Annotated in this window: 86 protein-coding genes and 3 tRNA genes; 59 read left to right on the top strand and 30 right to left on the bottom strand. The window is 62.6% G+C overall.

The window, feature by feature from the left end:
- Positions 1–194: 194 nt before the first annotated feature.
- Positions 195–271, bottom strand: a tRNA-Met gene (locus E8E68_RS21515).
- A 221-nt stretch (positions 272–492) separates the two neighbouring features.
- On the opposite strand from E8E68_RS21515, the gene dinB reads away from it, so the two are divergent.
- Positions 493–1551 carry a DNA polymerase IV gene (gene dinB / locus E8E68_RS21510; RefSeq protein WP_177410719.1) on the top strand — a complete coding sequence of 353 codons (1059 nt, stop codon included), beginning with the start codon at positions 493–495 and terminating at the stop codon, positions 1549–1551.
- Positions 1552–1619: 68 nt separating this feature from the next.
- Here dinB and E8E68_RS21505 read toward each other — a convergent pair whose 3' ends face one another.
- The 3 genes from E8E68_RS21505 to E8E68_RS21495 form a co-directional block, all read right to left on the bottom strand.
- Positions 1620–2573, bottom strand: a complete 954-nt coding sequence (locus E8E68_RS21505) for a hypothetical protein (RefSeq protein WP_266031699.1) — start codon at positions 2571–2573, stop codon at positions 1620–1622.
- Between the two features lie 20 nt (positions 2574–2593).
- Positions 2594–4309 (bottom strand): proline--tRNA ligase, encoded by a 1716-nt coding sequence (locus tag E8E68_RS21500; protein WP_280344533.1) that lies wholly within the window; start codon positions 4307–4309, stop codon positions 2594–2596.
- A gap of 160 nt (positions 4310–4469) precedes the next feature.
- Positions 4470–5735: an OprD family porin gene (locus tag E8E68_RS21495; RefSeq protein ID WP_110743821.1), complete on the bottom strand. Its 1266-nt coding sequence runs from the start codon at positions 5733–5735 to the stop codon at positions 4470–4472.
- Positions 5736–6425: 690 nt separating this feature from the next.
- On the opposite strand from E8E68_RS21495, the gene E8E68_RS21490 reads away from it, so the two are divergent.
- Positions 6426–6845 (top strand): HIT domain-containing protein, encoded by a 420-nt coding sequence (locus tag E8E68_RS21490; protein WP_280344529.1) that lies wholly within the window; start codon positions 6426–6428, stop codon positions 6843–6845.
- A 1-nt stretch (position 6846) separates the two neighbouring features.
- The gene (locus tag E8E68_RS21485; protein WP_110743819.1) at positions 6847–7053 is read left to right on the top strand and encodes a SlyX family protein; all 207 of its coding nucleotides are present in this window, start codon (positions 6847–6849) and stop codon (positions 7051–7053) included.
- Positions 7054–7136: 83 nt separating this feature from the next.
- Here the strand turns inward: E8E68_RS21485 and E8E68_RS21480 are convergent, their stop codons facing one another.
- A complete protein-coding gene (locus E8E68_RS21480) occupies positions 7137–7730 on the bottom strand; it encodes a cold-shock protein (protein ID WP_110743818.1) in 594 nt (197 codons plus the stop codon).
- A gap of 281 nt (positions 7731–8011) precedes the next feature.
- Here E8E68_RS21480 and E8E68_RS21475 point away from each other — a divergent pair, with 281 nt between their 5' ends.
- The 18 genes from E8E68_RS21475 (at position 8012) to E8E68_RS21390 (ending at position 21776) form a co-directional block, all read left to right on the top strand.
- A complete protein-coding gene (locus E8E68_RS21475; RefSeq protein WP_110743817.1) occupies positions 8012–8485 on the top strand; it encodes a Dps family protein in 474 nt (157 codons plus the stop codon).
- A 285-nt stretch (positions 8486–8770) separates the two neighbouring features.
- A complete protein-coding gene (locus E8E68_RS21470; RefSeq protein WP_016488658.1) occupies positions 8771–9100 on the top strand; it encodes a ribbon-helix-helix domain-containing protein in 330 nt (109 codons plus the stop codon).
- Positions 9101–9192: 92 nt separating this feature from the next.
- Positions 9193–9414, top strand: a complete 222-nt coding sequence (locus tag E8E68_RS21465; RefSeq protein WP_003254776.1) for a zinc ribbon domain-containing protein — start codon at positions 9193–9195, stop codon at positions 9412–9414.
- Positions 9415–9507: 93 nt separating this feature from the next.
- Entirely contained in the window at positions 9508–11283 is a 1776-nt protein-coding gene (gene aspS, locus E8E68_RS21460; protein WP_110743815.1) for an aspartate--tRNA ligase, read from the top strand.
- A gap of 114 nt (positions 11284–11397) precedes the next feature.
- Entirely contained in the window at positions 11398–12144 is a 747-nt protein-coding gene (locus E8E68_RS21455; protein ID WP_110743814.1) for a YebC/PmpR family DNA-binding transcriptional regulator, read from the top strand.
- 185 nt (positions 12145–12329) lie between these two features.
- The gene (gene ruvC / locus E8E68_RS21450) at positions 12330–12854 is read left to right on the top strand and encodes a crossover junction endodeoxyribonuclease RuvC (RefSeq protein WP_110743813.1); all 525 of its coding nucleotides are present in this window, start codon (positions 12330–12332) and stop codon (positions 12852–12854) included.
- A 109-nt stretch (positions 12855–12963) separates the two neighbouring features.
- Positions 12964–13581: a Holliday junction branch migration protein RuvA gene (ruvA, locus tag E8E68_RS21445; RefSeq protein ID WP_110743812.1), complete on the top strand. Its 618-nt coding sequence runs from the start codon at positions 12964–12966 to the stop codon at positions 13579–13581.
- Positions 13578–14624: a Holliday junction branch migration DNA helicase RuvB gene (gene ruvB / locus E8E68_RS21440; protein WP_280344523.1), complete on the top strand. Its 1047-nt coding sequence runs from the start codon at positions 13578–13580 to the stop codon at positions 14622–14624. The genes ruvA and ruvB overlap by 4 nt, the downstream gene beginning before the upstream one ends.
- Before the next feature lie 125 nt (positions 14625–14749).
- The gene (gene ybgC, locus E8E68_RS21435; protein ID WP_110743810.1) at positions 14750–15202 is read left to right on the top strand and encodes a tol-pal system-associated acyl-CoA thioesterase; all 453 of its coding nucleotides are present in this window, start codon (positions 14750–14752) and stop codon (positions 15200–15202) included.
- A 2-nt stretch (positions 15203–15204) separates the two neighbouring features.
- On the top strand, positions 15205–15900 hold the full coding sequence (gene tolQ, locus E8E68_RS21430; RefSeq protein ID WP_010952367.1) for a protein TolQ: 696 nt from the start codon (positions 15205–15207) through the stop codon (positions 15898–15900).
- Between the two features lie 14 nt (positions 15901–15914).
- Entirely contained in the window at positions 15915–16367 is a 453-nt protein-coding gene (gene tolR, locus E8E68_RS21425; RefSeq protein ID WP_008090221.1) for a protein TolR, read from the top strand.
- Positions 16367–17473 (top strand): cell envelope integrity protein TolA, encoded by a 1107-nt coding sequence (tolA, locus tag E8E68_RS21420; protein ID WP_004575740.1) that lies wholly within the window; start codon positions 16367–16369, stop codon positions 17471–17473. Before tolR ends, tolA begins: the two co-directional genes overlap by 1 nt.
- A gap of 26 nt (positions 17474–17499) precedes the next feature.
- Positions 17500–18771 carry a Tol-Pal system beta propeller repeat protein TolB gene (gene tolB / locus E8E68_RS21415; protein WP_218278946.1) on the top strand — a complete coding sequence of 424 codons (1272 nt, stop codon included), beginning with the start codon at positions 17500–17502 and terminating at the stop codon, positions 18769–18771.
- Between the two features lie 54 nt (positions 18772–18825).
- Positions 18826–19326, top strand: a complete 501-nt coding sequence (gene pal / locus E8E68_RS21410) for a peptidoglycan-associated lipoprotein Pal (RefSeq protein ID WP_003254755.1) — start codon at positions 18826–18828, stop codon at positions 19324–19326.
- A gap of 6 nt (positions 19327–19332) precedes the next feature.
- On the top strand, positions 19333–20139 hold the full coding sequence (gene ybgF, locus E8E68_RS21405) for a tol-pal system protein YbgF (protein WP_110743807.1): 807 nt from the start codon (positions 19333–19335) through the stop codon (positions 20137–20139).
- Between the two features lie 161 nt (positions 20140–20300).
- The gene (gene queE, locus E8E68_RS21400) at positions 20301–20948 is read left to right on the top strand and encodes a 7-carboxy-7-deazaguanine synthase QueE (RefSeq protein ID WP_266031685.1); all 648 of its coding nucleotides are present in this window, start codon (positions 20301–20303) and stop codon (positions 20946–20948) included.
- A gap of 17 nt (positions 20949–20965) precedes the next feature.
- Positions 20966–21640: a 7-cyano-7-deazaguanine synthase QueC gene (queC, locus tag E8E68_RS21395; protein WP_256590517.1), complete on the top strand. Its 675-nt coding sequence runs from the start codon at positions 20966–20968 to the stop codon at positions 21638–21640.
- 60 nt (positions 21641–21700) lie between these two features.
- Positions 21701–21776: transfer RNA gene (locus E8E68_RS21390), tRNA-Lys, on the top strand.
- Positions 21777–21909: 133 nt separating this feature from the next.
- Here the strand turns inward: E8E68_RS21390 and E8E68_RS21385 are convergent.
- The 3 genes from E8E68_RS21385 to E8E68_RS21375 all read right to left on the bottom strand — a co-directional run bounded on the left by E8E68_RS21385 (position 21910) and on the right by E8E68_RS21375 (position 26499).
- Complete coding sequence (locus E8E68_RS21385) at positions 21910–22869, bottom strand: cation transporter (RefSeq protein ID WP_266031683.1); 960 nt, start codon at positions 22867–22869, stop codon at positions 21910–21912.
- A 144-nt stretch (positions 22870–23013) separates the two neighbouring features.
- Complete coding sequence (locus E8E68_RS21380; protein WP_280344503.1) at positions 23014–25080, bottom strand: methyl-accepting chemotaxis protein; 2067 nt, start codon at positions 25078–25080, stop codon at positions 23014–23016.
- 66 nt (positions 25081–25146) lie between these two features.
- Complete coding sequence (locus tag E8E68_RS21375) at positions 25147–26499, bottom strand: APC family permease (protein ID WP_266031679.1); 1353 nt, start codon at positions 26497–26499, stop codon at positions 25147–25149.
- A gap of 449 nt (positions 26500–26948) precedes the next feature.
- On the opposite strand from E8E68_RS21375, the gene E8E68_RS21370 reads away from it, so the two are divergent.
- On the top strand, positions 26949–28457 hold the full coding sequence (locus tag E8E68_RS21370) for a YdgA family protein (RefSeq protein WP_280344498.1): 1509 nt from the start codon (positions 26949–26951) through the stop codon (positions 28455–28457).
- 566 nt (positions 28458–29023) lie between these two features.
- Complete coding sequence (gene nadA, locus E8E68_RS21365; RefSeq protein WP_266031675.1) at positions 29024–30082, top strand: quinolinate synthase NadA; 1059 nt, start codon at positions 29024–29026, stop codon at positions 30080–30082.
- A gap of 34 nt (positions 30083–30116) precedes the next feature.
- Here the strand turns inward: nadA and E8E68_RS21360 are convergent, their stop codons facing one another.
- Entirely contained in the window at positions 30117–31553 is a 1437-nt protein-coding gene (locus E8E68_RS21360) for a M48 family metalloprotease (RefSeq protein WP_110743799.1), read from the bottom strand.
- A 122-nt stretch (positions 31554–31675) separates the two neighbouring features.
- On the opposite strand from E8E68_RS21360, the gene E8E68_RS21355 reads away from it, so the two are divergent.
- On the top strand, positions 31676–31915 hold the full coding sequence (locus E8E68_RS21355) for a sulfurtransferase TusA family protein (RefSeq protein ID WP_012273752.1): 240 nt from the start codon (positions 31676–31678) through the stop codon (positions 31913–31915).
- Between the two features lie 20 nt (positions 31916–31935).
- A complete protein-coding gene (locus E8E68_RS21350) occupies positions 31936–33006 on the top strand; it encodes an AI-2E family transporter (protein WP_266031671.1) in 1071 nt (356 codons plus the stop codon).
- Positions 33007–33123: 117 nt separating this feature from the next.
- Here E8E68_RS21350 and E8E68_RS21345 read toward each other — a convergent pair whose 3' ends face one another.
- Both E8E68_RS21345 and E8E68_RS21340 read right to left on the bottom strand, forming a co-directional pair.
- Entirely contained in the window at positions 33124–33597 is a 474-nt protein-coding gene (locus E8E68_RS21345) for a peroxiredoxin (protein ID WP_280344489.1), read from the bottom strand.
- A gap of 11 nt (positions 33598–33608) precedes the next feature.
- Positions 33609–34169: a glycine cleavage system protein R gene (locus E8E68_RS21340; RefSeq protein ID WP_013973793.1), complete on the bottom strand. Its 561-nt coding sequence runs from the start codon at positions 34167–34169 to the stop codon at positions 33609–33611.
- 259 nt (positions 34170–34428) lie between these two features.
- Here E8E68_RS21340 and dapA point away from each other — a divergent pair, with 259 nt between their 5' ends.
- The 5 genes from dapA (at position 34429) to E8E68_RS21315 (ending at position 38134) form a co-directional block, all read left to right on the top strand.
- The gene (dapA, locus tag E8E68_RS21335) at positions 34429–35316 is read left to right on the top strand and encodes a 4-hydroxy-tetrahydrodipicolinate synthase (protein ID WP_280344482.1); all 888 of its coding nucleotides are present in this window, start codon (positions 34429–34431) and stop codon (positions 35314–35316) included.
- A 15-nt stretch (positions 35317–35331) separates the two neighbouring features.
- On the top strand, positions 35332–36453 hold the full coding sequence (gene bamC / locus E8E68_RS21330; protein ID WP_110743795.1) for an outer membrane protein assembly factor BamC: 1122 nt from the start codon (positions 35332–35334) through the stop codon (positions 36451–36453).
- Positions 36454–37212 carry an MBL fold metallo-hydrolase gene (locus E8E68_RS21325; protein ID WP_110743794.1) on the top strand — a complete coding sequence of 253 codons (759 nt, stop codon included), beginning with the start codon at positions 36454–36456 and terminating at the stop codon, positions 37210–37212. It abuts the gene before it with no gap.
- 30 nt (positions 37213–37242) lie between these two features.
- Positions 37243–37953: a phosphoribosylaminoimidazolesuccinocarboxamide synthase gene (gene purC, locus E8E68_RS21320; protein WP_011535129.1), complete on the top strand. Its 711-nt coding sequence runs from the start codon at positions 37243–37245 to the stop codon at positions 37951–37953.
- A gap of 91 nt (positions 37954–38044) precedes the next feature.
- A tRNA-Ser gene (locus E8E68_RS21315) sits at positions 38045–38134 on the top strand.
- 53 nt (positions 38135–38187) lie between these two features.
- On the opposite strand, the gene E8E68_RS21310 is transcribed toward E8E68_RS21315, so the two are convergent.
- Both E8E68_RS21310 and E8E68_RS21305 read right to left on the bottom strand, forming a co-directional pair.
- Positions 38188–38460: a DUF3077 domain-containing protein gene (locus tag E8E68_RS21310; protein WP_280344479.1), complete on the bottom strand. Its 273-nt coding sequence runs from the start codon at positions 38458–38460 to the stop codon at positions 38188–38190.
- 136 nt (positions 38461–38596) lie between these two features.
- Positions 38597–38860, bottom strand: coding sequence for a hypothetical protein (locus tag E8E68_RS21305; RefSeq protein WP_280344476.1), 264 nt, complete (start codon positions 38858–38860; stop codon positions 38597–38599).
- Positions 38861–39502: 642 nt separating this feature from the next.
- On the opposite strand from E8E68_RS21305, the gene E8E68_RS21300 reads away from it, so the two are divergent.
- The 5 genes from E8E68_RS21300 (at position 39503) to mqo (ending at position 45922) form a co-directional block, all read left to right on the top strand.
- The gene (locus E8E68_RS21300; protein ID WP_110743787.1) at positions 39503–40363 is read left to right on the top strand and encodes an SH3 domain-containing protein; all 861 of its coding nucleotides are present in this window, start codon (positions 39503–39505) and stop codon (positions 40361–40363) included.
- An 8-nt stretch (positions 40364–40371) separates the two neighbouring features.
- Entirely contained in the window at positions 40372–42261 is a 1890-nt protein-coding gene (locus E8E68_RS21295; RefSeq protein WP_280344473.1) for a hypothetical protein, read from the top strand.
- Between the two features lie 10 nt (positions 42262–42271).
- Positions 42272–43480 carry a hypothetical protein gene (locus tag E8E68_RS21290; protein ID WP_280344470.1) on the top strand — a complete coding sequence of 403 codons (1209 nt, stop codon included), beginning with the start codon at positions 42272–42274 and terminating at the stop codon, positions 43478–43480.
- A gap of 285 nt (positions 43481–43765) precedes the next feature.
- Complete coding sequence (locus tag E8E68_RS21285; RefSeq protein ID WP_003254720.1) at positions 43766–43957, top strand: YhfL family protein; 192 nt, start codon at positions 43766–43768, stop codon at positions 43955–43957.
- A gap of 327 nt (positions 43958–44284) precedes the next feature.
- Positions 44285–45922 carry a malate dehydrogenase (quinone) gene (gene mqo / locus E8E68_RS21280; protein WP_110743782.1) on the top strand — a complete coding sequence of 546 codons (1638 nt, stop codon included), beginning with the start codon at positions 44285–44287 and terminating at the stop codon, positions 45920–45922.
- Between the two features lie 114 nt (positions 45923–46036).
- Here the strand turns inward: mqo and E8E68_RS21275 are convergent, their stop codons facing one another.
- Positions 46037–46372: a helix-turn-helix domain-containing protein gene (locus E8E68_RS21275; protein ID WP_110743781.1), complete on the bottom strand. Its 336-nt coding sequence runs from the start codon at positions 46370–46372 to the stop codon at positions 46037–46039.
- A 50-nt stretch (positions 46373–46422) separates the two neighbouring features.
- On the opposite strand from E8E68_RS21275, the gene xenA reads away from it, so the two are divergent.
- On the top strand, positions 46423–47514 hold the full coding sequence (gene xenA / locus E8E68_RS21270; protein WP_110743780.1) for a xenobiotic reductase XenA: 1092 nt from the start codon (positions 46423–46425) through the stop codon (positions 47512–47514).
- A 121-nt stretch (positions 47515–47635) separates the two neighbouring features.
- On the opposite strand, the gene E8E68_RS21265 is transcribed toward xenA, so the two are convergent.
- The 5 genes from E8E68_RS21265 to E8E68_RS21245 form a co-directional block, all read right to left on the bottom strand.
- Positions 47636–48883 (bottom strand): FAD-dependent oxidoreductase, encoded by a 1248-nt coding sequence (locus E8E68_RS21265; protein WP_280344462.1) that lies wholly within the window; start codon positions 48881–48883, stop codon positions 47636–47638.
- A 2-nt stretch (positions 48884–48885) separates the two neighbouring features.
- Entirely contained in the window at positions 48886–50463 is a 1578-nt protein-coding gene (locus tag E8E68_RS21260) for an aldehyde dehydrogenase (NADP(+)) (RefSeq protein ID WP_280344460.1), read from the bottom strand.
- A 151-nt stretch (positions 50464–50614) separates the two neighbouring features.
- Positions 50615–51562: a dihydrodipicolinate synthase family protein gene (locus E8E68_RS21255; RefSeq protein ID WP_280344457.1), complete on the bottom strand. Its 948-nt coding sequence runs from the start codon at positions 51560–51562 to the stop codon at positions 50615–50617.
- A 46-nt stretch (positions 51563–51608) separates the two neighbouring features.
- Positions 51609–52535 carry a 4-hydroxyproline epimerase gene (locus E8E68_RS21250; protein ID WP_280344454.1) on the bottom strand — a complete coding sequence of 309 codons (927 nt, stop codon included), beginning with the start codon at positions 52533–52535 and terminating at the stop codon, positions 51609–51611.
- A gap of 23 nt (positions 52536–52558) precedes the next feature.
- Positions 52559–54172, bottom strand: a complete 1614-nt coding sequence (locus E8E68_RS21245) for an APC family permease (protein ID WP_014860701.1) — start codon at positions 54170–54172, stop codon at positions 52559–52561.
- 377 nt (positions 54173–54549) lie between these two features.
- On the opposite strand from E8E68_RS21245, the gene E8E68_RS21240 reads away from it, so the two are divergent.
- Complete coding sequence (locus tag E8E68_RS21240; RefSeq protein WP_280344448.1) at positions 54550–55332, top strand: AraC family transcriptional regulator; 783 nt, start codon at positions 54550–54552, stop codon at positions 55330–55332.
- Here E8E68_RS21240 and E8E68_RS21235 read toward each other — a convergent pair.
- Complete coding sequence (locus tag E8E68_RS21235) at positions 55320–56207, bottom strand: LysR family transcriptional regulator (protein ID WP_266031628.1); 888 nt, start codon at positions 56205–56207, stop codon at positions 55320–55322. The genes E8E68_RS21240 and E8E68_RS21235 overlap by 13 nt on opposite strands.
- Before the next feature lie 140 nt (positions 56208–56347).
- On the opposite strand from E8E68_RS21235, the gene moaB reads away from it, so the two are divergent.
- Positions 56348–56887: a molybdenum cofactor biosynthesis protein B gene (gene moaB / locus E8E68_RS21230; RefSeq protein WP_266031627.1), complete on the top strand. Its 540-nt coding sequence runs from the start codon at positions 56348–56350 to the stop codon at positions 56885–56887.
- A 130-nt stretch (positions 56888–57017) separates the two neighbouring features.
- Here the strand turns inward: moaB and E8E68_RS21225 are convergent, their stop codons facing one another.
- The gene (locus tag E8E68_RS21225) at positions 57018–57917 is read right to left on the bottom strand and encodes a bestrophin family protein (RefSeq protein WP_266031625.1); all 900 of its coding nucleotides are present in this window, start codon (positions 57915–57917) and stop codon (positions 57018–57020) included.
- 20 nt (positions 57918–57937) lie between these two features.
- Positions 57938–58942, bottom strand: coding sequence for a GTP 3',8-cyclase MoaA (gene moaA / locus E8E68_RS21220; RefSeq protein WP_280344444.1), 1005 nt, complete (start codon positions 58940–58942; stop codon positions 57938–57940).
- 307 nt (positions 58943–59249) lie between these two features.
- Between moaA and E8E68_RS21215 the strand changes: the two genes are divergently transcribed.
- The gene (locus tag E8E68_RS21215; RefSeq protein ID WP_280344441.1) at positions 59250–61580 is read left to right on the top strand and encodes an FdhF/YdeP family oxidoreductase; all 2331 of its coding nucleotides are present in this window, start codon (positions 59250–59252) and stop codon (positions 61578–61580) included.
- Positions 61581–61692: 112 nt separating this feature from the next.
- Here E8E68_RS21215 and E8E68_RS21210 read toward each other — a convergent pair whose 3' ends face one another.
- A complete protein-coding gene (locus tag E8E68_RS21210) occupies positions 61693–62154 on the bottom strand; it encodes an Lrp/AsnC family transcriptional regulator (protein WP_266031620.1) in 462 nt (153 codons plus the stop codon).
- Positions 62155–62247: 93 nt separating this feature from the next.
- Here E8E68_RS21210 and E8E68_RS21205 point away from each other — a divergent pair, with 93 nt between their 5' ends.
- Entirely contained in the window at positions 62248–63429 is a 1182-nt protein-coding gene (locus tag E8E68_RS21205) for an aminotransferase class I/II-fold pyridoxal phosphate-dependent enzyme (RefSeq protein ID WP_110743767.1), read from the top strand.
- A gap of 123 nt (positions 63430–63552) precedes the next feature.
- Here the strand turns inward: E8E68_RS21205 and E8E68_RS21200 are convergent, their stop codons facing one another.
- Positions 63553–63789, bottom strand: coding sequence for a YdcH family protein (locus E8E68_RS21200; protein WP_266031618.1), 237 nt, complete (start codon positions 63787–63789; stop codon positions 63553–63555).
- 252 nt (positions 63790–64041) lie between these two features.
- On the opposite strand from E8E68_RS21200, the gene E8E68_RS21195 reads away from it, so the two are divergent.
- From E8E68_RS21195 to E8E68_RS21180, 4 genes are all read left to right on the top strand, one after another.
- Complete coding sequence (locus tag E8E68_RS21195) at positions 64042–65679, top strand: phosphoethanolamine--lipid A transferase (RefSeq protein ID WP_266031617.1); 1638 nt, start codon at positions 64042–64044, stop codon at positions 65677–65679.
- Between the two features lie 110 nt (positions 65680–65789).
- Positions 65790–66923, top strand: coding sequence for a ribonuclease D (gene rnd / locus E8E68_RS21190; protein ID WP_110743764.1), 1134 nt, complete (start codon positions 65790–65792; stop codon positions 66921–66923).
- Positions 66920–67213, top strand: a complete 294-nt coding sequence (locus tag E8E68_RS21185; RefSeq protein WP_110743763.1) for a YcgL domain-containing protein — start codon at positions 66920–66922, stop codon at positions 67211–67213. Before rnd ends, E8E68_RS21185 begins: the two co-directional genes overlap by 4 nt.
- Before the next feature lie 2 nt (positions 67214–67215).
- Positions 67216–68148 carry a D-2-hydroxyacid dehydrogenase gene (locus tag E8E68_RS21180; protein ID WP_280344434.1) on the top strand — a complete coding sequence of 311 codons (933 nt, stop codon included), beginning with the start codon at positions 67216–67218 and terminating at the stop codon, positions 68146–68148.
- A 130-nt stretch (positions 68149–68278) separates the two neighbouring features.
- On the opposite strand, the gene E8E68_RS21175 is transcribed toward E8E68_RS21180, so the two are convergent.
- Positions 68279–68872, bottom strand: coding sequence for a nitroreductase family protein (locus tag E8E68_RS21175; protein WP_110743761.1), 594 nt, complete (start codon positions 68870–68872; stop codon positions 68279–68281).
- Between the two features lie 144 nt (positions 68873–69016).
- On the opposite strand from E8E68_RS21175, the gene E8E68_RS21170 reads away from it, so the two are divergent.
- Both E8E68_RS21170 and E8E68_RS21165 read left to right on the top strand, forming a co-directional pair.
- Positions 69017–69466: a YcgN family cysteine cluster protein gene (locus E8E68_RS21170; protein ID WP_266031612.1), complete on the top strand. Its 450-nt coding sequence runs from the start codon at positions 69017–69019 to the stop codon at positions 69464–69466.
- A gap of 41 nt (positions 69467–69507) precedes the next feature.
- Positions 69508–70716, top strand: coding sequence for a hypothetical protein (locus E8E68_RS21165; protein ID WP_280344427.1), 1209 nt, complete (start codon positions 69508–69510; stop codon positions 70714–70716).
- Positions 70717–70786: 70 nt separating this feature from the next.
- Here E8E68_RS21165 and E8E68_RS21160 read toward each other — a convergent pair whose 3' ends face one another.
- Positions 70787–71125, bottom strand: a complete 339-nt coding sequence (locus tag E8E68_RS21160) for a DUF2892 domain-containing protein (RefSeq protein WP_110743758.1) — start codon at positions 71123–71125, stop codon at positions 70787–70789.
- Between the two features lie 378 nt (positions 71126–71503).
- Here E8E68_RS21160 and E8E68_RS21155 point away from each other — a divergent pair, with 378 nt between their 5' ends.
- From E8E68_RS21155 to E8E68_RS21135, 5 genes are all read left to right on the top strand, one after another.
- Positions 71504–72220: a GntR family transcriptional regulator gene (locus E8E68_RS21155; protein ID WP_266031607.1), complete on the top strand. Its 717-nt coding sequence runs from the start codon at positions 71504–71506 to the stop codon at positions 72218–72220.
- Positions 72221–72281: 61 nt separating this feature from the next.
- Entirely contained in the window at positions 72282–73601 is a 1320-nt protein-coding gene (locus E8E68_RS21150; RefSeq protein ID WP_280344424.1) for an FAD-binding oxidoreductase, read from the top strand.
- Positions 73602–73783: 182 nt separating this feature from the next.
- Positions 73784–75112, top strand: coding sequence for an MFS transporter (locus E8E68_RS21145; RefSeq protein WP_110743755.1), 1329 nt, complete (start codon positions 73784–73786; stop codon positions 75110–75112).
- A 71-nt stretch (positions 75113–75183) separates the two neighbouring features.
- Positions 75184–76077 (top strand): dihydrodipicolinate synthase family protein, encoded by an 894-nt coding sequence (locus tag E8E68_RS21140; protein ID WP_110743754.1) that lies wholly within the window; start codon positions 75184–75186, stop codon positions 76075–76077.
- Between the two features lie 13 nt (positions 76078–76090).
- Positions 76091–77581, top strand: a complete 1491-nt coding sequence (locus E8E68_RS21135) for an aldehyde dehydrogenase (RefSeq protein ID WP_266031602.1) — start codon at positions 76091–76093, stop codon at positions 77579–77581.
- A gap of 103 nt (positions 77582–77684) precedes the next feature.
- Here the strand turns inward: E8E68_RS21135 and E8E68_RS21130 are convergent, their stop codons facing one another.
- Together E8E68_RS21130 and E8E68_RS21125 are read right to left on the bottom strand one after the other, a co-directional pair.
- Positions 77685–78155 carry an RNA methyltransferase gene (locus tag E8E68_RS21130; RefSeq protein WP_110743752.1) on the bottom strand — a complete coding sequence of 157 codons (471 nt, stop codon included), beginning with the start codon at positions 78153–78155 and terminating at the stop codon, positions 77685–77687.
- 71 nt (positions 78156–78226) lie between these two features.
- Positions 78227–78598 (bottom strand): YajD family HNH nuclease, encoded by a 372-nt coding sequence (locus E8E68_RS21125; protein WP_003254676.1) that lies wholly within the window; start codon positions 78596–78598, stop codon positions 78227–78229.
- A gap of 133 nt (positions 78599–78731) precedes the next feature.
- Between E8E68_RS21125 and E8E68_RS21120 the strand changes: the two genes are divergently transcribed.
- Positions 78732–79010: a hypothetical protein gene (locus E8E68_RS21120; RefSeq protein ID WP_110743751.1), complete on the top strand. Its 279-nt coding sequence runs from the start codon at positions 78732–78734 to the stop codon at positions 79008–79010.
- 47 nt (positions 79011–79057) lie between these two features.
- Here the strand turns inward: E8E68_RS21120 and E8E68_RS21115 are convergent, their stop codons facing one another.
- Positions 79058–81100: a S9 family peptidase gene (locus E8E68_RS21115; RefSeq protein ID WP_280344419.1), complete on the bottom strand. Its 2043-nt coding sequence runs from the start codon at positions 81098–81100 to the stop codon at positions 79058–79060.
- 96 nt (positions 81101–81196) lie between these two features.
- Here E8E68_RS21115 and E8E68_RS21110 point away from each other — a divergent pair, with 96 nt between their 5' ends.
- From E8E68_RS21110 to E8E68_RS21100, 3 genes are read left to right on the top strand one after another with little or no spacing between them, the layout of a single operon-like run.
- Positions 81197–81694, top strand: a complete 498-nt coding sequence (locus E8E68_RS21110) for an MFS transporter (protein ID WP_266031600.1) — start codon at positions 81197–81199, stop codon at positions 81692–81694.
- Positions 81695–81708: 14 nt separating this feature from the next.
- Entirely contained in the window at positions 81709–82482 is a 774-nt protein-coding gene (locus tag E8E68_RS21105) for a class II glutamine amidotransferase (RefSeq protein ID WP_266031598.1), read from the top strand.
- A gap of 9 nt (positions 82483–82491) precedes the next feature.
- Positions 82492–83013 carry a DUF2937 family protein gene (locus E8E68_RS21100; protein WP_266031596.1) on the top strand — a complete coding sequence of 174 codons (522 nt, stop codon included), beginning with the start codon at positions 82492–82494 and terminating at the stop codon, positions 83011–83013.
- 71 nt (positions 83014–83084) lie between these two features.
- Here E8E68_RS21100 and E8E68_RS21095 read toward each other — a convergent pair whose 3' ends face one another.
- A complete protein-coding gene (locus E8E68_RS21095; RefSeq protein WP_266031594.1) occupies positions 83085–83996 on the bottom strand; it encodes a LysR family transcriptional regulator in 912 nt (303 codons plus the stop codon).
- 144 nt (positions 83997–84140) lie between these two features.
- Here E8E68_RS21095 and E8E68_RS21090 point away from each other — a divergent pair, with 144 nt between their 5' ends.
- From E8E68_RS21090 to E8E68_RS21075, 4 genes are read left to right on the top strand one after another with little or no spacing between them, the layout of a single operon-like run.
- The gene (locus tag E8E68_RS21090; protein ID WP_280344622.1) at positions 84141–85409 is read left to right on the top strand and encodes an MFS transporter; all 1269 of its coding nucleotides are present in this window, start codon (positions 84141–84143) and stop codon (positions 85407–85409) included.
- A 9-nt stretch (positions 85410–85418) separates the two neighbouring features.
- On the top strand, positions 85419–86198 hold the full coding sequence (locus tag E8E68_RS21085; protein ID WP_280344414.1) for a 5-oxoprolinase subunit PxpA: 780 nt from the start codon (positions 85419–85421) through the stop codon (positions 86196–86198).
- Complete coding sequence (gene pxpB, locus E8E68_RS21080; RefSeq protein WP_280344411.1) at positions 86195–86881, top strand: 5-oxoprolinase subunit PxpB; 687 nt, start codon at positions 86195–86197, stop codon at positions 86879–86881. Before E8E68_RS21085 ends, pxpB begins: the two co-directional genes overlap by 4 nt.
- A complete protein-coding gene (locus tag E8E68_RS21075; protein ID WP_280344408.1) occupies positions 86878–87795 on the top strand; it encodes a biotin-dependent carboxyltransferase family protein in 918 nt (305 codons plus the stop codon). Before pxpB ends, E8E68_RS21075 begins: the two co-directional genes overlap by 4 nt.
- Positions 87796–88032 lie beyond the last annotated feature (237 nt).

Genomic DNA, 88032 nt, shown 5'->3' with positions numbered 1-88032 from the left:
TTGAACCGACGACCTTCGGGTTATGAGCCCGACGAGCTACCAGGCTGCTCCATCCCGCGTCAGTGGGGCGAATTCTACAGCTTGTAGCTTGGGTGTCAAGCGCTAATGTTTGATTTTCAACGTTTTTTGCCAGCACTCAATTTCTGCGCACAAAGAAAAAGGCCACTGCGTTAACAGTGGCCTTTTCTCGAATCTGGTTGCGGGAGCCGGATTTGAACCGACGACCTTCGGGTTATGAGCCCGACGAGCTACCAGGCTGCTCCATCCCGCGCCTGTGAGATCGAATTCTACGGATTTGCTCCACGATGTCAAGCAAATACTTTGGAAAATCCTTTTTTGTTCAATCCCTTAGCGCTCTATAACCCGGTGCAACTCAGGCAGGGCGGGGCTTTCAGGCCGATTATCGCCAGGCGGGGCCGCTGAGCTGTTTCAAAACAGGACGCATGCGATACTATCTGTATGAATTTACAGTGCTGACGGTCATCCATGTCCTTGCGCAAGATCATCCACGTCGACTGCGATTGCTTTTATGCCGCGATCGAGATGCGTGACGACCCGCGCCTGGCCGGGCGGCCCATGGCGGTGGGTGGCTCGCCCGAGAATCGTGGGGTGATCGCCACCTGTAACTATGAAGCGCGTGCCTACGGTGTGCGCTCGGCGATGTCGTCGCGGCATGCACTGAAACTGTGCCCCGACCTGTTGATCGTCAAGCCGCGTTTCGAAGCCTACCGTGAGGCCTCGCGGGAAATCCACACCATCTTTCGCGACTACACCGAGCTGATCGAGCCTTTGTCGCTGGATGAGGCCTATCTGGATGTGAGCGAAAGCCAGTGGTATGCGGGCAGTGCCACACGCATTGCCGAGGATATTCGCCGGCGTGTGGCGCGCACCCTCCATATCACCGTGTCGGCGGGGGTGGCGCCGAACAAGTTCTTGGCCAAGATCGCCAGCGACTGGCGCAAGCCCAACGGGTTGTTCGTGATTACGCCGGGTGAGGTGGAAGCGTTCGTCGCCGCCTTGCCAGTGGCCAGGTTGCACGGCGTGGGCAAGGTGACGGCGGAAAAACTGACCCGCCTGGGCATTGAAACCTGCCTGGAGTTGCGTGAGTGGTCGCGGCTGGCGCTGGTGCGCGAGTTTGGCAGTTTTGGTGAGCGCTTGTGGGGGCTGGCGCGGGGTATCGATGAGCGTGCGGTACACAACGACAGCCGGCGTCAGTCGGTCAGCGTGGAAAACACCTACGACACCGACCTGCCGGACCTGGCCAGTTGCCTGGCGCGGCTGCCCGAGTTGCTGGACAGCCTAAACGAGCGTATTGCCCGCATGGACAACAGTTACCGGCCAGACAAACCGTTCGTCAAGGTCAAGTTCCATGATTTCAGCCAGACCACCATGGAGCAGGCGGGAGCGGGGCGGGATCTGGAGAGTTATCGGCAGTTGCTGGCCCAGGCGTTCGCCCGCGGCAGCAAGCCGGTGCGCTTGCTGGGGGTGGGGGTAAGGTTGCGCGACTTGCGCGGGGCGCATGAACAGCTGGAGCTTTTCCCGCCTATATAAAGAAGGCGACTTGCGCGGTCCCCGCTGCATCGACCGCGCAAGCCCGCAAAACTATGCGAAAAGCCGGGTTATTGCACCCCTGGATCAGCCACCAGCCGCCCTGTAGCCTTGGTCAACGACTGCAAGAACTCCTGCTGCAGTTCCGGATCGTTGCGGGTCAGTTCGATCAGGCTCTGTTCCATTTCGCTGGCTTCTTCTTCAAGCCCCAGCTCTGACAGGCGCTTGACCCGGTGTACCCACTGGCCGACATCGTCATCTTCAAGGTCATCGAAGATCAGTTCATGGGCTTCGAGCAGCTTGTTGCGCAGGTTGGCGCTGACCAGCAGGCTGGCGTCGCCCCGTACCGCGTTGTCCTCGTCGAGCACCTGCAGGTGCAAGGTACCGATGTGGTTGAGGTTCTGTTCGGAGAACGGGCTGTCGAGCAGGTTCAGGCGCAGCACGCCATTGCGGTCGGTAGTCAGTTCGTGGGTCATCTTGCCGGCCTTGACCGCGACCAGGCGTTCGCTCCAGGGCACGCTGGTGGACTCCTCGCGCTTGCCTTTCTGCACCTCGCTGATACCGGCCAGGTTCTGCTGGGCACGGCCGTTGGACGCCACGTTCATGAACGGGTTGAGCCCGTCCACGCCGTAGCTCAACCAATCGTGGGTGATGCTTTGCGGCAGGTTGCCCAAGGCGAATACGTTGACCACGTTGGCGCCGACACCCGCCACCACAGCCACTGCGCCCAGCGGGATCTCGTAGACCTCCCGCCAGGGCTGGTAAGGCGTGTAGCGGTCGTAGCTGCGGGTGACTTCGAACTCGGTGACTTCGAAGCGCTTTTGCTCGTGCACGCGCACACGCCGTTGCGGAAGCTCCATCACCTTCGGCTCGCCGACATCGATCTGCAGGGTGTGCTCGAGCAGTTTGCGCTCGACGCGCTCCTCATGGTCGCTGCGCTGGGACATCTGGTTGGCGCAGCCGCTGACGAGCAGGGCGCCGCACAGTGCGGCCCCCCCAAGGGTAAAGGTACTTCGCTTGTACATGATCACTCGTGCATTGGTTATCAGCGGCGAACGCGGGCCTGCAGGAAGGTCAGCACTTCATTGAGCGGCAACGCCTGGGCGTCCTGCTCGGTGCGGTGCTTATACTCCAGGTTGCCTTCGGCCAGGCCGCGATCGCTGACGACGATGCGGTGCGGGATACCGATCAGCTCCATGTCGGCAAACTTGATGCCTGGGCTGGTCTTCTTGTCGCGGTCGTCCAGCAGCACTTCGAAGCCGGCAGCAGTCAATTCGGCGTACAGCTTGTCGGTTGCCTCGCGGACCACCTCGGTTTCATAGCGCAGCGGTACCAGAGCGATCTGGAACGGGGCCAGGGCGTCGTTCCAGATGATGCCCTTGTCGTCATAGCTCTGCTCGATGGCAGCGGCGACCACGCGGGAAACACCGATGCCGTAGCAGCCCATCGACAGAACCACCGGCTTGCCGTTCTCGCCCAGCACCTGGCACTTCAGTGCCTCGCTGTACTTGGTACCCAGCTGGAAGATGTGGCCCACTTCAATGCCGCGCTTGATCACCAGGGTGCCCTGGCCGTCCGGGCTTGGGTCGCCTTCGACCACGTTACGCAGGTCGGCAACCTGTGGTACCGGCAGGTCGCGCTCCCAGTTGACGCCGAAGTAGTGCTTGTCGTCGATGTTGGCGCCAATGCCGAAGTCGCTCATCAGGGCAACCGAGCGGTCGATGATGATTTCCAGTGGCAGGTTGAGCGGGCCGAGCGAGCCGGCACCGGCGCCAATGGCGTCGCGCAGTTCGGCTTCGGTAGCCATGACCAACGGTTCGGCAACCTGTTCCAGCTTGGTGGCCTTGATTTCGTTCAGTTCGTGGTCGCCACGGACGATCAGGGCGATCAGCTTGCCTTCTTCGGCGCCGCGCACGATCAGAGTCTTGACGGTCTTTTCGATCGGCAGGCCGTGGTTCTCCACCAACTGGGCGATGGTCTTGGCATTCGGGGTGTCGACCAGGCGCAGCTCCTCGGTAGGGGCTGGGCGCACGGTTTCACGCGGGATGGCTTCGGCCTTCTCGATGTTGGCGGCGTAGTCGGAGCTGTCGCTGAAGATCACGTCGTCTTCGCCGGACTCGGCCAGTACGTGGAACTCGTGCGAGTAGCTGCCACCGATCGAGCCGGTATCGGCCTGCACTGGGCGGAAGTCCAGGCCCAGGCGGGTGAACACGTTGCTGTACGCCTGGTGCATGCGGTCGTAGGTTTCCTGCAGGGAAGCCTGATCGGCATGGAACGAGTAGGCGTCCTTCATGATGAACTCGCGGCCGCGCATCAGGCCGAAGCGCGGGCGGATTTCGTCACGGAACTTGGTCTGGATCTGGTACATGTTGAGCGGCAGCTGTTTATAGCTGGACAGCTCGTTACGGGCCAGGTCGGTGATCACTTCTTCGTGGGTAGGGCCAACGCAGAAGTCGCGCTGATGGCGGTCCTTCAGGCGCAGCAGCTCGGGGCCGTATTGCTCCCAACGACCGGACTCCTGCCACAGTTCGGCAGGCTGGATGCTCGGCATCAGCACTTCCAGGGCGCCGGCGGCGTTCATTTCCTCACGCACCACGGCCTCGACCTTGCGCATTACCCGCAAGCCCATCGGCAGCCAGGTGTACAGGCCGGAGGCCAGTTTGCGGATCATGCCAGCACGCAGCATGAGCTGATGGCTGATGACCACTGCGTCGGCAGGGGTTTCTTTCTGGGTGGCGAGCAAATATTGACTGGTGCGCATGGTTAGCCGTGTCGATTGCCTAAGACGTTGAAATAGCCCCGCATTGTACGGGGGGGAAACGAAGGCGTACAGGATGCCCCAGGCGGTGACACTTGTCAGCCAAGAAAAAGCCCGGCGTGATCGCCGGGCTTTTTCAGGTGCGGGGCACTGCAAGCCAGGCTTACAGGATGCTCAGCGGGTACTCCACGATCAGGCGCAGTTCGTCGATCGATGGGGAATCGTAGTAAACGCCATCGGAAGAACGGTAGGTGGCCTGACGCACGCGGAAGCTCAGGTCTTTCGCCGGGCCTTCCTGCAGCACGTACTTGATGTCGACGTCGCGTTCCCATTCTTTGCCGTTGCTGGTGCCAGCGACGTTGGCGTCGGTACCACGTACATAACGGGTCATGAAGGTCAGGCCTGGAATGCCGTATTCGGCAAAGTTCAGGTCGTAGCGAGCCTGCCAGGATTTCTCGTCTTCGGCGTTGAAGTCGGAACGAGCCACGGAGTTGGCCAGGAAGATGGTGCCGCCACCGTCGATACCATAACCATAATCGCCGTCGCCGGTGACTTTCTGGTAGGCCAGGGTGAAGGTGTGAGCGCCGATGTTGTAGGCGCCCGACAGGCTGAATGCGCGGTTGTCCAGCTTGTCGCCATCGAAGGCACGGTACTCGGCGGAACCTTCGCTCTTGGTGTCGTAGATGTTGAAGTCGAACACCAGGCCTTGGTTGTCGGAGATTGGCATCGCCCAGTTGACGTTGGCGTAGTATTTGCGCCAGTAGTCTTCAACCTTCGAGTAGTACAGGCTGGTGCTGAGGTTGTCGGTGAAGGCGTAGGTGCCACCGACCACGTTGGCTTCTTTCAGGCCGAAGCTGTCGCGGTTGGTTTGTTCTTGGGCAGTCAGGCTGGTGAAATGGCCAGCGTGCAGGGTCAGCCCTTCGATCTCGTTGCTGGTGATCAAGGTGCCCTGGGCGATTTCTGGCAGCAGGCGGCTGTCATCGGTGGCGAAGACCGGCAGCGCGGTGAACTGGTCACCCACTTTCAGCACGGTGTCGGAGATGCGGAATTTGACCGCGCCGCCGCCCTTGGAGTAGTCATCCTGCGAACGGCCGTCGGAACCGGTCGGGAACAGGCCGGTATTGGCGCGACCCTTGCCGCTGTCCAGTTTCAGGCCGAGCATGCCGATGGCGTCGACACCTACACCCACGGTGCCTTGGGTGAAGCCGGACTCGAAGGTGCCGACGAAGCCCAGGCCGGTTTCTTCACGGCGGCTCTGACCGCCTTCGTTGTTGCGGAAGTCACGGCTGAAATACAGCATGCGGGTCTTGACGCTCAGCTTGCTGTCTTCGATGAAACCTTTGGACTCGTCCTGTGCCGAGGCCATTGCCAACTGCGAGGTCCCTGCCGAAACGGCCAGGGCGATCATGCTCCACTTCATCACGCGCATCGTGATTTGCTCCTTTGGTTTTTAGGAAGAGTACCGCTGCGTCCATGTGTTTTAGTTATATGGGGCAGCTCTTTCTTGTTATGTCGGCGAAAATGTATAGCACGCTGACTGTTGTTGGCGATATGGCTATAAGTACTCTTTGCGGAACTTTTTCACCATGTCGCTTTTAGGTATTTCCATGTCGCAAATCACGCCTCGGTTCAAGGGTTGTACAACCCCAACGCTGTACCTTTCACCGTAACGAACTTGTAACTACCGATCCGGGGCAGAAAATTCCCTGGTAACCAATGCCGCTGTTGTTATTTGTCGCGTGCATCTGACGTTGCAGATGTCGTGCCGACTTGGCGTGAAGGGAATGCAACAAGCGTGCTCAAAATTCGCAACAGTTCATGAAATTTTCACAAAACCTGCTACCGGGGGTCGGAAAGTGCCGTAAACACGGGGTGAGGGCTGGTTGAGGGCGTGTTGGTGTCGAGAATCATTAAAATTTAAAAAGCTGCCATGCAAGTCAAGGTGTTACCGCAATTTCTTCATCCGTAGTGTTTTGTGTGGTCGCAAGTGTGGAGAGCGTGGACAGTCGGCCTCATTTTGGTGCGAAAAGTAGCGCTGTGTTACCGGGAACGTGCAAGGTATCCTTGCAGCCCTGTTTTCCGCCTGAAGCGGGATGGTTTTGCCTGAAGGAGATAACCCGTGTTCATCCTCGATTCGCGATTGCAGCAGGATTCCCTGCTTCTGGGGGAGTTTGCGCTGTGCCAATTGCTGCTGAGCAAGGATGCCAATTACCCCTGGTTCATCCTCGTGCCCAAGCGCGCCGGCATCAGTGAGCTGTTCGAGCTGGAGGCGGCCGAGCAGCAGCAGTTGTGGCAGGAAACCACCCTGCTGGCAGAAGCGCTGAAGGTCAGCTACGCCGCCGACAAGATGAATGTGGCCACCCTGGGCAATGTGGTCAGCCAGTTGCACATGCATGTGATCGTGCGTCGGCGTGACGATGCTGCCTGGCCGGCACCGGTTTGGGGCAAGTGCCAGGCCGTGGCCTACACCGATGACCAGTTGCAAGCCATTCGCCAGCGCCTGCGCGGGCTGCAGCTTGCCGGCTATCAGGAGGCCTGAGATGTCGCTGGAAATGCGTATGGTCGAACTGGAAACCCGCCAGGCGTTCCAGGATGACACGATCCAGGCGTTGAATGACGTGGTGGTCGAGCAGGGGCGGGTGATCGAGCGCCTGCAAATGCAGATGGCCGAGCTGATCAAGCGTTACGAAGAGATGGTTGGCCAGTACGGCAGCGAAGGGGAAGAAGCGCCGCCGCCGCATTACTGATGCGAGGCCCCGTCCACAGGTATTGCGCCGCGCTCAAAGCCTGCGCAATACCTGTGAGGGCTGGTTGGTCGCCGCTGGCGTCGTCAGCGGCGGGTAACTGCCACCACGTCTTCTGCCTGCAGGCCTTTGTCGCGGTGCATCACCGAGAACTCCACGCGCTGGCCTTCGACCAGGATGCGGTGGCCCTCGCCGCGAATGGCGCGGAAGTGCACGAAGATGTCATCGCCCGAATCGCGGGAAATGAAGCCGAAGCCTTTCGACGTGTTGAACCACTTCACCGTACCGGTATCCCGGTTGCCGACATCTTGTGCTGCGTGCTGGGCGCTGCGTACCTTGCGCGGGCTGCGGGCAAAACCCACCGCCAGGTGCAGGGCCACGGCCAGCGTGGCGCAGACCAACGCCGCCAGGTTGCCCATTTCCGGGCGCGCCAGCAGGGTCAGGGTCTGCAGTACCACGGCCACCACCAGCAGGGCGCATGCCAGGTGTTGCAGTTGCTGGCGCGCGCCGCGGTAATACAGAGGCACGACCGGTGCCAGGACCAGGTTGAGCAGGCCTAGCAAGGCCAGGTAGACCGCGTCGGGTTGCTGCAGGAAGGGTGTTGCATCGGTTTTCAGGCTGGGTATGAGCGATAGCAGCAAGGCTGCCACGCCCGTCACCAGATGGACGATCTTGAACATGGGGTTGGCTCACAGTTGATTAGGCCGATCACAGGAAGAGCTGGCAGCACGGTGCGCATGAGGTGTAGAGCGCGAACACGTGGCAAGCCAGCCTATGCACCCGGCAATGACAGTCCGCACGGGTGGCACGCTGCCTATTTAACAGTAAAGCCGCAGGCTACTCAAACCGCGGGCCGCCCGGCGGCCGATGTGTTGCGCCATGTCACATGCGGCATGCGCCAAGTGTTGCTACAGTGGTCGGCGCCCGCTTGAGTCTCAAGCCTTATGGAAAGGGGAACTTCATGGCAATCGATATCGGTATCAGTGAAGAAGATCGCAAGTCCATCGTCGATGGGCTGTCCCGCCTGTTGTCGGATACCTACGTGCTGTATCTGAAAACCCATAACTTTCACTGGAACGTCACCGGCCCGTCCTTCCGCACCCTGCACCTGATGTTCGAAGAGCAGTACACCGAACTGGCACTGGCGGTCGACTCGATCGCCGAGCGCATCCGTGCGCTCGGCTTCCCGGCACCGGGGTCGTACGCATTCTATGCGCGGCACTCGTCGATCAAGGAGGAGGAAGGAGTGCCGGCTGCGGAAGAGATGATCCGCCAACTGGTGCAGGGGCAGGAAGCCGTGGTGCGTACCGCTCGCAGCATTTTCCCGGTGGTGGACAAGGTCAGTGACGAGCCGACTGCCGACCTGCTGACCCAGCGCATGCAGGTGCACGAGAAAACCGCCTGGATGCTGCGGGTGCTGCTCGACGGCAAGTAATTGTTCGGGGGAATGTAACCCTGTGGGGGCGGGTTTGCCCGCGAAGCAGGCGCTGCGATGGATGGCACGGGCTTTGCCCGTGTTCGCGGGGCAAGCCCGCTCCCACAGGGATGCCCTGGAGTCTAGAAAGTGAGCAAGCCAGTTGCTCCAGTCTGGTCAGCCTGCCCAAAGGTGTGACAATCCGGCAGGTTTGGCTTTTTGTGCAGGAACATTTTGCCGCTGCTTTAAGCGCGCCCGTCAGCGCTTCATAGGCCACCTGGTACCTGTGACGAGGAAGTGTGGCGCATGATGCAAGCGAGCAAGCGTGTGGCTGGCCAGGGCAGTTGGCCGGGAAAACAGTGCATTGATCCGTTCAAGGCGGATTTCGACATGTTGCAGACCCAGCCAGTGTCGCGCTCAGTGCGGCTCAACGGCTTTTCCACCTGCCTGCGCCTGGAGGCCGTCTACTGGGGGATTCTCGAGCGCATCGCCGCCGCCAACCGCTGCTCGGTCAGTGCGGTGTTGTCCTACGTAGACCGCGAGGTCCACCTGCGCCAGGGTGGAGTGCGCAATTTCAGCGGGTTGATCCGGGTAATCTGCGTGGCATGGCTGCAAGACCCGCCAAGTGTGCGTTGATCGCCGGGCGGGCTGCGCAGTGCCTGTTAACCATATATAATCCCGCTTTTTGCTGCCCCGGCAGCCAGCGTTGTGGTTGACGAGAGACACCCATGCCCCTTTATGACTATCAATGTGCATCCTGCGAGCACCGCATGGAAGTGCTGCAGAAGATCAGCGCCGCGCCGCTGACCGATTGCCCGGCCTGTCAGGCGCCAGCGCTGAAGAAGCTGCTGTCGGTGCCAGGCTTTCGCCTGAGCGGAAATGGTTGGTACGAAACCGACTTCAAGACCGGGGCGAAAAAGAATCTGGCAGGCGGCGACAAGGCCGACTGAGTTGAATGCTGTGACCGGGTCTTGCAGTATTAGCCCTCTGGGCGGCCAAGGCCTCCACCGAATACACGAATCACGAGAAGCGAAACCACCATCATGATGCGCAGCCATTATTGCGGCCAACTGAACGAGAGCCTGGACGGCCAGGAAGTCACCCTTTGCGGCTGGGTCCATCGTCGCCGCGACCACGGCGGGGTGATCTTCCTCGACATCCGTGACCGCGAAGGCATGGCCCAGGTCGTGTTCGACCCGGATCGCGCCGAAACCTTCGCCGCCGCCGACCGCGTGCGCAGCGAATACGTCGTACAGATCACCGGCAAGGTCCGCAAGCGCCCTGAAGGTGCAGTGAATGCCAACATGGCCTCCGGTGCCATCGAGATCCTCGGCTACCAGCTGACCGTGCTCAACGAGGCGGAAACCCCGCCGTTCCCGCTGAACGAGTACTCCGACGTCGGTGAGGAAACCCGCCTGCGTTACCGCTTCATCGATCTGCGTCGCCCGGAAATGGCTGAAAAGCTGCGCCTGCGTTCGCGCATCACCAGCAGCATCCGTCGCTTCATGGATGACAACGGCTTCCTCGACGTCGAAACGCCGATCCTCACCCGTGCCACTCCGGAAGGCGCGCGCGACTACCTGGTCCCAAGCCGTACCCATGCCGGTAGCTTCTTCGCCCTGCCGCAGTCGCCCCAGCTGTTCAAGCAGCTGCTGATGGTCGCCGGCTTCGACCGCTACTACCAGATCGCCAAGTGCTTCCGTGACGAAGACCTGCGTGCCGACCGCCAGCCAGAATTCACCCAGATCGACATCGAGACCAGCTTCCTCGATGAAAGCGAGATCATGGGCCTGACCGAAAGCATGATCCGCAAGCTGTTCAAGGAAGTGCTCGACCTGGAATTCGGCGAATTCCCGCACATGACCTTCGAAGAAGCCATGCGCCGCTACGGTTCCGACAAGCCAGACCTGCGTAACCCGCTGGAACTGGTCGACGTTGCCGACCAGCTGAAGGATGTCGACTTCAAGGTGTTCGCCGGCCCGGCCAACGATCCGAAGTGCCGTGTGACCGCCCTGCGTCTGCCAGGCGGTGCCAGCATGCCGCGCAGCAAGATCGACGAGTACACCAAGTTCGTGGGCATCTACGGTGCCAAGGGCCTGGCCTACATCAAGGTCAACGAGCGCGCTAAGGGTGTCGAAGGCCTGCAGTCGCCTATCGTCAAGAACATCCCTGAGGCCAACCTCAACAACATCCTCGACCGCGTGGGTGCCGTTGACGGTGACATCGTGTTCTTCGGTGCCGACAAGTTCAAGGTGGTCAGCGAAGCCCTGGGCGCGCTGCGTATCCGCCTGGGTCACGACTTCGAGCTGCTGACCTGCGAATGGGCGCCGATGTGGGTCGTCGACTTCCCGATGTTCGAAGAGAACGAAGACGGCAGCTTCACCGCGCTGCATCACCCGTTCACCGCGCCGAAGTGCACCCCGGAAGAGCTCGAGGCCAACCCGGCCACCGCGCTGTCGCGTGCCTACGACATGGTGCTGAACGGTACCGAACTGGGTGGCGGTTCGATCCGTATCCACCGTAAAGAGATGCAACAGGCAGTATTCCGCCTGCTGGGCATCGAGGCAGCGGAACAGGAAGAGAAGTTCGGCTTCCTGCTCGACGCCCTGAAGTTCGGTGCACCGCCTCACGGTGGCCTGGCCTTCGGCCTGGATCGCCTGGTCATGCTGATGACCGGCGCCCAGTCGATCCGTGAAGTGATCGCCTTCCCGAAAACCCAGAGCGCTGCGTGCGTCATGACCCAGGCCCCTGGCCTGGTCGACGCCAAGGCCCTGCGCGAGCTGCACATCCGACTGCGCGAACAGACTAAAGTCGAGTAAGCAGTCCCCGGGCGCATCCACATGATGCGCCCTTTGCGTTCCGGCGCAGGCATTTTCCCGCCCCGCCCCGTCATGGGGCGGGGCTGTTTGTGAGTCAAAGGATTCGGAGTCGTTATGGCTGGTCATTCCAAGTGGGCGAACATCAAGCACCGCAAAGAGCGCCAGGATGCCAAGAGAGGCAAGGTCTTCACCAAGTGGATCCGCGAACTGACGGTCGCTGCAAAGCAGGGCGGGCCTGACCCGGCTTCCAACCCGCGGCTGCGCCTGGCGCTGGACAAGGCCCTGGGCGCCAACATGAGCCGCGACATTATCGATCGCGCCGTGGCCCGTGGTGCCGGCACCAACGAAAGCGACAACGTCGAAGAACTCAGCTACGAGGGTTACGGCCCGGGTGGCGTGGCGATCATGGTCGAAGCCATGACCGACAACCGCAACCGTACCGCCGCCGCTGTGCGCCATGCCTTCACCAAGTGTGGCGGCAACCTCGGCACCGACGGCTCAGTGGCCTACCTGTTCGAGCGCAAGGGGCAGATCAGCTTTGCCCCAGGCGTGGACGAAGACGCGTTGATGGAAGCGGCGATGGAAGCCGATGCCGATGACGTGGTAGCCAACGACGACGGTTCGTTCGAGGTGTTCACATCGTTCAACAGCTTCTACGCGGTGCGTAATGCCCTGGAAGAAGCCGGCTTCAAGGCGGCTGACGCGGAAATCGTCATGCAGCCGACCACCAGCGCCGAACTCGATCAGGATGGTGCCGAGAAGGTGCTCAAGCTGATCGACATGCTCGAAGACCTGGATGACGTGCAGAACGTCTACTCCAACGCCCAGATTTCCGATGAGATCATGGAAAACCTCGGTTAAGGTGATTTGGCATTTTGTGCCAACTCTGAGCGTTTGATAGCGCCTGTGCCGGCCCTTTCGCGGGTAAACCCGCTCCTACAGGTATTACGCCCATTTCAAATGTGGTGCAGTACCTGTAGGAGCGGGTTTACCCGCGAAAGGGCCGGCGCAGTTTGTAGAGATGCATCATTTTTTCGACGGGCTTTATGACTCTGATTCTAGGTATCGACCCCGGCTCGCGCATCACCGGCTATGGCGTGGTACGCCAGACCGCCCGTGGTTGCGAGTACGTGGCGTCGGGCTGTATCCGCACCGGCAGCGGTGAGTTGCACGAACGGCTGCAGATCGTTTTTCGCGGTGTCAGTGAAATCATCGCCCTCCACGGCCCAGTGACCATGGGCATCGAGCGCGTGTTCATGGCCCGCAATGCCGACTCGGCGCTCAAGCTCGGCCAGGCCCGTGGCGCGGCTATCGTCGCGGCTGCCGAGGCTGGCCTGGAAATCGCCGAATACAGCGCCACTCAGGTGAAGCAGGCCGTGGCCGGCACCGGGGGAGCCAACAAGGAGCAGGTGATGATGATGGTCATGCACTTGCTGAAACTGACGCAAAAGCCGCAGATCGACGCCTCTGACGCCCTGGCGATTGCACTGTGCCACGCCCACACCCGTTCCAGCCTGGTCCCCCATGGCCTCGCCACGGCTCGGCGACGCGGCGGGCGCTTGCGTCTTTGAGCGCTTCATGCGCAGATACAAAATTTGTCTGGGTGAAGCATTCACCCGCTGAATTTGCTGATAGGGTTGAGCGGTCTTTGACCGGCTCCCCGAGAGGAAGGATCGGAACGTGATTGGACGTTTGCGCGGCACCCTGGCGGAAAAACAGCCGCCGCACCTGATTATCGACGTCAACGGCGTGGGTTACGAACTGGAAGTTCCCATGACCACGCTGTACCGTCTGCCCAAAGTGGGCGAAACCGTCACTGTGCACACCCACCTGGTCGTGCGCGAAGACGCCCACCTGCTCTACGGTTTTGCCGAAAAGCGCGAGCGCGAGCTGTTCCGTGAGCTTATCCGCCTGAACGGCGTGGGGCCGAAGCTGGCCCTGGCGCTGATGTCCGGCCTGGAAGTGGACGAGTTGGTGCGCTGCGTGCAGGCCCAGGACACTTCTGCCCTGGTGCGCGTGCCTGGTGTCGGCAAAAAGACCGCCGAACGCCTGCTGGTCGAGCTCAAGGACCGCTTCAAGGCCTGGGAAACTTCCCCGGCCATGTTCACCCTGGTCTCCGACGGGCCATTGCCGGTCGCCAGCGAGTCCAGCGCTGAAGCCGATGCGGTCAGTGCCCTGGTTTCGCTGGGTTACAAGCCACAGGAAGCCAGCAAGGCTATCGCCGCGATCAAGGACAAGGCCGGCCTCAGCAGTGAAGAACTGATCCGCCGCAGCCTGAAAGGGATGATTACCAAGTGATCGAAGCCGACCGCCTGATCGCCGCCAGTGGCCGCGACCGTGAAGAAGTCCAGGACCGGGCGATTCGTCCGCTCAGCCTGGACGATTACATCGGCCAGCCGGTGGTGCGCGAGCAGATGGCACTGTTCATCCAGGCCGCCCGTGGCCGCAGTGAGTCGCTCGATCACACGCTTATCTTCGGCCCGCCAGGTTTGGGCAAGACCACCCTGGCCAACATCATCGCCCATGAAATGGGTGTGTCGGTTAAAAGCACCTCGGGGCCTATTCTGGAGCGCCCGGGCGACCTGGCGGCCATGCTGACCAACCTCGAACCGCACGACGTGCTGTTCATCGACGAGATCCACCGCCTGTCACCGGTCGTCGAAGAGGTCTTGTACCCGGCCATGGAAGACTTCCAGCTCGACATCATGATCGGCGAAGGTCCGGCGGCCCGTTCGATCAAGCTCGACCTGCCACCGTTCACCCTGGTCGGCGCCACTACCCGGGCGGGTATGCTCACCAACCCGCTGCGTGACCGCTTCGGTATCGTTCAGCGCCTGGAGTTCTACAGCGACAAGGACCTGGCTACCATCGTCAGCCGGTCGGCCAATATCCTTGGCCTGGCCATCGAAGACCAGGGGGCCTACGAAATCGCCCGCCGGGCGCGCGGCACGCCGCGGATCGCCAACCGCCTGCTGCGCCGCGTGCGTGACTATGCCGAGGTGCGCGGCAAGGGCCAGATCACCAAGGCCGTGGCCGACATGGCGCTGAACCTGCTGGACGTCGACGAGCGCGGTTTCGACCATTCCGACCGCCGCCTGCTGCTGACCATGATCGAGAAGTTCGATGGTGGCCCGGTGGGTGTGGACAACCTGGCCGCAGCCATCAGCGAAGAGCGCCATACCATCGAAGACGTGCTCGAACCGTACCTGATTCAGCAGGGCTATATCATGCGTACACCGCGCGGTCGCGTGGTCACCCGTCATGCTTACCTGCACTTCGGCCTGAGTATTCCAGGGCGCCTGGGGGAGGGTGGTGATTTTTCCGAGCCGGGCGATGAATGACAGATCAAAACCGACTTTTCGTGGTCCTACCGCTGGCATGCCCTTGGTGCGCTGGCAATAAGACATTAATGAAGCAAAAACAGTTGCCGCAGCGGATTGGCAAGCTGAGGAGTAAGCACTAGAGTATGCGCGCGCAAAATGGCCTGGAACCGTTCGCACACCGTTGTCGCGTCTATTACGAAGATACCGATGCCGGTGGCGTGGTGTATTACGTCAATTACCTGAAATTCATGGAGCGCGCGCGCACCGAACGCCTGCGGCACCTGGGCTTTTCCCAGTCGCTTCTGGCCGAAGACAACCTGCTGTTCGTGGTCCATTCCAGCGAAGCGCGCTATCACGCGCCGGCGCGGCTGGACGACGAACTGCGAGTCACCGCGCAAGTACTTGAACTCAATCGCGCCAGCCTGCGTTTCGTACAGCAGGTCTGGCGGGAAAAGGATGAAACGCTGCTCTGCGAAGGGCAGTTCCTGGTGGCCGCAGTGCGCGCCGATACTTTCAAACCCCGAGCCATACCTCCCCAGCTGCGCGACGCCTTTGCGGCGGACGGCTCGGGTAATCAATCGAATGCAGGAGAATAAGCGTGGAAGCTAACGTCGTCGACCATACCTCCATGTGGAGTCTGGTCAGCAATGCCAGCGTGGTGGTACAGCTGGTAATGCTGACCCTGGTGGCCGCATCGGTCACTTCATGGATCATGATCTTCCAGCGCAGCACCATGCTGCGCGCCGGTCGTCGTGCGCTGGATGCCTTCGAGGAGCGCTTCTGGTCGGGCATCGATCTGTCCAAGCTGTACCGTCAGGCAGGCAGCAACCCAGACCCGGATTCGGGCGTCGAGCAGGTGTTCCGTGCCGGCTTCAAGGAATTCTCGCGCCTGCGCCAGCAGCCGGGCGTTGACCCTGACGCGGTCATGGAAGGCGTTGGCCGTGCCATGCGCGTTGCCATTTCGCGCGAGGAAGAAAAACTCGAGCAGAGCCTGCCGTTCCTGGCCACCGTCGGTTCCACCAGCCCGTACATCGGCCTGTTCGGTACCGTATGGGGCATCATGAACTCCTTCCGCGGCCTGGCCAGCGCCCAGCAGGCCACCCTGGCCACGGTTGCCCCGGGTATCGCCGAAGCACTGATCGCCACCGCCATCGGCCTGTTCGCAGCGATCCCGGCAGTTATTGCCTACAACCGTTTCGCCGCGCGCAGCGAAGTGCTGATCGGCCGTTACTACACCTTCGCCGATGAGTTCCAGGCGATCCTGCACCGCAAAGTGCACACCAGCGAAGAGTAATCAGGTAAAAGCCCATGGCCCGAGTTCGCCACAAACGCAAGCCCGTCGCCGAGATGAACGTGGTGCCCTACATCGACGTGATGTTGGTGCTGCTGGTCATCTTCATGGTGACGGCGCCCATGCTCAACCAGGGCGTGAAGGTCGACCTGCCCAAGGTTTCCAGCGAAGCCTTGCCGCAGGACAACAACGTCCAGATCCTCACCATTTCCATCAAGGCCGACAAGACCTATTACTGGAACCTCGGCAGCGAAGTCGACACCGACAAGCAGATGGACAAGGCCATGACCTTGCCCGACATGACCAGTGCCGTGACCAAGATCATTGCCGCCGGCCGTGACCAAGGCAAGCAGACCCAGGTGTTCATTCGTGGCGACAAGGCTGTCGACTATGGCGCGGTCATGGGGGCCATGGGCGGGTTGCAAAAGGCCGGTGTCGGTAACGTTGGCCTGATTACCGAGGCGCCCTGATGCAACAGCGAGAGCCATCCGCCTCGGAAAGCTACTTCTGGCCCAGTGTCTGGGCCATCGGCCTGCATGTGCTGGTGTTCGCCCTGCTGTTCGTCAGTTTTGCCATGACGCCTGAGCTGCCGCCATCCAAGCCGATCGTTCAGGCTACCCTGTATCAGCTCAAGTCCAAGAGCCAGGCGACCACCCAGACCAATCAGAAGATTGCCGGGGAAGCGAAGAAAACCGCCTCGCGCCAGACCGAAGTCGAGCAGCTTGAACAGAAGAAGGTCGAGCAAGAGGCCGTGAAGGCCGCGGAACAAAAGAAAGCCGACGCCGCTCAAAAGGCCGAAGAGGCTCGCGAGGCCGCTGAAGCCAAAAAAGCCGAGGCCGCTGAAGCCGCCAAGGCTGCCGAGGCGAAGAAAGCCGCCGAAGCCAAGAAGGCCGACGAGGCGAAGAAAGCCGCCGAGAAGCAGCAGGCCGACATCGCCAAGAAGAAGGCCGAGGACGAAGCGAAGAAAAAAGCCGAGGAAGAGGCCAAGAAAGAGGCCGCTGAAGAGGCGAAGAAGCAAGCCGCCGAGGACGCCAAGAAAAAGGCAGCCGAAGAGGCCAAGAAAAAAGCAGCCGAGGACGCCAAGAAGAAAGCGGCGGCCGAGGATGCGAAGAAGAAGGCAGCTGAAGAGGCCAAGAAAAAGGCCGCTGCAGACGCCCAGAAGAAAAAGGCACAGGAAGCGGCCCGCAAGGCGGCAGAAGACAAGAAAGCCCAGGCCCTGGCCGAGCTGTTGTCCGATACCACCGAGCGGCAGCAGGCGCTGGCCGACGAGCAGGGTGACCAGGTGGCCGGCGATTTCGACGACCTGATCCGCATGCGCGCGGCCGAGGGCTGGGCACGTCCGCCTTCCGCGCGCAAGGGCATGACGGTGGTCCTGCAGATCAACATGTTGCCGGACGGTACCATCACCAGTGTCAGCGTGGCCCGGTCCAGTGGTGACGGCCCGTATGACAGTTCGGCGGTGGCTGCGGTGAAGAACATTGGTCGTTTGACCGAGATGCAGGGTATGAAGCCGAGCGATTTCAACCAATATCGTTCGTTCAAGATGACATTTACACCTGAGGATCTAGCGTTGTGATTAAACGTCTGAGAGGACTGCTGGTCATGCTCTGCTGCGTGGCAGGCATGGCGGTGGCAGAAGAAAAGAACATCCTGGTTACCAGCGGCAGCGACCGGGCCACGCCCATCGCGGTAGTGCCGTTCGGTATGCAGGGCGGTAGCGTGTTGCCCGAAGACATCGCCGACATCATCGGCAACGACCTGCGCAACTCTGGCTACTATTCGCCGATTCCACGGCAGAACATGATCAGCCAGCCGTCGCAGGCCAGCGAAGTGATCTTCCGTGACTGGAAAGCCCTGGGCGCCCAGTACGTGATGGTTGGCAGCATCGTGCCGTCGGGCGGTCGCCTGCAGGTGCAGTACGCGCTGTTCAACGTCGCCACCGAGCAGCAAGTGCTGACCGGTAGCGTTGCTGGCAGCACCGACCAGCTGCGCGACATGGCGCACTACATTGCCGACCAGTCGTTCGAGAAGCTCACCGGCATCAAGGGTGCGTTCTCCACCCGCATGCTGTACGTGACGGCCGAGCGTTTCTCTACCAACAACACCCGCTACACCTTGCAGCGTTCCGACTACGACGGTGCGCGTGCCGTGACCCTGCTGCAATCGCGCGAGCCAATCCTGTCGCCGCGCTTTGCGCCGGATGGCAAGCGCATCGCCTACGTTTCGTTCGAGCAGAAGCGCCCACGTATCTTCGTGCAGAACATCGACACCGGTCGTCGCGAGCAGGTGACCAACTTCGAAGGCCTGAACGGCGCACCTGCCTGGTCGCCGGACGGTTCGCGCCTGGCATTCGTGCTGTCCAAGGATGGCAACCCGGACATCTACGTGATGAACGTGGCTTCGCGCCAGATCAGCCGGGTAACGGCAGGCCCGGGTATCAATACCGAACCGTTCTGGGGTAAAGACGGCAACACCCTTTATTTCACTTCCGACCGTGGCGGCAAGCCGCAGATCTACAAACAGTCGGTCAGTGGCGGTGGCGCCGAGCGTGTAACCTTCGTGGGTAACTACAACGCCAACCCGAAACTTTCGGCTGACGAAAAGACCCTGGTGATGATTCATCGCCAACAGGGCTTTACCAACTTTAAAGTGGCCGCACAGGACTTGCAGCGCGGAAGTGTAAAGATTCTGTCTGAAACAAGTCTTGATGAGTCTCCCACTGTTGCGCCTAACGGCACCATGCTAATCTACGCCACCCGCCAGCAGGGCCGGGGAGTCTTGATGCTCGTGTCGCTTAATGGCCGCGTGAGGCTCCCACTTCCTACCGCTCAAGGCGAAGTCAGAGAACCGTCCTGGTCCCCTTACCTGAACTGATTGCGGCGTAATACGTTTTGCTTAACACACTGGGGTTTCATTAGGAGTTTCACGATGGAAATGCTGAAGTTTGGTAAATTTGCTGCGCTGGCTCTGGCCATGGCTGTAGCTGTAGGTTGCTCCTCGAAGGGCGGTGACAACGCAGGCGAAGGCGCTGCTGTAGATCCTAACGCTGGCTACGGTGCCAACACTGGCGCAGTTGACGGCTCCCTGAGCGAAGAAGCCGCCCTGCGCGCAATCACCACCTTCTACTTCGAATACGACAGCTCGGACCTGAAGCCAGAAGCCATGCGCGCTCTGGACGTTCACGCCAAGGACCTGAAAGCCAACGGCAACCGCGTTGTCCTGGAAGGCAACACCGACGAGCGCGGCACCCGCGAGTACAACATGGCTCTGGGTGAGCGTCGTGCGAAAGCCGTTCAGCGCTACCTGGTTCTGCAGGGCGTTTCCCCTGCTCAGCTGGAACTGGTTTCCTACGGCGAAGAGCGTCCAGTTGCTACCGGCAACGACGAGCAGTCCTGGGCTCAGAACCGTCGCGTAGAACTGCGTAAGTAAGTTCTTATGCGTATGTGCCGCCGTGTAGTAACCGTCCTCGCACTCAGCCTGCCGCTCGCGGCCTGGGCTGAGGTCCCTGTAGTAGATGACAACGCAGGCAGTTATCCGCCTGCGGGTTATGGCACGAGCGGCGCCTATGCCGGGTCGGGGGCTTCGGCCCCTGCCTCTGCACAGGGCCAGCTGTTCATGCAGCTGCAACAGATGCAGGATCAGCTTTCCCGCCAGCAAGGCATCATCGAAGAGCTGCAGAACGATGTGTCGCGCATGAAGCAGGAAAACCTGGAGCGATACCAGGACCTGGACCGTCGCATCAACAGTGGCGCTGCGCCTGCCGCAACCCCTGACAATTCCTCCGGTGGTGGTGCTTCCAATGCCGCCCCCGATGCCGCAGCTGGTGCTGCTGCGCAACAACCGGCCGCCAGTAGCGAGCCCGGTGATCCGGCGAAAGAAAAGCTCTACTACGATGCCGCTTTCGACCTGATCAAGCAAAAAGACTTCGACAAGGCCAGCCAGGCGTTCAACGCCTTCCTGCGCAAGTACCCGAACAGCCAGTACGCCGGCAACGCCCAGTATTGGTTGGGCGAGGTGAACCTGGCCAAGGGCGACCTGCCAGGTGCCAGCCAGGCCTTCGCCCAGGTCAGCCAGAAGTATCCGAAGCACAGCAAGGTGCCGGATTCGCTGTACAAACTGGCTGATGTCGAACGCCGCATGGGCCACACCGACAAGGTCAAGGGCATCCTGCAGCAGGTCATCACCCAGTACCCCGGCACCTCTGCCGCGCAACTGGCTCAACGCGACCTGCAAAAGCTGTAAGCGTTACCGTTCAAAAAGAAACCCGCGCCAGTCGCGGGTTTTTTCGTTAGAATCACTGCCCTTTTTTCGTAAACACGCTGCTGCGGATAACGCCATGTCGAGTCCGCGACAGTGCCTGACGGAGGCGGACAGCCTGTTTAGCTGTCACGCCCGTGGCGAGCATGCAAGACACATTACGCATTACCGAAGTCTTTTACTCGTTGCAGGGTGAAACGCGAACGGCTGGGTTGCCCACGGTGTTCGTGCGCCTTACCGGTTGCCCCCTGCGCTGCCAGTACTGCGACAGTGCCTATGCCTTCAGTGGCGGCACCCTACGCACCCTCGATTCGATCCTTGAGCAGGTGGCCGGCTTCAAGCCGCGCTACGTTTGTGTCACCGGTGGTGAGCCACTGGCCCAGCCAAACGCGTTGCCGTTGCTGCAGCGGTTGTGCGACGCCGGCTACGAGGTGTCGCTGGAGACCAGCGGCGCACTGGATATCGCCGGCACCGACACTCGTGTCAGCCGCGTGGTGGACCTGAAGACGCCGGGTTCAGAAGAGTCGCACCGTAACCTCTACTCGAACATCGAACAGCTGACCCACAACGACCAGGTCAAGTTCGTCATCTGTTCCCGTGAGGACTATGACTGGGCGGTTTCCAAGCTGATCCAGTACAACCTGGCCGAGCGCGCCGGTGAGGTGCTGTTTTCGCCGAGCCACCACCAGGTGAGCGCCAGCGACCTGGCGGACTGGATTGTTGCCGACAACCTGCCCGTACGTTTCCAGCTGCAGTTGCACAAGCTGCTGTGGAACGACGAGCCCGGACGTTGATTGAGGAGCAAGTACACATGACTGATAAGCGCGCAGTAATCCTGTTGTCCGGCGGCCTGGACTCGGCCACCGTGGTTGCCATGGCCAAGGCCGAGGGCTACGACTGCTACACCATGAGTTTCGATTACGGCCAGCGCCACCGCGCCGAGCTGAACGCTGCCGCCCGCGTGGCACGGGACCTGGGTGTGGTCGAGCACAAGGTGATCGGCTTGAACCTCGATGGCATCGGCGGCTCGGCGTTGACCGACAGCAGCATCGACGTGCCGGAAACCCCGGGTGAAGGTATCCCGGTCACCTATGTGCCGGCGCGCAACACCGTGTTTCTGTCGCTGGCCCTGGGCTGGGCAGAGGTGCTGGAAGCACGGGATATCTTCATTGGTGTCAATGCCGTGGACTACTCCGGCTACCCGGATTGCCGCCCCGAGTTTGTCGAAGCCTTCGAGCGCATGGCCAACCTGGCGACCAAGGCCGGGGTAGAAGGGCAGGGTTTCCGTATCCAGGCGCCGCTGCAGAACATGAGCAAGGCGCAGATCGTGCAGGCTGGCATGGCCCGTGGTGTTGACTACAGCCTGACTGTCTCCTGCTACCAGGCGGACGACGACGGCCGTGCCTGTGGCAAGTGCGACAGTTGCCGGCTGCGCGCTGACGGCTTCAAGGCCGCCGGTGTGCAAGATCCGACCCGCTATTTTTGAACAAAGTTTGATGGGGTATTGATTTCCCGTTAGAAATCAGTATTATACGCGCCATCCAACGGGTCGTTAGCTCAGTTGGTAGAGCAGTTGGCTTTTAACCAATTGGTCGTAGGTTCGAATCCTACACGACCCACCATACGCAGTACGTCAAAGCCCGCAACCAGAAATGGTCGCGGGCTTTTTCGTTTTTGGAATGATGGGCCGCTTTGCGGCCCTGTCGCGACACAAGGCCTCAATGACCTGCGCACAAAAGACCTTGTGGTAGCGGCTTACTCAGCCCATTCGGGATCGCCGGTAAACACCACCGTCAGCCAGCGGTCCGGCCCTTCACCGCCCACCGCCTCACCAATCTCGTTACGCCACGCATCCCATTCATCGATGGTCTTGGCCGCCATGGCCTTGGGCACGATGAAATACAACTCGATCTCCCGCGAGCGCCCGACCTTGGCGACATAGGCGCGGTAGGACTGCAGCCCATGGCGGGCGACGAAAGCCTTGGCCACTTCATCTACATGCAGCTTGAGGTCGCCAGGGGTGACCAGGAAGATTTCCGACAGTGCCTGGCGCACCACCGACATCGGCAGCGGCACGATCACCAGGCACACCAATGCCAGTACTGCCGGGTCGATATACGGTGAAACCCACTCCAGCGAAGTGCCCTGTACCGCGTAACCAAAGCAGAAGGCGATCAGCAGCGCGGCAGTGATGCTGGCCGACATCACCCAGCCTTTCACGTCCATGCGCACGAAGTCGGACTTCAACGTGCGGTTGGCGCGGGCCTCGATCACCGCGATTGTCACGCAGGCAATAACGGTCAATACCGCGTAGACCATGGCGATGCCGAACTCCAGATGTCGGCCACCTTGCAGCAGGCTGCTGACGGCGTTGATCAGCGCGTAGATGGCGACGCCGCTGAGCAGGATGCCGTTGAGCGCCAACACCATCGGCTCAAGGTGCCAGAAGCCCATGGTGAAGCGCTCGCGCAGCTTGCGCGACATCTGCACGCTGGTGGTATGCGAGGTAATCAGCTTGACCACAACCAGCGACAGCCCGCTCATACTGGCGTCTACCAGTGAGTAGACACCGTCGAAGACGATGGAGAATGAGCCGGAGGCCAAGCCGAAGGCAATGCCGATGATGGCGATGAACAGGGTGACGGCGATCGAGGTGCGTAAAAGCCCTTGTTCGCTGGTGATGTCGAAGAAGGTGGATCGGGTTGCGGTTTGCATGAGTAGTGCTCAGTAAAAACGATGATGCTGTTGTGTCTGTAGCGGCTTCTTCGCGGGCAAGCCCGCTCCCACAGGTGCAGGGTGGCTTCAAGGCCGGTGCAGATCCTGTGGGAGCGGGCTTGCCCGCGAAGAGGCCCTTGCAGGTCAGGCGCGGAATTGCGCCATCAGTGCCTGCTGCTGGTTGGCCAGTCGGTTCAGGGCTTGGCTGATGCGCGCCGATTCATCAGCTTGCCCGGCCAGCGATTCGGTCACGTCGCGAATGCCGGCCACGTTGCGATTCACTTCCTCGGCCACCGCGCTCTGCTCTTCGGCTGCCGAGGCAATCTGCAGGTTCATGTCGCTGATCACGGCCACTGCCTCGCCAATACGCTGCAGCGCCGGTAACGCCTGCTCCATCCGTGCAGCGCTGTCCTGTGCCTGGCGTTGGCCTTCATGCATGGCGCCGACCACATCCTGAGTACCTTGTTGCAGGCCTTCGATGACCTGACGGATTTCTTCCACCGACACCTGTGTGCGCTGGGCGAGCCCGCGCACCTCATCGGCGACCACGGCAAAGCCCCGGCCGGCTTCGCCGGCGCGGGCCGCTTCGATGGCGGCATTCAGTGCCAGCAGGTTGGTCTGCTCGGCAATGGTACGAATCACCTCCAGCACCGAGCCTATCTGCCCGCTGCGGCCTTCCAGTGCGCGCGCCTCATCCATGGCGGTGTTCATGCCCGCAGCCAAGCGCTCAATACCCTGGCGGGTGCTGTCGATCAGTTGCAGGCCCTCCTGGCTGGCCTGGTCGGCGGCTCGCGCAGCCTGGGCCGCCTGGGCCGCGTTGTGGGCGACATCCAGGGCGGTGGCGCTCATTTCATTGGCTGCCGTGGCCACCTGCTCGATTTCGCGGTGCTGCTGCTGCATGCCGTTGCTGGTCTGGCTGGCGATGGCGGCTGACTGGTCTGCAGTGCCCCGGGCTTCTTGCAGCGTGCCTTTGACCTGTGCAATGACTGGCTGCAGCTTGTCGAGGAAGCGGTTGAACCAGCCGGTAAGCTGGCCCAGCTCGTCCTGGCGGGCATAGTCCAGGCGGCGGGTCAGGTCGCCTTCGCCGCTGGCGATGTCTTCCAGGCGCGCAGCCACGGCCAGGATTGGCCGGGTAACGCCGCGTGCGGTCAGCCATACCAGCAGCAAGCCGATCACGGCGGCGCCCAGGCCGACCAGCAGGCTGGTGAGGTTGGCGCTGTGGTTGTGCGCGTCCAGGCGCTGGTTGAGCGCCATGGCGGGTGCTTGCAGCACGCTTTCCGGGAGCTCCAGCAATACCTGCCACGGGGCAGCGTCCGGGATGGGGGTGAACGGGTGGGCCACACGCAGCAGGCCGTCAGCTACCGCCTTTTCCATCGGTTTACCGAGCGTGCTGGCATCACGGCTGTTGCCGGCGAGTAGGCCAGTCACGCTGGCGATGCTCACCTGACCTTGGCCGTCGTACAGTTCACGGCGGCCATCAACGCTCAACTGTTGCAGGTTGTCCAGGCCGATGTCCAGGCCGACCACGCCGACTACCTTGCCGTGCTCCAGCAGCGGCAGGGCGATACTGGTCATGAGTACCTGGCGGCCATTGACGTCATCCAGGTACGGTTCGAGCATGCAGGTTCTGCCCGTGTCCTGCGGGCAGGTCAGCCAGCGGTTCTTCGGCGCGCCGTTGCTGCCGATGCTGGCATCGCCGAGCATCGACTCCGGCATGGCCTCAAGCGCCAGGTTGCCAGGGCTCGGCTGCGACCAGTACAGCGAAAAACGCCCACTCTCGTTGCTACCTGCGGCGTCCAGGCCGCGGAATTGGTTGTCTTGCCGGTCGAGGGCGTCGGGCTGAAACACCAGGTACAGGCCGATCACGTCCGGGTTACCGGCCAGGCTGGCGCGCGCCTGGCGGGTCAGCTCGGCGCGCAGGTCGCTGCCGCCCCGGGCCTGCAGTGCCTGGACCAGGCGGGCAAAGCCATTGCCGTACTGGTAGGCGTCCATGAAATAGCGCTGGACGCGCAATGCCTGGCTTTCGGCATGGGCCTGCAGGCGCTGGCGCGCGCTGCTGTCGAGCATGGCGGTGTTGGCCTGGTTGACCAAGGCAGCGCTGCGCTGCGCCTGGGTCAGCGAGGTGGTCACCAGCAGGGCGACGATGGCCAGCAGGCAAAGGCCGGCGAGGAGGGTGATCTTCCACTGGATGGAGAGGCGGCGCAGCGGCATGAGGGCGTTCCTTTTCGAACAAATGCAACGCCCGCGATCAGGCGCGGGCGTTGTGGGCAGCGTGGGTCATTCGGCGACGTAGTTAGGTGGTGCCGCGCGGAAGGCTTTGGTCAGCCAGCCCAGGTAGACCAGCCCAAGCGCAGCCCAGATACCGCCAAACATCAGCGAATGCGCGTTCAGGTCCAGCCACAACGAGACGATGATGCAGAAGCCGATGGTGGGCAGCACCAAGTACTTCAGCTGATTGGCCAGGCCTTTACGGTTGCCTTCGCGCAGGTAGCAGTGGTTGATCACCGACAGGTTGACGAAGCTGAACGCGACCAGCGCGCCGAAGTTGATGATCGAGGTGGCAGTCACCAGGTCGAAGAAGATCGCCGACAGCGAAATGACGCCGACCACGGCAATGTTCAGCACGGGCGTTTTGTACCGCGAATGCAGGCGGGCGAAGACGCTGGCCGGGATCACGTTGTCGCGGCCCATCACGTACAGCAGGCGCGACACGCTGGTCTGCGAGGCCAGGCCCGAGGCGATGGTGTTGATGACGGTGCAGGCAATGAAGATCGACTGGAACAGCTTGCCGCCGACGTACAGGGCGATTTCCGGCAGGGCGGCTTCCTGGTCATGGAAGCGTGCCATGGTAGGGAAGTAGGCCTGGATGAAGTACGACACGGTGATGAACACCACGCCGCCGATCAGCGCGGTGAGGAAGATCGCCCGCGGGATGGTCTTGGCCGGGTCGCGGGTTTCTTCGGACAGGCAGGTGACCGCGTCGAAGCCCAGGAACGAGAAACACAGGATGGTCGCACCGGCGGCGAGGGCGCTGAACTGGGTCTGGCTGTCGCCGAATGGCATCAGGCTCCAGGCCGTGCCCAGCCCTTCACCGTGGTCCAGGCCGCGCACGCACAGGTAGATGAACACGGCGATGATTGCCACCTGCACACCGACGAACAGCAGGTTGAAGTGAGCCACCAGGTTCACGCTGCGCATGTTGATCAGGCTGATCAGGGTGACGAAGCCGGCTACCCACATCCACTCCGGCACCTCCGGGAACATGGCCGAAAGGTAAAGCTTGGCCAGTAGTGCGTTGACCATCGGCAGCAGCAGGTAGTCCAGCAGTGAGGACCAGCCCACCAAAAAGCCCACGTGCGGGTTGATCGCGCGCTGGGTGTAGGTGTAGGCCGAACCCGACTGCGGGAAGCGCTTGACCAGGGTGCCATAACTCACTGCGGTGAACAGGATGCCGGCCAATGCCAGGATGTAGGCGCTGGGTACATGGCCGGCGGTAATCCCGCTGACGATGCCGAAGGTGTCGAACACGGTCATCGGCGTCAGGTAGGCCAGGCCGATGATGATCACGTGCCAGAGGCGCAGGGTTTTGCGGAGTTGGCCATTGCCGGAAGCGCTGTGGTCATGCTGCATGCTGGCATGGCTCCTGCTGCTGGGCGTAAACGGCGGGCACGGTGTATTGCGCATGCGGCAAGGGCGAGCGGGTGGGCTCCATGTTGTTCACCTTTTATGTTGGAGCGGCGGGAGGCGCGGTCGAGCGCGCAAAGTGGTGAAAATAAAAAACGATGGGTAGGTAGGTGTCAAGTTAAACATGACAAGATGTTGCTAAATTGAAATATTTATCGATTTAACCCGCCGTTTGTTCGGTTTTTGCGCGGTTTTTTGCGGTTATGGTCAATTTCGATGTTCGAAAAAATTAACGAATTCTCAGCTGTGTTCCTTCGCGTGTCGGACGCTTCCGAAATATGGGATTTCTCGCTCCGGACCCGCGCGCGGGCCAACCGGGGGGTGATAATCTTCTCGTTCTGCGTGGCCCTCCAGGCCGCTTTCGAAGCCCCTACGGACAGCAATCGGTTCCATTCATGAAGAAATCAGTTGGCATCCTCTCCGGCCTGGCTATCGCCATTGCCGTCGCAATCACCGCTGGCGCCTGGTACACCGGCAAGCAACTACCTGCCGAGCTGGACAACGCCCTTGCGCGCAGCAACGCCGAACTGAAAAAGGCCCTGGTGACCACCGGTGGTAGCATGAGCATCGAGCGGGTGTCGCTGCAGCAGCATTTCTTCAGCAGTACCGCCCAGTACCGGCTCAAGGCTCGCGACATCAATGTGGGTGAAGGCGAGGTGGTCAACTTCGACGTGGGCGTGACCGACCAGATCGAGCACGGCCCGTTCCCCTGGTCGCGGGTCAAGGCGCTGAAGCTGATGCCGGTACTGGCGGTCAGCAACAGCACGCTGGAGAAGGACGATGCCACCGAGCCGTGGTTTGCTGCCGCAGCTGGGCAGGTGCCAGTCAGCGCGCAGACCAGCCTGGGTTATGACGGGCATGTGGTCAGCCAGGTGCGGTTGGCGCCAGTCAAGCTCGACGAGGCGGATGGCAACAGCCTCGACTTTTCCGGCATGCAGCTGGAAGTCAGTGGTGACAAGGAAGGCAAGGCCTCGAAATTCCACGGCACGGCCGACCGTTTCGTGATAAAACTGGTGCGCGACGACCAGCCGCCGGCCAGCTTCGAATTGCAGGGCCTGAAGGTAGGTGGCAACCTCGCGGCCACCGCGCACGACGCCATCTACGTCGGCAACGTCGACCTGACGCTGGCCGAAACCAAGGTCACCCTGGGCCCGAAACAGCAGGTGCTGCTGGTCAAGGGGCTGGAGCAGAATGCCCTGCAAACCCTCGACGGCCCGGACACCGTGGGTGGTCGCGTGGAGTACAAGGTCGGTGACATAAGCTGGGATGGCCGCGCGGTGGGCAAGGCGCAGATGGCCATCAGCGTCGCCTCGGTCAATGCTCCGGCGCTGCAGGCGTTGTCAAAGTGGTACCAGGCGCACCTGCCGGAATTCGAGGCTGCCTCTGCCGCTGGCCTGCCAGCACCGCAAATCCAGATGGACGATGCCGAAAAGGCCCGCTTCCAGGGTGACTTGCAGAAGTTGCTGGCCGCCAAGCCCAAGCTGGCGGTGGAAAACCTGTCGTTCAAGACCGCCAATGGCGAGAGCCGCTTCAACCTGTCGATGGACCTCGCCGCGCCGGCCAACTTCGATCTGCCGCCGGATCAGCTGAGCAAACAGATCATCACTGAGGTGAAAAGCAAGCTGTCGCTGTCCAAGCCGATGATCGGTGACCTGGCGACCTTGCAGGCGCTGCTGAATGGCCAGACCGACGCCCAGGCGATTGCCATGCAATCGGGGCAGGCTGGGGAGATGGTCGGCATGATGGCACTGCAGAGCGGCATGGCCACCGTGCAGGGCGATGATGTGGTCAGCAGCCTGCACTATGCCGATGGCATGGTCGACTTCAATGGCCAGAAGATGACCGTGGAAGAATTTGCCACGTTGCTGGCTGCACACTTGGCGGCCCTTTCGCCGCAGGGTTGATCAGCTGAGCCTGTAGCGGCCTTTTCGCGGGCGCGCCCGCTCCCACAGGTTACTCATTGCCCCTGAGGGCAGCACAGAAGCTGTGGGAGCAATTGTCTTGCTCAATTTCTAGCATCTAGCTCGATCCACCTTGTGGGAGCGGGCTTGTCCCGCGAACACCGGCGGAGCCGGTGCCATGCACCGTGTTGGATTCTTCGCGGGACAAGCCCGCTCCCACAGTCCAGTCCAACCCCGCAGGCTAGAGGCTGATGCAGTACCTGGGGAAACAACTGGTTTGATCAAGACCTGAAAGCTGGCGTGATCATGGTTGGAGCGACTGTCTTGCTCAATGTCTAGAATCTGACGCGGTCCACCTTGTGGGGCATGCCCGCGAAGAGGCCAGTACAGGCAATACAAAAACCACTTTAGAATTCGCTGGATTGTCTGTAGCCTTCGGCCTCCGATAATAATCCGCGCCCGCAGAGCGCCGTGGCGGTCAGCATGCCGTCCGGCACCCTTAGCCGATCTGCCAGGGCCGGGTGATACACTTGATTTGACGCGCACGCGCGCCTGCAGGTCCAGCGATCATGACCCAGATTTCCGAACGCCTGTTGGTTCAGGCCCACCTCGACGCCAAACAGCCCAACCCGCTGACTGCTGAGCAGGAGGCCGAATACCGTGCGGCCATCGCTGCCGAGCTGAAGGCGCAGAATGCTGTTCTGGTCGCCCACTATTATTGCGACCCGGTCATTCAGGCGCTGGCCGAAGAAACCGGCGGCTGCGTATCCGACTCGCTGGAAATGGCCCGGTTCGGCAAGAACCACCCCGCCGAAACGGTCATCGTGGCCGGCGTACGCTTCATGGGCGAAACGGCAAAAATCCTCACCCCGGAAAAGCGCGTGCTGATGCCGACCCTCGAGGCCACCTGCTCCCTCGACCTGGGTTGCCCGGTGGAAGAGTTTTCGGCGTTCTGCGACCAGCACCCGGAGCGTACAGTGGTGGTCTACGCCAACACATCGGCTGCGGTAAAGGCGCGCGCTGACTGGGTGGTGACGTCGAGCTGTGCACTGGAAATCGTCGAAAGCCTGATGGACAACGGCGAAACCATCATCTGGGGCCCTGACCAGCACCTGGGCCGGTACATCCAGAAGCAAACCGGCGCCGACATGTTGCTGTGGGACGGTGCCTGCATCGTTCACGAAGAGTTCAAGTCACGTCAGTTGGCCGACATGAAGGCGTTGTACCCAGACGCTGCCATCCTGGTGCACCCGGAGTCGCCAGAAGCCGTGATCGAGCTCGCCGATGCAGTGGGTTCCACCAGCCAGCTGATCAAGGCGGCGCAGACCCTGCCCAACAAGACATTCATCGTCGCCACCGATCGCGGCATTTTCTACAAAATGCAGCAGCTGTGCCCGGACAAGGCGTTTGTCGAAGCCCCAACCGCAGGCAACGGCGCGGCATGCCGCAGCTGTGCGCACTGCCCGTGGATGGCGATGAACACCCTGGAGCGGGTGCTGGATTGCCTGCGTAACGGCACCAACGAGATTTTTGTCGACCCCGCGCTGGTGCCCAAGGCCATCAAGCCGCTGAACCGCATGCTGGACTTTACCCAGGCGGCGCGGCTGAAGCTTTCCGGTAACGCTTGAGGTTGCCGGGGGGCGCAACGCGCCCCCTGAAGCCTCAACGCCCCATCATCTCCTGAACCATGCGCCGCTGCTCCATGATCTCGCGCTGGCGCTGGTCAATCTGTGAGGCCAGCGGGAAATTCCCACCCGCCCGGCGCTTGGCGTAATCCAGCTGCTGGATTGCCTGATCAAAGTCGCCGACCAGCGTGAAGTACTCTGCACGCGCCCGATGCAAGCCGATGGTATTGCCCGATAAACCACGCACCTCGGCCATGTCGTACCACACATCCGGGTCATCCGGCCGACTCTTCACCAGCTCGTTCAACACCTTCTCCGCTTCGGCAGGCTTGTTCTGCTTCACCAGCAGATCCGCACGCACCTGTTTCAGCGGATAATTGCCCGGGTACAGCCCCTGCATCCGCTCGGCGCGCTGCTGCGCATCGGCCAGGCGATTGTTGGTGATGTCCAGGTCGATCTGCGCCAGGTTGTAGGTGATGTCGTTGGGCGCCTTGGCCAGCAGCGGCTTGAGCATTTCCCGTGCTTCGTTCAGCTGGCCGCCCTTGATCTGCGCCAGGGCCAGGCCGTAGCGTGCAGCGTCAAGTTTGGGGTCTTCGTCGAGTTGTGCGCGAAAGCGCTTGGCGGCCAGCCCCGGGGTACCTTCGTAGGTGAGTGCAACCCGGGCACGGATCAGCTGGTAGCGTGCGCTGTCCTCGATGCCGCCTTTGGGTGCCTGGTCGGCGCGGTTGCGGGTGTCGGCGATACGCGATTCGGTCACAGGGTGAGTCAGGAGGAATTCTGGCGGCTTGGCGTCATAGCGATACTGGCGTGCCAGGCGCTCGAACATGGTCGGCATGTTGCGCGGGTCGTAGCCAGCCTTTTCCAGGTTCTGGATCCCGATGCGGTCGGCCTCCTGTTCATTCTGCCGAGAGAAGCGCCGCTGTTCCTGGATGGCCGCCGCCTGCGTACCGGCAATCATGCCGATGCCGGCGTCGCCGGCGCCCCCTGCGGCCAGTACGATGCCGGCCAGCAGCGCCGCCATCATCGGCAGCTGCATGCGTTGCTGGGCCTCGACCCCGCGGGCAAAATGGCGTTGCGACAAGTGCGCCAGTTCGTGTGCCAGCACCGAGGCGTATTCGCCTTCGGTCTGCGCATTGAGGAACAGCCCGCCGTTGACCCCGACGATGCCCCCCGGGGCGGCAAAGGCGTTGAGCTCGCGGCTGTCGATGAGGATGAACTCCAGGCGCCGGTCCTGCAGCTGGCTGGTTTCGGCCAGTTTGTACACGCTGGTTTCGACGTAGTCCTTGAGCTGCGGGTCGTTCAGCTGGTTGACCTGACCACGCAGCAGGCTCAGCCAGGCACGGCCAAGCTGGTGTTCCTGTTGGGGCGAGACGATCGCGGAACTGGCATCACCCAGTGATGGCAGGTCGTCAGCATGGCCGGGTAGGGCCAACAGGCAGGCCAGCGTCAGCAGGGTAGGGCGCAGTAGATTCATGCATGAAACTCGCGTCGGATCAAAGATACCTACTGTAGCGGGCTCACACGTTGGCGACCAGTGGCGCTATCCTAGTCAGCCATGCCAGCAAGCAGTCTGGCAATGCCTCTGGAGACCCTGCGATGAGTGACACCCTGACCTGCGACGCCGAGCTGGACGCCAGCGGGCTGAATTGCCCTTTGCCGCTGCTCAAGGCCAAGATGGAACTCAATCGGCTGGCCAGTGGCGCGGTGCTCAAGGTTATCGCCACAGATGCCGGGTCGCAGCGTGACTTCCGCACTTTCGCGCAGTTGGCCGGTCATACGCTGCTGCAGGAAACGGCCGAGGCCGGTACCTATACCTACTGGCTGCGCAAGGCCTGAGTCTTTCCCAAGGATCGTCAATGTTCAAAGTGCTTCGCGACTGGATGCAGCGCTACTTCTCCGATGAAGAAGCGGTGGTGCTGGCGGTCCTGTTGTTCCTGGCCTTCACTGCCGTGCTCACCCTGGGCGGCATGCTCGCGCCAGTGCTGGCGGGCATGGTGCTGGCGTTCCTGATGCAGGGTCTGGTCAATGCCCTGGAGCGCTTGCGGGTACCGACGCGGCTGGCGGTAATGTTGGTGTTTGCCCTGTTCATGGGGGCGCTGGCGCTGTTCATGCTGGTGCTGGTGCCGCTGTTGTGGCATCAGCTGATCACCCTGTTCAACGAGCTGCCGGGCATGCTCGGTAAATGGCAGTCGCTGTTGTTGCTGTTGCCTGAACGCTACCCTCACCTGGTGTCGGACGAGCAGGTGTTGCACGCCATCGAATCGGTGCGCGGTGAAATCGGCAAGTTCGGCCAGTGGGCACTGACATTCTCGCTGTCCAGCCTGCCGCTGTTGGTCAATGCCATGATCTATCTGGTGCTGGTGCCGATCCTGGTGTTCTTCTTCCTCAAGGATCGCGAACTGATCGGCCGCTGGGTTAGCGGCTACCTGCCGCGCCAGCGCACCCTGCTGAACCGGGTGGGCAACGAGATGAACCGGCAGATTGCCAACTACATCCGTGGCAAGGGCATCGAAATCCTGATCTGCGGCATCGCCACCTACATCGCCTTCATCAGTCTGGGGCTCAATTACGCCGCGCTGCTGGCGTTGCTGGTCGGGCTGTCGGTGGTGGTGCCTTACGTGGGCGCAGTGGTCGTGACCGTGCCGGTGACCCTGATTGCGCTGTTCCAGTGGGGCTGGGGCGACCAGTTCATCTACCTGATGACGGTGTACGCGATCATCCAGGCGCTGGATGGCAACGTGCTGGTGCCGCTGCTGTTCTCCGAAGCGGTGAGCCTGCACCCGGTGGCGATCATTTGCGCGGTACTGCTGTTTGGCGGGTTGTGGGGGTTCTGGGGGATCTTCTTCGCCATCCCGCTGGCAACGCTGATCAAGGCCGTGCTGGATGCGTGGCCCAAGCAGGAGCCTAGCGTTTCACCGATGCTTTGAATGTAATTGGGGCCGCTCTGCGGCCCTTCGCGGGCACGCCCGCTCCCACTGGGCCCTGCACAATTCCTGTGGGAGCGGGCGTGCCCGCGAAGGGCTGCAAGGCAGCCCCATTCAATTTCAAGCCTTGTTCAAGGCTTGGGCGGCCGCCAATACGGCATCTACATGCCCGGGCACTTTCACGCCACGCCATTCCTGGCGCAGCACCCCGTCCTTGTCGATCAGGAAAGTGCTGCGGTCAACGCCCATGTATTCCTTGCCGTACAGCTTCTTCAGCTTGATCACGTCGAACAGCTGGCACAGGGCCTCGTCCTTGTCGCTGATCAGCTCGAACGGGAAGCCTTGCTTGGCCTTGAAGTTCTCGTGCGACTTGATGCCATCGCGTGACACGCCGAACACCGCGGTGTTGGCGGCGGCGAAGGCATCATGCTGGTCACGGAAACCTTGGCCTTCGGTGGTGCACCCGGGGGTGCTGTCCTTCGGGTAGAAGTACACCACCACTTGGCGGCCCTTGAGTTCCGCCAGGCTGACGGTTTGCCCGCTGGTGGCCTGGGCCTGGAAGTCGGCGACAGGTTGGTCGAGTGCTACTGCCATGGTCGGTTTCCTTACATTGGGTTCTGTGGACGCCAAGGCTCGATCAGGGCATCGAGGTTCAGGGCATCGGCAAAGTCCAGGAACTGGTCACGCAACCAGCTGATCTGGGTGCCGGCCGGCAGGATCACGGTGAACTGCGCGTTGAGCATGCTGCTGCCAGTCTGCGGCGCCAGGTAGGTGTCGCAGGTCATGGCTTCCAGCTCGACGCGGTGGTCGAGGAAGAACTGGCACAGCTCGTTGATGATGTCCGGGCGGTAGGCGGCGCTGACGTACGCCACGTAGGGCAGGGCCTGCGGACGCACCTCCTGGTCGGCGCTGCGCACCACGTCGAGGGTCAGGCCATGCTTCTTGCCCAAACCCGGCAGCATGGCTTCAAGGCGCGCCAGGGCGTCCCAGCTGCCGCCTACTTGCAACACCAGGGCGCTGGTCTCGCCGTGGCGGCTCAGGCGCGAGGTAACCACCGCGCAGCGGTTTTCGAAGGCAGCGCGGCTGAGGACGTTGGCCAGCTCCATGGGGTTGGGCCCCAGGGCACTGATGACAAGGAATTGTTCGCGGACAGTGGGGGTGGACATGCAGCATTCCTAAAGCGATGAGCGGTCGGCACAGGACGGGCGAAAGCCTCCTGTCGGCAGGGCCCGGGGCTCGCATGCGAGGTTGTGGACGCTGGCGGGGAGCAAGGTCGACGGCCCGGCGGGCCGCGCTGCACCGATCAAAGCATCAAGGGTAGCGAAATAAGGCGCCGAGGGGAATGCTCCGCCCGCCTGCTTCGCTTGTGCAAGGCCGATGCCCCCAGTACCATTACTGCTCTCTTTTTCCGGCAGGAGCAGTTACATGATTGCGGGCAGTATGGTGGCATTGGTCACACCCATGGATGCACAAGGGCGTGTTGACTGGGGCAGCCTCGACAAACTTGTAGACTTCCACCTGGAAAACGGCACCCATGCGATCGTCGCTGTCGGCACCACCGGTGAGTCGGCCACGCTGGATGTCGAAGAGCACATCCTGGTCATCAAGCACGTGGTCGAGCGCGTCAAACGCAGCGTCAACCCGATTCCGGTCATCGCCGGCACCGGTGCAAACTCCACCACCGAAGCGGTGCACCTGACGCAAAACGCCAAGAACGCTGGCGCCGATGCCTGCCTGCTGGTTGTGCCGTACTACAACAAGCCGACCCAGGAAGGCCTGTACCAGCACTTCAAGCACATTGCCGAAGCCGTCGACATTCCGCAGATCCTCTATAACGTGCCCGGCCGCACCTCCTGCGACATGCAGGCCGAGACCGTGATTCGCCTGTCGAAGGTGCACAACATCATCGGCATCAAGGAAGCCACCGGCGACCTGGCCCGTGCCAAGGCCATTCTGGATGGCGTCGACAGTGACTTCATCGTCCTGTCCGGCGACGACCCGACTGCAGTCGAGCTGATCCTGATGGGCGGCAAGGGCAACATCTCCGTCACGGCCAACGTCGCCCCGCGCGAAATGGCCGACCTGTGCGAGGCCGCCCTTGCGGGCGATGCCGAGAAGGCCCGCGCGATCAACGAAAAACTCATGCCGCTGCACAAAGACCTGTTCTGCGAAGCCAACCCGATCCCGGTGAAATGGGCGCTCGTCGAAATGGGCCTGATGCACAAAGGTATTCGCCTGCCACTGACCTGGCTGAGCGAAGGCTGCCACGAAAAAGTCCGTACTGCCTTGCGCCAGTCCGGCGTACTGGTTTAAGAGGAAGTACACCGCATGAAGCGACTGGCTGGTCTTTCCGCCCTTGCCCTGATTATCTCCAGCACCAGTGGGTGTGGCTGGCTGTGGGGCGAGGATGGCTATTTCCGCGACCGCGGCAGCGATTACCTGCAGGCGCACCCGACTGCGCCCATGCAGCTGCCCCCGGACGCCAGCAACGTCAAGCGTCTTGACCCGCTGCTGCCGATCCCGCGCAATGTCGCCGACGACAACGTTGCTGGCGAGTTCGAAGTGCCTCGCCCGCAACCGTTGACCGGTGGCGCCGCCCAGGTGACCGACTACAGCCTGCAGCGCAGCGGCAGCAGCCGTTGGGTGCTGGCCCAGCATTCGCCTGCCGAAGTGTGGCCGGTGGCCCGCCAGTTCTTCGAGGACAACGGCTTCCGTATTGCTGAAGAGCGCCCGCAGACCGGTGAATTCAACACCACCTGGCAGCGTTTCGACGAGCTGTCGGCATCGCTCGGCCAGCGCCTGGCGAGCACTGCCAGCAGCGGTGACAGCGAAGTGCGCGTGCGTGTGCGCATGGAACCCGGCGTGCAGCGCAACACCTCCGAAGTGTATGTGGTCAGCGTCGAGCGCCCGGCCGGCAGCACTGCCGAGCCTGCGTTCCCGTCCAGCTCCAGCAATACCGGCACCGATGCCCTGCTGGTCGACGAAATGCTTGCCAGCATGAACCGCAGCGCCGAGAAGGGCGGTTCGGTGTCGCTGCTGGCCGCGCGCGATTTCGACGCCCCAAGCCGCGTCAGCCTGAGCGAAGACGGCAGCGGCAACCCGGTGCTGTACCTGGGCTCCGACCTGGACCGCGCCTGGTCTGGCGTGGGCCGTGCGCTGGAGCAGGGTGGCGAATGGCGTGTTGAAGACATCAACCGCAGCCTGGGCCTGTACTACATCAACCTGTCCGAAAAGCCTGACGACAAGCAGAACCAGCCGGGCTTCTTCAGCCGTATGTTCGGCAGCGAGCCGACCAAGGAAGAGCGTGAAGCCCGTGCCGAGCGCTATCAGGTACGCCTGAGCAAGGTGGGTGAGAGCGTGCAGGTCACGGTCGAGAAAAACATCAACACCGTGGCTCCGGCCGATGTCGCCCGCCGTGTGCTGAGCGCCATTCAGGACCACCTGGGCTAAGTGCGCTTCGCGGTACTCGGAAGCGGCAGCCAAGGGAACGGCACGCTGATCGCCAGTGGTGACACCTTCATCCTGGTCGATTGCGGCTTTTCCCTGCGTGAAACCGAGCGGCGCCTGGCGCTGCTCGGGGTTTCTGCAGCTCAGCTCAGTGCAGTGCTGGTCACCCACGAACATGCCGACCACGTGCATGGGGTCGGCTTGCTGTCACGGCGCTACAATGTACCGGTCTACCTCAGCCAAGGGACTTTGCGCGGCATGCGCAAGCCGGTGGAGGTGGCCGGTTTTCTCGCGTGTGGCGAAAGCCTGCGTATCGGCAGCCTGGAAGTAACCGCAGCGCGGGTCGAGCACGACGCCTACGAGCCGTTGCAGTACGTGGTCAGCGACGGCAAGCGGCGCTTTGGCATGCTGACCGACCTGGGCTCTTACGACGCGCTGTTGCTGGAACGTTACCAGGGCCTGGATGCACTGCTGATCGAGGCCAACCACTGCCGCGACCTGCTGGCACGTGGTCACTACCCGGCTTTTCTGAAGCAGCGGGTGGGTGGCATGCAAGGGCATTTGAACAATCACCAGGCTGCGCGCCTGGTGCACGAGTTGGGCTGGAACAACCTGCAACACCTGGTGCTGGCCCACCTCAGCAGCAAGAACAACCTGCCACACTTGGCCCGCCAGTGCTTTGTCGACACCCTCGGGTGTGACCCGGACTGGCTCCAGGTGGCGAATCAGGAACACGGGCTCGACTGGCGCGAAATCGCCTAGCCCAACACCTCAAGCAAGCGGAGCCCAATCATGGAAAAACGCGACGAACTTTACCGCGGCAAGGCCAAATCGGTTTACAAGACCGATGACGCCGACCGCTTGATCCTGCTGTTCCGTAACGACACTTCGGCGTTCGACGGCAAGCGCATCGAACAGCTGGACCGCAAAGGCATGGTGAACAACAAGTTCAACGCCTTCATCATGCAAAAGCTCGAAGAAGCCGGCGTGCCGACCCAGTTCGACAAGCTGCTGGGCGACAACGAGTGCCTGGTGAAGAAGCTGGACATGATCCCGGTCGAGTGCGTGGTGCGTAACTACGCTGCCGGCAGCCTGGTCAAGCGCCTGGGCGTGGAGGAGGGCATCAAGCTGGAGCCGTCCACCTTCGAGCTGTTCCTGAAGAACGACGAGAAGGGCGACCCCTTCATCAACGAATCCCACGTTGTCGCGTTCGGCTGGGGCACCGCCGAGCAGTTGGTGGAAATGAAGAAGCTTTCGTTGAAGGTCAACGAAGTGCTGAGCAAGCTGTTCGATGACGCCGGCCTGCTGCTGGTGGACTTCAAGCTGGAATTCGGCGTATTCCACGGCCAGATCGTGCTGGGCGACGAGTTCAGCCCGGACGGCTGCCGCCTGTGGGACAAAGAAACCCGCAAGAAGATGGACAAGGACCGCTTCCGTCAGGGCCTGGGCGACGTGATCGAAGCCTACGAAGAAGTTGCCAAGCGCCTGGGCGTGCCGCTGTAAGCGGCACGTTCACGCAAGCGCCTGATACCACGCGATTTTTTTTAAAAAAAGGTTTGCGTTTTAAAAGAACGCTGGTATGATGCGCGGCATTGGAGAGATGCCGGAGTGGTCGAACGGGACGGATTCGAAATCCGTTGTACTGGCAACAGTACCTAGGGTTCAAATCCCTATCTCTCCGCCATACAAGATTAAGCCCCTGGAAGCGGAAGCTTCCGGGGGCTTTTTCGTTGCGCCTTACTTTCTCATCATCCCCAACTCAGCATCATCCAGCAGCGCCTTGGCCATCGCGCTCAGGTAATGCGAGGCCCAGATCAGTTTCTGGTCGCCGTCCATCAGGCCGGTGATGATCAGGTCGCGCACGTAACCCATCAGTTCGGACGCCTGTTCGCGGGCGTCCTGGCAGGGGATGCCGGGTTCGATGCGGAACAGCGGGTGGGTGTTGTTTTCGCCTTGGTAGAAGCAGGTCTTGCCGACTGTGGTGGGTTCTGTTGTGTTGTCGGTGGGCATTGTTTTGTTTCCCTGGATTCTGGGTTGCCTGGGGTGGCCTCTTCGCGGGCTCGCCCGCTCCCACAATTTCTGTGCAGTGCGTGACGGCTGTGATGACGCTGTGGGAGCGGGCGTGCCCGCGAAGAGGCCTGACCTGCTAATGCAAGGTGTAAGGCTCTGTGGGTAAATGCGGCCGCATCTGCAACTGCATCAACGCCGACTCGACCAGCCCCTGTACCGCTTCCATTTCATGGATCACGGCCTGCATCACCATCGAGCTGTGGGCGGTAGGTTTGAGTTGCACGGATTGGCGGGCCACGGACAGGGCGCAGAGTACGTACTCTGAGGACTGGACCAGGGTGTCTTGCAGGATCTGGGTGGAATGGGGGGAGTAGGGTGGATCGGGGACTGTCTTGCGCATGTAAGCTCCTTGGGTGGTGGAGCCGCCTGGCAACGCTGTCAAACGAATGGAGGCAGCTATACATGGGTTGACAGACCGGTATACCCAAGGACCCGGCGCACACGAATGTGCCCCATGCACAGCTGCCATCAAGCGCTGCAACGGAAACTTGAGTAATCGGCCTGTCAAAGCCGGTCGCTGATTTCACAACGACGAGCCGAGACTAGAGCGCGACCGAATCCGTCGCAACCGTTTGAGCGGGTTGGCAGTATGTTTGGGAAACGCCCTACAAGGAAGGGGATAATTCTGAGTACAAGTTGTAGGACGGATTTCTACCAATACATCAGACAGGCCTCCCGCAACATTTTGTCTTGAACTGCTAATGGCACCTTGGGCTACAATGCGGCTCTCTAATACGCCACTCACGCCCAGGCCACACGCCGTAATGATTACGCGCGCTGGGCGATGACCTCTTCCTGACATGGATTCGTTGGATGGTTCGCGCCGTGCTGGTCTACCCCTACGCCCTTCGCTGGACGGCTGAATTGTCGTCTGCGACCAGTGCTGCGCCCTCTCTGACAAGCCCGCACAACTTCGAATGCTGCCGCCAATTCCTGGCTGCGGCAGGCGGCTGTGCGCCCCACCGAAAATGGAGTGCTCCACTTGCGTAAGAAATTCGTCGCGTCCCTTCTGGCGGTCGCCATCGCCTCTACCACGGCCTGTGCACAGCTCGGGATCAGCAAAGAGCAAGCGGGCACCGTGATCGGTGGCCTGGCCGGTGTGGCCATTGGCTCGACCATGGGCAGTGGCAACGGCAAGATCGCCGCCGCGCTGATCGCCGGTGGCATTGGTGCCTACGTGGGCAACCGCATCGGCCACATGCTGGACGAGAAGGACCAGCAGGCCCTGGCGTTGCGCACCCAGGAAGTGCTGAGCCAGCAGCAAACCACTGCCAGTGCCCAGCCAGTGACCTGGAAGTCCGACCACTCCGGCGCCACCGCGCAGATCGTACCGGGCAAGGAATACACCAAGACCAAGCAGGTCGAGGTCAAGCGCGCGCCAAAGATCCAGGCGGTGCCGTCGATGAAGCTGATCAACGAGCCGTATGTGACCATCAGCGACAACCTCAACGTGCGCGCTGCGCCTAACCAGACTGGCGAGAAGGTCGGCAGCCTGAAGAACCACACCGAATTCACCGCCGTGGGCTCCACCGGTGACTGGATCCTGGTCGGCCGCAAGGGTGTGACCGTGGGCTATGTGCACAAGAACTACGTCGAGCCCAAGGCCCAGGCCGTGGCCAAGCGCGTCACCCCGGCGGTGAACCTGGACGAGCTGGACGTTGCCGCCAGCAAGGAAACCCAAGGCTTCGACCTGGACTCGATCCAGTCGCTGCCGACCCAGACGGTCGCCGCAGAAGCCGCCTGCCGCCCGGTTACCGTCAGCCTGAAATCGCAAAGCGGGCAGACCGAGCAAGAGCAGAACACCTTCTGCAAACAAGCCAACGGCACCTGGGAACTGATCTGAGGAATACCATGAAAAAGCACGCGCTCGCGCTGGCTGTGATCGGCGCTTGTGGTCTGGTACCGCAGGCGGTCGCCCACGAGCTGGCCTTCTCGAAGAAAGACAACATCAAGGTCGAAGTGCCTGGGGACGCAACCAACTGGTGCAAACCCGAGGTCGAAATGACCATCACCCGCCCGGCCTGGGACAACCAGGAACTGCTGTCGGGCCTGCTGACCAAACTGCCATTCGTGTTCGCCAAGGACTGCTCAAGTGCCAAGGTGAGCTGGAAAGCGGTCGATGCCAAGGGCACCTTGTACGCCAGCGGCTCGGGCAATGCCAGCAACCTGGGCCTGGTGACCTTGGCCGCCGCGCCTGCCGCCGCTGCCCCTGCGCCGGCTGCCCCTGCGCCGGCTGCAGCAGCTGCGCCAGTGCCGGCACCTGCGCAGCCAGAAGCCCCGGTTGCTGCTCCGGCTTCAGCACCTGCAGCCGAGCCGGCTCCGGCGGTAGTTGAAGCCGCACCCGCGAAGGCGGAAGCTGCCCCGGCTCCCGCGCCTGCCCCAGCCGTAGCTGCAGCACCGGCCCCAGCGCCGGCCGCCGAGGCCCCAGCCGCCCCGGTTGCACCGCCCATCCCGGCCCCTGCGGCCGCAGTAGCCGCAGCGCCCACCTCCGATTTCGGCCGCTCCGTAGTCCTGGCAAACCGCAACCTGATGCAGGTAACGGATGCCGCGGGCTGCAAATGGGTACTCAGCACATCGATCATCAGCGACGGCGACACCCTGTCGTTCGGCACCACGCCGGCCATGCCGTGCCCAGCGTCCGGCTTTGGCGAAGGCAACTTCGAAAAAATCAGCTGGAAGGCTGTGGGCACCTATCGTGGCGATAACTGGAACCGTGTCTACGCGCACCCAAGCGGCTTGATCTTCAACAAGAACCTTGAGCCTGCGGTCAAGAACAAGGCGGTGTCCTACCTCACCCCGGAAGCTGACCAAGCGGCTTTCCTGGTAGGCGAAATCCCCAGCCGGCAGATGAAGGTGTACCTGACCTTCAGCCGTGGCAGCTACGGCGTGCTGCGCCCGTTCAGCGGCGACCCTTATTACGTGGCGGTCACACAGGACGAGTCGTTTGCCCTCGATGCAGCCAAGTACAAGGAAGCCGCGCTGGAAGTCTTCGACCTGATCAAGACCACCTCGCCAACCACCACCGATGTGGCCAACTTGTTCATCGTCAAGGACATCTCGGCGATATCGACCAACATCTGGGGTAACGACGAGCAGAAAATCGTCCGCAACCGCATCGGCATCAACCGCCAGGGCCTGTTCTTCGATGTGCGCGACGGCGCCAACTGGGCGGTGCAGCGTGAGCAGCAACGTGTGCGTGAAGAACGCCAGCGTCAGCAGGAACTGGCCCGCGTGCATACCCGGGTGCTGGAGCGTTACCAACAGCTGCAGGACGGCATGAGCGATTTCAAAGGGCGCGAAACCGAAGCCCTGGCGCAAATGGCCGGCATCAAGGTGCGCTTCGCTTCGCCGTTGGCTCAGCAGAATCCGTCGAGCTCGGCCAGCGTGGCGCCGATGATGGTGCACGTGACCGGGAAGCAGGGTGACTTCTACACCATCGACTTCCCGAGCAAGGGGCGCCTGGTGGCGGACGAAGAATACAGCGAGGGCTGGTACGTGACCCAGGTGGCCAACGCCACGCCGTACTTCCCGCTGGACGACGGCCGCGCCGTGCCCACCTACCGTGCCTACAGCGCCGGTGAACCCGAGGCGTGCAAGCAGGATCACTGTGCCGACCGCGTGTCGTTCGGTGCCGTGCTGGCCAAGGAATTCCCCAACGCCGGTATCGATTTCAGCTGGACCCCCGAGGTCTCCCAAAAGTACGTGAACGACTGGAACAACGCTTCCGCGATGGTCCAGTGAGGCAAACACCATGATCAAACAGATGAACAAGAAGCAGCTGCTGATTGGCGGTGTGGCCGCGGCGGTGCTGGTGCTCGGCGGTGGTTACGCAATGGTCGCCAGCTCGGGCAAGAAGGCTGCACTGGCCTACTATGACGAATTCAAGGAGCGCTACTTCCTCGAGGACGTGCTGTCCGAGGGCGATGTTTCCTATTCGGCATTCTCCGGCAACCTGACGGTGGACGACCCGGAAATCCGCGTGGCGGCGGCGCAGACCAATGGTGCCCAGCAGTTCTTGCGCGGCCTGTCGGGCCTGATGGAGTCGGTACAGGGTAGTTCGGCTACCGAGGGCCTGGCGGGTTGGGCCAAGTACCAGCTCAACGCCAGCCACAATGCGGCCGGGGTCTACCTGAAGGCCGACGCACTGAAGCTGGCTCACGACGGCGACAGCAAGGATGGCAGCATCCACATTCAGCTGCTGGGCATGCAAATGGCCAACCCGTTCGTTGCCAGCAAAGGCGCCGAGGTGGTGCTGGTTGCGGATGTCAGCGACGAAATCCAGCCGCGTGCCGAACTGACGGCCAATGGCCGCGCGACCCAGTCGGACTTTGACTGGGGTGCCAACATGGCGGTGCGCCAGCCGCTGACCGGCGCGTTCCTGGTCAGCAGCACCGGTGATTTCGGCACCACGGTCGACCTGGACTTCACCATCAAGCGCTCCAGCGATGGCGAAGGTTCGATGGCCTTTGTGGTAACCCACCGCAACGACGGCTCCAAGGTGGGCGAGATCGTCCGCAAGGCCGACTTCCAGTCGCTGCCAGAGCTGGATGATGTAGAAGCCCAGCTCAAGAGTGCCTTGAGCGCGATGCTGATTGGGGCATACAGCCCGTACTCCGGCCAGGCGGTGTTGGCTGAAGCGGTAAGCGGCTTTGCCCGTAAGGCCAAGGTCGAGAACTACTCGGTGAGCTACAGCGGCTTCAAACCGCTGAAAGAGGCTTTTGCCGACTACCAGCAGCAAGTCCCGAAAGCCAAGTTCGCCGCGTTCTGTGAAGAAGTTGGCTTGTCGTCATGGAGCAGCGATTTCGGCACCAAGGGCAAGAACCACAGCGACTCGGAATGTGCCATCGGCCAGAAGCTGGTCGAGGATGGCACGTTCGAAGAGCAGTACACCTTCAAAGAAGGCAAGAGCCTGTTTGCGGCGTTGTTCGTGAGCAAGGCGTATCAGCTGGAAACCAATTGATGGCGTGATGGCTGTTTGAGTAAGCCCCTGGTGACGGTGAGTTGCCAGGGCTTATTCAATCGCTGTGTGGTGGCGCTCTTCGCCGGTAAGAATCCGGCGGTGTTCTTCGATACGCCAGTCTTCAACACGTGTCTCGTGCTTGGGAAATTTCCTGCAACAGCAACGTGTTGTTGCACGCCTGCAACAAACTTGTGCTACTCGCGACTTGGATCCAATGCTCAGGTTCTGTATGATCCCGCCGCCATCAGACGATGGCCGAAGATGATTCATTTAAAGGACTGAGTAATGAAAAAGCTGTTCAAGGCCACCGTAGCCGTTGCTGTCGTATCGGGTGTTGCCCTGCTGTCGGGTTGCACTGGCCAGGTCTACAACCAACCAAAAAACTGCACCTACGACTATCTGTTCCACCCTTCGGTTTCCATCTCCAAGATCATCGGTGGCTGCGGCCCGATCGATAAACTGCCTCAGCAGCAGTAATCTTGGCGGTACCCTGATCGCGACGCTTGCGGCGTGATCCAAGGCCCCCGGTCATGCATATGGCCGGGGGTTTTTGTTTTTGACGTGACAAACTGCCGCTGGGGCAACCGGTCGCCTTGACGCTCCGCCCTGCAATTTGTTTGTGCTGGCATTTCAGATACAATCGGAAAAACGATTCAGCCTCGTCGGTCAATTCGACGAAAGGCCGAGTCGTTTTCTGGTTCTCTGGCTGCTGAACAATGATCAATAACAAGACTGCGCTGAAGAACACGCTTTACCTGGGCCAGCCACAGGCCCTCCCTCTGTTCTTATGACTGGAATTGATCAATGTTCAAGAAAGCTGGCAAGACCTTGCTGGGTCTGGCTGTCGCTGCAAGCTTCATGCAAGCGCACGCCGCAGAAACCAAGAAAGTAGACGTGCTGCTGGTCGGCGGCGGCATCATGAGCTCGACCCTGGCCGTGTGGCTGCACGAGCTGGAGCCAAGCTGGTCGATGGAAATGGTCGAGCGCCTGGACGGCGTCGCCGAAGAAAGCTCCAACGGCTGGAACAACGCCGGTACCGGCCACTCGGCGCTGGCCGAGCTGAACTACACCCCGGAAGATAAAGACGGCAACGTCAACATCTCCAAGGCCATCGAAATCAACGAAGCCTTCCAGATTTCCCGCCAGTTCTGGTCGTGGCAGGTACGCCAGGGCGTGCTGAAGAACCCGCACTCGTTCATCAACACCACCCCGCACATGAGCTTCGTGTGGGGCGATGACAACATCAAGTTCCTCAAGAAGCGTTACGACGCGCTGCAGGCCAGCCCGCTGTTCCGTCCGATGCAGTACTCCGAGGACCACGCGCAGATCGCCAAGTGGGTCCCGTTGATGATGGAAGGCCGCGACCCGAACCAGAAGCTGGCCGTGACCTGGACGCCAATCGGTACCGACGTAAACTTTGGCGAGATCACCCGCCAGTTCGTTGGTCACCTGCAGACCCAGAAAGGCTTCGACCTGAAGCTGTCCAGCGAAGTGCAGGATATCAGCCGCAACAAGGACGGCTCCTGGCACGTCGAGTACAAGAACCTGAAGGACGGTACCGAGTCGGCCACCGACGCCAAGTTCCTGTTCATCGGTGCCGGCGGCGGCGCGCTGAAGCTGCTGCAGAAGTCGGGCATCCCGGAAGCCAAGGAATATGCAGGCTTCCCGGTGGGTGGCTCGTTCCTGGTGACCGAGAACCCGACCGTGGCCATGCAGCACATGGCCAAGGCCTACGGCATTGCCTCGACCGGTGCGCCACCCATGTCGGTACCGCACCTGGACACCCGCGTGCTGGACGGCAAGCGCGTCATCCTGTTTGGCCCGTTCGCTACCTTCTCGACCAAGTTCCTGAAGAACGGTTCTTACCTGGACCTGCTGAGCAGCACCACCACCCACAACGTGTGGCCGATGACCAAGGTGGGTATCGACCAGTATCCGCTGGTCGAGTACCTCGCTGGCCAGCTGATGCTGTCTGACGATGACCGCTTCGAAGCCCTGCGCACCTACTTCCCGAATGCCAAGAAGGAAGACTGGCGCCTGTGGCAGGCCGGCCAGCGTGTGCAGATCATCAAGCGTGATGCCGACAAGGGCGGCGTGCTGAAGCTGGGTACCGAAGTGGTGGCTTCCGAAGACCGCACCATCGCGGGTCTGCTGGGTGCCTCGCCAGGTGCTTCGACCGCTGCGCCGATCATGCTGAACGTGCTGGAGACGGTGTTCAAGGAGAAGGTCGCTACCCCAGAGTGGCAGGCCAAGATCAAGGAAATCGTGCCGAGCTACGGCACCAAGCTGAACGACTCGGCAGCGGCCACCCAGAAAGAGTGGAACTACACCGCTGAAGTGCTGCAGCTGGAGAAGCCGCCAGTGATCGACGCCAGCGTTGACTTCGGTGGCGCCGCAAGCGAGCCGGTTGAAAGCAAGCCTGAGAACGACATGGCGCTGTAATCGGCCATTGTTGTGAAAGAAGCCACGGGGGTGACCTCGTGGCTTTTTTTTGCCTGTTCTGGCCGCTTCGGGGCGAACCCGCGCTCACAGGTTTACCCCGGCGCCGAGGCAACATCATCTCTGGCGCAGGATGCACTCCAGCAGACCAGGAAACCGCTGGTCCAGCATTTCGCTGCGCAGTGAATTCATATGGGTCGTCCCCACATTGTGGGTATGCACCAACCCCGCATCCCGCAGCACGCGGAAGTGGTGGGACATGCTCGACTTCGGCCGCCCCCCGTCCAGCTCGCCACAACTGGCTTCGGCGACACGGGCCAGATGACGGACGATTTCCAGGCGCACGGGGTCGCTGAGCGCATAGAGCAGGCGTTCAAGGATCAGGTCTTCAGCGTTGGGATGTTTATAGGCTCGCATGGCCGACATGATAACGGGGGTTTCATTAATTGCCATAGTTCGATTATGATCGAACAACAGAATTCAAATGAACCCGGAGTTTTCCCATGTCCGCACTGTTCGAACCCTATACCCTCAAAGATGTCACCCTGCGTAACCGCATTGCCATTCCGCCAATGTGCCAGTACATGGCCGAAGACGGCATGATCAATGACTGGCACCATGTGCACCTGGCCGGCCTGGCCCGTGGCGGTGCCGGCCTGCTGGTGGTCGAGGCGACTGCCGTGGCACCAGAAGGGCGCATCACCCCCGGTTGCGCCGGTATCTGGAGCGATGCCCACGCCCAGGCGTTCGTACCGGTGGTGCAGGCCATCAAGGCCGCAGGTTCCGTGCCGGGTATCCAGATCGCCCACGCCGGGCGCAAGGCCAGCGCCAACCGCCCATGGGAAGGTGATGACCACATTGCCGCCGACGATGCGCGCGGCTGGGAGACCATCGCCCCGTCCGCCATCGCCTTTGGCGCGAACCTGCCGAAAGTGCCACGCGAAATGACGCTTGGCGACATCGCCCGGGTCAAGCAGGACTTCGTCGATGCCGCCCGCCGTGCGCGTGATGCCGGCTTCGAGTGGATCGAACTGCACTTTGCCCACGGCTACCTGGGCCAGAGCTTCTTCTCCGAGCACTCCAACAAGCGCACCGATGCCTACGGTGGCAGCTTCGACAACCGCAGCCGCTTCCTGTTGGAAACCTTGGCAGCAGTACGTGAAGTGTGGCCAGAGAACCTGCCGCTGACCGCACGGTTTGGCGTATTGGAATACGATGGCCGCGATGAGCAAACCCTGGAAGAGTCGATCGAACTGGCGCGCCGTTTCAAGGCCGGTGGCCTTGACCTGCTGAGCGTGAGTGTCGGCTTTACCATTCCCGAGACCAACATCCCGTGGGGCCCGGCGTTCATGGGGCCGATTGCCGAGCGTGTGCGCCGTGAGGCGAAGCTGCCGGTGACCTCGGCGTGGGGCTTTGGCACGCCGCAACTGGCGGAAGGGGCACTGCAAGCCAACCAGCTGGACCTGGTGTCCGTGGGGCGTGCACACCTGGCCGACCCGCACTGGGCGTACTTCGCCGCCAAGGAACTGGGGGTGGAGAAAGCCTCCTGGACGTTGCCGGCGCCTTATGCGCACTGGCTCGAGCGTTACCGCTGAGGCTTGGAGGGGCTGCTTTGCAGCCCATTCGCGGGCAAGCCCGCGCCCACAGACGCCACAGGTTTCAGATACTGCACCCTCTTTGTGGGAGCGGGCTTGCCCGCGAAGGGGCCGGTAAAGGCTAAAACCGGTCCAGTCGGTATGCACCCATTTCAGGCCCACCAGCCTGCCCAGCCAACCGCCCCACCCATTCCGCCGTCACCGCTGCCTGGGTCAACCCCAGGTGTTGATGCCCAAACGCCAACAGCACCCGCCCATCGCAGACCCTGTCGATCACCGGCAGCGAGTCCGGCAACGAAGGCCTGAAACCCATCCACGGTGTTGCTCCTTCGACGCTCAAGTCATGCCGGAACAACCCCTTGCTCAACCGGTGCAACTGCCACGCCCGCTGCATGCTCGGCGGTGCCTGCAGCCCGGCAAACTCCACTGTGCCAGCCAGGCGCAAACCTTCGGCCATGGGCGTCATGATGAATTTGCGCTCAAGCGAGGTGACTGCAAACGGCAGGCGCTGGTGCTCACCCGGCAACATCAGGTGGTAGCCGCGTTCTGTGTCCAGCGGCACCCGCTTGCCGGTCAGCGCGGCGGTCAGTTTCGCAGAGTGGGCACCACAGCTGACAAGCACCTGGCGGGCATTGAGCGTGCCTTGGTCGCTGGCAAGGCTCACGCCGGCACTGTGCAAATGCCCGCCATCGACCTGCGCCTGGACAAAGCGCACCCCACTGGCCTTGGCCGCTTCGAACAATTCGCACACCACCCGATAAGGGTCGATGAAGTGCCCCGTGCGCGGGAAGAACAGCCCGCCCAACAATGACGGGCTGAGTTGCGGCGCCGCTTCGCGCACGGTTTCGGCCGACCAGAAGTCCACCGGCACCGCCTGCTGTTGCATGCGTGTGCGCAACGCCTCCAGCGCCTGGCGTGACTCAGGCTTCTCGAACACCAGCAACGAACCATCCTCTTGAAACAATTCGCTGCGCCCGATCGAGCCCAACAGCCGTTGCCAGGCGCCCAGGCTGCCTTCGTTCAGCGTACGGATGCCAGCCACGCTGCGCTGGAACGGCGCCGGGCGCAGGTTGAGCAGCAGCCGGGTGAACCACGGCATGGCCTTGGGCAGGTATTTCCAGTCCAGGCGCAGCGGCCCCATGGGGTCGAGCAGCATGCGAGGCAGGCGCTTGAGGATCGACAGGTCGGCAATCGGGAACACTTGCTCGGTTGCCAGGTGCCCGGCATTCCCGAAGGACGCACCAAGGCCGGGCGCCTGGCGGTCGACCAGGGTTACCCGACGGCCCTGGCGGGCCAGTTGCAAGGCGCAGGCGACGCCGACGATGCCTGCGCCGACCACGGCAATATCGGTTTCAGCGGTTTCGAGCATGCTCAGCCTTCCCGTTTACCGTCTAGCAGGCGCCGCAGCTGCAGCGGGTTGCCGTGTTTCAACGCCTGCGGCAGCAGCGCATCGGGGAAGTCCTGATAGCAAACCGGGCGCAGGAAACGCAGGATCGCCGCGGTGCCCACCGAGGTGGTGCGGGCATCCGAGGTGGCCGGGAACGGGCCGCCATGCACCATCGCATCGCAGACCTCGACACCGGTCGGCCAGCCATTGACCAGAATGCGCCCGGCCTTGCGCTCAAGGGTGGGGAGCAGGGCGCGAGCGCTGTCGATGTCGGCCTCGTCCAGTTGCAGGGTGGCGGTCAGCTGACCTTCCAGGTGTTCGGCTACCTGGCGGACCTGCTCATCGTCGGTGCAGGCAACGACCAGCGACGCTGCACCGAACACTTCAGCCTGCAACGCCGGGTCGGCGAGAAACGCTTCGGCCTGGGTCACGAACAACTGTGCCTGGCACTGGTTGGAGCCCTGATCGGTTTGGCCACTGGCGATGGTTTGGGCACAGGGGTTGTCTGCCAGGGCTGCGATACCGGCCTGGTAGGCACTGAAAATGCCGGGGGTGAGCATGGTTTGGGCGGGGGCCTGCTGCACGTAACCGGCGGCTGCAGTGATGAACCGCTGCAGTGCCGGCCCCTGCCGGGCGATTACCAGGCCAGGGTTGGTGCAGAACTGGCCGGCGCCCTGGGTCAGCGAGGCGACGAAACCTTGTGCCAGTGCTTCGGCACGGGTTTGCAGAGCGGCGTCGAACAGGAACACCGGGTTGATCGAACTCATTTCGGCATACACCGGGATGGGCTCCGGGCGCGCCTGGGCGGCTTGGCACAGCGCCATGCCACCGCTGCGCGAGCCGGTGAAACCAACGGCCTTGATACGCGGGTCGCTGACCAGGGCAACGCCCACTTCGCGGCCCGAGCCATAAAGCAGCGAGAACACACCCTCCGGTAAGCCGCACTGCTTCACCGCTTGCGCCACCGCCTGGCCGACCAGCTCACTGGTGCCGGGGTGGGCACTGTGGGCCTTGACCACCACGGGGCAGCCAGCGGCCAATGCCGACGCGGTGTCACCACCGGCCACCGAGAAGGCCAGCGGGAAATTGCTGGCGCCGAACACGGCGACTGGCCCCAGGGCCACCTGGCGCTGGCGCAGATCAGCGCGGGGGAGGGGCTGGCGCTCAGGCAGGGCGCTGTCGACCCGCACGTCCAGCCATTCGCCGGCCCGCACTACACGGGCAAAGGTGCGTAGCTGGGTGCAGGTACGACCACGCTCGCCCTGAATGCGCGCCTTGGGCAGACCGGTTTCGGCCACGGCGCGGTCGATCAGGGCATCGCCGAGGGCCTCGATCTGTGTGGCGATGGCTTCAAGGAAGTCTGCTCGTTGTTCGAGCGAGGTTTCGCGGTAGGCGTCGAATGCCGCCCAGGCCAGCGCGCAGGCCTGGGCCACGTGTTCGCCGGTGCCGCCGAGGTAGGCCGGCTCCAACGTCTGACCGGTGGTTGGGTCGATGGCACGGATGGCGTCGCGGCTGCCGGTTACCGGCCTCTGGCCGATCAGCAGGTTGCCTGTGAGGGGCATGTAGCCTCCTTGGAAATCTAATGCAGATGCATGGGGGGATTACGACCCCTGTAGGAGCGGGTTCACCCGCGAACACCGGCGAAGCCGGTGCCATGCACCGGGTCGCCTGATTCGCGGGCACGCCCGCTCCCACAGGGAGAGCAGTGGCTGCTCAGGCGATGTTCTGCTCGGCCGACCAGCTGGCGTACCAGCTGCGGAACAGCGCGTACTGCTGTTCGGCATAGTTGCGCTGGGCATCGGTCAGCACGTCGGTTTCGTTGAAGTGCAGGCTGTACTCGCGGTCGCCGTTGAGCACCATCAAGTGCTTGTAATACAACACCAGGTCGCAGCCCTCGTCGAACGACGACAGTACCGCCAGCGCCGCTTCCAGCTCGCGCGCCAGGCGCCGGGCCCGGGCGTCGCCTTTGGCGGCCTGTTTGCTCAGGCTCACCAGTTGCAACACTTCGCGCGGCAGCGCATTGCCGATGCCGGTGATGGCGCCGGTGGCGTTGCAGTTGACGAAGCCATGCACCACCTGGGTGTCGACACCGACCATCAGGGTGACATCGTCATCCTTGGAGGTGATGTGCTCGGCGGCATAGCGCAGGTCGGCGCCGCCGCCGAACTCCTTGAAACCGATCAGGTTGGGGAACGCGCTACGCAGTTCGAAGAACAGGTCGGCGCGGGTGGCAAAGCCGTAGTAGGGGCTGTTGTAGATCACCGCCGGCAGCTTCGGCGCGGCAGCCAGGATGGCCGAGAAGTGATGCTTCTGGGCGATCAGCGAGGCGCCGCGGCTGAGCACGCGAGGGATGACCATCAGGCCGGCGGCACCGACCTTGGCGGCGTGGGCGGCATGCGAAACCGCCTCACGGGTGTTTACCGCGCCCGTGCCGACGATGGTCGGAATGCCGGCGGCCACCAGGCGCGCCACGCCTTCCTGGCGCTCGGCCTCGGTCAGCAGTGGCCAGTCGCCCATCGAGCCGCAGTACACCACCGCGCTCATGCCGGCTTCGATCAGTTCGCGGCCCTTGCGCACCAAGGCGTCGAAGTCCGGCTTGCGCTCGGCGGTGCATGGGGTCATCAGGGCGGGCATGGTGCCGGTGAAAATGTTGTTGGTCATTGTTGTTACTCCTGGCGAAATTGGGTTTGGTCAAAAGGCCGGGGGCTCAGATGCCCCAGGCGAACGGGTCCTGTTCGTCGATCAGCAGGGTGCTGTCGGCGGTCATGTGGGCGCGGCCGGTGATGAACGGTCGAATACGCTCGCCGTCACGCTCGTAACGGCCGTGAAACTGGCTGCCGGTGATGCTGGCCTGCACCCAGGTCTGGCCTTCGGCGAGCGTGCCGTCGGCAGCCAGGCAGGCCAGCTTGGCGCTGGTGCCGGTGCCGCACGGTGAGCGGTCGTAGGCCTTGCCCGGGCACATCACGAAGTTGCGGCTGTCGGCGTTGGCGTCGTCGGCGAACAGCTCGACATGGTCGATGGGCGCGCCGTTTTCGCCGGTGATGCCTTGGGCTGCGAGCGCCTTGAGCATGGCCCAGGTGTACTCGGTCAACAGCTCGCGGTTATCCAGCTCGATGCGCTGGCCGTGTTCGGCAACGAGGAAGAACCAGTTGCCGCCCCAGGCGATGTCGCCGTGCACTACGCCATGGCCGGGCACGTCCACCGCAACCTGTTGGCGGTAGCGGTAGGAGGGCACGTTGCCGATGGTGATGGCGCCGTCGTCGTGCAGGGTGGCGCTGACCTGGCCGACCGGGGTGTCGATCTTGTGCACACCCGGTGCGATCAGGCCCAGGTACTGCAACGAGGCGACCAGGCCGATGGTGCCGTGACCGCACATGTTCAGGTAGCCGGCGTTGTTGAAGAAGATCACGCCGCAGGTAGCGTCGGCCGATACCGGCGGGCAGTACAGCGCGCCAACCAGCACATCGTTGCCGCGTGGCTCCAGCAGGCAGGCGCGGCGCCATGGGTCGTGCAGCTCGCGCAGTTCGTCGCGCTGTTCGGCCATGCTGCGGCCGTGCAGTTGCGGAAAGCCCTTCATCACCAGGCGGGTCGGTTCGCCGCCAGTGTGGGAGTCGATGACGTGAATCTGTTTCATGGGCTTGTCCCTTGCGTAAAAGATCAGGAAGCGACGGCAGCAGGGCGGCCGGTATAGGTTTCAGCGCAGGCTTCGCTTTCGTCCTCGCCTTCCAGGCGCACCAGGTGGGCAGGCACGCCAGTGGCCGCGCCCCAGTAGTAGATACCCAGCGCGCAGGCCGCCACGGCCACGGTGTCGAGCGGGTGGCCGATTACCCCCAGGCCGCCGAAACTGCCCAGCCACGACAGCAGGATGGTCAGCGCATAGAACCCGATCAGCCACGCCGACGAGCGAACTTGCTGGGCCAGCGAAAGGTGCTGGGTGGGCACGAAGCGGCTGCACAGCAGGTACAGCACGAACATCACGATTTGCAGGGCCAGCAGCCACGACACGGTGTTCCAGCCCGACCAGTACACGATCAGCGCAGCGATGATGAACGACAGCGGGCCGAGCACGGCCATGCCCTTGACCCGGAACGGGCGCGGCATGTGTGGTGCATTGCGGCGCAGGGCGGCGACGCTGACCGGCGCTACCGCGTAGCTCAGTACCAGCGCTGCGGACACCACGTTGATCAGCGCTTCCCACGATGGGAACGGCAGGGTCCAGAACACCGACAGGCCAAATGTCAGCCACAGGGCCGGGCGCGGGATGCCGGACTCTGCATCGATGCGGGTGAAGTACTTGAAGAAGGTGCCGGTCTGCGCCCAGCCATAGATCACGCGCGGGGTGGCGTTCATGTAGATGTTGCCGCAGCCGCTTGGCGAGATCACTGCGTCGGCCACCACCAGGTAGGCGAGCCAGCCCACACCCAGCGCCAGGGCGATGTCACGGTAGGGCAGGGCCAGTTCCTTGGTCACGCTGGCCCAGCCGTTGGCCAGCATTTCGGTCGGCACGCTGCCGAGGAAGGCCAGTTGCAGCAAGGCGTAGATCGCGGTGGACAGCAACACCGAAAGAATCAGCGCAATCGGGATGGTGCGCTGCGGGTTCTTGACCTCGCTGGCCACCGAAATGATCGGCGTCAGGCCCAGGTAGGCGAAGATGATGCCGCCAGCGGATACGGCCATTTCCACGCCGGACAGGCCGAACGGGGCAAAGCCCTGGACCTCGAAGTTTTCTGGCTTGAAGAAAGTGAACAGCACGCCGATCACCAGCAGCGGCACGATGAACTTGAACACGCTGACCAGGTTGTTGGCCTTGGCGAAGGTTTTCACGCTGCGGTAGTTGAGGAAGAAGAACAGGCCCAGCAGGGCGAACTGCACCAGCCAGCCGAGCACGGTCGGGTCGCTGGAGCCGGCCTTGGTCAGCCCGGGGAACCAGGCGGCGGCGTATTGGCGCGAAGCGACCACTTCGATGGCGATCAGGCTGGAGAAGGCGATCAGGGTGATGAAGCCCATCAGGTAGCCGAGCAGCGGGCCGTGCGAGTACACCGGGTAGCGCACCACGCCACCGGCGCGGGGCAAGGCGGCGCCCAGTTCGCAGTAGACGATGCCCAGTAGCAGGACGGCAAAGCCGCCAAGGAACCAGGAGAGGATGCCAGCCGGGCCGGCGATGGCCGAGACATGGCTGGCGGCGAACAGCCAGCCCGAGCCGAAGATAGCGCCTAGGCCGATGAAGGTGAGGTCCAGCAGTGATAACTGTTTCTTGAATTTGCCTGACATGGGTTCGCCTTTTTGTTGGTTATTGGATAGGCAGGTCTGATGTCACGAGATGCGGCTTTTGGGGCCGCGCTCTTGTAGGACTTGGGCGGCTTGCGTGGGGCATAGAGTGAACCGGTCGGGGCGACGGTTCTTGATGGTTTTCTGCAAGGTGGATGACGAAATCGGCACAGTTGCAAAAAATGCTGGCGGTCAGGGTGGGCTGGTGGATAGGCTGTAGGCCACACCGCACAAGGCCTGTAGGAGTGTGTTGAGAGCGCCGGCCTCTTCGCGGGCATGCCCGCTCCCACAGGTACGGCGCAGAATTCGAAATGTGTGGAGGACCTGTGGGAGCGGGCGAGCCCGCGAAAGGGCCTGCCCAGCCAGCAGAGAACCGACAGATGACCGACACCTCCCTGGCAACCCTCTACCAGTCTCTCGACCAGCACCGCCCCGCCAGCCTCGAGGCCCTGCTCGCCGGTGTATCGCTGCTGCTGCCGATTCTCGACGCCATTCCCAACGCCGCAATCTTCATCAAGGACCCGGCCGCCCGCTACGTGCTGGCCAACACCACCTTGGTCCAGCGCTGCGGCCTCAAGCGCCTGCAACCGCTGCTGGGCAAGACCAGTGCCGAAGTGTTCCCGGCACAGCTGGGCCCCGGCTACACCGAGCAGGACCGCCGGGTGCTCAAGGAAGGGATGGTGCTGGAGGACCAACTGGAACTGCACCTGTACGGCAGCCGTGAACCCGGCTGGTGCCTGACCCACAAGCGCCCGCTGTACAACCAGGCGGGCGAGATCATCGGCCTGGTCGGTATTTCGGTCGACCTGCAGTCAGCTGCCGACAGCCACCCCGCCTATCAACGCCTGGCCGCGGTGGACGAGCACATCCGCCAGCATTTCCATCAGCCGATCAGCATGGGCGAGCTAACCCGCATCGCCGGTATTTCCGTGGCCCAGCTGGAGCGCTATTGCAAGCGGGTGTTCCACCTCACGCCCCGGCAGATGATCCACAAGGCACGCCTGGAGCACGCTCATCGCCTGCTGCATTCGGACCTGCCGATCACTGAAGTGGCGATGTGCTGCGGCTATACCGACCACAGCGCCTTCAGCCGCCAGTTCAAGCAGCTGACCGGCTTTACCCCGCGCCAGTACCGGCAGGCGACTGGCGGTCAGGTGGCCTGAAACAGCGCACGGGCTTCGGCAAAGCATTGCTCTGCAATTGCCGAACGCGGCTCGCTGCGGCGCAGCAGCAGACCGACCGGGCTGTGGATGGCGGCGTCGGCCACCGGCAAGATGCGCAGGTGCTCGCTGAGGTCTTCCAGGCCGCAGTCCAGCGGCATGATCGCGCAGCACAGGCCGGTATTGATGGCCTGGATCAGCTGGAAGGTCGAGTCGCTTTCCAGTACCGAATCGGGCTCAAGGCCACGGCTACGGAAGCTCAGGTCCAGCGACTGGCGGTAGTGCATGCCTTTGCTCAGCAGGCCTAGCGGAATAGTGCCCAGCTCGTCCCAGCGCAGGGTGTCGCTGGCAAACTGGAAGTGCCGGGTGTCGTGCAGCAGGCCCATGGTGGTGGTGCCCAGCTCGATCACTTCGAAGAAGCTGGTGTTGACCTGGTCCAGGTAGCAGATGCCCAGGTCGAGCTGGTTGCGGCTGAGGCCGTCGATCACCTGCTCCGAGCTCAGCGAGCTGAGCTGAAAGTGCAGCTCGGGGTATTTTTCGCGCAGCGGCAGCAGCAGGTGCATGGGGTTGAAACTGGCCAGCGGCACTGTGCCCAGGCGCAGGCTGCCGACCACCTGGCCACGGCAACTGGCAGCCTCGGCCTGCAGGCCGTCGTGGGCGGCGAGCAGGGTACGGGCCCAGGCCAGGATGCGCTCGCCGGCCTCGGTAAAGCCTTCGAAGCGCTGGCCGCGCTTGACCAGTACCAGGTCCAGTTCGTCTTCCAGGTTGCGCAGGCGCATGGACAGCGTCGGCTGGGTGATATGGCACAGCGCCGCCGCCTGGCCGAAGTGGCGGGTCTGGTCGAGGGCGATGAGGAATTTGAGCTGCTTGATGTCCATGGAAGTGCCTGGCGTCTGGTTATGCAGACCTTAACCCACGTCTGCGATAGATGTCATTGATCGCCCGGTACGCCATATCGATTGGACGCCTGCTGGCCATGCCTCTAGCGTGGCGACAATGCCATTGAAGGAGCCTTGCCGTGCGCGTCCAACCCGATGCGGTCTTCGTACCGCTTAACATCGCCGTGCTGACCGTCAGCGACACCCGCACCTACGACAATGACACCTCCGGCGAACTGCTGGCCCGCCGCTCGGTAGAGGTCGGCCACCGCCTGGCGGCGCGGGCGCTGCTCAGGGACGACCTGTACAAGATCCGCGCCCAGGTGGCTACCTGGATTGCCGATGAACAGGTGCAGGTGGTGCTGATCACTGGCGGCACCGGCTTTACCGGGCGAGACAGCACGCCAGAGGCGGTCGAGTGCCTGCTGGAGAAGCGTATCGATGGCTTCGGTGAGCTGTTCAGGGCGTTGTCGATTCTGGATATCGGCACCTCGACGGTGCAGAGCCGGGCCTTGGCCGGGTTGTCCAACCGCACGTTGGTGTGCTGCCTGCCGGGGTCTACCGGGGCCTGCCGCACGGCGTGGGAAGGGATTCTGGCGGAGCAACTGGATGCCCGCCATCGGCCGTGCAACTTCGTCAAACACCTGTTGCCGATCGAGGCCTGCGCAAGCCGGGGCTGAACTGGGTCCTGTACCGGCCCGTTCGCGGGTAAACCCGCTCCCACAGGATCACCACTGCCTTTGGACTTTGTGCAGTCCCTGTGGGAGCGGGTTTACCCGCGAAAGGGCCAGCACAGGAGGGCGCATCTGCTCAGCTCAACACATATCCGACCGGCAACAACGCTGGCGGCAACTGCTGCTCCCCCAACCCCGCCAGTACATCGCGCTCTACGGTGCGCACCATGGCATCAGTCGGCAAGTCGTTCTCATCGCGCCCGAATGGGTCTTCCAGCTCGTTGCCAATCGCATCCAGCCCGAAGAACGTGTACCCCACGATGGTGGTGAACAGCGGCGCCAGCCAGCCCAGCGGCTCGGCCAGGGCAAACGGCAGCAGAATGCAGAAGATGTAGATGGTACGGTGCAGCAGCAGCGTATAGGGGAACGGCAAGGGTGTACCCTTGATCCGCTCACAGGTGGCCTGCACTTCGGTCAACCCTACCAGTCGCTGCTCCAGCAAACTGTAGCGCCAGTCACTGATCTGCTGTTGCTCTGCCAGCCTTGAGCAATGCTGGCCAATTTCGCGCAGGATGCCATCGCACACGTTGTGCGGGCTGATCGCCTCTGGCCGGGCGAGCCATGGCCGGGCAGCCGCCAGTTCGTCCTCACCGCGCAGCCGCGCATTCAATGCATGGGCAAAACCGCACAGGCTACGCAGCAGTTGGTTACGCAGTTTTTCATCTGTAATGACCACGCTCTCACGCACGAACGAACGGGTTTCGATAATCAGCTTGCCCCACGCCTTGCGCCCCTCCCACCAGCGGTCATAACAGGCGTTGTTGCGAAAGCTCATGAAGATCGACAGCGACAGGCCCAGCAAGGTGAACGGCGTGGCGCTGACCGGGTAGAAGAATGCCGGAAAATGCCGCTCGACCAACACGATCAGCGCCGCGAGCAGGGTGACCATCAGGCAGCGCAGGGCAATGCGCTTGACGATCGAGCCCTTGAGGGTGAACAGCACGCGCAGTACATCGGGGGTGGGGTGGACGATCATGGAAATCCAGAGACGGCCGCTCAGCCGCCGGTCATGTTCATGAAACGCAGGATCTGCACGTCGCCACCCACTTCGAAGTGGTGGCGGTAGGGCTTGAGGTGCAGCGAGTCGCGAATGGCCTTTTCCAGGCGTTCGGGGTTGCCAGGGTGGGCGCGCAGCACGTGCTTGAGGTCGACTGAATGTTCGTTGCCCAGGCACAGCAGCAGGCGGCCTTCGACGGTCAGGCGCACGCGGTTGCAGGTGGCACAGAAGTTGTGGCTGTGCGGTGAAATGAAGCCTACCCGGGTGTCGGCTGCTTCCGCCAGGCGCCAGTAGCGAGCCGGGCCTTGGGATGATTCGGTCGACTCGATCAGGGTGAACTGTTCGGCCAGCAACGCACGCACTTCATCGCTGGAGCAGAACGACTCGCCGCGTTCATGCTCGCTGATCACGCCCAGCGGCATTTCTTCGATGAAGGTGATGTCCAGCTCGCGATCGATGGCAAAGCGCACCAGGTCGACCAGCTCATGGTCATTGCGGCCTTTGAGCACCACGCAGTTGAGCTTGGTACGCTTGAACCCGGCCTGGCGGGCGGCATCGATGCCGGCGATGACCTGATGCAGGTCGCCGGTGCGGGTCAGTTGCTTGAAGCGCTCGGCGTCGAGGCTGTCGAGGCTGATGTTCAGGCGTGTCACACCCGCGTCGAACAACGGTTGGGCCAAGCGGCCAAGTTGCGAGCCGTTGCTGGTCAGGCACAGCTCGCGCAGGCCGGGCAGGGCGGCGAAGCGCCCACACAGGTCGATGATGCCCTGGCGTACCAGCGGCTCGCCGCCGGTCAGGCGGATCTTGCGGGTGCCGAGGGCGACGAAGCGCTCGGCCACCTGGAACAGTTCTTCGAGGCTGAGAATTTGCTGGCGCGGCAGGAACTGCATGTCTTCGGCCATGCAGTACACACAACGGAAGTCGCAGCGGTCGGTGACCGACATCCGCAGGTAGTCGATTTTCCGGTTGAAGCCGTCGATCAGGGCCCGGCTGTTCTGTTCCACGTTCGCGCTCGAGTCTCGAAGGGGTTGGGGCATGACTCCAAGCTATAACCTGGGGGCTGGGGCGTCAAATTGCTTTGTCCGACTGGTTGATCGACGGCCTCTATCACTCGGCTTGGCATTTTCAGCGTCTGTGAGATCGAGCGCCGCCCGCGCGGCGCTCGATCTCACTGGCGCTGAAGATGGCACGGCAAGCACCAGGAAGCCCATGATCGAAACCGCTTATCACCCCGTAAGATCTTTCGATTGGACGCCCCCACCCCACGCTTCATAGGCTGGAAAAAAGCATCGAAGCGTGAGGATTCATCGCATGAGCCAGGACGAACACATCAGGGACTACAAGGGCGCTGCCGCCGGCTGGGGTGCGCTGAAAAGCGTGACCAAGAGCTGGCTGGGCAGCGACAACGCCTTCAAGAACCTGCGGGCCATGCTCAAGACCAACCAGAACGGCGGCTTCGACTGCCCCGGCTGCGCCTGGGGCGAGTCGCCGGAAAGCGACATGGTCAAGTTCTGCGAAAACGGCGCCAAGGCGGTCAACTGGGAAGCCACCGGCCGCTCGGTCGACCCGGCATTCTTCGCCAAATACAGCGTCAGTGCGCTGAAGGAGCAGACCGACTACTGGCTTGAGTACCAGGGCCGCCTCACCCACCCGATGCGCTACGACGCCGTCAGCGACCACTATGTCGAAACCACCTGGCAGGAGGCCTTCGCGCTGGTCGCCAGGCACCTGCGTGCGCTGCAGTCGCCGGATGAAGCCGAATTCTACACCTCGGGGCGGGCCAGCAACGAAGCGGCGTTCCTCTACCAGCTGTTCGTGCGTGCCTACGGCACCAACAACTTCCCCGACTGCTCGAACATGTGCCACGAGGCCAGTGGCGCAGGCATGTCGGAAACCCTCGGCGTGGGCAAGGGCACTGTGGTGTTCCACGACCTGGAGCTGGCCGACGCCATTTTCGTCATCGGTCAGAACCCAGGCACTAACCACCCGCGCATGCTCGAACCACTGCGCGAAGCGGTCAAACGCGGTGCCCAGGTGGTGTGCTTCAACCCGCTGAAAGAGCGGGGCCTGGAGCGCTTCCAGCACCCGCAGCACCCGTTCGAAATGCTCAGCAATGGCTCCGAGCCCACGTCCAGCGCCTACTTTCGCCCAGCCTTGGGTGGCGACATGGCGGCCATGCGCGGCATTGCCAAGTACCTCTTGCAGTGGGAGCGCGAAGCCCAGGCCAAGGGCGAGCCGGCGGTATTCGACCATGCCTTCATCGCCGCGCACACCAGTGGCGTCGATGACTACCTGGCAGCGGTGGATGCCACCTCCTGGGAGCACATCGTCAAGCAGTCGGGCCTGACCCTGGCCGAGATCGAGCTGGCCGCCCGCATGTACCGCAAGGCCGAGCGGGTGATCATGTGCTGGGCCATGGGCGTTACCCAGCACCGCCATTCGGTGCCGACCGTGCAGGAAATCGTCAACCTGCAACTGTTGCGCGGCAACGTCGGCAAGCCCGGTGCCGGCCTTTCGCCGGTGCGCGGTCACAGCAACGTGCAAGGCGACCGCACCATGGGCATCGATGAGAAGCCCAAAGCGGCGCTGCTGGATGCCATCGAAAAACGCTTCCAGTTCCGTGTGCCGCGGGGCCATGGGCACAACGCGGTGCTGGCGATCAAGGCCATGGAAGAAGGGCGGGCCAAGGTGTTCGTCGCCCTCGGGGGCAACTTTGCCCAGGCCACCCCCGATACCCCGCGCACCCATGCGGCGCTGCAGAACTGCGCACTGACCGTGCAGATTTCCACCAAGCTCAACCGCTCGCACCTGGTCACGGGGCGCGATGCGCTGATCCTGCCGTGCCTGGGCCGTACCGAAATCGACTTGCAGGCCGAGGGGCCGCAAGGCGTGACCGTGGAGGACACCTTCAGCATGGTGCACATCTCCAATGGCCAGCTGCGCCCGCGTTCGCCGCACATGCGCTCGGAACCGTGGATCATTGCCGGTATGGCAAAGGCCACGCTGGGCAACCAGCCGATCGACTGGGAGTACGCGGTGGCCGATTACAACCGCATCCGCGACATGATCGCTGACGTGATTCCGGGCTTTACCGGTTTCAATGAACGCTTGAATAGCCCAGGCGGATTCCACCTTGGCAACAATGCCGCCGATCGCAACTTCCGCACGGCCACGGGCAAAGCCCGCTTCATGCCCCACGCGCTGCCCGAGGAACTGGTCAACGCCAAGGTGCTGGCCCGTGGTGACAAGCCCGACCTGATTTTGCAGACCCTGCGTTCGCACGACCAGTACAACACCACCCTGTATGGCCTGGACGACCGTTACCGTGGGGTGTTCGGCCTGCGTGAAGTGGTGTTCGTCAACGTAGCCGACATCCGCCGCCTGGGCTTCGAACCGGGTGAGCAGGTGGACCTTGTGTCGCTGTGGGAGGATGGCGTGGAGCGGCGGGTGTCGGGGTTCCGCCTGGTGGCGTATGACGTGCCTGAGGGGCAGGCGGCGGCGTATTACCCGGAAACCAACCCGTTGGTACCGCTGGAAAGTTATGGCGAGGGAACCTACACCCCGACCTCGAAATTCGTGGCGATCAAGGTCGAGAAAGCCAAGGCGGGGAACCGCATTGCGGCGGTGTTGGCCGCGGATTGACGGGTTGGCTGTACCGGCCTCTTCGCGGGCTCGCCCGCACAGGATCACCACAGGTCTCAGGGCTGTGATGACCCTGTGGGAGCGGGCGAGCCCGCGAAGAAGCCAGCACCGATCAGGCGCGATGCACCGGGTAAGCCGTGGTGTACTTCATCTGTTCCATGGCAAAACTGGAGGTAATGTTCGACAAGCCGTCGGTACGGGTGATCAGCTTCTTGTAGAACCGGTCATATGCCGCAATGTCCCCCACCACCACCCGTAGCATGTAGTCCCAGTCACCGGACATGCGGTAGAACTCCATCACTTCCTCGAACCCGGTCACGGTCGCGGCAAACTGCTCCAGCCAGGCGCTGTCATGGCGCTGGGTCTTGAGCTGGACGAACACCGTCAGCCCCAGCCCCAGCCGTTCGGGGTCCAGCAGGGCGACGCGGCCGATGATGTAGCCGTCTTCTTCCAGGCGCTTGACCCGCTTCCAGCACGGCGTGGTCGACAGGTTGACGGCCTCGGCCAGGTCCTTGAGCGAGATCGAGGCATCGCGCTGAAGCAGGGTAAGAATGTGCTGGTCGAAACTGTCCATATCGCGTGCGGGCCATGCAGGAAAATATTTCACAGATTACCCCAAGGCCAGAAGATTTGGGTTGTGCGATAGTGGCAGCTTTCACTCTGCCAGATGGGCCTGACCATGTCCGACAAGCCGCGCAATTTCGCCACCCGTACTATTCACGCTGGCGAGCAGTTCAGCGTTGCCGACAACGCTATTTTCCCGGCCATCGTCACTGCCAGCTCGTTCACCAAACGCAGCCTGGACGACAAGCCGGAGTACTCGTACAGCCGCGTTGGCAACCCTACGCGGCATGCCTATGAAACCTGTGTCGCCGCCCTGGAAGAAGGCGTGGGCGCGGTCGCCTGCGCCTCGGGGGTGAACGCTACCGCTACGGTGCTGGAGCTGCTGCCCAAGGATGCCCACGTGGTGGTGATGAACGGTGTGTACGGTGGCACCTTCCGCATCATGGAGGACTACCGCAGCCGCACCTCGGGCCTGACCACCACGTATGTCGACCTTAACGACCTCGAGGCCGTGGCCGCTGCGATCAAGCCGGAAACCCAGCTGATCTGGATCGAATCGCCAACCAACCCGTTGCTGCACCTGGTCGACATCAAGGCGGTCTGCGACCTGGCCAAGGCCAAGGGCATCCTCACCTGCATCGACAACACCTTCTGCTCGCCGTGGAACCAGCGCCCGATCACCTTGGGCGTGGACCTGGTGATGCACTCGGCCAGCAAGTACATTGGCGGCCACTCCGACCTCACCGGCGGTGTGGTGGTGGCGGCCAATGATGCGTTGCTGGCGCGCCTGCGCCGTATCAGCATGGCGATAGGGGCGGTGCAGGGGCCGTTCGACTGCTACCTGGCCCTGCGCGGCCTGAAAACCCTGGATGTGCGCATGGAGCGCCAGTGCGCCAATGCCCTGCAAGTGGCACGCTTTCTGGAAAGCCACGCGCAGGTCGAACAGGTGTATTACCCAGGGCTGGAGAGCCACCCGCAGCATGAGCTGTGCAAGCGCCAGATGCGCAGTGGCGGGGCGGTGGTGGCGATGAAAGTGAAAGGCGACCGCGCCGCGCTCAACCGCCTGGTGGAGGCGCTGCAGATCTTTGTGCTGGCCGACTCGCTGGGTGGCGTGGAAAGCATGATCAACCATTCCTGGAGCATGTCGCACTGCTCGCTGAGCCCGGAGCAGAAAGGGGTGATGGGCATCAGCGAGAACCTGCTGCGCTTGTCGGTAGGGATCGAGGATTACCGCGACCTGGTCGAGGACCTGGATGGGGCGCTGAAAGCGCTGGTTGCGGTATAAGGGCTGCAGGCCTCTTCGCGGGCTCGCCCGCTCCCACAAGTACTCCACAGGTCTTAAGGGCGATGGTGACCCTGTGGGAGCGGGCGAGCCCGCGAAGAGGCCTGCAGGTTCAATGATTTTTTGTCAGGATTTGGGCGGATGAATGATCCGTTCGATCTTGTCCTTGATCAGCAACCTTTCCTTGCGCAGTCGGGTGACGGCCTCGTCGTTGGTACCGTTGCCTTCGGCGGCGACCACCTCCTTGTCCTTGGCGTTGTATTCCTTGTGCAGCTTGTGCAGGTCCTGATCCTTGTCTATGAGCGCCTGGAACGCATCAGCGGTAACGTGCAGGTCAGCGAGCAGATCATGCGGAACTGGCATTTCTTCACCTCTGTCAGGGTTGTCGGTAAGGTCCTGACCTATGAGGATAGCCGCCTTTGCGCAGGCTTGTGACGGCTTGTCAGGCTGAATGGCAGCTGAACAAGTGGTGGTCATTTGTCCAATCATCCGCCTTCACGAAATTGTTACCGTCTTTTTCACAAAAAATTGATGACGCACTTTCTAGAGTTCGCCCAACTTTCCCACGGTGCCATTTGGCCTGGGGGTTGATAATCACTCTTGATGCGAACGCTGATGCTCAACTTCAAATCCGTGCGGACTGAATGGGTCACGCTGCTGGCCAGCCTTTACCTGCTGATCGGCTTCAACATATTTCTCTGGGAGCATCTGCAAGAGGTCGTGCCACCCGGGCTGTCGGGGTTGTGGCTGAGCCTGGCGTTCGCCGTGCTGATGCTGTTCGCCTTCAATCTGATCCTCACTTTGTTTGCATTCCAGTATGTGCTCAAGCCGTTACTTATCGTGTTGTTCATGAGTGGCGCAGGCGTGGCGTACTTCATGAACCAGTACGGCGTACTTATTGATGCCGGCATGTTCCGCAACATCGCCGAGACCAATGTTGCCGAAGTAACGGATCTTATGTCGTTCAAGTTTGCCGCTTATATCCTGCTGCTGGGTGTGCTGCCTTCGGTGCTGCTGTGGAAGGCGCCGATCGCTTACCGCCGCTGGCACCGCGAGCTGCTTGGCAAGCTGGTGGTCAGTGGTGCCTGTGTGGTGGCCCTTGGCTCGGTGGCGCTGGTCAATTATCAAGGGCTGTCGTCGCTGTTTCGCAATCACCACGAACTGCGCCTGATGCTGACCCCAAGCAATATCGTCGGGGCCTCCATTGGTTATGTCAGCGAGCGTGTCGGTACTGCCTCGCGCCCGTTCCAGCATTATGGCGAAGATGCCAAGCGGGATGCCGCCTGGCAAAAACATGAGCGCAAGTCGCTGACCGTGCTGGTGGTCGGGGAAAGTGCCCGGGCAGACCATTTCGGCGTGCTGGGCTATGAGCGCGATACCACGCCGAACCTGGCCAAGGAACAGGGCCTGCTGGCGTTTTCCGATGTGCACTCGTGCGGTACGGAAACCGCGGTCTCGGTGCCGTGCATGTTCTCGGGCATGAAGCGCAGGGATTACGATGCCCGCGTGGCGAAGAATCGCGAAGGCTTGCTGGACATTCTCCAGCGTGCCGGCCTGGCCGTGCAGTGGCGTGACAATCAGTCGGGTTGCAAAGGCACCTGCGACCGCGTCCAGTTCATCGATGTCAGCAACCTCAAGGTCCCCCAGTTGTGCGCCGATGGCGAATGCCATGACCAGATCCTGCTGCAAGGCCTTGACGCGCTGATCGACAACCTCGACAAGGACACCGTGCTGGTGCTGCACCAGATGGGCAGCCACGGCCCGGAATACTTCAAGCGCTACCCCAGTGGCAGCGAACGCTTCGCGCCGGTTTGCCATAGCAACGCGCTTAACCAGTGCAGCCAGCAGGAGATCATCAACGGCTATGACAACACCCTGGCCTATACCGACAACGTGCTGGCCTCGCTGATCGACACCCTGCGCAGCAAGCAGGACAAGGTCGACACGGCCATGATCTACCTGTCCGACCATGGCGAGTCACTGGGCGAGTACAACCTGTTCCTGCACGGCACACCCTACGCCATCGCTCCCGAGCAACAGAAGCATGTACCCCTGCTGACCTGGTTCTCCGACAGTTACAAGGCGGACTTCGGCATCGATACCGACTGCCTGGCCAAGCTCAGCGACGCCCCGCTGTCGCAGGACAACCTGTTCCACTCCATGCTCGGCCTGTTGCAGGTGCACACCCAGGTCTACCAGCAATCGCTGGACATGTTTGCCAGTTGCCGGCCCTGGCTGACGGCCAAGCGCTGAAGCCGGTCGCGTGCAAAACAGCACCACTGATCGATATCAAGGATGGCCCGGGTTTCACCAGCAGTGCCCGCGCCGTATATACTGCGCGCCAATGTTAGTGGGAGAGCCTTGTGGCCATCGAAATTCACTGGATCCGTGACGACCAGAGCCTGGCCGAACACTGCCGCGACTGGCACCAACTGCCCTTTGTCGCCGTCGATACCGAATTCATGCGGGTCGACACCTTTTACCCGAAAGCCGGGCTGATCCAGGTGGGTGACGGCCAGCGGGCCTTTCTGATCGACCCGCTGTTGATCGGCAACTGGCAACCCTTGGCCGATCTGCTCGACGACAGCGGCGTGGTCAAGGTGTTGCACGCCTGCAGCGAAGACCTTGAAGTGCTGCTGCGCCTGACCGGCAAATTGCCACAGCCGCTGTTCGACACCCAACTGGCCGCTGGTTACCTCAACCTGGGTTTCTCCATGGGCTACTCGCGCCTGGTGCAGGAAGTGCTGGGCATCGAGCTGCCCAAGGGCGAAACCCGCTCCGACTGGTTGCAGCGCCCGCTGTCGGACACCCAGGTCAGCTACGCTGCCGAAGATGCCGTGCACCTGGCCGAGCTGTTCACTGTGCTGCGCCCGCGCCTGAGTGACGACAAATACGCCTGGGTACTGGAGGACGGCGCTGAACTGGTAGCCGCCTTGCGCCGCGAAGTCGAGCCCGAAACCCTGTACCGGGACGTCAAGCTGGCCTGGAAGCTGGCCCCCCAGCAACTGGCAGTGCTGCGTGAGCTGTGCGCCTGGCGCGAGCGCGAAGCGCGCAACCGCGATGTGCCGCGCAACCGCATCCTCAAGGAGCACTCGCTATGGCCCATGGCCAAGAGCCAGCCTAACAACCTGTCGGCACTGGCCAAGATCGACGAGATGCACCCGCGCACCATTCGTCAGGACGGTGAGTTCCTTGTCCAGCTGATCAAGCGCGCCGCTAGCCTGCCTGCCGAGCAGTGGCCAGCGCCGTTGCCCGAGCCGCTGCCGATCGAGGCCGCCGGTATCCTCAAGCAGCTGCGTGCCATCGGCCAGGCCGAAGGCGAGCGCCTGGGGATTGCCCCCGAGCTGATGCTGCGCAAGAAAGCCCTGGAGGCGCTGCTCAAGAGCGGCTACCCCAATGGCCCATATCAACTGCCCGATGCACTGCGCGGCTGGCGCCGTGAGCGCATGGGCCAGGCCCTGCTCGACAGCCTTGCAGGCGCCGGAGAAACCCCATGAAACGCATTTGCTCGATTTACAAGAGCCCCCGCAAGAACGAAATGTACCTGTACGTGCTCAAGGCCGATGGCCTGCAACGCGTGCCCGAAGGCCTGCTGCCGTTCTTCGGCACCCCCGTGCACGCGTTCGACCTGGTGCTCAGCCCCGAGCGCAAGTTGGCCCGTGAGGACATCACCAAGGTCCTGGAGAACCTCGACAACCAGGGCTACCACCTGCAAATGCCGCCACCGGATGACGACTACATCGAGCACCTGCCCGAAGAGTTGCTGCGCCGTAACGACCCGGCCTGATCATGCGCGTCCTGATTGCCGAGCATGATCATGCCCGCTACGCCGAGCTGTTGCGTACTGCTGCACCGGAAGTGGAAATCCTGACCAGTGGCGACTCCGCTGAACTGGCCCGCCAGGCACCACAGTGCCCGGTGTGGCTGGGGCAGCCGGACCTGCTGGCGAGTTTGCTGCGCCAGGGCCATAAACCGCAGTGGATGCAGTCGACCTGGGCCGGCATCACACCATTGCTGGCCGACGGCCTGCCACGTGACTACCGCCTGACCCGTGCGGTGGGCATCTTCGGCCAGGTAATGGCCGAATACATGCTGACGTATATGCTGGGCCATGAGCGCGAGGTTCTGTCGCGCCTGGTCAGCCAGGTCGAGCGGCGCTGGGATGACCGGCCGGGGCGCAGCCTGGAAGGGCGCAAGGTGCTGATCGTTGGCACTGGCGATATCGGCCAGCGCGTGGCCGAGTGCTTGCAGCCGTTTGGCGTGGAGCTGTACGGCGTTGCCAGCAGTGCCCGTGAGCAGGCACCGTTCATCGAGGTGGCGGCACTGGCCGACCTGCCGCGCATGGTCGGCCAGGTCGACTACGTGCTCAACCTGCTGCCGGATACCCCGGCCACCCACGACCTGTACGACGCGGCACTGTTCAAGTGCTTCCAGCCCACGGCGCTGTTCATCAATGCCGGGCGCGGGGTGGCGGTGGTCGATGCTGATTTGGTCGAGGCATTGAAAGAAGGCCACCTGGCCGGTGCGGTGATCGATGTGTGCCGCCAGGAGCCGCTGCCCAAGCAACACCCGTTCTGGACCGCCTGGGGCTTGCTGCTGACCGGGCACAGCTCGGCGCCCACTTCGCCAGCGGCGATGGTGCGCTTGTTTGTGGAGAATGTGCGAGCGTATGCGGCGGGGCTGGGGTTGCGTGGCGAAGTCGATTTCGCCCGGGGCTACTGATTGATGTTGCCGGTACCGGCCTCTTCGCGGGCTCGCCCGCTCTCACAGGCACAACACCGCCCTGGAAAGCGGCGCCAAACCTGTGGGAGCGGGCTCGCCCGCGAAGAGGCCATTGAGGCCTCTACAAGGCTTACAGGCTGAAATCACCTTCGGCAGCCAGCTCGCTCAGCGGTTTGCGCGGGCTAGGCACTTCACGTGCCTGCAGTGCTTCATCCAGGCTGGCCTTGTCACCCAGCTTGCCGATCGCCACCATGGCATGCAGCACATAACCTTCAGGAATCTTCAGTTCCTGACGTGCCAGGTCCTGGTCGAAACCGGCCATGCCATGGGTATGCCAGCCGCTGAGGCTGGCTTGCAGGGCCAGGTGCCCCCAGGCCGAGCCTGTGTCGAAGGTGTGCCACAGCGCCGGTTTTTCTTCCGTGGCGCCCGGGGCGGCGAAGGTGGTCTTGGAAATCACCAGGACCAGCGCCGACGCCTGTTGCGCCCAGCTGCGGTTGAACGGCACCAGCAGGCTCAGGTAACGCTCCCAGCTCGGCGTGTCACGGCGGGCGTACAGGAAGCGCCAAGGCTGTGAGTTGTACGCCGACGGCGCCCAGCGGGCGGCTTCCAGGAAGCTCAGCAGCGTCTCTTCGCTGATCGGCTCGGCGGTGAAGGCGCGGGGCGACCAGCGGTTGATGAACTGCTCGTTGATGGCGTAATCGGCAATGCGGGGGTTGGCGCTCATGACGGCTCCTGCATAAGGACGGGAAAAGCGCACGCTACTGCCTCCCGTTGCGACTGACAAGCGGTCTGGCTTTGCCGAAGCCCAGGCTCTAGACTGGCGCCGCCGCGCGCCGTGGCCCCGAGATGAATGCAGGAAACCCGTGTAATGATCGCTGAAAACGCGCCGTTCTGGCGGCGCAAGACCCTCGAACAACTCGACCCGCAAGAGTGGGAGTCGCTGTGCGACGGCTGTGGCCTGTGCTGCCTGCAAAAGCTCGAGGACGAAGACGACAACAGCGTCTATTACACGCGCATCGCCTGCAAGCTGCTGGACATGCAAACCTGCCAGTGTAGCGACTACCCCAATCGCTTTGCCCACGTGCCGGACTGCATCCAGCTCACACCGGGCAAGGCCGACCAGTTCACCTGGCTGCCGAGCACCTGCGGTTACCGCCTGGTCAGTGAGGGCAAGGACCTGCCGGCCTGGCATCACCTGGTCTGTGGCGATCGCCAGCAGGTCCATGAACAGCGCATTTCCCAGTCGGGGCGTATGCTCAGGGAGCAGGACGTGCACGAAGACGACTGGGAAGACCACCTGATCTTCCGCGCCAGCTGACCCGCGCGGCCCGCTGCCACGGGGAAACAAGGAGTTTCTGTATGCGTTGCCAGCTGTTGCTGCTGTTGGGCCTGATGGCCAGTTCGCCGGCTTGGGCGAAAAAGGTCGACCTCGACTACCAGGTGCGCCTGTTACCAGCCAGTGGTCAGGCAGAGGTTCGCGTGACATTGGCCGAAGGCAGCGCCGTGCGCAGGCTGGACTTCGACCTGGGCAAAGCCGGCGCCTACAGCGGCTTCCAGGCTGACGGCCAATGGCAACTGAATGGCCAGCGTGGTGTGTGGCAGCCAGCGCCCGGCAAGACCAGCCTCAGTTACCGTGTGCAGTTGGACCAGAAACTCAGCAACGGCGCCTATTCATCGCGTATCACCCCGCATTGGGCGCTGTTCCTCGGCGACCAGCTGGTACCGCCTGCGCGCCTCGACCAGCAGGATGGGACCGAACTGGTCGCGCGCTTGGCATTCGACCTGCCCGAGGGCTGGAAAAGCATCGAGACGCCGTGGCCGCGCGTGGGCAAGGACAAGTTCCGTATCGACAATGTCTCGCGCCTGTTCGATCGCCCGACCGGCTGGATGCTCGCCGGCGACCTGGGCAGCCGCCGTGCCCGCCTGGGCGATACCGACGTGACCGTGGCCGCACCGGTAGGGCAGGGGATGCGGCGGATGGACAGCCTGACCTTGCTCACCTTCGTCTGGCCGCAATTGCAGGCGGTGTTCCCGCGCAACCCGCCGAAGCTGCTGCTGGTAGGGGCGCGTGACGGTATGTGGCGCGGAGCGATGGCGGCCCAGGGCTCGCTGTATCTGCACAGTGGCCGGCCAATGGTCAGCGAGAACGGTAGCAGCCCGTTGCTGCGTGAAGTGGTGCAGCTGTTTGCACAAATCCGCGGGCGTGATGGCAGTGACTGGCTGGTGGAGAGCCTGACCGACTATTACGCCAGTGAGTTGTTGCGCCGTTCCGGCGGGGTGAGTGACGACCGTTACCAGGCTTGGCAGGCCCGCCTGAGCAAGCAGGGCGCCAAGGTTGCCCGGCTCAAGGGGGAGCGTGCTACCCCGGCTCAGGTGGCCCGTGGCGTGATGCTGCTGCAAGCACTGGACAAGGAAATACGCATCCACACCCAGGCCAAGCGGTCGCTGGACGATGTGGTGCGCGGGCTGATGCGCCTGCCCAGCGTGAGCACCGAAGAGTTCGTGCAGATCAGCGAGAATGTGCTGGGGCGGCGCTCCGAGGTGTTGCAGAGCAAGGCGTTGCGTTAAACATCCCTGTCGCCTGTGCCAGCCTCTTCACAGGCACGCCCGCGAAGAGGCTGGCACAGGCGAAGCAAAATCAACTGGCGGACAGTGGATCCTTCCCTGTCACCGTCACCCCGCGTGTCGCCGCCTTGGCGCTGGCCTTCAACGCCGCCAGCTCCGAGGCACTGCGTTCGATATCCGAACGCAAGCGGTGGTATTCCTGCCGATGCTGCTGCCACCAGGCCTTGGTCGAGCAATGCCCGCTGACGCCACGGGCCACCGCCAGCCCTCCGACCACCATTTGCAGCAATCCAACCAGGCCGCCATGGCGGAGCCCCTTGCTGAACATCAGCGCGCCTCCCGCCAGAGAACCGACCCGTTCCAGGCCATGAACATTGTGCTGCGATGACGCAGCGGAATGAATATCGAGCATGGCAAGCCCTCCTTGTGAATGTAAGCAGCTGACCTGCAGGGCGGCGCCAGCGTTCATTCGGGTCGCCCGGCGGGCGTGGGGCTTCAAGCAACGCCATGTGACCATGCTGCCCATCGCCGGGGGATTTGTGGCGGGTTGTGGGCCGGTGCAGCGGTGAATTCCTGCACATTTGTCTGATCCGGATAATTACCTGTCCGGTTTGGCAATGCAGCCTCGAGGGTGTTTAATCTCCCCTCTAATCCCGCTGTAACCCTTGAAAATAAAGGGCCAGACAGTTTTTGCCGTTCATCGAAAATGCTGTAGACACATTGTCTAACAGTGCCCTATAGTCGTTATACAAATAGTAGACACAGCGCTATGACAACAAAGAAGGCCGCCATGAAAGCCAGTGTTCAACCCCTCACCGCCGACGTGCCGCAGGACCGCAAAGCCGTCCTCGCCGAAGCGCTGCGCCGTCGGATTCTCAGCATGGAGCTGGCGCCAGGTGCGGTGGTGGACGAGCTGGCCCTGTGCGATGAATTTGGTCTGTCGCGCCCCCCGGTGCGTGAGCTGCTGCGCCAGATTGCCGCCGAAGGCTACATCGAACTGGAAGCTAACCGCGCACCCCGTGTCGCCGCCATGAACCATGAGTCGCTGCACAGCTTCTACGTTGCTGCGCCGCTTATCTACGTGGCCACTACCCAGTTGGCCGCCACCTACGCCAGCGAAGCTGAAATCGAAGGGCTCAAGGCCATTCAGGCCCACTTCCGCCGCGCCATCGAAGAGCGCGACGTGGAAAACCGCGTGCTCTACAACGACGCCTTCCACCTGGAAATCGGCAAGATGGCGCACAACGACTACCTGCTGCCAAGCCTGCGTCGCCTGCTGATCGACCACACCCGGCTGGGCAAGATTTTCTACCGCCATCCGACCACCGATGACATGCAGCGCGACCTTGAAGTGGCCTGCGACCAGCACGACCAGATGATCCAGGCCATCGAGCGCCGCGACCCGCAAACCGCTGGCCAGTTGGTGCGCGAACATTTCGAGCTGTCCCGCCGGCGCATGGCCGAATACGCCGCACCGCAAGGGCTGGATGTACCGATTCAACTATGAGTTACCCCGGTCAGGCCGTCGGCGCTGACCCACCGTCGACAACAAGAACCAGGTTAGTGAGATGACAAGAATAAGTTCGTTACCTGCCGATGATGCCACCTGTGGTTGGTATCACCTGAGCAAGCCCCGCACGCCAAGGCCGGCCCACAGTGGCCACAGCCAGGCCCGCTGGGTGGTGGTCGGCGCCGGTTTTACCGGCTTGGCCGCCGCGCGTCAGCTGGCGACGAACTTTCCGGATGACGAGATCGTGTTGATCGAGGCGCAGGAGGTTGGCTTTGGCACCTCCGGGCGTAACGCCGGTTTTGCCATTGACCTGCCGCACGACATCGGCGCCGAGGACTACATCGGCGACATCGACATCGCCAAGACCGTGCTCAAGCTCAACCTGGGTGGCCAGTCCTACCTCAAGGAGCTGATCGAACGCTACGACATCGAGTGCCAGTTCCGCCATTGCGGCAAGTACCAGGCCGCCGTCGAGGGTCGTGGCATCGCGGTGCTGGATGCCTATCGGCGTGGCCTGGATAAACTCGGCCAACCCTACGAAGTGATCGAAGGGCGCGACCTGCCCGAGCACATTGGTACGCACTTCTACCGCAAAGGCCTGTTTACCCCCGGTACCGCCTTGCTGCAACCCTCGGCGCTGGTCAAAGGCCTGGCCGACAGCCTGCCGGGCAATGTCTCGCTGTATGAGCACACGCCGATCACCGAGGTCGAGTACGGTGACAAGGTGGTGCTGCGACACGCCAAGGGCTCGATCACCGCCGACAAGTTGGTGCTGACCACCAATGCCTTCGGCATGAGCTTCGGCTTCCTCAAGGGCCGCATGCTGCCAGTGTTCACCTACGGCAGCATTACCCGCCCGCTGACCGAGGAAGAGCAGGCCCGCCTGGGCGGCAAACCCTATTGGGGCGTGATCCCCGCAGACCCGTTCGGCACCACCATGCGCCGTACTGTCGACAACCGCCTGCTGATCCGCAACAGCTTCAGCTACAACCCCGACGGGCGCAGCAACCGCAAATACCTGGCGCGCTTCGTCGAGCGTCACCGCGAATCGTTCGCCCGGCGTTTCCCGATGTTGCCCGGCGTTGACTTCGAATACACCTGGGGCGGTGCACTGGCCTTGTCGCGTAATCACATGGGTTTCTTTGGCAACTTGGCGCCCAATGTGGTCGGCGCATTGTGCTGCAATGGCCTGGGCGTTACTCGCGGTACGGTCACCGGCAAGTTGCTGGCCGACTGGCTGGCCGGTGACAAGAACGCACTGATCGAATTTTTGCTGAATGCCCCCGGGCCTTGCTCGAACCCGCCGCAGCCCTTGGTTTCACTGGGTTTGAACGCCAACCTGATGTGGGGGCAGTTCCGCGCTGGCAAAGAAAGCTGATCGATAGCAGACGTCAGGCATAGAACAGACATGTCGGCATTCCATTCGCCGGCACGGGCTCACTCAGCCCGAAATTGATGGCCGGTAGTAATTACCGGGTACCCGGGGCTGAACAGTGTTTTCAGTTTCGCGGAGGCGCTCGCCTTGAATATGTGCATGTAGCAGAAATGGTAGGAACAATAATGACAAGTCCGAATGTTTCGATTGAAGATGTACCGATCAACAACTTTCACCAGTTGCTGACGTTGCGTTCCGGTGGCGGCTCGTTCGTTGACGGCTATGTACTGAGCCTCATCGGCGTGGCCATGGTGCAGATGTCTGCGGGCCTGAGCCTGACCAGTTTCTGGCAAGGCATGATCGCCGCGTCGGCGCTGATCGGCATTTTCTTCGGAGGCTTCTTCGGCGGTTGGCTAACCGACCGCTTCGGCCGCAAGCGCGTGTTCTTCGTCGGCCCGACCCTGTTCATCCTGGCCTCGCTGGCGCAGTTCTGGGTGGAGTCTGCACTGGCGTTGTTCCTGCTGCGTTTTGCCATCGGTATTGCAGTGGGCATCGAGTACCCCGTGGCGACATCGCTGCTGGTGGAGTTTTTGCCGAAGAAAAACCGTGGCCCGCGCCTGGCCACCCTGACCGTGCTGTGGTTCGCCGGTGCTGCCACCGCCTATATGGTCGGGGAAGCAATCCTGCGCCACGGCGGTGAGGATGCCTGGCGCCTGGTGCTGGCCAGTGCCGCGGTGATCGGCGCGCTGCTGTTCGCCATCCGTCTCGGCACACCGGAGTCGCCACGCTGGCTGATCAGCAAAGGCCGCTCGGCCGAGGCCGAACAGGTGATCAAGCGCGTGTACGGCAACAACTTCTCGCTGCAGAACCTGCCGGAAGAACCCAAGACCCGCAAGCTGTCGCTCCTCAGCCTGCTGCACTCCGGCTACGGCAAACGCATGCTGTTCGTGACCATGTTCTGGACCTGCTCAGTGATCCCGGTGTTTGCCGTATACGCTTTCGCTCCGAAAGTGTTGGGCGCGCTCAACCTGAAAGGGGACTGGGCAGCCATCGGTTCAGTCGCCATCACTTGCCTGTTCGTGGTCGGTTGCATCATCGGCACCCGCCTGCTGAACACCATCGGGCGCCGTACCACGCTGCTGCACAGCTTCTTCTGGTCAGGGCTGGCGCTGCTCGGCCTGGGTGCTTTCAGCAACGGCAACGAGATGCTCATCCTCGCCCTGTTCGGCGCTTACGCGCTGTTCATCGGAGGCGCCCAGGTGCTGCAGCTGGTCTACCCCAACGAGTTGTTTCCCACCGAGATTCGCGCTGGCGCGGTAGGCGTAGGCACCTCGATGTCGCGTGTCGGCGCGGCCGTCGGCACCTGGCTGGTCCCCATCGCGCTGGAGAGCTACGGCATTGGCGCGACCATGTACGCCGCCGCCGCCGTGACCTTCGTCGGCCTGGCTTTCTCGGTCGCGCTGGCCCCGGAAACCCGTTCCCTGAACCTGCAGCAAGCGGCTTCGCTGAGCTGAAACCTTACAACCCACCGCAGCGTGGTTGTTGCGGGCCTTACAACACTGAGCAACGCACTGGAGAACCTACCGTGAAATTCGAAGGCATCTACACCCCGGCAATCACTCCGCTGGCTGCGGACGGCTCGATCGACAAGGCGGCGTTCGCCGAGGTCCTAGAATACCTGGTCGAATCGAAAATCCACGGCGTCATCATTGGTGGCTCCACCGGCGAGTACTACGCCCACACCACCCAGGAACGCATCGACCTGGCGGCCCAGGCCAAGGACGTGCTCAATGGCCGCCTGCCGCTGATCGTCGGTACCGGCGGCATCCGCACCGAAGACGCCGTGGCCTTCGCCCAGCACGCCAAGGAAATCAAGGCTGACGCGCTGCTGGTGGGCACCCCGCCGTACGCGCTGCCAACCCAGCAGGAAATCGCCCTGCACGTCAAAGCCGTCGACGCCGCCGCCGGCCTGCCGATCATGCTCTACAACTACCCAGGCCGCATGAGCGTGAGCATGGGCGAAGCGTTCTTCGACGCCGTTGCCGACGTGAAGAACATCGTTGCCATCAAGGAAAGCTCCGGTGACATGGCCCAGCTGCACCGCCTGGCCATCCACCGCCCGAACATTCAGCTGTCGTGTGGTTGGGACGACCAGGCCCTGGAATTCTTCGCCTGGGGCGCCAAGAGCTGGGTCTGCGCCGGCTCCAACTTCATCCCGCGCGAGCACGTGGCCCTGTACGAGGCCTGCGTGATCGAGAAGGACTTCGACAAAGGCCGCAAGATCATGGCCGCCATGATGCCGCTGATGGACTTCCTCGAAGGTGGCAAGTTCGTCCAGGCGATCAAGAACGGTGTGGCCCTCAACGGGCTGAAGACCGGCGGCGTGCGCAAGCCGCTGTACGACCTGGACGATGCCGAGAAGCAAGCGCTCAAGCGCGTGGTCACCGAACTGAAAGCCACCATCGCCCAGATCAAATAAGGAGGCCGCCAACATGGCTGATTTGCTGAGCAAGGAACAATACGCGGCCATCGCCGCCGACCTGCAACTGCGCACCAAGGCGTTCATCGACGGTGAATTCCGCGATGCCATCTCTGGCCGCACCTTCGTCACCAGCAACCCGGCTACCGGCAAGCAGCTGGCTGAGGTCGCCGCTTGCGACGTCAATGACGTGAACATCGCGGTGGCCGCGGCCAAGCGTGTGTTCGAAGCGGGCACCTGGTCGAAGATGCAGCCGAACGACCGCAAGCATGTGCTGCAGAAGTTCGCCCAACTGCTGGAAGACAACGCCCACGAGCTGGCAGTGCTGGAAGCGCTGGACAGCGGCAAGCCGGTCAGCGAGTGCCAGACCGTCGACGTGCCGGAAACCATCCACACCATCCGCTGGCACGCCGAGCTGATCGACAAGATCTACGACGCCACAGCGCCCACCGGCAACGCGGCCGTGACCATGGTGGTACGTGAAGCCATCGGTGTGGTCGGCCTGGTGCTGCCATGGAACTTCCCGCTGCTGATGCTGGCGTGGAAGATTGCCCCGTCCCTGGCCGCCGGTTGCTCGATCGTGGTCAAGCCGGCCAAGGAAACCACCCTCAGCGCCTTGCGCGTGGCCGAACTGGCCCACGAGGCCGGTATTCCTGCTGGGGTGTTCAACCTGGTGCCAGGCGGTGGCCGTGAAGTGGGCGAAGCCATCGGCCGCCACATGGACATCCCGATGGTCAGCTTTACCGGGTCCACCGACACCGGCCGCCTGTTCCTGAAATACGCTGCCGAGTCCAACCTCAAGCGCATCGTCCTGGAACTGGGTGGCAAGAACCCGGCCGTGGTCATGAACGACTGCGAAGACCTGGACGAAGTGGCCCAGTTCGTCACTGCCGGTGCGTTCTGGAACATGGGCGAAAACTGTTCTGCCTCGTCGCGCCTGATCGTCCACAAGGACGTCAAGGACGAGCTGCTGGGCCTGATCGCCAAGCACTTGAAGGACTGGAAACTCGGCGACCCGCTCGACCCGGACAACCGCCTGGGCGCCATGGTCAGCAAGTCGCACTTCGAAAAGGTGAAGTCGTACCTGGAATACGCTGCCGAGCAGAAACTCAGCATCGTTCAGGGTGGCGAAACCGAGGAAGGCGTCTTCGTGCAGCCGACCATCGTCGACAACGTTGGCCGTGACAACAAGCTGTTCGTCGAGGAAATCTTTGGCCCGGTGCTGAGCGTGACCAGCTTCGAGACCATCGACGAGGCGATCGAGCTGGCCAACGATACCGTCTATGGCCTGGCGGCTTCGGCCTACACCGGCAGCCTGCGCAATGCGCTGCGCCTGTCGCGTGAAATCCGCGCGGGCGTGGTGACGGTCAACTGCTTCGGCGAAGGTGATGTCACCACGCCGTTCGGTGGCTACAAGGAGTCAGGCTTCGGTGGGCGCGACAAGTCCATCTGGGCCCATGACCAATACACGGAGCTGAAGACCATCTGGATCAACGCTTCGTGATCTGAGCAAGACTGGTGCTGTTCTGACGGAGCTCAGCACCTGGCCGCTTTTGGGGTGGCTGTGCCGGCCATTAGGCCGGTCCAGGCACTGCAAAGGCGGCCTTTTATTTGAACCTGGGCCCCGAGCGGGTATTCAGCCCCTTGGCCATGCGGTCGTACAACACCACATTCACTGTCGCCGCCAGGTTCATGCAGCCCTCGGTGGGTATGTAGATGGTTTCTTCACACCACTCTCGCACTTCCTCGCTCAGCGTGCCGTCCTCAGGACCGAAGATGTAGATGGCCCGGTCCGGGTGGGTGTACTCCGGCAACGGCCGCGCACCTTCCACCAGCTCCACCGCCACGGGCGTGCAGCCCAGCGGGATGATGCGTTGCAGGTCATCGATGCCAATCAGCGGGATGTCGTAGTGCACGCGCTTGGTGTCGGTGACGAAGTCACGGGCGCGTTCATACCGTTTGCCGGTGTAGAACACCGAATTGACGCCATAGCAGCCCGCGGCGCGCATCACCGAGCCGACGTTTTCGGGTGACTTGGGGTTGAACAGGCCGATGCAGCTGTATCGTTTGTTTGCCACGTACCGGGGCCCTTCGCGAAAAAAGCGCGATTATACGGGCTGCCCGGTAGCAGCGGGGGGCGAATCGATGGTCAGTCTTTCTTCAACATGCCAGCCAGCCCGGCGAACGGGTTATGCGTAGCCTTGGCGATGCTCGGGGTGCTGGTGGAGCCTTCGCTGAAGTACTGCTGGTCGGTGTAGCGCGAGTGCTCGTTGTCGTGGCAGTACAGGCACAGCAGCTCCCAGTTGGAGCCGTCCTGCGGGTTGTTGTCGTGGTTGTGGTCCCGGTGGTGCACGGTCAGCTCGCTCAGGCGCTTGCCGGCGAACTCGCGGGCGCAACGGCCGCACACGTGCGGGTACATTCTGAGGGCCTTGTCGCGGTAGCCCATTTCCTTGTCGCGCTTGGCATCGGCGAGGATGCGGTCCAGGCGCGCGGTGGCAGCGGCGGAAGAGGTGGAGCTCATGGGTGTTTCCTTTGTTCTGATCAGGCAGATGACGGTTATGCCATTGAGTCTAGCGCGCTTGCAGGGCGGGCGGACAGGCGCAAGCCTGGATTTAGGCGTAGCCTGTAGGAAGGTTCCCGACAGGAGGTTGCTGATGTTGCACGCGATCCTCGCTGTGCTGTTGCTGGCCGGCCTGCCCATGGCCGAAGCCGCCAGCACGCCACCCCGGCTGAATACGCCGGTGCCCGGTGCGCCGGGTACGCCGACGCCCACGCCATACCCGCAGATAACCCCGAGTACGCCGCCCAAGGCTTATGACAGCCAGCCGGGTGCGCCCTTGTTGCCGCCGATGCCGGTGCCCGGCCCGCCGAAGGACCAGCCACTGCCCGGGTTGCGGCCGGAGCCGCCGAAGCCGGTTGTGGACGATGATTGACAGGCAGAAGCGGAGGGCGCTTGGGGCGCAACGCGCGCCCAGCTACCTCAAACGATCCCCAGCTCGCCAAACACGAATGCATATTCCAGCGCCACATCCTTCAACCCCTGGTAGCGCCCGCTCATCCCGCCATGCCCAGCCCCCATCTCGGTCTTGAGCAACAGCAGGTTGCTGTCGGTCTTGCGCGTACGCAACCGCGCCACCCACTTGGCCGCTTCCCAGTACTGCACGCGGCTGTCGTTGTAACCTGCCACCACCAGCATCGCCGGGTAGGCCTGGGCCTTCACGTTCTCGTACGGCGCATACGCCTTGATCCGCTCGTAGACCTCAGGGTCTTCAGGGTTGCCCCATTCGTCATACTCGGTCACGGTCAGCGGTAACTCGGGGTCGAGCATGGTATTGAGCACGTCGACGAATGGCACTTCGGCGATCGCGCAGCGGAACAGCTCGGGGCGCAGGTTGAGCACCGCACCGATCAGCAGGCCGCCGGCACTGCCGCCACTGATGGCCAACCGATCGGCTGCAGTCACCCCCTCGGCGATCAGGTGTTCGGCACAGGCGATGAAATCGCTGAAGGTGTTTTGCTTGTGCTCCTGCTTGCCGGCGCGGTACCAGGCCTCGCCCAGTTCGCCGCCGCCACGTACATGGGCAATGGCAAAGGCCACGCCGCGCTGTAGCAGGCTCAGGCGCGCATGCGAGAACCACGGGTCGAGGCTTTCGCCATAGGCGCCATAGCCATACAGGTAAAGCGGCACGGTCTGCCCCACGTCCTGGCGGCGGCGCACCAGGCTGATCGGCACCCGCGTGCCGTCGGTGGCAGTGGCCCACAGGCGCTCGCTGACATAGTCGTCGGCATCGAACGCACCCAGCACCGGGGTTTGCTTGAGCACCACCTGTGCCCCTGTTGCCAGCTCCAGCTGGCGTACCTGGGCCGGGCGGTTGAGGGCTTCGTAGCGCAAGCGCAGGCGTGTGCTGGCGAACTCCAGGCTGTCTTGAACGTACAGGCTGTAGGCGGCATCCGGCAGCTCGACGCGGTAGGCCGGCAGGCCCTGCGGGCGTACTTCGATGATCGGCAGGCCGCCTTCGCGCAGGCTCAGGGTCAGGGCGCCAGCGTTCAGGCTCAGCCCTTCGAGCATGATCGCGTCGCGGTGCGGCACCAGCACTTGCCATTGCCCGCGGCTTGGCACCGGCACAACCGGGGCGTGGTAAAGGGCGAAGTTGATGCCGTCCTGGTTGGTGCGGATGAACCAACGCCATTCGCCGTCAAGCTGGCCATGGTCGGGGAAATACTCGTGGCCTTCGACGCGCGGCGCCAGGCAGGTGAATGGCGCCTGTGGGGTTTCGGCGTCCAGTACCCAGGCTTCGCAGGTGGTCTTGCTGTTCAGCAGCAGCACCAGCTGGCGCTCGGAACTGGTGCGGTAGCAGTGCAGGAAGAACCGCCCGTCAGGCTCTTCGAACACGGTCTGTGCGCCTTCACTGCCCAAGGTATGGCGGCGCAGGCGCCATGGCCGATGGGTGTCGTCCAGCTCGGCGAAGAACAGCGTCTGGCTGTCATTGGCCCAGGTCAGGCTGCCGTCGCAGTCGTCGAAGGGCAGGGCGGTGACGTCGTCGCTGGCCAGGTCCTTGACGTACAGGGTGTAGATTTCGTCGCCGCTGGTGTCGAGGCTATAGGCCAGCAGGCGGTGGTCGGGACTGACGTTGAATGCACCGAGCGAGAGGAAACCGCCGTTCGCCAGGGCGTTGGGGTCTAGCAGCAGCTGCTCCTGGCTTTCATCGACGGTATTGGAACCGTCGGCCGGGCGCGGGCAGCGATAGTGGCGCGGATATTCGTCGCCAGCGGTGGTGCGGGTGTAGTACAGGTAGGGGCCCCACGGGGAGGGCAACGACAGGTCGGTTTCCTGGATGCGGCCCTTGATCTCTTCGAACAACTGCTCGCGCAGCGGCGCCTGGTCGGCCAGGCAGGCCTCCTGGTAGGCGTTTTCGGCCTGCAGGTAGGCGAGCACCTCGGGGGTGTCGCGCTGTTGCAGCCAGGCGTATGGGTCGGTACCTGAGTCGGCCTGGGCAATCGGGGGTAGGGGCTTGGTTGGCATTGAGGATCTCTTGTTGGGGCCGCCACAGGCAAACACTGCCTGCGCCCGGAAAAGTGTTTATCATAGGCAACTCTTTGCCTGGCTTGCACGAACACCATGATCGAGAACGACTACACCTTCGCTTGGGGCCTGTACGCAGTTGCAGCCCTGGGCTGCCTGCTGGTGGGCTTCAAACTCACCGGGTGGATGTGGCGCTGGCTGCGCGAACCGCTGCGGGTGCTGCTGGCGGTGCTGCTGCTGACCCCGACCATCGTCGACCCGGCCAAGGAAAGCTTCGCCCCGGCCATCGCCATCACCGCCCTGGATGTCGCCTTCAAGGTCGGCAACAATGCCTGGCGTGCGGTGTCCGACTTCGCCATGTACGGAATGATCGCCTTCGGCCTGTACTTTCTTTTCGTGCTGGCGCGCTGGCCGCTGGAAAAGCGCGCCCGCGAGCGCCGTGCCCAAGCCGAAGCCGCTGCCCAGCGCCAGGCGGCCGAAGACGACCAGCTCGCTGCCCAGGCGCCGCTGGCGGCCGAGCGCCGCGACCGTTACCGTGACGACCCACCGCCAGCCGCCCCGCGTGGCAATGGCCGGGTCGAGCCCCGTCTGTAAGCGGAGACACAGCCATGTGCGAACTGCTGGGCATGAGTGCCAACGTCCCCACCGACATCGTCTTCAGCTTCACCGGGCTGATGCAGCGTGGTGGTCGTACCGGCCCGCACCGTGACGGCTGGGGTATCGGCTTTTACGAAGGGCGTGGCCTGCGCTTGTTCCAGGACCCGGCCGCCAGCAGCGAGTCGGAAGTGGCCAACCTGGTGCAGCGCTACCCGATCAAGAGCGAAGTGGTGATCGGCCATATCCGCCAGGCCAACGTCGGCAAGGTGTGCCTGTCCAACACCCACCCGTTCGTGCGCGAAATGTGGGGCCGCAACTGGTGCTTTGCGCACAACGGCCAGTTGGGCGAGTTCAAGGGCCTGGCCAGTTTCTACCGGCCGGTGGGCGATACCGACAGCGAAGCGGCTTTCTGCGACCTGCTCAACCGCATCCGCAGCGCCTTCCCCGAGCCGGTCCCGGTGGAACAGCTGCTGCCGGTGCTGGTCGAAGCCTGTGCCGGCTACCGTGGCCAGGGTGTATTCAACTGCATGCTCAGCGATGGCGACTGGCTGTTCTGCTTCTGCTCCACCAAGTTGGTGCACATTACCCGCCGTGCGCCGTTTGGTGCAGCACGCTTGAAGGATGTCGACCTGATCGTCGATTTTCATACCGAAACGACCCCCAACGACGTGGTCACGGTGATCGCCACCGAGGCCCTGACCGAGAACGAGACCTGGCAGCGCTACGAGCCGGGTCAGTGGGCCCTGTGGCGGCACGGAGAGTGCACAGCGCACGGCCAGAGCTAAGGACGCTGCATGTTCAGAAGTTACCTGCGGTTGCTGCTGTTCACCTTCGGCCTGCTGGCCGGCATCCAGGTCCCGGGGCTGGTCAAGGACTACAGCCAGCGGGTCGAGGCGCACCTGTTCGAGTCGCGTGAAGCACTGGATGGCTTCAAACAGACTGCGGAGCGCTTCTTCAATGGCGACTTGCAAGCACTGTTGCGGCATTACCGCAGCAGTGACGACCCGGTGTTCAACAGTGATGCCAACAGCATCGAAAGCCTGATGATCCGCAACCAGCTGCTGGAAAACGAGTGGCAGGCGCTGCAAGGGCCCTGGGCCGAGCGTACCTGGCATGTGCTGGTGCAGGCTGACCCGCAGTTGCGTGAAGAAACCCTGAATGGCTACAGCTACCAGATTCTGCTGGTGCCCGAGGCAATTGGCTGGGGTGTTGGTGCTGGTTTTGTGCTGGCGTTTGTGGTCGAAAGCCTGTTGTTGGGGATTGGCTGGGTGATCCTTGGCGGGCGGCGCAGGGTGGTGAAAGAGAGCTGGCGCTAAGTTCTGCTGTACCTGTACCGGCCCTCTCGCGGGCAGGCCGCGAAAGGGCTGGTACAGGCAGAGCCTGTCGTTCAGACCAGTACGATACGCTGCCCACCCACATCCCGCGCATACCGCTCCAGCACCTGCCGGCACACCCCGACCACTTCATCCACCAGCGCCACCCCGGTCTGCCAGGCCACCACCAGTTCCAGGCTCGACGGCGGTTGCAGCCCTCCCAGCAATACCAGCTCGCCTCGGCTCAGCTCGGCATCCACCAGCGCCGGCGGCAATGCGCCAATGCCAAAGCCGTCACGCAGCAGCCGGGTAATCGCCGCCACCGAGTTCACGCAGTTCAGGCGTGGCGTCTCGGCGCCCGCAGCTTGCAGTAGGCTCAGCACCTCCTGGTGCGGCCGCGAGTTCTTCGAGAAGGTGATGATCCGCTCACGCCCAAGCTCGGCCAGCGAGGCGTAGTCGCGGTGCTGGTGCGAGCCGGCGGCCACCACCCAGCCCATCGGATAGCGCGCCAGGTCGAGGCTGCGGATCGACTGTTCGCGCAGCAGGTCGGTCTGCAGGATCACATCGAGAAAGCCCTTTTGCAGCTGCTCGCGCAGGTTCAGCGCGGTATCGGCGACCAGCTCGATTTCCACCTGCGGGTAGCGTTCGGTCAGCTCGGCCACCAGCGCGTTCATCCAGGTGTGGATCACCGTGTCCATCACCCCGATGCGAATGCGCCCGACCTTGGCGCGGTCGCTGCCCAGCGATTGCTTCATGGCCTCGGCGGTTTCCAGCATGCGCTCGGCATATTCCAGCACCTTGCCGCCTTCCGGGGTCAGGCTGACGCCACGAGAGTCGCGCAGCAGCAGCTTTACCCCCAGGTCGGCCTCGAGCGCCGCAATGCGGCTGGAGACCGAGGCCTGGGTGGTGAACAGCTTTTCCGCAGTCAGGCGGAAGCTCTTGAGGCGGGCGACCCAGACAAAGGTTTCGAGGAAGCGAAGGTTCATGATCAGTTTTTCTTGTTCCAGACCGGCGATTTTTCTCGTTGGACGCAGGCGTCGCAGCCTCTGAACATGGCGCTCAGGCCGCGACGTTTCAGGTCGCCCATAAAACAATACCAACAAGCCGAGGCAAGCATGAACCCCACCGGCGTGCAGCAGGTCAGTTCCCCCTCTTCGTCCGGGCCTTTCGCCTGGTATCGCGACATCGACTCACAGCAACGGCGCACCTTCTGGAGCTGCAAGATCGGCTATGGCCTGGACGGCATGGACACGCAAATGCTCAGCTTCGTCATTCCCACGCTGATCATGCTGTGGGGCATCACCACCACCGAAGCCGGGCTGATCCACACCAGCACACTGATCGCCTCGGCCGTGGGTGGCTGGATCGCGGGCATCCTTTCCGACCGCATCGGCCGAGTGCGTACCCTGCAGCTGACGGTGCTGTGGTTTGCCTTTTTCACCTTCCTCTGCGGTTTTGCCCAGAACTACGAGCAGTTGCTGATCGCCCGCACCCTGATGGGCTTCGGCTTTGGTGGCGAATGGACTGCAGGCGCAGTGCTGATCGGCGAAGTGATCCGCGCCCAGGACCGTGGCAAGGCGGTGGGCATGGTGCAGTCCGGCTGGGCCATCGGCTGGGGGCTCACCGCCATCCTCTATGCGCTGCTGTTCTCCTGGCTGCCGCCAGAGCAGGCCTGGCGTGCGCTGTTCCTGCTGGGGCTGGTGCCGGCGATCTTCGTGATCTTTGTCCGCCGCCTGGTCAAGGACCCGGAGGTTTATCGCAAGGCCAAGGCAGCGGAAGCCGCCGAGGCGCCGTCGCACTTCTACGAAATCTTTGCCCCGGGGATGCTCTGGACCACTGTGCGCGCGTCGCTGCTGACCACCGGTGCGCTGGGCGGATACTACGCCATCACCTCGTGGCTGCCGACCTTCCTCAAGCAAGAGCGCGGCCTGAGTGTGCTGGGTACCGGTGGCTACCTGGCCATGGTGATCGTCGGCTCGTATGTGGGTTATGTGGTCAGCGCGTACCTGTCCGATCTGCTGGGGCGCAAGAAAAACTTCATTCTGTTTGCCGTGGGCTCGTTCGTGATCGTGTTGCTGTACACGCAAATGCCGGTCAGCGACGGGGTGATGCTGTGGCTGGGCTTCCCGCTGGGCTTCTTTGCCTCGGGCATCTTCAGTGGCATGGGCGCGTTCCTCACCGAACTGTTCCCCACGCGCATCCGCGGTTCAGGGCAGGGCTTTTGCTACAACATCGGCAAGGTCATTGCGGCGCTGTTCCCGCTGCTTATCGGCGTGCTCGGCCAGAAGGTGCCGCTGGGCATGGGCATAGGGGTGTTTTCTGCCGTGTCCTATGGCGTGGTGATCGTGGCGGCATTGAGCCTGCCGGAAACACGCGGCAAACAGCTGCAGGCAAGGTAAGGTAGGCATATGCACAACAACAACGGAGGCCGTGTGGTGGAACGCCTGCTACTCAATTGCGACATGGGCGAGAGTTTCGGCAGCTGGCGCATGGGCCTGGATGCCGAGGTCATGCCGTACATCGATTGCGCCAACATCGCTTGCGGATACCATGCTGGCGACCCCGGTATCATGCGCCGCACCGTGGCCCTGGCGCTGGAGCACGGGGTAACCGTCGGTGCCCACCCGGCCTACCCGGACCTGGTCGGCTTTGGCCGCCGCTCCATGGCCTGCAGCGCCGAGGAAATCCGCGACCTGCTGCACTACCAGATCGGTGCGCTGGACGGCATCTGCAAAGTGCTGGGTACTCGCGTGGCTTACGTGAAGCCCCATGGCGCGCTGTACAACGACATGATGGCCGACCCGCTGAAGCTGCGTACTGTGCTGGAGGCGGTGGCGGCCTACGACAGCAACCTGCCGCTGATGTTGATGGCCACGGCTGACAACCGCGCCGCCCAGTCCCTGGGCGATGAAATCGGCGTGCCGCTGTGGTTCGAAGCGTTCGCCGACCGCGCCTATACCGCCAGTGGCCACCTGGTGTCGCGGCGCTTGCCGGGCGCGGTGCACCACGACCCTGCGCTGGTGGTAGATCAGGCCGTGCGCCTGGCCCGCGGCGACACGTTGGTGGCGGATGATGGCAGCGCCTTGAAGCTGGCCGCCAGCACCCTGTGCGTGCACGGCGACAACGACAGTTCGGTGGCGGCGGTGCGGCAGATTCGCGAAGCCCTCGATGCTATGGCGTCGCGATGAGCTTGCGCATCGAAGTCGTCGCCGTCGACAGCCTGATGGTGCGCCTGTTTGAACGTATCGACGAGGCCAACATGCCGTGGATCCTCGCGGCCAGCCAGCGCTTGCGGGCGGCGTTTGGCAAGCACCTGCTCGATCTGGTGCCGTCCTACACCACGCTGATGGTGCAGTTCGACCTGCCGCCGGGCGAGGCGAGGGGGCTGATAAACCATGCACTGGACGCGCTGCAGCCAGACGCCGGCAGAGGTGGCCGCCGCCACGAAATCCCGGTGTGGTATGACCCCAGCGTCGGCCCGGAACTGCCAGTACTCGCAGCCCGCAGCGGGTTGAGCGAGGCCCAGGTGGTCCGCTTGCACAGCGAGCGCGAGTACCCGGTTTTTGCCTTGGGCTTCGCCCCCGGTTTCGGTTTCATGGGCCTGGTCGATGAGCGCCTGGCCAGCCCGCGCCTGAGCACGCCGCGCAAACGGGTGGCGGCGGGCAGCGTCGGAATTGCCGAGCGGCAGACGGCGGCTTACCCGGCGGTGTCGCCGGGTGGCTGGAACCTGATCGGGCGTACTCCGGTGCGGTTGTTCGACCGTGAGCGTGAAGGCTATAGCTTGTTGCAACCCGGTGACCGAGTGCGCTTCGTGGCGATTTCGCGCAGCGAATTCCTGGCCTTGGGCGGTGATGCGGAGGCGCAGGGATGAAGCTATTGAAGATCGAGGCCAGTACGCCGCTGTGCCAGTTGCAAGATGCCGGGCGCTTCGGCGTACGCCACCTGGGCGTGACCCAGGGCGGGGCGCTGGACTGGGTGGCGATGCACTGGGCCAACTGGCTGTTGGGCAACACCCTGGGCGCGCCAGTGGTCGAGGTGGCGCTGGGGGGGCTCAGCGTAGTGGCGGAGCAGGATTGCGTGCTGGCACTGGCCGGTGCCGACCTGGATGCGCAGGTCGATGATAAGCCGCTGACGCCTTGGCGCAGTTTTGCCTTGGGCAAAGGGCAGCGGTTGACCTTTAAGCAGCCGAAAGTGGGTGTGCGGGCGTATCTGGCGGCACCTGGCGGGTTCGTGGGCCAGGATGTGTTGGGTAGCTGCGCCACGGTGGTGCGGGAAGAACTGGGTGGTATCGATGGCCAGGGGACTGCGCTCGCTAAAGGCCAGATACTGGCCTTCGCCGGTACTGCGGCAAACCTGCGTGAGGTGCCGGAAGCGTTGCGCCCGCGCCATGAGCAGCAGCCTGTGCTTGACCTGGTGATGGGCGCGCAGATGGGTGATTTCAGTGGTACCAGCCTGTTCGACGCGTTCAACCGTGAGTGGACCCTGGACAGTCGCGCCGACCGTATGGGCATCCGTTTGTTGGGGCCGCAGCTGGTCTACCAGGGCGCACCGATGATTTCCGAAGGCATCCCGCTGGGGGCCGTACAGGTGCCGCCGGACGGGCAGCCGATCGTGTTGCTCAATGACCGGCAGACCATTGGCGGCTACCCGCGGCTGGGCGCGCTCACGCCGCTTGCGCTGGCGCAACTGGCGCAATGCATGCCGGGTGCGGTGGTGCGGTTCAGGGCCGTGGTGCAGGACGAGGCCTGGCGCGAGCAGCAGGTATATCTGGAACGTTGGCGGTGACGCTGCCGGCCTCTTCGCGGGTAAACCCGCTCCCACAGGGAATAGCTCAATCCTGAGGCCTGCGCCGTACCTGTGGGAGCGGGTTTACCCGCGAAAGGGCCGGCACAGGCAACTTCACTTGGACAGTTACCGCATCCCTTCCTCCCACAGGGAATAGCTCAATCCTGAGGCCTACGCCGTACCTGTGGGAGCGGGTTTACCCGCGAAAGGGCCGGCACAGGCAATATCACTTGGACA

Source organism: Pseudomonas sp. BN607, from assembly GCF_029871175.1.
Lineage (GTDB): Bacteria > Pseudomonadota > Gammaproteobacteria > Pseudomonadales > Pseudomonadaceae > Aquipseudomonas.
The sequence above is the reverse complement of the archived record's forward strand: the minus strand, read 5'-3'. Positions and strand labels throughout refer to the sequence as shown.

Bases quoted from the DNA above. Each gene is read 5' to 3' on its own strand.
- E8E68_RS21475 (WP_110743817.1), top strand. From the start codon at position 8,012: ATGGCAATCGATATCGGTATCAGTGAAGAAGATCGCAAGTCCATCGTC.
- dapA (WP_280344482.1), top strand. From the start codon at position 34,429: ATGATTGCGGGCAGTATGGTGGCATTGGTCACACCCATGGATGCACAA.
- E8E68_RS21455 (WP_110743814.1), top strand. From the start codon at position 11,398: ATGGCTGGTCATTCCAAGTGGGCGAACATCAAGCACCGCAAAGAGCGC.
- E8E68_RS21495 (WP_110743821.1), bottom strand. From the start codon at position 5,735: ATGCGCGTGATGAAGTGGAGCATGATCGCCCTGGCCGTTTCGGCAGGG.
- E8E68_RS21375 (WP_266031679.1), bottom strand. From the start codon at position 26,499: ATGCAGCATGACCACAGCGCTTCCGGCAATGGCCAACTCCGCAAAACC.
- E8E68_RS21200 (WP_266031618.1), bottom strand. From the start codon at position 63,789: ATGCCAGTTCCGCATGATCTGCTCGCTGACCTGCACGTTACCGCTGAT.
- E8E68_RS21385 (WP_266031683.1), bottom strand. From the start codon at position 22,869: ATGCAAACCGCAACCCGATCCACCTTCTTCGACATCACCAGCGAACAA.
- E8E68_RS21145 (WP_110743755.1), top strand. From the start codon at position 73,784: ATGACAAGTCCGAATGTTTCGATTGAAGATGTACCGATCAACAACTTT.
- E8E68_RS21115 (WP_280344419.1), bottom strand. From the start codon at position 81,100: ATGCCAACCAAGCCCCTACCCCCGATTGCCCAGGCCGACTCAGGTACC.
- queE (WP_266031685.1), top strand. From the start codon at position 20,301: ATGCAAGACACATTACGCATTACCGAAGTCTTTTACTCGTTGCAGGGT.
- E8E68_RS21155 (WP_266031607.1), top strand. From the start codon at position 71,504: ATGAAAGCCAGTGTTCAACCCCTCACCGCCGACGTGCCGCAGGACCGC.
- E8E68_RS21235 (WP_266031628.1), bottom strand. From the start codon at position 56,207: ATGGACATCAAGCAGCTCAAATTCCTCATCGCCCTCGACCAGACCCGC.
- E8E68_RS21135 (WP_266031602.1), top strand. From the start codon at position 76,091: ATGGCTGATTTGCTGAGCAAGGAACAATACGCGGCCATCGCCGCCGAC.
- E8E68_RS21355 (WP_012273752.1), top strand. From the start codon at position 31,676: ATGAGTGACACCCTGACCTGCGACGCCGAGCTGGACGCCAGCGGGCTG.
- E8E68_RS21150 (WP_280344424.1), top strand. From the start codon at position 72,282: ATGACAAGAATAAGTTCGTTACCTGCCGATGATGCCACCTGTGGTTGG.
- E8E68_RS21480 (WP_110743818.1), bottom strand. From the start codon at position 7,730: ATGTTCAAGATCGTCCATCTGGTGACGGGCGTGGCAGCCTTGCTGCTA.
- tolB (WP_218278946.1), top strand. From the start codon at position 17,500: ATGCTCTGCTGCGTGGCAGGCATGGCGGTGGCAGAAGAAAAGAACATC.
- purC (WP_011535129.1), top strand. From the start codon at position 37,243: ATGGAAAAACGCGACGAACTTTACCGCGGCAAGGCCAAATCGGTTTAC.
- E8E68_RS21185 (WP_110743763.1), top strand. From the start codon at position 66,920: ATGAAACGCATTTGCTCGATTTACAAGAGCCCCCGCAAGAACGAAATG.
- E8E68_RS21380 (WP_280344503.1), bottom strand. From the start codon at position 25,080: ATGCCGCTGCGCCGCCTCTCCATCCAGTGGAAGATCACCCTCCTCGCC.
- ybgC (WP_110743810.1), top strand. From the start codon at position 14,750: ATGCGCGCGCAAAATGGCCTGGAACCGTTCGCACACCGTTGTCGCGTC.
- E8E68_RS21240 (WP_280344448.1), top strand. From the start codon at position 54,550: ATGACCGACACCTCCCTGGCAACCCTCTACCAGTCTCTCGACCAGCAC.
- E8E68_RS21295 (WP_280344473.1), top strand. From the start codon at position 40,372: ATGAAAAAGCACGCGCTCGCGCTGGCTGTGATCGGCGCTTGTGGTCTG.
- E8E68_RS21120 (WP_110743751.1), top strand. From the start codon at position 78,732: ATGTTGCACGCGATCCTCGCTGTGCTGTTGCTGGCCGGCCTGCCCATG.
- tolR (WP_008090221.1), top strand. From the start codon at position 15,915: ATGGCCCGAGTTCGCCACAAACGCAAGCCCGTCGCCGAGATGAACGTG.
- E8E68_RS21485 (WP_110743819.1), top strand. From the start codon at position 6,847: ATGTCGCTGGAAATGCGTATGGTCGAACTGGAAACCCGCCAGGCGTTC.
- E8E68_RS21110 (WP_266031600.1), top strand. From the start codon at position 81,197: ATGATCGAGAACGACTACACCTTCGCTTGGGGCCTGTACGCAGTTGCA.
- ruvC (WP_110743813.1), top strand. From the start codon at position 12,330: ATGACTCTGATTCTAGGTATCGACCCCGGCTCGCGCATCACCGGCTAT.
- E8E68_RS21095 (WP_266031594.1), bottom strand. From the start codon at position 83,996: ATGAACCTTCGCTTCCTCGAAACCTTTGTCTGGGTCGCCCGCCTCAAG.
- tolA (WP_004575740.1), top strand. From the start codon at position 16,367: ATGCAACAGCGAGAGCCATCCGCCTCGGAAAGCTACTTCTGGCCCAGT.
- E8E68_RS21290 (WP_280344470.1), top strand. From the start codon at position 42,272: ATGATCAAACAGATGAACAAGAAGCAGCTGCTGATTGGCGGTGTGGCC.
- pxpB (WP_280344411.1), top strand. From the start codon at position 86,195: ATGAGCTTGCGCATCGAAGTCGTCGCCGTCGACAGCCTGATGGTGCGC.
- E8E68_RS21195 (WP_266031617.1), top strand. From the start codon at position 64,042: ATGCTCAACTTCAAATCCGTGCGGACTGAATGGGTCACGCTGCTGGCC.
- xenA (WP_110743780.1), top strand. From the start codon at position 46,423: ATGTCCGCACTGTTCGAACCCTATACCCTCAAAGATGTCACCCTGCGT.
- E8E68_RS21470 (WP_016488658.1), top strand. From the start codon at position 8,771: ATGATGCAAGCGAGCAAGCGTGTGGCTGGCCAGGGCAGTTGGCCGGGA.
- nadA (WP_266031675.1), top strand. From the start codon at position 29,024: ATGACCCAGATTTCCGAACGCCTGTTGGTTCAGGCCCACCTCGACGCC.
- E8E68_RS21205 (WP_110743767.1), top strand. From the start codon at position 62,248: ATGGGCCTGACCATGTCCGACAAGCCGCGCAATTTCGCCACCCGTACT.
- E8E68_RS21210 (WP_266031620.1), bottom strand. From the start codon at position 62,154: ATGGACAGTTTCGACCAGCACATTCTTACCCTGCTTCAGCGCGATGCC.
- E8E68_RS21340 (WP_013973793.1), bottom strand. From the start codon at position 34,169: ATGTCCACCCCCACTGTCCGCGAACAATTCCTTGTCATCAGTGCCCTG.
- pal (WP_003254755.1), top strand. From the start codon at position 18,826: ATGGAAATGCTGAAGTTTGGTAAATTTGCTGCGCTGGCTCTGGCCATG.
- E8E68_RS21465 (WP_003254776.1), top strand. From the start codon at position 9,193: ATGCCCCTTTATGACTATCAATGTGCATCCTGCGAGCACCGCATGGAA.
- E8E68_RS21165 (WP_280344427.1), top strand. From the start codon at position 69,508: ATGCGTTGCCAGCTGTTGCTGCTGTTGGGCCTGATGGCCAGTTCGCCG.
- E8E68_RS21370 (WP_280344498.1), top strand. From the start codon at position 26,949: ATGAAGAAATCAGTTGGCATCCTCTCCGGCCTGGCTATCGCCATTGCC.
- E8E68_RS21505 (WP_266031699.1), bottom strand. From the start codon at position 2,573: ATGTACAAGCGAAGTACCTTTACCCTTGGGGGGGCCGCACTGTGCGGC.
- E8E68_RS21100 (WP_266031596.1), top strand. From the start codon at position 82,492: ATGTTCAGAAGTTACCTGCGGTTGCTGCTGTTCACCTTCGGCCTGCTG.
- E8E68_RS21075 (WP_280344408.1), top strand. From the start codon at position 86,878: ATGAAGCTATTGAAGATCGAGGCCAGTACGCCGCTGTGCCAGTTGCAA.
- E8E68_RS21225 (WP_266031625.1), bottom strand. From the start codon at position 57,917: ATGATCGTCCACCCCACCCCCGATGTACTGCGCGTGCTGTTCACCCTC.
- E8E68_RS21105 (WP_266031598.1), top strand. From the start codon at position 81,709: ATGTGCGAACTGCTGGGCATGAGTGCCAACGTCCCCACCGACATCGTC.
- E8E68_RS21175 (WP_110743761.1), bottom strand. From the start codon at position 68,872: ATGAGCGCCAACCCCCGCATTGCCGATTACGCCATCAACGAGCAGTTC.
- E8E68_RS21345 (WP_280344489.1), bottom strand. From the start codon at position 33,597: ATGGCAGTAGCACTCGACCAACCTGTCGCCGACTTCCAGGCCCAGGCC.
- E8E68_RS21285 (WP_003254720.1), top strand. From the start codon at position 43,766: ATGAAAAAGCTGTTCAAGGCCACCGTAGCCGTTGCTGTCGTATCGGGT.
- E8E68_RS21160 (WP_110743758.1), bottom strand. From the start codon at position 71,125: ATGCTCGATATTCATTCCGCTGCGTCATCGCAGCACAATGTTCATGGC.
- E8E68_RS21350 (WP_266031671.1), top strand. From the start codon at position 31,936: ATGTTCAAAGTGCTTCGCGACTGGATGCAGCGCTACTTCTCCGATGAA.
- bamC (WP_110743795.1), top strand. From the start codon at position 35,332: ATGAAGCGACTGGCTGGTCTTTCCGCCCTTGCCCTGATTATCTCCAGC.
- E8E68_RS21500 (WP_280344533.1), bottom strand. From the start codon at position 4,309: ATGCGCACCAGTCAATATTTGCTCGCCACCCAGAAAGAAACCCCTGCC.
- queC (WP_256590517.1), top strand. From the start codon at position 20,966: ATGACTGATAAGCGCGCAGTAATCCTGTTGTCCGGCGGCCTGGACTCG.
- E8E68_RS21180 (WP_280344434.1), top strand. From the start codon at position 67,216: ATGCGCGTCCTGATTGCCGAGCATGATCATGCCCGCTACGCCGAGCTG.
- mqo (WP_110743782.1), top strand. From the start codon at position 44,285: ATGTTCAAGAAAGCTGGCAAGACCTTGCTGGGTCTGGCTGTCGCTGCA.
- E8E68_RS21265 (WP_280344462.1), bottom strand. From the start codon at position 48,883: ATGCTCGAAACCGCTGAAACCGATATTGCCGTGGTCGGCGCAGGCATC.
- E8E68_RS21125 (WP_003254676.1), bottom strand. From the start codon at position 78,598: ATGAGCTCCACCTCTTCCGCCGCTGCCACCGCGCGCCTGGACCGCATC.
- E8E68_RS21250 (WP_280344454.1), bottom strand. From the start codon at position 52,535: ATGAAACAGATTCACGTCATCGACTCCCACACTGGCGGCGAACCGACC.
- ybgF (WP_110743807.1), top strand. From the start codon at position 19,333: ATGCGTATGTGCCGCCGTGTAGTAACCGTCCTCGCACTCAGCCTGCCG.
- E8E68_RS21215 (WP_280344441.1), top strand. From the start codon at position 59,250: ATGAGCCAGGACGAACACATCAGGGACTACAAGGGCGCTGCCGCCGGC.
- E8E68_RS21170 (WP_266031612.1), top strand. From the start codon at position 69,017: ATGATCGCTGAAAACGCGCCGTTCTGGCGGCGCAAGACCCTCGAACAA.
- E8E68_RS21245 (WP_014860701.1), bottom strand. From the start codon at position 54,172: ATGTCAGGCAAATTCAAGAAACAGTTATCACTGCTGGACCTCACCTTC.
- E8E68_RS21085 (WP_280344414.1), top strand. From the start codon at position 85,419: ATGCACAACAACAACGGAGGCCGTGTGGTGGAACGCCTGCTACTCAAT.
- E8E68_RS21305 (WP_280344476.1), bottom strand. From the start codon at position 38,860: ATGCGCAAGACAGTCCCCGATCCACCCTACTCCCCCCATTCCACCCAG.
- E8E68_RS21360 (WP_110743799.1), bottom strand. From the start codon at position 31,553: ATGAATCTACTGCGCCCTACCCTGCTGACGCTGGCCTGCCTGTTGGCC.
- E8E68_RS21260 (WP_280344460.1), bottom strand. From the start codon at position 50,463: ATGCCCCTCACAGGCAACCTGCTGATCGGCCAGAGGCCGGTAACCGGC.
- aspS (WP_110743815.1), top strand. From the start codon at position 9,508: ATGATGCGCAGCCATTATTGCGGCCAACTGAACGAGAGCCTGGACGGC.
- E8E68_RS21255 (WP_280344457.1), bottom strand. From the start codon at position 51,562: ATGACCAACAACATTTTCACCGGCACCATGCCCGCCCTGATGACCCCA.
- E8E68_RS21310 (WP_280344479.1), bottom strand. From the start codon at position 38,460: ATGCCCACCGACAACACAACAGAACCCACCACAGTCGGCAAGACCTGC.
- E8E68_RS21275 (WP_110743781.1), bottom strand. From the start codon at position 46,372: ATGGCAATTAATGAAACCCCCGTTATCATGTCGGCCATGCGAGCCTAT.